Here is a 115,343-nt window from a genome sequence, read left to right as displayed (position 1 = left end):
TTCGGTGTATCAGACCGTGAATTCATTCACGGGGCAACACGAGGGAGACGGCCAGGAAGACTTCCATCAGGAAGATGCCCCACCCCAGCACACTGATGTTGGGAATGATGACGTTGGCGACGAACGCCTTGTGCAGCGGGACCTTTGAGGCAAAGGCCATGAGGCCCGTCCAGTCACAGAGACCGGCGGTGCGCGCTGTCAAACTGGTGGAAACGGCAAAATCGGCCGGACAGCCGAAGGAAGGGGGCAGCTTCCACGACAACTGGGTGAACCACAGATAACCGATGATGACGCGGCTGAGAAAAAGCCCGAGTCCGCCGAGCCGATCCAGGCGTCCGGCTAAGCCAGGGAGAGCGATAGGTTTGAGCATAAGAACCTCCGAAAAGGGCAAAGTGCAAAATGCAAAGCACAAAGCATCATTGGAGCGGGGCGACCTGCCGCAGGCGTCTGTCCCTCATTATTGCACTATGCACTTTGCACTTTGCACTTCCTACAAACTCCAGTAGACGCCGCAGTTGGCGCAGGCTTTGTGCGGGTGCGTGCTGAGCAGGTTGACGCGAAATTGCTGATAGAGGTAATCGTTCCAGAGGTCGGCGAAGGGCCGTTCGAAGAGGTTACCCAAAATCAGGCTTTCATAATCGTGGGTGGCGAAGGGCGAGATGCAGCAGGGCAGGCAGTTGCCGTTGGCGGTGACGTAGGCGGTGGTCCAGGGGCGCAGGCAGGCGCGCCAGGGCGCCTCATCGGCCATGCGTGCGGCATCCAGGCTGTGGCGGGGATCGCGGGCGCCGGAAGCCCGGAACTGCACGCCCAGCGCCGCGCTCAGGGCCTCACATTCAGCGATGATCTGTCCTTGCAGGTCATCGTCATGGCCGAAGATGGCAAGTTCCTGCCGCGCCATACCGTATTGCGTGCCAGGCTCCTGGGCAAAGTAGGTCAGGCGCTGCACATAGACTTCGGGCACGCCCAGTTGCGCGGCCAGGCGCACCAGGTCGGGCAGCTCGATCAGGTTTTCCCGCGTGGCAACGCACCAGATCGAGATCTGCGGCTTATCCGCGCCCAGGCGCCGCTTGGTCGCGGCCAGGCCGCCTAACCCCTCGATGATCTTGTGCAGCAGGTCCGCGCCGCGAATGGCCGCGTAGGTGGCCGCTTCGGCGCCGTCAATCGAACAGCGAAACTGATCGAGGCCGCTGGCTACCAACGCCTCCTGCCAGGCGGGCGTCAGCAGGGTGCCGTTGGAGTTGAAGAGCACTTCCACCTGGCGCGCCTTGAGATAGGCGATCATCTGGGGCAGCTCGCGGTTGAGCAGCGGCTCGCCGATGCCGTGCAGCACAGCCCGTTGCAAGGCCGGGAACTGATCCACGATGGTCACGAACTCGTCGAAGCTGAGCGTCTTCAGCGGCTCACGCGTGAAGTAGGTGCGCGGGCAGGTTTCGCACAGGAGATTGCAGCGATTGGTCACCTCGATGAAGACCACCGCGGGCGACCAGGCCGCGCTGGCGCCGCGCTCGGCGCCAGTCGGCAGGCGGTACGCGTCGGGCAGAAAGGTCTGCTCCGGCAGCACAGGCAGGGGATCTGGGGGTAACTGGGTTGGCGTCAGCGCAATCGGTTGCCGCATGATACTTTCCGGTTGAGTCACCAACTCAAAGACTGTGCGCCGTTCGCCAGCGCTTCGATGGCGGAGGCTGCGCCGACGACCTGGGCGCCGGGGATGAGCTGCTCCGCGGTGATGTTGCGCGGTTTGGCGCAGGCGCCGCACACCCACAGCGTGCCGCCGCCAGCCACGAACTTTTGCACCAGTTCGCCCAGGGGCGCAAAACCGTTGGCCTGCAGGCCGTCACAATAGCCCTGCGTCGCCACCCACACCCCTTCGATCGTGAGCATGGCGGTGACCTCTTGACCGGATGAAAGACCGACATTGGCCACGACAAAGGCCAACGACGCGCGCTCGACATCATCCTTGCCGTGCGTGTTGTGGATTAGAATTTTTGCCATTGGTTGATTCTCCTATCTCGATGGTTGCTCTTGACGCCTGACCAGATGGCGGCTGCCGCGCTGATCGAGCAGCACGTTGCCGGTCATACGACACCAGGCCGCCAGGTCAACGGCGACGCTGGCATCCGTAGCGTGAATTTCCAGGGTTTGGCCCGCGTGCAGGCCAGCCATGATCGCTGCGATGTCGTCCAGAGGGCCATCTGCGCAGCCCTTGCTGCCGGCATTGTAGAAGGCGTCGGCGCCCAGCAGTGAGCCGATCACCACGCCGGGCGCGGGCGCGGAGGCAATGATCGGCGCCGCCGCAGGGATGAACGCTTGGGCTGCGACGGCAGGGGACGGCGCTGGCGCCTGTCCCTGCCCGTACCAGACGACCAGGCAGGTTTCGGTTCGACGAACGCCCACGGCGTTCGCAATGCCGGTCGTCACTCAGTTGCCGAGCGCCTGCAGATCAGGGCTTTCGATCAGGGCGACCAGGTCATAGCGACCGGTCACGCCGTACACGTGCCTGATGATCGAATCGTCCAGTTTGAGGTCTTGCAGTTCCTGCACCAACTCCTGTACACGCGTTGGCTCTGCCTCGATCAGGACAAGGGCTTGAATCATGTGGGTTCTCCGTTCGATGATTTTTGGGAATAAAGGCTGAATTGGTCATGGGGTCGAAGGCTTCACCCGGAAGCCGCTGCCTCACCCTCAGGTGAAGGTCATCAGGCCTGGCTGGCCGGTGCGGGCAATGGCGTCGAGCTGATCCTGGATGCGCGTGACGGACGCGGCCAATGGGAAGAGATGACGGCTGATCAACATGTCCGCGTCGGTAGACAGGGGGTGCCAGAACACGCCATCGAGGCTGACTGTGACTTCGGGGAGGAGGTTGGTCATGCTCAACTCCAGGCCCTCTTTGGAATAGCCGCGCCGCGCCAGGGGGCGCACGAAATGATCGCTGTCCGGGATGCCCAGGCCGCGATGCAGATCACAGATGTCGGCCAAGCGCGGGGAGTTGACCGGGGTCTCCGTGGTGCTGAGGCGCACGCGAAAGCCGCGGCCTTGCAGCAGGCGAATGCCCTCCAGCGTCTTGTCCCAGGAGCCTTTGCCGCGATAGGCGTCATGATCGTCGGCCGTGGCGCCGTCCAGGCTGACCTGCACGCGCAGGTTGTCATGGGCGATGGCGCCCAGGCGCTCCAGCCGCGGGCCGCGCAAGATCATGCCATTGGTCAACACCGTGGTCTTAACCCGGGCCGTGCTGTAGGCCAGCATGTCATAGATGTCATTGAGGATGAAAGGCTCGCCGCCGGTGAAGAAAACCTCGTTGAAGCCCAGGGCCGTCGCTTCGTCAACCAGACGCTGGACATTGGCAAGGCCCAGCGCTCGCCGCGGCGCGTTGGGGCTGGACTTGGCCACGCAGTAGGAGCAGCGCAGATTGCAGTCGTAGTTGGTGTAGATCCACAGCTTCCACTGTATAGCCTGCATGGCCGGCGCCTCACAGGCTGAGGCAGGCATGGGGACGGGCGCAGGCAAATCATGCGTGGGAGCGTGCAGCGTGGGGGCCGTTGCCAGGTCAACGTGCATCATCGGATTTCCTTGATCGAGATACCAGATTAGGCCATCAGGGGCAGGGGTGGGTTAGTGTACGACACCAGGCCCGGCTGCTCTGTAAACTATCTTTCAATGGTCTCGCAGGCTTGCGATTCGTTACAGCCTGATTGCGTAGGAAAAATCACGAGGTGAGTTTGCGCAGATTGGCCAGGCTGGTCAGCAGCTTCTTGATGCCCTTGTTCTTGAACGCCACCGTCACTTCTTCGTCATCGCCGCGCACCTGGCTGCTGATGACGGTGCCTTCGCCGAACAGGCCGTGGCTGACGCGATCACCAATCTTGAATTGGGAACTGCCGCCGGGCCGGACGGCTTGGGTCGGCCGTGTGGATGGCACGGCCGGCGCGGCGCGCGACGGCGACCAGACCGTGCTGCTGGCCGGCCGCGCGCTGTCCTGCGCCGAACGCGCACGATCGCCACGCGCCTCCGTTGTCGCGTGATCTTCGTCCCCGCGGCGGCCCCAGGTGGTGGTGGCGCGGGCGGCGCTGCGCGCGGCGTCGGTGCGGGCGCGCAGGCTGCGGCCCTCCATCAACTTGGCGGGAATGTCCTGCAAGAAGCGGGAAGGGGAGCTGACATCATCGCTGCCCCAACGCGTGCGGCGGAAGGCGTGCGTGAGGTAGAGCCGTTCTTTGGCCCGCGTAATGCCGACGTAGGCCAGACGCCGCTCCTCTTCCATTTCTTCGGGGTCTTCCAGGCTGCGCGCGTGCGGCAGCAAGCCATCTTCCATGCCGACCATGAAGACGATGGGAAACTCCAGGCCCTTGGCCGTGTGCAAGGTCAACAGGGTTGGCGCGTTGCTCTGCTCCGGCAGGTCATCAGCGTCGGCCACCAGCGCCACCTCTTCCAGGAACAGGGTCAGGTTATCGGGTGCGGCGATGTTGGCGTAACGCGCGGCCACGTTGCGCAGTTCGAGGACGTTATTCCAGCGATCGTCCCCTTCGCCGGTGCCATCGCGCATGTATTTTTCCAGGCCCGTGTCCTTGAGAACCGCCTCCAGCAGTTCGGCCACAGTGGCGCTGGCACGCAAGCGCAGCCAGCCGGCGTGTAATTCATAGAAATCGCGCAGCGCGCCGAGCGCCCGGCGATCGAAGGGGTGAGTGGGCGGCGCATCGGGCGCAGGCGTGGCCGTGGCCCCGGCGCCGGTCAGCGCCAGCGCCAGCGCTTCGAACGGGGTCTTGCCCAGTTCACGCGCCCACTGTTCGAGCGTACTCAGCGTCTTGCCGCCAATGCTGCGCGGGGGCACGTTGATGATGCGGCTGAGACTGACCCAGTCGAGCGGGTTGTGGATGGCGCGTAGGAAAGCGAGCGCGTCCTTGACCTCTTTGCGTTCGTAGAAGCGCGTCGCGCCCACCAGTTTGTAGGGCAGGCTGCGGCGAATGAACGCCTCTTCCAGCGCGCGCGACTGCGCATTGGTGCGATACATGACCGCCGCATCGCCCGGCCGCCGGCCCTCCAACACCAGGCTGGCAATCGTATCCACGACGAACGCGGCCTCTTCGTTTTCGTCATAGGCCTCGAAGATTTGCACCTTGGCGCCATAGCCCTGATCGGTGACCATGTCCACCGGCTTGCGATGCGGATTGGAGGCAATGACGGCGTTGGCCGTGTCCAGGATGGTCTGCGTCGAGCGGTAGTTGCGGTTGAGGTTGACCACGGTCGCGTCAGGGTAATCATCACGAAAGCGCAGGAGATTGCGGAAATCGGCGCCCCGAAAACGATAGATGGATTGATCGGGGTCGCCGACGACGAAAATGTTGCGCCGCGGCCCCACCAGGAGGCGTGTCAGCTCATACTGCGCGCCGTTGGTATCCTGGAACTCATCCACCAGGACATACTGATAGCGCGCCTGGTATTTGCGCCGCACCTCGTCGTTGGCGCGCAGCAGAAGCACCGGAACCATCAGCAAATCGTCGAAATCCATCGCGTTCTGCATCAGCAGCAGTTGCTGGTAGCGCGCGTAAATGCGGCTGATCACTTCCTCGCGATAGGTGGCCGGGGTGTAGGCATCAGGGCCGATCAGTTCATTTTTGGCGCGCGAGATCGTGTTGAGAACGCCCCAGGGTGAGTAGAGCTTCTCATCCAGGTTCATCTCCTTGAGCACCTGGCGCACCAGGGCCAACTGATCGGCGCTGTCGTAGATGACAAAATTCGAGGAGTAGGTGAGATGCTCCGCCTCGCGCCGCAGCAAGGATGCGCACAGGGAGTGAAAGGTGCCGATGGGCAGGCCCCGCAGGTCGGCGCCCAGCAGACGCTCGGTGCGCTCGCGCATCTCGCGCGCCGCCTTGTTGGTGAAGGTCACCGCCATGATCTGCCAGGCCGCGGCCAGGCGTTCCTGCACAAGATGCGCAATGCGGTGCGTCAACACCCGCGTCTTGCCCGATCCTGGCCCAGCCAACACCAGCACGGGACCGGCGGTGGCGGTCACGGCCGTGCGTTGCTCAGGGTTCAATCCAGTCAAAATATCCATCGTTTGTCCAAGTCATGAAAGTGGTTGGTGCTCACGGGGCCGCGTTGGTGGATTGACAGCAGACGCCGCGCCAACCCTGACAGGCTGTCGCTGCGGAGCCTGGTACCGCCACGCCCAGCGCGGTTAAAATCTCCACCACATGGCCCAACGGAAAGCCCATCACCCCGCTGTAGCAACCGTCCAGTCGCGCCACCGGGGCAAAGGTGGGGTGCTGAATGGCGTAGGCGCCGGCTTTATCCTGGGGATCACCGCTGGCGATATACACCGCCAGTTCATCATCCGTGTAGTTGCGCATCCACACCGTGCTCATACTGACCAGGGTCAACTCACGGCCCTGCGCCGCGTCCAGCCCGGTCACCGCGGTGATGACCAGGTGATCGGTGTGGCGCAGGCTGCGCAACATGCGGGTGGCGTCCGCGGCATCCAACGGCTTGCCCAGCAGTTCACCGTGGCGCGTCACGACCGTATCAGACGCCAGGATCAGGGCGCCCGGGCGACGGTCGGCCAACGCCCGCGCCTTGGCCTGGCTGAGGCGGCGTGCCAGCGCCTCAGGCTCTTCGCCCGCACAGGCTTCTTCGTTGACATCCGCGGCGAACGCCTCGAAGATCACACCCAGCCGCGCCAGCAGCTCACGGCGGCGCGGTGATGAGGAGGCCAGGACGAGGATTGGATGGGCGGCTTGGCTGGTCATGAGTCGTGATTGTAGCAGGCGCAGCGTCAACCGTCAAACAGGCCGCCAGGTTGCTCAGTGGCTTCTCGCCTGCCAGACTACCCTCGTCGCGGTCAGTTTGCATTGTCAAGGTATCTGTGGTAGAATTTAGCCCGCAAGGATACCACTACATATTGTGGTTGAGTTAAGTAGTCACACTATATGTAGTGTTGATCTGATCAATGGATCAATTCGTTCGTGCCTGCCCCCCGGCCTCGATGGTATACCTCGATTCAGGCGCATGGGTTGTCGGCAACCACTTGTGGCGTCACGGCTGGTGTTGAAACGTAGGTGATTATGTTTTGTCCGCATTGCAAGAGCGCCGATCATCGCGTGGTAGATACGCGGGGCGCCGGTGATGGTATCCGGCGGCGGCGCGAGTGTCATCAGTGCGGGGGGCGTTTCACCACCTATGAGCAGGTGGCAGCCAGTTTGATGGTGGTCAAGAGCGACGGACGGCGCGAGCCGTATGACCGGCAGAAGCTGTTGGGCGGTATTCGCATCGCCTGCGCCAAACGCCCGATTGCCATGGCTGACATGGAGCGTCTGGTTGGGCGGGTGGAGGAGCGGTTGTACAACCTGGGACGCACCGAAGTGGTCAGCAACACCATCGGTGAAGCTGTCCTGCAGGAGTTGAAAGAGCTCGACCTGGTGGCTTACATTCGTTTTGCCACGGTTTACCTGCAGTTTCAGGACCTGTACGCGGTGCGCAACGAGATTGACAAGCTGTTGCCGTCCGGTAGCCTACCACGGTAGGCGCCCAGCGCACAGTAGAGCTATCCAGACGATGAGCGAGATTCGATTTGCGCTGAGCAGCGGCGACCGTTTCAACAGCGTCGCCTTCGACCGCCTGGTCGGCAGCTTGGTGCATCGGGCGCCAGAACCGGAGCACTCGCTGATCATTGACCTGGGCAGCGCCCGTTTTTTCGATCCCTACGGCATGGTCTGCCTGGTCATGCTTGCCCGTTCGTTGCAACGCCACCAACACCAGGTGGCGTTCGTCCTGCCTAATGACAGCGACGCGCTGCAGTTCGGTCATAGCATGGGGTTCTACGATCAGTTGGCATTGTACAGCAGCCTGCGTAATACCGGCCGCACCCGGTCAGCGGCGCCGGTGCGGAGGCACGGATTGGAACTGACCCCCATTTTGGCCGGCACCGATATTTCCACCGTCGTCGGGCATTTTCTGGCGCTGGCGCGGGCCGAGCTGGGCTTTGGTGTGGGTGACCTGGTGGACAGCGCCAAGATGGTGTCTGAGTTGAGCAGCAACGTGCGAGATCACAGCCAGGACCAGGGGCTGGCCGCGGCCCATTTGTACCGGGACCGCCGCGGCAGTCGTTATATCAGCATCGGTGTGGCCGATCTGGGCATCGGCATCCGGCAGAGCCTGAGCCAGAGGCACCCCGAAGCCGGTCAGTGGACGCATGAGCAGGCCGTCGCCCAAGCACTGGCCGGACTCTCCAGCCGATCAGTCGGCGGCGGTCTCGGCCTATCCAGTACACGTGAGTTGGTGCGGCGCTACCAGGGCCACCTTGCCCTGCGTTCGGGTGACGCCAAGCTGCAACTGAGCGCCGACAGACAGCCGCAGGCGCTGCGTGTGGCGTTGTTTGGCGGCACCCAAGTTGGCATTTCGTTCAGCCAGATGGCTGATAAAGGTTGAACATGGCGCTATATGAAAAAGTGATCGTCCTGGACAGCGCAGTCCTTGGGGGACGTGATCGCAGCATGGCCGAGCGCCTTCTGGACGAGATATTCAAACTACCGCGGCGCAGCCTGCTGGTGCTGGAGTGCGCCAAGACCCTGTTCATGGATTTCTCGTGGGCAGATGAAGTGGTGGTCGCGATCGTCGAAGCGGCGCAGGATAGCAACATCACCGAGCGCTTCGTCGTGCTGCGAACGGCATCGCCCTCGGTGGCCGAGAGTGTGGATGTGGCGCTCAATCGCCGAGGGCTGGCCTGCGTCCATGTGACCGGGCGCGGTGATCTGCAGATTTTGGGCGCGCTCAGCCCGGTGCTGCGGGAGACCTTCGTGCAGGCGCTGGCGTTGAAGCAGATCAGCGCGCAAGACCTGCCAGGCGACCTGTCGCCGAGTACGAAGAGTAATCGGCTGCGCGACCTGGAGAGCAAGGGCCTGGTCTACCGGGTGGGTATTGAAAATGTAGACGGCGGTGGCCGCCGCTTCTTGTACGAAGTGGTACGCTAAGGATACGCGGGGCCAGATGAAGGGTCATCTGGCTATTATTTTCTATAGCGAATTTGGCATAGTTCACAAAAAACGAGTACCCCATGTCGAAGGAGAGCAAGCGATGGCGACTCACATGACGAGTCTCACTGAAACCGGTCCGGAACCAGGGATGCAGGCTGTGCCCGCGAGCGAGGCAATCAGCAGCCCGCTCGCGACCCATGGGCATAACGGCAACGGCAACTCGCAGAACCACAACGGTAACCATGCGCACGTGGCGACGGCCGCGGCGCTGATTCGGGCTAACAGCAGCCGCCCCAGCATCGTGATCCCCAACATGATCATCAAGCGCGATGGCCGTGTGGTGATGTTTGACATCGGTCGCATCGAAAGCGCTCTCACGCGCTGCTTTCAGAGCCTGAACCGTTTGCCCAGCGTGCCGGTGGAGGAACTGGCCCAACAGGTCGTCAACATCATTGCCGCGAAGCACCCGGCGCCGACCGTCGAGGTGGTGCAGGACATCGTCGAGACGGTGTTACAGGCCGCGGGTGAGTATGAGGCAGCCAAACACTACATCCTCTACCGCGCCGAACATGCCAAATTGCGCGGCGCGCGCCCATTCCCGAAGACGTGCGCGCGGCGTTCGCGGAGTCCGATCCCTATTTCCCGACCCAGTTGCAAAAGTTCCAGTTCTACGACAAGTATTCCCGGTTCAACTACGATCTGGGCCGGCGTGAAACCTGGATCGAGACGGTGGATCGGGCAGTCGCCTACCTTGTGGAGCTGTCACAGCAGCGCCTGGCGGCCGAGACCTATGAGCGCCTGCGCCGCAGCATGTTGAGCATGAGCACGATGCCTTCCATGCGCCTGCTGGCGATGGCCGGCCCCGCGGCACGGCGCAACAATATCACCATCTACAACTGCTCATATCAGCCGGTAGAGAGCATTGACTCCTTCGTCGAGGCGCTCATCATCTCTATGAGCGGCTGCGGCGTCGGCTATTCAGTCGAGCATCGCTATGTCGAAAACTTCCCGCGCATCCGCAGGCAGACAGGCGCCACCGCCCTGCCCTACGTGGTTGAAGATTCGGCCGAAGGCTGGGCGGATGCGCTGCGCACCGGCCTGGCCACCTGGTTCGAGGGCGGCGATCTCCGCTTCGATCTGTCGCAATTGCGGCCGGCCGGCGCACCGCTGCGCACCAAAGGCGGGCGCGCGTCCGGCCCGGAACCGCTGCGCCGCATGTTGGAGTTTACACGCGGACGCATCCTGTCACGCCAGGGCAACTTTTTGCGGCCGCTCGATGGGCACGACATCATGTGCGCGGTGGGCGGCGCGGCCGTCAGCGGCGGCATGCGGCGCACCGCGATGATCTCGATCTTCGATTTGGATGACGAGGAGATGCGCCAGAGCAAGAACGGCGACTTCGAACGCACCAACAGCCAGCGCTGGAACGCCAACAACTCGGCGGTGTGGCCGGATCGGCAACTGACACAGCTCGAAATCGCACGTTTCATGCTCGATATGATCGAGTCAGGCCGCGGCGAGCCAGGCATCTTCAGCCGCCGCGCGGCCAACACCCTGCGCCCAGAACGACGCGCCGCCAGCGATTTTGGAACCAATCCATGCGTCACCGGGGAGACGTGGGTTGCTGTGGCCGATGGACGTGGTCGAGCTCAAATTCGCGAGCTGGCGGCCGAGGGCAAAGATGTAGACGTTTACACCGTCAAGGATGACAAGCTGGTCATTCGCACCATGCGCAACCCGCGCAAGACGGGAAACCAAACACCGATCTACCGCGTAACCTTTGCCGATGGCAGCTATGTGCGCGTAACGCTCAATCACCGTTTTGTGATGCTGGATGGCTCCGAAAAAACCGCGGCCGAATTGAAGCCAAATGATGCGCTGAAGGCAATGACAGCTTTCTCCTATCAGAAAAAAGGTCTCCCCAAAGTGGTCAAATGCGACTACGATGCGCCAGATAGCTATCGGATGATCCAGTTCGGAACCCATCGCAAGTCAGAGCATCGCCAGATTTATGCGCATCACACCGGCGTGGAATTGAACGGCATCGAGTACCAGCTACATCACCGCGATTTCGACGGACGAAACAATCACATCTCGAACCTGCAATTGATGACGATAGCGGAACATGCGGCCGAGCATCGGGCACGGATGCTAGGTCAGGACAACCCTGCCGTACGCTTGATGAATGATACCTGGCGTAAAAATCTAAGCGATGCCTGCGCCGGCGCGGTCAATGGCAACGCCAAAGAGATTTCCAATGAACAACTGCAAACAGAATTGATCGCTCTCACCCGCAAGGTTGGCCGTGCGCTCTTGCGCAGCGAGTACACCGCTTATGCGCAGGCCAACAACTGGCCGCGTATGTGGCAAGCCTATCGCCGCGATTATTTTGGCGACGACATCCGGCCGACAATGCAACGCCTCGCTCACGAGCTTGGTTTGCCGGTCATGGAAGCATGGGAAGTGGAAGCGCGTCGTTTCACCGATCTGCCGCTCCGCCAGGTCAATGGGCATACAGAAGTGCAGAAGACCTGCGAAATTTGTGGTGCATCCTTTTGGGTGCGTTTCTCGCAACGCGAGCGAGCGGTTTGCAGTCAATCGTGCAGTCAGAAACTGCATTTCCGGCTGCATGGCACTGAAGAACGTCGTATGCAGTTGAAGAATGCCCATGAGCAGCGTAAAGAAGACATACGCCAGCGGCAGGTTAGAGTCTATAACGATCTGATATCCGAGCTCAACCGTCACCCATCGAAAAAGGAATGGCAGACGCGGTGTCGTCAAACGGAAATCTCACCCGAAGTAAGTCGGGAAAGCAGTCCTTTTCGTTCATGGACAGAGCTGGAAATGGCAGCGGGAGCGACCAATCATCGAGTGATGTCGGTGACGCCAGACGACTTCGATGATGTGTACACCGGTACCGTGGACGAAACACACACGTTTTTCAGCATCGGTAGTGAGCGCCTCGATTCGCGGGGGCGAACCGAAATGGCTTATGTGCTATCATGGCAGTGTGGAGAGATTAACTTGCGTCCGTGGGAATTCTGCAATTTGACGGCCGCGGTGGCGAGGGCGGAGGATACGCCGGAGACGCTGCGCAGCAAGGTGGAGATCGCCACCATCATCGGCGCCATCCAGTCCATGGCCACCCACTTCCCCGGCCTGCGCCCCATGTGGCGGCAAAACTGCGAAGAGGAGCGCCTGCTCGGCGTGGACATCACCGGCCAGATGGACTGCCCGGTGGTGCAAGACCCGCGCATCATGGCGCAGCTCAAGCACCATGCTCTGCAGATCAACCGCCAGGTGGCCGAGACACTGGGCATCAACCCGTCCGCTTCGATCACCTGTGTCAAGCCAAGTGGCAACACCAGCCAGTTGGTGGACTGCTCCTCCGGCCTGCACGCCCGCTGGGCGCCCTATTACGTGCGCAACGTGCGCGTCAGCGCCCACTCGCCTGTCTTCAAGGTGCTGCGCGATGCTGGCGTACCCATGGGCCCGGAGAACGGCCAGACTCCACAGGACGCCGACACCTGGGTGATCCACTTCCCGGTCAAATCGCCGGACGGCGCCATCACGCGCAAGAATCGTTCGGCCCTTGCGCAGTGCGCGTACTGGCTGCAAAACAAGGTCTACTACACCGAACACAACCCCAGCGTGACTGTGACCTATCACGATGATGAGGTGCTGGAATTGGTCAAATGGGTGTGGGAACACCAGGATGTCGTCGGCGGCATGGCCTTCCTGCCCTCGTATGACGCTCAGTACGATCAAATGCCCTACGAAGAGATCGACGCGGACGAGTACGAGCGCCTGGCGGCCGTCTTCCCGGAGATTGATTTCTCCAAACTCTACCGTTACGAAGAGGAAGACCTGACCACCGCCGCGCAGGAACTGGCCTGCATGGCCGGCGCGTGCGAGGTGATGCTGTGATTCAGGAGACTGCGCCCGGACTTCCGAAGCCTGCGAGACTGCGGAAGCCTTAGGTTGACATCACGCCCGGACTTCCGAAGTCTGCGAGACTTCGGAAGTCTTTTTGTTGGCACCCCTCAGCGGACGTGCTATAATGTCACGTCACGGAACAAACTGACAAATCTTATGATTATGGCTATAAATCACGCAATATGAAGTGGAATCAGATCGCGCAAGCCAAAGCGCAGCTCGACAAAGAAAGCGGCGCCGTCTTCAAGGACTGGGGCGGACGCTTGCGGGTCGCGCTGGCCTTTCCCAACACCTACTACGTCGGCATGTCCAGCCTGGCGCTGCAAATCATCTACCAAACCTTCAACGCCCTGCCCGATGTCGTTTGTGAACGGGTCTTTTGGGATAAGGACGGACGCCAGGCCGGCCGCTCGCTCATCTCCCTGGAATCGCAGCACGACATAGACGCTTTTGACGTGCTGGCCTTCACCATCTCCTACGAGATGGACTATTTCAACGTGGTGGAGATGCTCCTGCAGGCAGGCATCCCGCCCCTGGCGGCCGAGCGCAGCGCGGACGCCACGCCGGATGGCCCCACCTGGCCCCTCCTCATCGCCGGCGGCCCGGGGGTCACCATGAACCCGGAACCGATGGCGCCCTTCTTCGACGCTATTGTCATCGGTGAAGGCGAAGAAGTCATCCCTCAACTCACGCAAATCTTCCGCGCCCAGATCAACGACAACCGCCTTGACCTGCTGGCAGTCCTGGACCAGATCCCCGGCGTTTACGTCCCGCTGCTGAGAGCGGAGAACAGAGACTGGAGAGCGGAGAGCGGAGACCGGAGAGCGGAGAGCGGAGAGCGTCCTCCACCCACAATCTCCAATCTCCAATCTCTAATCTCCAATCTCCTCCTCCGAAAATCCAACGCCTCTGGGTGCGCGACCTGCAAGCGTATCGGACCGCATCTGCGCTCTACACGCCTGACACCGAATTTGCCAATCTGCATCTGATAGAGATTGCGCGCGGCTGCGGCCGCGGCTGTCGTTTCTGCCTGGCCGGTTATGTCTACCGCCCGGCGCGTGAACAGCCGCTCGCCCGCCTGCTGGACTGGGCCAAACAAGGCTTGCAGCATGGCGACCGCATCGGCCTGGTCAGCGCGGCCGTGTCCGATCACACCGAAATTGATGAAATGGCTGTGGCGTTGCGCCAACTGGGCGCGCGCATCTCCGTCTCTTCGATGCGCACCGACCCGATCAGCGTCCCGCTGGTGCGCGCCCTGGCCGAGAGCGGCACGCAAACGCTGACCATTGCGCCCGAAGCTGGCAGCCAGCGCCTGCGCAACGTCATCAACAAGACGCAGGGCGTGGATGATCTGATGGCCGCAGTAGAACTGGCGGAGGCGCTCAAGTTCCCGCAGCTCAAGCTCTACTTCATGATCGGGCACCCCACCGAGACCGATGAGGACATCGAAGCCCTGGTGCAATTCACGCTCGCCGCGCGCAAGCGCTTCAAGCGCCGCCTGGCGATCAACGCGACACCCTTTGTACCCAAGGCGCACACCCCCTTCCAATGGATGGCGATGGCCGACGAGAGCACCCTCAAGCGGCGCCAGGCCATGATTGACAAACGCCTGCGCCCCCATCAAGTGGCCGTGCGCGCCGAGAGTCCACAGTGGGCGCAGGTGCAGGCAGTCCTGGCCCGCGGGGATCGCCGCCTGGCGCCGGTCCTCCTGGCCCTGGCCGCGCAAGGCGACCTGACCATTCGCAGCTTTCACGCCGCGCTGGCAGACGCCGGGCTGGACGCATCGCAGTTCATCGGCGAGTTTGCGCACGATCGGCCGCTGCCCTGGCGCATCGTCGAAAGCGGGGTCAGCGACAACTTCTTCGATTACGAATGGCGCCTGACCCAAAAGGGCGAGACCGGCAGTCACTGCCCGCCCGATTCGGCCGGCTGTTTGACCTGCCAGGCGTGCGATCCGGCCTGGGCCTTTCGCTTTAGCGACGGCAAGCCGGCGAAGCGGATCGGCACTCACACGTCCGCGGGCGTGCTGAAGACCCCCATTGCGCTGCTGGGTTAGCCGGCAGATGAGCGAGAGAGCGACGACGGTGCCGATCACCAGCCTGCACGACATCCCTGTGTTTCAATTTTCCAGCCTGGCCGGTCACGCGGGCCTGGTGTACGCCATTTCCACGCGCCGCGGCGGCGTCAGCCCCGCGCCCTGGGATTCGCTCAACCTCAGTCACACCCGCGGCGATGACACGGCGCGGGTCAACGAAAATCATCGCCGCTTGTGCGCGGCCTTGAACGTACCGGCCGACGCGCTGACCAACGCCTACCAGGTGCATGGCGCGCAGGTGGGGTTGATTGGGCCGGCGCAGCGCGGCCAGCGCCAGATGGACACCGACGCCCTCATCACCGCCACGCCTGACACACCCCTGCTCCTGCGCTTTGCCGATTGCACGCCCATCCTGCTCTACGACCCGGTGCATCATGCGCTCGGCCTGGCCCATGCCGGCTGGCGCGGCACCGTGGCCGGCATCAGCACGGCGACGGTGCGCGCCATGCAGACCGCGTTCGGCAGCCGTCCCGCCGATCTGCTGGCGGGGATTGGCCCGGCCATCGGCCCGTGCTGTTACGAGGTGGGCGATGAGGTGGTGGAGGCTGTGCAGCAGGCGTTCAGCAACCCCGCCGCGCTCTTGCCGCCTGGCCGGCGCACCCGGCGCCACTTCGATCTGTGGGCGGCCAATACGCAGCAGTTGCGGGAAGCCGGCGTCCGCCAGATCGAAAGCGCCGAGCTGTGTACGGCATGCCACCACGATTGGTTTTTCTCGCACCGCGCCGCGGCCGGCCGTTGCGGCCACTTCGGCGCCATCGCCATGCTGGCGGCCAGATGAGCGGAGCATGATCATCATGAACAGGGAACCATTGGCAGAGAATCTGGCGCGGGTCAGGGCACGCATGGCAGCCGCCGCGCAGCGCGCTGGGCGCGACCCGTCCGCGGTCACGCTGGTGGCCGTGAGCAAGACCCACCCCGTGGAGGCCATTCAAGCGGCCTACAGCCTGGGCGTGCGTGATTTTGGCGAGAACCGGGTGGAAGAAGCGCTGCCGAAGATGGCGGCCGTACAGGCATGGTTGGCGCAGCAGCCCGGCGCGCAGCCGATTACCTGGCATCTGATCGGTCATCTGCAGAGCCGCAAGGTGGCGGCGGCCGTTGGCCCGTTCGACCTGATCCACTCGGTGGATCGAATGAAAATTGCGCGCAAACTGTCACAGCAGAGCCAGGCCCGTGGTCTGGAGCAGGCCATTTTGCTCGAAGTCAATGTGGCCGGGGAGGCCAGCAAGTACGGCTTCCGTATCGAGGAGATTGGCCCGGCGCTGGCAGAAATCGCGGCGCTGCCGCATCTGCACGTCGCCGGCTTGATGACGATGGCGCCGCTGGCCGCAAACCCCGACGAGGTGCGGCCGGTTTTTCAACGCCTGCGCAGCTTACGCACCGCGCTGGCGCAGCGCGCACCGCAGTTCGAGCGCAGTCAGCTCTCGATGGGCATGACCGATGACTTCGAGACCGCCATCGAAGAAGGCGCGACCCTGGTGCGCATTGGCCGCGCGATCTTCGGCGAGCGCGAGTAACGCAATCCGCCGGATTGCCTTCTGGCGAGCGCCAGGCGTCACAACCCCCTGTCACGCAATCCGCCGGATTGCAAACACGAAAGAATGACAAATGCTACACGAAACAACGATTTCCTTCATCGGCTCCGGCGTGATGGCCGAAGCCATGATCAAAGGGGTGCTCGATCAACGCCTGACCAGCAGCGATCGCATCCTGGCGGCCGGCCCGCGCGCCGATCGTGGCTATGCCCTCAGCGAACGCTACGGGATTCACAGCACCACCAGTAACCTGGAAGCCGCCCGCGCCAGCGAGATCGTGGTCTTCAGCGTCAAGCCGCAGGTGCTGCCCAAGGTGCTGCGTGAGTTGAACGGCCACATCGCACCGGAGACTCTCGTCTTGTCCATCGCCGCGGGGACGCGCATCCTCGCCATCAGCCGCGGGTTGGGCGGGCATCAGGCCATCGTGCGCGCGATGCCCAACACCCCGGCCCAACTGGGCAAAGGCATCGCCGTCTGGACCAGCACGCCGCAGGTCAGCGAGGTGCAGCGCCAACAGGCGGATCAGATGCTGGGCGCGCTGGGTGAGGCAATCTGGATGGAGGACGAGGCTTACCTGGACATGGCGACCGCGCTCAGCGGCACCGGGCCGGCCTACGTCTTTCTCTTCATCGAGGCGTTGATTGACGCCGGGGTCCACCTGGGCTTCTCGCGACGGGTCGCGGAGCAGTTGGTGCTGCAGACCATGGAGGGTTCGCTGGCGGTGGCGCGCACCAGCGCCCGCCATCCGGCCACCTTGCGCAACATGGTCACCTCACCCGGCGGCACGACAGCCGAGGCGTTGTATCAGTTGGAGAAGGGCGGCCTGCGCACGATCGTCTCGAAGGCAGTCTATGCCGCCTATCAAAAATCGAAGTTACTCGGGGAGTTGAGTGAGAAATGATTTTCCTGCGTCAGTTCATCGTTCTGCTGTTCGGCGCGTTGCAGTTTGCCATCCTGATCCGGGTTCTGCTGACCTGGTTCCCCAACCTGGATCGGTCGAACCCACTGGTGCAATTGCTCAGTTCGGTCACCGATCCGATCCTGGAACCGGCCCGACGCCTGATTCCCCCCTTCGGCGGCCTCGACATCTCGCCCATCCTGGTCCTGTTTGCCCTGCAATTGCTCGAATCGGTCCTGCTGCGCGTCTTGTCCTGAGCTAAAATTGCCGGTTTTCGATTTGCGATGGCCGATGGCCGGTCTGCACTTTGCACTTTGCACTTTGCACTCTGCACTCTGCACTATTCAGCCTTCCTCCCTCCCTCGTCCACTCTCCGCATGCTGTGCGCAGGGGAGAAGCCGTCGGGGTAGCGGAGGAGGAGTTTGGCGATGTTGGTGGTGGCAACCTCTTCCAGCTCGACGCCAACCTCCTGGGCCAACACCGCCAGGTACCATAGCACGTCGCCCAGTTCCTTCACCAGTGCGGCATGGTCAAGTTCATGCTCATGGTACAAGTGCTTCTTCATGTCTTCGGCGATTTCGCCGGCTTCGCCGATCAGGCCCAAGGCCCAGTTCGCCAGGCGGTCGCGACGGGCGCGCTCCGGGCCGATGTTGGCGGTGCGTAAAGCCGCCCGCTGATAGTCGTTGAAATTCATAAGTCGTTCTCCTCTTAGCCCAGCAGCAGCGCCCAGAGGGCGCCGAGGACCAGGAAGGGGCCATAGGGCAAGGCGCGCCCCGGCTTATAGCGGTGTTGGATGATCTGCCAACCGATGACAACCAGGGCTGCCAGGGCGCCAGCGATCAAGGTGACAAACAGGGCCTGCACGACACCGGGGTAACCCGTGACCAAACCCACCAGCGTCGCCAGCTTGACATCACCCATGCCCAGTCCTGGCCCGGTGCCCGCCTTGAGCAGGGCCGCAAAGAGGGCGCCGGCGATGAAGAACACCGCGAAGGCCGCCAGGGCGACGCCACCTCCCACCAGGGCGTTGGGTAGGCCGCCGACCTGGCCGGTGGCGCCACGCGGGCCGAGACCCAGCGCGCTCGCCGCGGTCGCCACCAGGATCATCGGATAGACGATGGCGTTGGGAATGCGCAGGTGTTCCACATCAATGGCCACGATCAGACTGCCGACCGCCAGGTAAAGGCTGTCCAGGCCGAGGCGCGGCGTCCAGCCTTCGGCCAGCCACAGGAGCGGCAGCCCAATCGCCATGACCAGCTCGACCAGCGGCGGTCGCAGCGCCAGGCGCCCTGCGCACGCGGGACAGCGTCCGCGTTGGCGCAGCCAATGCAGCGCTGCCAACGGAGGGGCGGCCACAGGCTGGGCGCAGTGCGGGCAGGGGCGTGCCTGGTCTGGTCGCAGAAAGCGAGGCCAGCCATCGGCCAGCCCGTTGATGGCAAGTGCCAACAGCAGGCCCATCACAAACAAGAGTATGAGATCGAGCATAGGTATCAACCAATCATTTCTCGCATGATCCAACGCGTCGTTTGACACGGGACGCTGACCACATTAGAATGAAGCACCGAGGGCGGCTGGTCGGCGTGGGCGTGACCGGCGCCAAACTTCAACCATGGACCATTCTTTTGCAAGCACCGGATTATCGTGATCGTATCAGTATTTTTCTCTGGGATCCTGGCCATGCTGGCGACCGGACTCTTTGTGCAACTGCCGGCCCGCACCATGACCTGGATCATTTTTGGCACTCCCCTCAGTATTGATGTCAACACCTCGACCTTGCTGGCCATCCCGCTGCTGGTGCTGGCAGCGAGCGGCGTGCGGGCCGTTGTGCGGGCGCATCCGCGTGCCGCGGCCGGCGAGTTGCCCAACGCCTGGATCATGGCGGCGCTGCCGTGCGCTTTTGTGCTGACGGCCGCGCAGTTCCTCCCCCTGATTCAGGCGCGTGTGACCTGGCTCATCGTGCTGGCCCTGACCGGCTTCCTCCTGGCCGCCATCAGCATCATGATCTACCACACCATTGACGAGAACGATCGTGTCTATCACCTGGCGCGTGTCGCGCTCAATTTCATCACCTACGCCATTGCGCTGCTGCTGTTCCTCATCGTCTATCAATCACGTGCGCGCAGCGTGCTTTCCGGCACCCTGACGACGGTCATCGGCACGCTGCTGACCCTGGAACTGCTGCGCGGCGCCGGCGCAACCATCGCCCAACGCCCGGTATTGACCTACGGTTTGCTCTGCGGCCTGGTGCTGGGCGAAGCGATGTGGGTTCTGAACTATTGGCAATTGCCCGGCCTAACCGGCGGCTTTGTCGTCCTGTTGGTTTTTTACCTGCTGGTGGGACTGGCCCAGCAGGGCGTTGCCGGGACCTGGCGCCGCATGATCGTGTTTGAATTCCTGGCGATCGGCGCGGTCGGTGTGCTGCTGCTCTGGCAGTTCGCCCCGCGCTGATGCGGCCGCGCCGGCCATGTCCAAGTGAAAGTACCACTACCGCCGCGCCTCCTGCACCCGCTGCAGCAGCCGTGCGGGCTGATCGCGCCATTGCTCCCACGGCGTCTGGCCGGCGCTGAGCGCCTGCAGGGTCTCTGTCAGCACCCGGTTGACCGGCGTCCCGATCTCCGCGCTGGCTGCTGCCACCGCTCCGTTCAGATAGGCCACTTCGGTGCGTCCTTTGCCCGCGGCCAGGTCCAGATAGAGCGACGGCGCCTTGCCCCCGCGTGCGCCGCCGACCAGGCGTCCCAGGGCAAGGCGAATCACGGCAGGCGGCAGCGTTCGTATGAGCGGCGCCAGCCACGGAAACGGATAGCCACCCAGGGTGACGGGGCGGATGCGCTGAGTCGCCATGACGGCCAATGTCTCACGCCAGGCCGCAATCTCCAGGTCAGCCAGGCGAGGATCGGCCATGACCTGCGCTGGCAGCCACCCCAGGATCGCGCAGGTGGCATTGGCCAGTTGATTCATCAGCAGCTTGGTCCACTTGAGCGCCCGAAAATCCTCATAGACACGGGTCGGCAGCCCGGCCGCCGCAAACAGCGCGGCCAATGACAGCAGCGGGAACGCGTTGGCCCGCGGGTCAACTGCGGCCAGCGCGATCCGTCCGCGCCGCGTCACCTCGATGACGCCCGGCGCGGTCACCGTGACCGGCGTGGTGATCGCGCCCGCGATCACCCGCCCTGCGCCGAGAATGCCCGCCAGGCGCTCCTCATTGCCAACCCCGTTTTGCAGCGTCAGGAGCGGTGGCAGGTGCGGACGCCAGGGCGCCAGCTCGGCCATCACGGTGGCGGTGTCATAGGCCTTGACCGTCAGAATCGCGAGATCAAAGCTGGCGCCGCCGGCCAGCGCGGCGGCCAGGGAGGGCACGGCCTCCACCGTCACCGCGGTGTGCGTTTGCACGCCACTGCTCAGCGTCAGCCCGTGCGCCTGGATGGCCTCGACCACCGGCGGCCGGCCGATCAACGTCACCTGCTGCCCAGCCAGAGCCAGGCGCCCACCCACCAGGCAGCCAATCGCCCCGGCGCCAATAATCAAGGTCTTCAGTGTCGTCCTCCGTGTTCATCCCCGTTAATCCGTGGTACTGCCATCCTATACTGCAAGTGGGAATAGACCTCACTTTTTCGCCTAAGGAAACAGGCGCAATTCGTGCCCGCTTGCAGTACAACTGGCAAAAACCGGCAAAAGCGGCTATAATGCGGGCCGGTAGGGATATTCAACTCTGAGCATTCAGCTCTGAGCATTCAGCATTCAGAATTATGACAAGACTGATTCTCGGTATCGAAACCTCATGTGATGAGACGGCCGCCGCGGTGGTGGGGGATGGTCAGCACATTCTGTCCAACGTGGTGGCGACACAAATTGATCTGCACCGCCAGTACGGGGGTGTGTTTCCAGAACTGGCGTCAAGACAGCACATCCTGACCATCAAACCGGTCATCGAGCAGGCGCTGACAACCGCCCAGGTCGGCTGGCAAGACATCGCCGCGGTGGCGGTGACCTATGGGCCGGGGCTGGCCGGATCGCTGCTCGTCGGCGTCAACGCGGCCAAAGGCCTGGCTTGGGCGCGTGCCCTGCCGCTGATCGGCGTCAACCACCTCGAAGGCCACATCTATGCCAACTGGCTGCGGGCCGGCGGCAATACCGCGCCCCCGGTCCCTCCTGTGTTGGTGCTGATCGTCAGCGGTGGACACACCGAACTGATCCTGATGCACGAGCACGGTCGTTACACGCGCCTGGGCGCGACGTTGGACGATGCCGCGGGCGAAGTTTTCGACAAAGTGGCACGTCTGCTCGGCTTGGGGTATCCTGGGGGGCCGGCGCTGCAGAGGGCGGCCGAGGGCGGCCGGGCGCAGGCTTTCGATCTGCCGTTGGCGCTGCGCCATGATCCGAAGCACCGCTACAACTTCAGCTTCAGCGGTCTCAAGACGGCCGTGCTGCGTTTGACGCAGGCGCTCAAGGCAGACGGGGCGGCATTACCGGTGGCTGATCTGGCCGCCAGTTTTCAGCGGGCCGTCGCCGAGGCCCTCGTTGCCAGGATTTTGGTCGCCGTTGACGATTTCAAGGTCAATCAGGTCTGCGTTTGCGGCGGCGTTGCCGCCAATGTTGAACTGCGCCGGCAGTTAGCCGCCCGCTTGCCGGCGCCGCACGCGGTCCCGCCCATCTGGTTATGCACCGACAATGCCGCCATGATCGCCAGCGCCGGTTTTTATCGCTACGCTGCCGGTCAGCGCAGTGCTTGGGACCTGGACGTGCTGCCCAATCTCAAGCTCAACTGAGCATGGGCAGTGGACAAAGGGCTATGCGGCGGATGGCGCTGCAGGCTTGGGCCATGCCGCTCTGAGGGCGGCGCGCATGGCCTCTTGTTCGTTCCAGGGGGTCTCGGTGGCGCCAAAACACATCGAGCGCTCGTGGCCCTTGCCACAGGCGATGACCACATCACCGGTGCGCGCCAAACGGCAGGCAAACGCCAGCGCTGCCGCCCGATCATCCACTCGCCAGTACGTTTCACCCTCCTGTCCGCCGGCGTCCTGACAGCCGCATGCAATCTCCGCTGAAATGTCCGCAATCGCTTCCGTGCGCGGGTCCTCCGCGGTGATGACGGTGAGATCGGCCAGGCGCCCGCCAATGTGGCCCATCAGGTAGCGTTTGGCCCGGTCGCGCTGGCCCGCGCTGCCAAAAACGGCAATCAAGCGGCCCTCGGGCGCCACCAGCGGCCGGACGGTCTCCAACGCCCGTTGTAATGACACAGGAGAATGGGCAAAGTCAACGATGGCCAGGAATGGCTGGCCTTCATCGAGGCGTTCCATGCGCCCGACAACGCCGTCGAAGCTGGCAATGGCGACGCGCAGCACGTCCAACGGAACACCCAGGGCGAGGGTGGAGCAGGCTGCGGCCAGGATGTTGTAGATGTTGAAATCCCCGATCAGGCGCGTCGTGATCTGCGTTTGCAGGCCGTCCACGGCCAGGCCCAGGTCGTAAATGCTGTGCCCCAGGTCGAGCGTGAAGGTGGTGCAATCAGGGGCATGGGTGATGTCGGCTGCTTGCACGGCGCCGTTCTGCAAGCCATACGTCAGGCGTCGCAACGATGACCGTCCCTGGCTCAGGATGGCGTCCAGGAGGGGAAAACTGGCATCTTCGGCGTTGAGCACGGCTGTCTTGGTTGTCCCCATTTTTTCAACGGCCGCGCTCAAGTGCTGGAAGAGAATGCCTTTGGCGGCCGCGTAGTTGTCCCAGGTGCCGTGATAGTCGAGGTGCTCGTGGGTGATGTTGGTCACGATGGCCAGATCGAACTCGCAGGCATCCACCCGGCGCTGATGCAGCCCATGTGACGTGCTTTCGAGCACCGCGACCTCACAGCCGGCCTTGACCATCTCGGCCAGGTAGTGTTGGGTGTCCAGTGCATCCGGTGTGGTGACATGCAGGCCGGTATCGAGGGTGTGACCGCCGATGTCGGCTTGCACCGTGGTGACAAGGCCCACCTTGCGGCCGGCGCCGCGCAAGATGTGTGCGATGAGGGTGCCGGTGGTGGTTTTGCCGTCGGTGCCGGTGACGCCAATGACGGTGAGTTTGCGCGCGGGAAAATCATGCCAGGCGGCCGCCAGCCAGGCTAGCGCGCTGCGGCTGTTTGCAACCTGGAGATACGGTATCTCCGCGCCGCTGAGCGCGCCGCTCTCAGTCGGCGGAAGCTCGCCCACGATGGCGGCCGCGCCCTGCGCCGCGGCCTGGCCGATGAACTCATGACCGTCCACACGCAGGCCGAAAATGGCGACAAACAGCGTGCCGGGGCGCACCTGGCGTGAGTCGGCGGTGATGGAGGTGATGTCCGGGTCGCCCAGGCCATACTGGACGCTGTCGGTGAGCAAGAAAGTCAACTGACTGAGTCGCAAGGCAGCCTCGTTAGGTCAAAGTGCAAAGTACAAAGTGCAAAGCGTTTTCTCCGAAAACGCTTTGCACTTTGCACTATTCAGCGCCTACAGTCTCCTCAGCGTCGCTGCTGCGCTTCGAGCGGCGGCGCGCCCGCGTGGCGGTGTAGATGCGCAGGCCAGTCCAACCACAGGTGGGGTTGTTGCACAGATAACGCCGCATGGGCAGGAAGAAGCCGATGAGGCGGTCACCGGGTGCGCGGTGAACGCGATGCAGTTCCTTGCCGCAGCGCGGACAGGCCTTGTCGGACAGGGACGGCGCCTGGATGATGCGTCGCCGCATGCGCCAGCCCAGCACACCCACTGCTCCCAAGATCAGGACCAGGCCGGTGAGGTCAGAGGCTGTGCGGTTGCTCAGGAAGTTGAGTGTGGTTGTGATCATCGCGGTGATGCCACCAACCAGCGCCTTGCCCGCGCCACTCAGCCACAGCCACAGGCTCTGCCGGATGTTGAACCGTTCGACCAGGAGGAAAAAGCCGAGCAGGATCAGCAGGGTCAGGATAATTTCAAAACGATACTCACGCCAGATGCGTCGCATATTCGCCATTTCTTGTTGAAAGTTCAGCTGCTACGTTACAACGATGCCAGCATGGGCAGCACGGCTTCGGTGGCCCAGGTAATAAAAGGGCCGGGGAAGATGCCGATGACCAGCGTCATAATCATGGCGATGGCGACGACCGCCTGCACAGGCCGCGAGATCTTGAACGGGGTTCGCTCGCCCTGCGGCTCGAAGAACATGTAGCGCACGACGCTCAAGTAGTAGAAGGCCGCGATCGCCGCGTTGACCAGCGCCACAGCCGCCAGGGCGAACGCTTGGGTCTGGATGGCGGCGCCGAAGACGAAGAACTTGCCTATGAAGCCACCGGTGGGCGGAATGCCGGCCAGTGAAAGCATGAAGATGAGCATCATGATCGCGAGGAAGGGCTGGCGGGTGATGAGACCCGACCAATCCTTGAGTTCGACGCTGCCGGTGGCATCTTCGACTGCGGTCACGGTGATGAAGGCGCCGATGTTGGTGAAGAGATAGGCGAACAGATAGATCAGCACGCCGTTGATGCCGTTGAAGGCTTTACCCGGCTCGGACGTGGCGGCGACGAGACCGATCAGGATGTAGCCGGCCTGCGCAATGCTGGAGTAGGCCAGCAGGCGCTTGACGTTGGTCTGGCGCAGCGCGGCCAGGTTGCCCAGGGTCATGGTGGCCATGGCGATACCGGCCAGGATGGCGGTCCACTGCGTCTGCACGGCGGGCAGAGCCACCAACAGGACGCGCAGGAGCAGGGCAAAGCCGGTAGCCTTGGAGGCCGTGGAGAGGAAAGCCGTGACCGGCGTTGGCGCACCATCGTAGGTGTCGGGCGCCCACTGATGGAACGGCGCCAGGCTGGCCTTGAAACCAAAGCCGGTGATGACCAGAATGGATGCCGGTAAGCCCAGGGAGGCTGTCAGGCCCTTCGTGTTCTTGAAAGCGGCGGCAATCTCGGTCAGGTAGATGCTGCCGGTGGCGCCATAGAGCAGCGACAGGCCATAGAGCATGACGCCGGAGGCGACGGCGCCGTAGAGGAAGTATTTGATGGCGGCTTCGCTCGAGCGCTTGTCGTCGCGAATGAAACCGGCCAGCACATACGACGTGATGCTGAGGAATTCCATGCCCAGGTAGATCAGCACCAGGTTGTTGGCGCTGACGGCAACGGTCATGGCCAGGGTGGCGGCCAGAAGCATGGTGTAGAACTCGCCCTGATGGCGGCTGCGAGACTGCATGTAATCGCCGGCCGCGGTGACCACCAGGATCATGACGATGATGACGAGCACCTTGAAGAAGACGGCGAAACCGTCCACGGTCATCATGGTCAGCGCAGTGGCGTCTTGTCCGAGCAGGGCCAGGCTGGCAACCAGGGCCAGCACGAGACCGACGAGCGCAATCCCCTGGAAGAGATGGGTGCGCGCGGCGTCGCGATAAACCAGGTCGAGCAGGAAGATGACCAGCCCGGCCAGGAAAATAATCAATTCGGGTGCCAGGAGCAGCAGAGGGTTCACGATCAGCGCTCCTTCCGGCTACATGAGCCGTTGCAAGAGTTCATTGGCGGCCAGATTGAAGAAATTGAGCAGCGGCGTCGGGAAGATGCCGAACAGCACCATGAACGCTACCAGCGGCCACATCGTCACCTTCTCGAAGGTCGCCATGTCGCTTGGCTCGTGTTCGTCCCGGCCGGTGGTCAGGTTGGTCCAGTGATCTATCTTGTGCGGGTCGTAATCGCCCAGGAACATGAACTGGATGATCTTCCAGAGGATGTAGGCGGCGGTGATCACGATGCCGAGGACGCCGACAGCGGCGTAGACCTTGACCAGGTCGAAGGCGCCGCGGAAGACCAGGAATTCGCTCCAGAAACCGGCCAGGCCGGGCAGGCCGAGGGAGGCGAAGGCGGTGACGAGCATGATGCCGTAGTAGTAGGGCAGTTTGGCGCTGAGACCGCCGAACTTCTTCAGTTCGCGGGTGTGCGCGCGCTCGTAGATGATGCCGACCAGGAAGAACAAGCCGCCGGTGATGATGCCGTGGTTGAACATCTGCAAGGCCGCGCCGTTGATGGCCATGGCCTGGCTGTTGATGGTGGCTTGCTCGGTGGCGCCCACGCCGAAGGCGGCGGCGCCGATGCCCAACATGACGTAGCCCATGTGGCTGACAGAGGAGTAGGCGATCAGGCGTTTGAGGTCCCACTGCGCCATGCAGACGAAGGCGCCGTAGATGATGCTGATGACACCCAGGGCGACGACGACCAGTGACCAGGCCTTGAAGGCGTTGGGCAGCGTGGGCAGCACGATGCGCAGGAAGCCGTAAGCGCCGAGCTTCAGCAGGACGCCAGCCAGGATGACCGAGCCGGCCGTGGGCGCGGCCGTGTGGGCGTCAGGCAACCAGGTGTGGAAGGGGAAACTGGGCACTTTGATGGCGAAACCGAGGAAGAAGCCCCAGAAGGCCAGGCTGCCCAGGAACATGTCGTTGGCAAAGGGCTTGGCCTTGGCCGCCTCCACAATGTCGAAGGTGCCGGTGACGAAGTAGACCCCCAGGATGGCCAGCAGCATGGCGACGGAACCGACCAGGGTGAAGATGAAGAACTTGATCGCGGCGTACTGCGGCCGGTCTTTGGCCTGGCCCCAGATGGCGATGAGGAAGTACATCGGCACCAGACCAATTTCCCAGAAGACGTAGAAGAGCACGTAGTCGAGCGAGACGAAGACGCCGAGCATGCCCATTTCCAGCAGCAAGAAGAGCAGGAAGAATTCCTTGGCACGGCGCTTGATCGTGAAGCTGGAATAATACAGCCCCAGGGTGGTCAGCAGCGCGGTCAGGAAGATCAGTGGCACGCTGAGGCCATCTACGCCCATGTGGTAGGTTGCGCCGAGCTGCGGAATCCAGGAGTAGACCTCTTGGAACTGGTAGCCGCCGCTGGTTTTATTGTAAGCAAACCAGAGAAAGATAGAAAGCGCCAGTGGTAAGAGGCTAATCAAGACGGACCAGTTCTTGATTGTGCGTTCGTTCTCCTTGGGCAGGAACAGGATCACCAGCGCGCCCAAGAGCGGCGCAAATGTGATGATGGTCAGAAGTGGAAAAGACATGTCAGCTTCCTCCGATTCAGGGGGGAAAAATTTCAGCACGCTCAGGCGTACAGATAAAAGCCCAGTAACAGCATGATGGTCATCACCGCGAACAACAGGTAGTTTTGGCCTTGTCCGGTCTGCAGCTTACGGGCAAGACCCCCCAGGCCGTCGGTCAAGGCGCCCAGGCCGTTCACGATGCCATCCACAATCGGTTCGTCGAAGAAGGCGCGCAGGCCGTCAGACAGCAGACGCCCCAGGCGACCGATGCCATTGACGATGGGGTCAATGACCCAGCGATTGTCGAAGCGGAAGGCCATCTCCCCCAGCCAGACGGCAAAGGCGACGACGGTTCCCTGGTACAATTCGTCAATGTAATACTTGCGGTTGAGCACGGTCCAGACGGGGCCGCGCAGGCGCTTGACCGGGTCAACCTCACCAGCCTTGAGCGGTCGCAGGCCATACACCAACCAGGCCAGGGTCAGGCCGCCGAGCGCGGCGATGATGGAGACCATGAGCGGGAAGGTGTTGAACTCCGGTATGTGGATGGTGTGCGTCAGCGCCTCTTCCAGGCTGCCGATGACATGCTCGAACGGGTTATTGAGCAGGCCACCCAGCACGGGGAACCCCTCCGGGATGCCCACCCAACCGCCGACAATGGCAAAGACGGCGAGCAGCATCAGCGGCCAGGTCATCAGGTCGTTCATGCGCAGCCCGGTCTTGGCCAACTTGGTGGGCAGGCTGGCGTGCGCAGCCGCTTCACTGCGCGGCTGGCCAAAGAAGGTCAGGCAGATCTGACGGCCGGTGTAGAAGGCGGTGAGCAGAGCCGAAAACGCCAGCGTCCAGAAGACCAGGGAGTTGAGCTCGAAGGCGTTGGCCAGGATTTCGTCCTTGCTCCAGAAGCCAGCGGTGATGAGGGGAAAACCGCTGAGGGCCAGGCCGCCGATGAGGAATGTCCAGCCCACGCGCGGGATGCGTTTCCACAGGCCGCCCATGTTGAGCATGTCCTGCGGGTCGAAGGGCGGGCCGTCGTCGTGCGCGTCGTGACCATGACCGTGGTCATCGTGCGTCGGCGTGTGTCCGCCGTGCCCGCCGTGCGCCTCATGCACATGTTGCTCGCCGTGCTCCACCGCGTGAATGACTGCGCCGGAACCGAGGAACAAGAGCGCCTTGAAAAAGGCGTGGGTCAGCAGGTGGAAGGCGGCGGCCACGTATGCGCCGATGCCCAGGGCGGCAAACATATAGCCGAGCTGGCTGATGGTGGAGTAGGCCAGCACTTTCTTGATGTCGTTCTGGGCCACGGCGATGGTGGCCGCAAAGATGGCTGTGAACGCGCCGATGGCCGCGACGAAACTGAGCACCCAGGGCGCCCCTTCAGCCGCCGCATGGAAGAGGGGGAACATGCGGATGATGAGATAGACGCCGGCGGAGACCATCGTGGCCGCATGGATCAGCGCGCTGACGGGCGTGGGGCCTTCCATGGCATCTGGCAGCCAGACGTGCAGCGGGAACTGCGAACTTTTGCCCATCGCGCCCCAGAAGATGAGGAAGGCGGTCAGCGCGGCCCAGGAGATGCCCAGGCCCGGCACCAGTGTTTCCGTCAGATGCTGCATGACTTCGGGATTGCGGAAAATCCCATCGAAGTTGAGCGTACCAGCATGGACGTAGAGCAGGGCCAGGCCGCTGAACATGATGGTATCACCGATGCGCGTGGTGAGGAAGGCCTTGAGGCCCGCGTCCTTGGGCGTGATCTGGTTGGGGTTCCAATACTTCTTCTCGAACCAGAAGGAGATCAGCAGGTAGGAGCACAACCCCATCAACTCCCAGAAGACGAAGAGCATGAAGAGGTTGTTGGCGATGACGAGGCCCAACATGCCGGCGGCGAAGAGCGAGATATAGGCGAAGAAGCGGCTGTAGCGCGGGTCAAGCTCCCTGGAAGAAGCATCTTGGGTCGTGTAGGCCTGGTTTGGATCGAGATGATGCGGCCAAGTCATGTAGCCACGCGCATAGATGAAGATCATCAGGCAGACGAACGGCACCATGAAGAGCATGGCGGCGGTCAGCGGGTCCACGGCGACGCCGAAGTAGCTAAGGCTGGCCTGACCGGTTGGAATTTCCAGCAACGGAAATTGGCCCGGCGTCTCCGAGAATTCCAGATAGTTGGCCAGCGTGGGAATGACGACGACGATCAGCGCGAAGAGCCAACTGACGGCCATAGCGCCAATGGCGATAGTCGAACTGGCCTTCTTCAGGCCGGCGGTCGCCCGCGTCTCATCCCGGTTGGTGACCAGGACAATGATGGCAAATGCCAGCAGCGGAAAGACGGGAATCAGCCACGAGAGATTGAGCATGAGCAACCTCGATTTTTGTTAGGCGGGGCGGGGGCTGTGATGAATGAGTCCAAACGAATCCATCCGACAATACTTGGCATAAATACACGTCTCGTCATTGATTCTGCCCTGGTCGGGGCGCCAGGAAGCGGGCGTAAATCTGTTGCGCAAGGCCAATGCCGACCACCAGGGCGATGCCGCAGATGACCAGGGTCCAGAAATCGGTCTGCCGCCAGACGATCCACAGGATGATGAACACGATCAGGGTGAAGGAGGCGGCGCTCCACTGCACGAAGGTCTGTGCGCGCTTGCCTTCATCGCAGATGCGGATCAGGGCGGCGGCGTCCATGTAACCGGGCTGCACCGCTTCGATCTGGCGAAACAGCTTGCCAGCGTAGCCATAGCCGCCCTTGTTCAGGTATTCCACCGCGCGCTGATAGACGCGTTCCAGGTCGGCCTCGGTGATGGGTTGGTTCTGACGGTTATCTTGTGTGCGCGCCATGGTGGTTCCCTGCAAGTCCGTAGCGGGCCGGCTGCCCTTTATCCCCTGAGCGTGTCGAGTTCGTCCAGGTTGACGGTTCCCCGGATGCGATAGATCGCAATGATCAGGGCCAGGCCGACGGCGGCTTCGGCCGCGGCCACAGCGATGACAAAAATTGCAAAGAGCTGGCCGGTCAACTCCATCGGATTGCCGAAACGCCAGAAGGCGACCAGGTTGATGTTGACCGCATTGAGGATCAGCTCGACACCCATCAGCACGCCAACGGCGTTACGGCGGGCCAGTGCGCCAAAGAGGCCGATGGCAAACAGTGCGGCCGCCAGAGTGAGATACCAGGAGAGTGGAATCATGAGAATCTCTCGCTTTCTCGCCTATGCCCGTTCGCGGGCGATCATGATCGAGCCGATCAGTGCAATCAGCAGCAGGACAGAGACCACCTCGAAGGGCACCAAGTAGCTGCCGACGAAGTCAATGCCCAGGCGGGCAATGGCATCGGTGGGCACGGCCTGAACAGTGACGGGCCAGGCAACGCCGCGCAGAATGGTGTTCATAAAAACGAAGAGGAAGACGGCGCCGATGGCGACGGCTGCCCCCTGCGCATTGAGGCGCCCGGCCTGGCTGGTGATGCCGCGGCTCAGCATGATAGCGAAGACGATGAGGGTAGCAATGGCGCCGATGTAGACGAGCACCTGTGTCACGGCCAGAAATTCGGCTTCGAGCAGGATGTAGACGCCAGCCACCCCAAAGAAAGCCGCGGTGAGGCACAGCGACGCATGAAACAGGTTGCGCAGCAGCACTGTGAGCAAGGCGGACGCGATGATGAAAGCCGCAATGCCAAGAAATACGGCTTGCTCAACCGTTGGCAACGGAAAGGGGAGAGTGGGCATAGAGACTCCTCCGAACGCAAACTAAAACCGGGACTGGCAACCTTCAGCGGCGCAGTCCCGGTGTGATGTCAAATGCGCACCGGCGGGGGGCCGATTTTCTCCGAAAACACCGGCATGGGGGCGCTACCACCCTGTGCGGCCAAGCGCAGACTGCGTCCAACCACGCCCAGGCCCAAGACCAGGCCGCCGAGTTGCAGGACGAAGAGGGCAACGGTCTGCACAATGGGGCCACCCGGCAACTTGACAGCCAGGGCGACGGTGAAGACAGCGACCAGGCCCAGGGGCACCATCACCTTCCAGGCCAGGTTCATCATCTGGTCAATGCGCAGGCGCGGGAAGGTGGCGCGGACCCACATGTTGAGGTACATCACAAAGATGACCTTGATGCCAAAGTAGAAGATTCCCAGGAGCGGCACCTGCTCGACAAAGGGACCTTGCCAGCCGCCCAGGAAGAGCGTGGTGGCGATGGCGCTCAGGATGAAGGTGTTCAAGAAAAACGCCAGGTAGAACCAGGCGAACTTCATGCCGCTGTACTCAACGTTGTAGCCGGAGACGATTTCCGATTCGGCCTCCAGCAAGTCGAACGGGGTGCGCTCGCCTTCGGCCAGGGCGGAGACAAAGTAGAGCACGAACGACAGCGGCATGATGAAGGCATTCCAGCCGAAGCCGGCCAGCCCGCCCTGCGCCTGGGCGATGCCGTTCATGGACATGGTGCTGGCCACGATGACCACGCTCAGGATGGCGAGGATCATGGGAACTTCGTAGCTCAAGAGCTGCGCCACCACGCGGAACCCGCCGAGCAAGGCATACTTGTTGTTGGAACCCCAGCCGGCCATCAGCACCGACATGATGGCGATGGAGCCGAGAGCCACGATGTAGAGCGCGCCGATGCCCATGTCTGCGCCGACGAAGTGCGGCGCCAGCGGAATGGCGCCGAAGAGCATGAGCACCGCGAAGACGGCCAGGACGGGAGCGGCGTTGAACGTCACCTTGTCGGCCGCAGTCGGCGTGATATCCTCTTTGGTCAGCAGCTTCATGGCGTCGGCCACAGTTTGCAGCAGGCCATAGGGGCCAGCGCGATTAGGGCCGAGGCGGTCCTGGATACGGCCGGCCACCTTGCGCTCCAGCCAGATCAGCCCGAGCACCAGGATCAGGGCGAAGATCAGGATGACGGTGGCTCTGATAGTCAGGTTGATGAAAACCGCCAGCCCTGGCGCCAGCCCCCATCCCACCAGGACTCCTTCCAGCCATGCGCCGATACGAGAGGGATCCAGGATGATGTCCATTATTGCCACTCCAACGCGTTCTTGCGCCAGGCATAAGCCAGCCCGCCAACCAAGATCAGAATGAAGATTGCCGCCTCCATGAGTGCCCACAGATCGAGCCGGCCATAGGCCACCGCCCACGGGAACAGGAAGACGGCTTCGATGTCGAAGATGACGAAGATCAGAGCAAAGAGGTAGTACTGGGCCTTGAATTGCACCCAGGTATCGCCCATCGTCTCGACACCGCACTCATAGGTGGATAGCTTGATTGGGTTGGGTCTCTTGGGGCGTAAGAGCCACGCGACGAGTAAACCAACAATGGGGAAGCCAATACCGACGGCTGAGAGGATTCCGACAAACGCATAGGTTTCTAAATTCATAGGCGTCCTCACCAGTGTAACGGAGTGGGTTGCACAAGCAAGTCACGGCGACCACGTAGTCGCGCAGCAACCTGTAAGCCTTGTGACAATTGTCGCGATTATACCATAGGACAATCTAATTGAAAAGATTTGGAGTTGACCTTGTTCAGGCCAGGCGCGGGCACAGCCAGGCGCCAGAGACGACCCAGCGATTGCTATCGGGCTGATAGCGCAGCTCGAAGGTGTCGCCCAGGGCCGTCTGCACCAGGACACAATGCCAGATGCCATCGTCCGCGCGCTCGACCCAGCGGCGGCCGGTAGCCGTCACCACGTGCATCTCGCCGCGCCAGCTAAACGCGCGTGGATGGACCTGCGCGTCCGGCGAGCGCCAGGCGTCCACGGCGGCCGGTGTCCAGGCGCCGGCCGCGGGGGGGCGCAGGTCGCCGCTGTGTGCAGCCGTCTGACGGGCACTGGCCGCGGCGGCGTCCAGCGGCTCGGTCGGCATCCCAGGGTCCGCGGCTCGTTGCGGCCGCTGCTGTTCCAGGTAGCGCAAAATCATGGCCAGGGCTGCATCAGCCGACAGGCGCTTGTTGCCGACGCGGTCCGCGTGCCAGACATGACGCTCGGCCCATTCCGCGTCGGGCGCGGAGAGATGCAGATGGGCCAGGCCAACCGGCTTATCCGGCGTGCCGCCGCCTGGCCCGGCAATGCCGGTGACCGAGACGGCGATGTCCGCGCCAAAGGCGCGTCGCGCGCCCTGGGCCATCTGGCGCGCCACTTCGGCGCTGACCGCGCCCTTGCTCAGCAGCGTATTGTGCTCAACGCCCAGCACATGCTCTTTGGCCGAGTAGGCATAGGTGACAGCGCTGCCCAGAAAGTAGGCGGAGCTGCCGGGTATGTCGGTCAGGCGGTCGCCGATTTGACCGCCGGTGCATGACTCGGCCAGGGCGACCGTCAACCCCAACGTGGTCAACAAGGCCCCGATCTTCACTTCGATGGTATCTGCGTTCATCATCTCCTCAGTTGCCGGCGGTCAGGGCTTGCGCAGTCACCGAGACCTCGGAAGCCCGTCTGCCAGCGGCAGGCGCAGGGTGAAGGTGCTGCCTTTGCCCAACTCGCTGCGTACTTCGATGTCGCCGCCATGCGCCTGCGCCACCCAGTGAACGATGGAGAGACCCAGGCCGGTGCCCCCCAGGCGGCGGGAACGGGCGCGATCGGCCCGGAAGAAACGCTCGAAGATGTGCGGCAGGTCATTTTCGGCGATGCCGATGCCGGTGTCGGTCACTTCGATGCGCACCTGCGCCGATTCACGGTACAGCGCCAGGGTGATCATGCCGCCCGCAGGCGTGTATTTGATGGCATTGTCAATCAGGTTGAGCAGCAGTTGGCGCAGGCGGTCCACGTCGCCCATGATCTGCGCCTGATCTTCGTGCCCCAGGCGCAGTTCCACCTGACCCTGGGCCATCATCACGCCCTGGCGGAAAACATCCAGGAGCAGGGTGTCGAGTTCGACCGGCGCCCGGTTCAGGACATGGCCGGCGTCGGCTTGGGCCAACAGCAAGAGATCGCCCACCATGCGGGTCATGCGCCTGGCTTCGGTTTCGATTTCGGCCAGGGCCTCCTGGCGCAGCTCTGCGTCCTCGATGGCGCCCCGCTTGAGCAGGTCAAGGTTGCCCTGGATGGTGGTGAGCGGCGTGCGCAGTTCGTGCGACACATCGCCCACCAGGCGCTGCTGTGTCTGAAACAGGTGATCGAGGCGCGTGAGCATTTCATTGAAGGTCTCGGCCAGCCGGCTGACTTCGTCGCCGGAGTCAGGGATGGCGATGCGCTCGGCCAGGTTCTCGGTGCGGCCGATGCGGCGCGCGGTGGCGGTGATGTCGTCAATGGGCCGCAGCGCCGAGCGCGCCAGGAGGGCGCCGCCGAGGGCAGTGCCAATGATGCCGAGCACACTGATCAGGTAGAGCGCGGTGCGCACCCGCCCCAGCATGTTTTGCATGTCAACCAGCGATTGACCGATCTGCAGTACGCCCACGATGTCCCCATTGGTGTGATGGATGGGCATGGAGTAGACATGAATCGGCGTGCCCTGTTGACGCAGCGTATAGTAGCCGCTTTGCCCTTTCAGGTTGCGATCCAACATCTCCTGGCTGATAGGCAGGATTTGATCCATGTTCTTCAGGTTGGGCGAGCGTTGATAGATGACGCCGTCGGGGGTTAGAACCTGGGCATAGACTTGCGTGGCAAAGACGACCCGCGGCAGCAGGGAGGTGTCGTCGCGGCGCACGGCCGCCATCGGGTCGAGCTCCAGCTCGATGACGGCGGCGGCCTGTTCACCCTGGCCTTTCAGGGTGTTACTGACATCGGCCAGGATCGCGTTGGTCAGAAACGAATAAAGCCCGAAGCTGAACAGCAGCAGCATGGCGCCCAGGAGTGCGCTGTACCAGACGGTCAGGCGAAAGCGGATAGACATGATGCCTGCTTCTATTCCTCGCGCAGGACGTAGCCCACCCCGCGCACCGTTTGCAGCAGGCGTGGTTCGCCGTTGGCTTCCAACTTGGTGCGCAGGTAGCGAATGTAGACTTCGATGATATTCGACTCGCCGCCAAAGTCATAGTCCCAGATGCGCTCATAGATGATGTCGCGCGTCAGCACCTGGCGCGGGTGTTGCATGAAAAGCTGCAGCACATCGAACTCTTTGGCGGTCAGCTCCAGGCGACGCGTGCCGCGCAGTACCTCGCGTGGCGTAGTTGAGCACGAGATCGCCGAAGCGAACCTCCTCGCGTGGGACCGTGTTGACGCGCACGCGGCGCAGGAGGGCGCGGATGCGCGCCAGCAGCTCTTCGAAGCTGAACGGCTTGGAAATGTAACCATCGGCGCCGCTGTCCAGGCCGGCCACGCGATCGGGAATGGAATCTTTGGCCGTCAGCATGACGATGGGGACATCACTGGCCGCGCGCAACCGCCGGCACACCTCCAGCCCGTCAATGCCCGGCAGCATGATGTCCAGGATGACGAGGTCGGGCGGGGTGTCACGGGCCATTTGCAGGCCGTTTTCTCCATCCACCGCGACATCTACCGTGTAGCCTTCGTAGAGCAGGCCACGGCGCAGCAGGTTGGCAATCTTCGGTTCATCTTCGACAACAAGGATTCGATCGCTCATGTTGACTCGGTAATTGTGGATTTGCAGAATCAGGCGCCCGCACCCAACACCGGGCACGGAACGTAGCGGGCGAAATAGCCCTCTACCAGGCGGTCGAACAGCACGGGCTGTTCATCCATGGGTAAATGACTGGCACGTGGCACGATGGCCAGGTGTGCGCCAGGGATGCGCCGTGCGGCCAGGCGGGCATCGGCCACAGGCACGGTCAGGTCGTGCGCGCCGGTGATGACCAGGGTGGGCGCCTGAATGCCCGACAGCTCGGCGCTCAGGTCAGAACTGAGAATGGCCCGCAGGCTGCCGGCCACGGCTTCCGGCGCGGCGCGGGCCAGGTCAACGATATTGCGGCGCAAGGCCGCGCCGCGGAAAAAGCGCGCGTCGGCGAAGAAGGTCTGCTGCCCGATGCGCGCCAGCAGGTGCGAACGCTGCGAGAGGTGCAGCACATGCTGGCCCAGGCGGGAACGGAGAAAGGCGCCCAGCCCAGGGCCGACGTTTCCGGTGATGACCGGGTTGGAGAGCACCAGGCCGCTGACCAGGTCGGGGTAGGTCAGCGCCAGTTGCAGGGCGATCAGCCCCCCCATCGAATGGCCCACGATGACGACCGGCGTTTGCGTCATCTGCGCCAGGAACGCGCTGACTACGGCCGCGTAGCTTGGCGCCGTGAAATCGAAGTCAGGGGAGGGCCGGCTGGAATCACCAAAGCCAGGCAAGTCCAGGCTGATGACGTGATAGGCTGGCGCCAGGCGCCGGGCGGTGCGTTGCCACATGCGCAAGGAGCTGGCCCAGCCGTGCAAACAGAGCACCGCGGCCCCGTGGCCGTCGGCTTGATAGTTCAATTGCAGATCGCGAACAAGCATGGTTGGCACAAACGGCATTATAGCACAAGGCAAAACGAAGATAGCAAAAGAAAAGATGAAGAAATGATTAAAAGCGCAAGAATGGTATTCCCCTACTGGCAAAATCCAGGGCAACTGGTATAATGCCACGATTCTTAGGAGCCGTCACGAAACAAGTGTTGTATCTGCGCCCCTTTGGCAAGCGTGAGAGTTGCGATCATTATTTCATGACGGCTCCTTGGCATGGCGCACAAAGACGAAAAGATAGAGGAGAAGTATGAACCCAGTCGAATTCCTGGCCGAGCGCATGGTTGCCAATGTGGAAAAAGTCATCATCGGCAAGCGCGCCGAGGTGAAGAGCACCCTGATTGGCCTGCTGTGTGAAGGGCACCTGCTGATTGAAGATGTGCCGGGCGTCGGCAAGACGATGCTGGCCCGCTCGATTGCGCGTTCCATCGGTTGCAGTTTCAAGCGTATTCAGTTCACTCCAGACATGTTGCCCAGTGACGTGACCGGCGTGTCGGTTTTCAACCAGCGCGATCGTGAGTTCGAATTTCGCCCTGGCCCCATCATGGCGCAGATTGTGCTGGCGGACGAGATCAACCGCGCCACACCCAAGACGCAGGCCGCGCTGTTGGAGGCGATGGAAGAGCGCCAGGTGACGGTAGACGGCATCACGCATCTGTTGCAGCGCCCGTTCCTGGTGCTGGCCACCCAGAACCCCATCGAGTACGAAGGCACGTTTCCGCTGCCCGAAGCTCAGGTTGACCGCTTCATGATGCGCATCAGCCTGGGCTACCCAACCCAGGCCGACGAGATTGCCATCCTGAACTCGCAGCAGACTCATCATCCCATCGAGGACATCGAGCAGGTGATCTCGGCCGAGGATCTCATGGCGGCCCAGCGAGCGGTCAAGGAGGTGTACATGGACGACCTGATCAAGGAGTACATTGTGCTGCTGACCAGCGCGACGCGCAAGCATCCTGATGTTTACCTGGGCGCCAGCCCGCGCGGCAGCCTGGCCCTCTACAAGACGTCTCGTGCCCGCGCCGCGATCGAGAGTCGCAACTACGTGATTCCCGATGACATCAAGGCCCTAGCCGATGCCACCTTGTCCCATCGCCTCATCATCAGCCCGTCGGCGCGTATCAAGAATGTGGATGCGCGCGCGATCGTGAGCGAGGTGCTCGATTCGGTGCCGGTGCCGGGCACGCGTGTCAAGACCCGCTGAGGGTCATCGTCTCGACTTTGGACACTTGATTCATGATGCGTCGTCTCTGGGGAATTCTCATCGGCTGGCTGTTGAGCCTGGCCTTTGCGCTAAACACCGGGCGGGATCTCGCCTGGAATATCTTCTATTTGATCACTGCGACCATCCTGTTGAGCGCGCTGTGGGCCTATACCAACGTCAACTGGGTACGCGTGGGGCGTTTTACGCGTGCCCGCCGCGCCCAGGTGGGTAAACTGGCCGAGGAACAGTTCGAGGTGCGCAATCTGAGCCGGCTGCCTAAGCTATGGCTGGAGGTGCGCGATTTCTCGACCCTTCCCGGCCATCATGCCAGCCATGTGGTCAGTTCCCTGGGCGGACAGCGCCGCCAACGCTGGATGGTGCGCACGGTGTGTCAGCAGCGCGGGCGTTTCATGCTCGGCCCGCTGACCCTGAGCAGCGGCGACCCGCTGGGCCTGTTCCGCTTCAGCCGCACGCTGCCCGCCACTTCGCCCATCGTGGTCTATCCGATCACGGTGGACATTCCGGCCTTCAGCCCGCCCATTGGCATCCTGACCGGCGGCGATGCCATGCGCCGGCGCACGCATTATGTCACCACCAACGTCTCCGGTGTGCGCGACTATGAACCGGGTGACAGCTACAACCGCATCCACTGGCGGTCGGTGGCCCGCACCGGACGCCTGGTGGTCAAGGAGTTCGAGCTGGACCCCACGGCCGATCTGTGGTTGATTGTGGACATGGATCGCAGTGTGCAGGTGGCCGCGCCCTGGCAGCCGGTGGAGCACGACGAAGGCCCGGCCATTTTATGGAAGGACAGCCCGCGTGACATCACCCTGGCGCCGAGCACTGAGGAGTACGCGGTGTCGGTGGCCGCCTCCCTGGCCCGCCATTTCATCATGCGCAATCGCTCCGTGGGACTGGTGGCGCATAGCCGTCATCGTGAGGTGCTGCAGGCCGATCGCGGTGAGCGGCAGTTGACCAAAATTCTGGAGACGCTGGCGGTGATCGAGACGCTGGGCAACATCCCCTTCAGCCAGGTGTTGACCGGCGAAGGCCAATCGTTGTCGCGCCACACCACCTTGATCGTCATCACCGCCTCGCCCGACCCAACCTGGGTGGCCGCGCTGCGTGACCTGCAGCGCCGCGGCGTTTACAGCGTGGCAGTGGTGATTGACGCCGCCAGCTTCGGCCCCAGCCTGCCCAGCAGCACCGTCGTGTCCGAACTCATGGCCAGCGGCATCGTCAGCTACCTGGTCAAACGGGACGACCTCCTCAACGAGGCGCTCACCCTGCCAACCCAGGCGCGTACGTAAATTTTCGGTTTTCGCTCTTCCCTCTACACCCCCACCTCACGCCAGGCGGCCAGCACGAGTGCGGGGGGGACGTGGTCGAAGATCTCCACCTGCCCGATGCGCCGCGGGATGATGAAGCGCAGACGGCCCTCTTTTTTCTTCTTGTCACTGCCCATGGCAACTAACAACTGCTGCGCACTGGCCGTGAATGACGCGGGGATTCGCACCGGCAGGCCCAGTCGTGCCAACAGATGCACGATGCGATCCCGCAGCGCGTCGTCGCACGCGCCCAGCGCCACGCCCAGGTGCGCCGCGGCCGCCAGGCCGATGGCCACTGCATCGCCATGACGGATGCTGAAATCGGACACCAGTTCCAACGCATGCGCAAAGGTGTGACCCAGGTTCAGGTGAGCGCGGACATGCTGCTCGAACGGGTCCGCCTCCACCACGTTGACCTTCACGCGCACCGCCTCGGCGATCAGATGGGGCAGCGAGCGCGGGCCAACCCCTTCCAGGTCAACAAAAAGAGCGGGCGCGGCCAGGATGCCGTGCTTGACCACTTCTGCCAGGCCGGCGCGGAACTCGGCCGGCGGCAGGGTGGCCAGCAGCGCGGTATCCGCCAGGACCAGCAGCGGCTGTTTGAACGCGCCCACCAGGTTCTTGCCCACGCCCGGCAGGTCAACGCCCACCTTGCCGCCGACGCTGGCATCCACCATGGAGAGCAGAGTCGTGGGCATTTGAATGAAAGGCAGGCCGCGCAGGTAGGTCGCCGCGGCAAAACCGGCCGTATCGCCCACCACGCCGCCCCCCAGGGCGATGACCGCGCTCTGGCGCTCCAACTCAGCCTGGGCAAATTGGGCATAGAGATCGCGCACCGTGTCCAGGGTCTTGAACGACTCGCCATCGGGCATGGTGCAGAGCCGCGGGGCCAGGCCGCCCGCCCGCAGAGCCTGCATGACGGCGGCGCTGTGCAGCGGCGCCAGGGTGTCGTTGGTGACAAGCGCCGCGGTGGCGCCGATGGGCAGGTCGGTCAGCAGCGCAGGCAGGCGCGCCAGGACGCCGTCGCCGATGATGATTGTATAGTCAGCGCCGGGCGCATGAACGGGCAGCGCAAAGCACTCGCCCTCAACCAGGCCCAGCGCCAGCGCGATCACCCGCTCACCCACGGCCGCGACCGACAGACCCAGGGTGTCCAGTTGCAGCGGAATGGCGCCATACGCGGGCGCCCGTTGGGTCAGGAGGTGCTCGATGTGCTGACGTGGATTCTCGACGTTGAGCAGGGGCCGCGTGCCGTTGCTGCCCACCCGCCGCAGCACCTCATCTGCGTCGGCCTGCAGGCAGATCACAGCGCCGGTAGCCAGCAGCGCCTCGCGATTGGCCGGATTGACCAGCGCGCCGCCGCCAGTGGCGATGACCAGCCCTGTTTGCGCGGTCAATTCATGCACCATGTCGCTCTCATAGCGGCGGAAGGTGGTCTCCCCTTCGACCGCAAAAATAGCGGCAACGGTTTGGCCCTGGCGTTCTTCGATCAGGGCATCCATGTCCACGAAGGGGCGGCGCAAACGGGCCGCGACATAGCGCCCGACGCTGCTCTTGCCCGTGCCCATGAAGCCGGTGAGGACGATATTGCGGCTGTCCGGGGTCATGGTTGGGTCTCTGCTGCGGCCAGCAGGTAGGCGAACTGCCAGGGCACGTTATCCATGGGCAGATCGGCCAGGCGAGACTGGCGCAGCGCCGCGCCGCGCGGCCGCATCTCGGCCAGGCTGTCACCGCCGAGTTTTTCGAGCAAGGCGTCGGCCAGGACGAAGGCGACCATGGCCTCGCCCACCACGGCCGCGCGCGGCACCGCGCTGAAATCGGAGCGCTCGTAGACGGTGACGGCCTCCGCGCCGCTGGCCAGGTCAACGGACCGCCGCGGGTTGAGGGTGGTGCTGATCGGCTTCATCGCCGCGCGCAGCACGATCGGTTGCCCGGTGGTGATGCCGCCCTCGAAACCACCGGCGCGGTTGCTGCCGCGCGTCAGCGATCCATCTTCGGCCAGGAAGATCTCATCATGCACCTCCGTACCGGGCCGGGCCGCGTGGGCAAAGGCGTCGCCAATCTCCACGCCTTTGATGGCATGGATGCTGGCCAATGCGCCCAGCAGGCGCGCACTCAGGCGGCGGTCCCACTGCACGTGCGACCCCAGGCCTGGCGGCACGTCCAGCGCCACCACCTCGAACAGGCCGCCGGCCGTGTCCCTGGCCTGCATGATCTCCCGGATGCGCCGGTGCATGGCCTCCAGCGCGGTCACGTCAGGACAGCGCACATCGTTCTGCTCCGCCAGCGCAAAGCGTTCGCGGTACGTCAAATGTCCCAGGTCGCCCGCGCTGACGCCGCCGATCATGGTCACGTAACTGCCAATGGTGATGCCGAATTCGGCCAACAGGCATTTGCACAGCGCGCCCACCGCCACGCGCGCGGCCGTCTCGCGCGCGCTGGCCCGTTCCAGCGCCAGGCGCAGGTCGCGATAGCCATATTTGATCGCACCAGTCAGATCGGCGTGACCGGGCCGCGGCACGGTCAGCGGGGGGATGGACTTCGCCTGCCAGGCCTGGTAATCGCGATTGGCGATGGTCAGGGCAATGGGCGCGCCGGTCGTCTGGCCGGCCACCACGCCGGCCGTCAGACTGACGCGGTCCTTTTCGATCTTCATGCGCCCGCCGGCCCCGTAGGCCACCTGGCGCCGGGCCAGATCACGATCAATCGCCTCCCGCGTCAGCGGCAGGCCGGCCGGCATCCCTTCCAGAATCGCGGTCAGGCACGGCCCATGCGATTCGCCCGCGGTCAAAAATCGTAACATCCTGCTTCTCCCTCGCTTGCTTCGGCTAATCGGTGGGGTGACCGCAGGTGGATTCTAGCATTGGAAGGGCGAAATCAGAAATGCTGAACGAGGAATGCTGAACGAGGAACAGAGAACGAAGGCCGGAGACCAGAGGAGAGTGTGATTACTGAACACGATGTACGCTTTGCACTTTGTACTATGCACTTTGCACTTTGACCCTGTCTGGTCTACAATCCGGGCGTCGGAGGTGACATCTTGAACAACTTAGCCTTGATCGAAACGATTCTGCGGGACCGGCAGGCGGTCTTTGCTGAAATCCGGCGCAGCGCCAACCTGCGGGGGTCCATTCGCACGATGCTGCTGTTCAGCGCGGGTTTCCTGGCATTGTACGGCGGGGTGATGGGATCAACCCACAGTGTGCTGCAGGTGCTCGCTTCCGCGCTGAAGCTGCCACTGCTGTTTCTGGTGACCCTGGTGGTCTGCGCCCCGGCCCTTTATTTCTTCAACCTGATCTTCGGCTCCAACCAGAGCCTCAGCCAGAACATTGCCCTGATGCTGACCGCGATCACCGTCACGTCGGTGGTGCTGCTCAGCCTGGCGCCAATCGTGCTCTTTTTCCTGCTTACCAGCAGCAGCTACCAGTTCTTCAAGCTGCTCAACGTCGGCGTCTTCACGGTCGCCGGCTTTGTCGGCGTCAGCTATCTCTCGCAGGGGATGCGCGCCATCTCCGGTGGACGGGCCGACGGCGTTCAGGCGCGTGCCAACCTGGTGCGCCTGTGGATTTTGATCTACGCGTTCGTGGGCAGCCAGGCCGCGTGGACCCTGCGCCCCTTCGTAGGTGCGCCCAGCATGAAATTCGAGTTCCTGCGGCCGCTCGGCGGCAATTTCTACGCCAACATCTTCGTCAGCCTGGGCGAATTGTTCGGTTTCTTCACAGTGAGGTGAGCCATGAGCGCCAATGACCGTGCGCGTGCAGACGACCTGTTCGATCTGCTGGCCGATGAAGTGACGGCGCGCCTGGCTGCACGGGCGACCGCGGCCGCGGCCACAGCCGCGCCGCGTGTGCCGCCGCCGGCTGCGCCACTGACCCCTTTGCCCCCTGCGGGTGAGGCAGAGCCGACGGCCGAGCAAGAAGCGGTTGCGCAGGAGACGTTGGCCGTTGCCATGCCTGTGACTGCCACGGGCGCCAGCCACCTGATTCGGCGCCTGGCGCTTGGGCTGCTGGTCATCATCGTGCTGATCAACCTGCCGCTCAACCGGCATGGCGCCAGCCTGGCGCGCGCCCTGCCGGGCAGCGCCGCGTTAGTCATTCGCGACGGCCTGGTGGTCAAAGAGGCAGACAAGGATACCATCTACGTCTTTCGCGACGAGCAGTTCCACTGGATCAGCAGCCTGGATGCGTTCGAGCACTTCAGCTACCGCTGGCAGCAGGTGCATGTCGTTGAGCCGGGCTTCATGGCCGGCTTCGAGCTGGGCGCGCCGATTCACGTCCTCCTGAAGTGCCAGGAAAGCCCGCACATCTACCGGCTGGAAAACGACCGCAAGCGCTGGATCGTGGACATCGCCAGCTTCGAGGCCGAGGGACACGTCTGGGACGACGTGCGCTTCGTGGCCTGCGACTACCTGCGCAACATCCCCGACGGCGAGACCATTCCACCGGGGCGCGGGCCGGCGCCGCAGCCGTGAGGATGCCACCGCGGTTGAGTGCCCGCCCACAATTCGAGCGCGCGACTTCTGCCCTTCTGCAAATGGCGTGTATAATAATCACAACTCGGACCCCGGCATGAGGGCAGCCAGAGCCTTGCCAGGCGTTCAAAGGAGCCAAAACCATGTACACCCGTTTCGAAATCGTCAATTTCCGGGGGTTCGATCATCTGATGCTCGATCCGCTGGCGCGCGTAAATCTGATTGCCGGCAAGAACAACGTTGGCAAGACCGCGCTATTGGAGGCCCTTTTCCTGCACATCGGCGCGCACAATCCTGAACTGCCGTTGCGCGTCAACGCCATCCGCGGCATCGAACGTTTCCCGCTCCAACCGGATGAGGTGTGGGGTTGGTTTTTCTATGACAAACGCACAGATCGGTCCATCCAGATTTGCAGCCTGGACGATCAAGGATTGAACCGCAGTCTGGCGATGAGACTTGCGCCATCCGAGACCGTGACCCAGGCCGGTAACGGCAACGGCAGCCGCAGCCGGCCGACCGGCTTCATCACCACCGATGTCTCACAAGACCTGGTGCTGGAATATGCGGATTCGCGCGGCCATCAGGCCGAAGCGCGGGTCATGTTCACGGCCGACGGCGAGATCAAGACCCGCCGTAGCGGCAGCGTCTCGGCCGCGCTGGGCATCTATCTCGGCGCGGCGGCGCGCTTCACGGGCGAAGACGCCGAGCGTTTCAGCAATATCGAGCGCATAGGCCGGACCGATGGCCTGGTTTCTGCGTTGCGGCTGCTGGAGCCGCGCCTGACGCGCCTGACGGTTCTGGTCACAGCGGGCGCGCCGATGATTCACGGCGGGATCGGCCTACGAGAGCTGATGCCGCTGCCGGTCATGGGACAAGGCATGGTGCATCTGTGCGCCATCCTGCTCGCCATCGCCAATGCGCCCGGCGGAACCCTCTTGATTGATGAGATCGAGAACGGTTTGCATCACGCGGCGTTGCCGCAAGTATTCCAGGCGATCGGTGAAGCGGCGCGCGCTTACGATGTTCAACTATTCGCCACCACCCACAGCTGGGAAACGATCCGGGCGGCCCACACCGCCTTTTCTGCCGGCCCGATCTATGATTTGCAACTGTGCAGGTTGGAGCGCACCCGCGAGACCATCAAGCCGGCGATCTACGATCAGGAGGCGTTGGAAGCCGCGCTCAAGTATGACCTGGAGGTTCGCTGATGTTGCCACAACCCCTGACAGCGCTCAAGCAACTGCTTGTCGAGGGCGCGGACGCATCGCGTTTCTTCCAGTCGTTCTCCGCGGCGTTGGCTCTGTCCAGCCTGCAAATCCACAACTTCGGCGGCAATAGCGAGTTGCCTGGGTTCCTCAAAGCCCTGGCGCTCATGCCTGGATTCGACGAGATCGCGTCCCTGGCCATTATCCGCGATGCCGAGGTGGATCCCCAGGCCGCCTTCCAGAGCGTCTGCGCAGCTCTGCGAAGGGCTGGCCTGGCTGCGCCAGCCCAGAGCGGCATCTTCTCCAGCGGCCGGCTGCAAGTGGGTGTGTTCATCCTCCCCGATTCATCATCCGCGGGGATGCTGGAATCCATCTGCCTGCGCGCAGTCGCGGCGGACCCGGCCTATGCCTGCATCGAACCGTATTTTGCGTGTTTGGATCGCGCAGGTGTGCCGCGGCCGGCCAACATGGAGAAGGCGCAGCTTCAGGTATTTCTGGCATCCCGTCACAGGCCCGGCCTGCGCATCGGAGAGGCCGCCGCGGCCGGCGTGTGGCCGTGGCAATCCACGGTCTTCGACGCGTTGCGCCGCTTTTTGCAGGAAGCGGGAACACCATGAGCCAGGTTGTCATCGAGAATCCCGCTATCAACTCGCCCTTTGCTGAGCCAACGGCAAACCTATCAACTTGCTACTGAAGAGCGACTATCACATCCTGGCGAGCCTGGTAGCCAGAGAAGAACTGGATGCTGAGATTGGTGAGAAGCTTGATGCAATTGCGGATGTGGCCGCGAGGGCAAAGCCACGAACTGAACGAGAAGCGTAAACCTGGGGAGCAACGACTATGCCGATGGAGAATCCACCGCATCCGGGTGAGATCATTCGCGACCTGTATCTTGAACCGCTCGCGCTGACTGTGACGCAGGCCGCGGCTGGGCTGGGCGTCACGCGCAAAACGTTTTCTCTCCTGCTGAATGGTCATGCCGGCATTTCGCCTGAGATGGCTGTGCGCCTGTCGAAGGCTTTCGGGCGCACGCCGGAAAGCTGGCTGCGACTTCAGATGCAGTACGATTTGGCCCAGGTCAGCCAACGGGTGAACCTTGCGCAGATCAAGTCATTTGTGGTGAGCACAGACGCCGTTGTTGCCGTCGGTGGTTGACGTGAAGATGTGAGTCAGGCAGATAGACTCCCTTAACGCCTGTCTTGTTGCAGGTGTGAGCGGTGAACAATACGGTGCATGTTCTGAATTGCTGCCTGGCGGGACTCCCCTTTGGCGAAAGCGCCGGCGTGTGGTAGACTTGCGGCAGGGTTGCGGGCCGGACGGGGTGTCCGCCGCAATCATGATTCTGACCATCTTTCGTGGCTTTTCATGCACTGGATCAAACTCAAGACGTTCTGGCGACCCTTGCTGGGCCTGGCCGCGGCGGCGCTGCTCAGCACGGGCTGCATTTCTCTCTTTCGTCCCCTGCTCGCTAACGTCAGCGTCGAACCGGCGCTGATCTCCCCCAACGCGGACGGCAGCGACGACGTCACTCGCATCCGCTATACCCTGGGCCGCAATGCGGATCTCTCCATCACCTTCACCGATGCCGCGGGCCAGGCCTTTGCCTTCCGCGCACGGCGCCCGCGCTCACCCGGCGAATACGAGGTGCTGTGGGGCGGCGTGGTCAATCAACTGCGCGTGCTTGATGGCGCGGCCGGCCGCCAGGCGGTTGACAGTTGGGTGCTGCCCGATGGCGCTTACACCTGGGCCATCACCGCGGCGGAGGCCAACGGCAGCAGTCAGCAGATCACCGGCACGATCACCCTGCAGGGCGGCGACACCGAGCTGCCCCTGCTCAACAATTTCATGGTCGTACCGCAGGAGTTTCGCCCCAACCAGGATGGCCTGCGCGATGACTGGGTTTCCATCTCCTACTACCTGACCAAACCAGCCGATGCCGTCAACGTCTACCTGGTGAACCCGGCGCAGCCAGACGTGAAGTATTACCTGCCTGAGAGCGAGCGCGTCATCAAGCCGGGCGAGATGGGGTATCACGAATATCGCTACGAGGGCGGGGTGGACAAGGGCGCGGAACCGCCGCCCGACGGCGCCTACACCATCGTGGGTGAGGCGCGTGACCTGGCCGGCAACCATGTGGTCGTCTCCTCTACCCTCACCATCCAGGAAGGGGGCAAGCCGCGCGCCGACATCCTGCAAGGCGAGATCGAGTGGCAGAACGAGGTCAACCGGGTGGTGGGCGTGCCGCTGGGGTCCACGCTCTGCTTCACGGCCACGGTGGCGAACCAGGGCACGGTGCCCATCCGCACGGCTGGCCCCTGGCCCGGACAGACCTATCGCTTCAGCCAGAACTACAACACCCTCGCGATCGCTAACAACGATAAATCATGGCATCAGCAGGCCGGCGCCTGGCGCTTTGGCGTCAACTTTGACACCACCGGGGTTGATTTCCCCTTCCGTTGGGCCATTGGCCGGCCGCAGGACCTGGAACGCCGCGTGATTGACGGCACGGAGCAGTACTATCTGCTGCCCGGTCAGCGCGGGCAGGTCAGCGGCTGTATCGAGTTCGATGAGGCGCCGCCGTCCGCCACCAATTTCTGGTGGGGCGGGCTGATTCACGAGTTCGTCGCGGTGGCCAACAACTACGTGGACCGCATCAGCGTCGAGGTGGGGCAGCCGTGACGCCAAATTGCACCGGCCGCCTGGCCGCCGCGCCGGGGCTGCGCGGCCATGTCTGATTCACGCCCCGGCCTGCGCCTGGCGATCATCATCGTCAACTGGAATGTGCGCCAGCTGCTGGCCGGCTGCCTGACCGCCATCGCCGCCAGTCAACGGCCGCCGGGGCAGAGCTGGGAGGTGTGGGTGGTGGACAACGCCTCGGCCGATGGCAGCGCGGACATGGTGGCGAGCGAGTTTCCCTGGGTTCGCCTGCTGCGCAGCGCCGAAAACCTCGGTTTTGCACGCGGCAACAACGCGGCCCTGCGCCAGATCGGCTTCGATGCGGCTTTCACCCCGCCTGCGGCCGACGCACTGCCCGATTTCGTGCTCCTGCTCAACCCCGACACGGCCGTCGCGCCGACGGCCGTGTCCGCGATGGTGCAGTTCCTGGCCGACCACCCGAACGCGGGCGGCTGCGGCGCGCAACTGGCCTACGATGATGGTCGTTTTCAACATGGCGCCTTTCGCTTTCCTGACCTCTGGCAGCTCTTCTTCGATTTTTTCCCCCTGCACGGCCGCCTGCTGGCGTCGCGCCTGAACGGCCGCTATCCCCGCGCCTGGTATGCGGCCGGCCAGCCCTTCCCGATTGACGCGGCCCTGGGCGCGGCGCTGATGGTGGCCGGGCAGGCAATCCAGGCCGTGGGGCTGCTGGACGAGCGCTACTTCATGTACTGCGAGGAGATTGACTGGTGCTGGCGTCTGCACGACGCGGGTTGGCCTCTGTGGTGCGTGCCCGCGGCGCGCGTCACCCACTTCGAGGGTCAGAGCACGCGCCAGTTCCGGGGCGAGATGATCGTGGCGCTCTGGCGCAGCCGCTTGCGCCTGTATGCTATCCGCTATAGCCCCCTGCGGCGCCGCGTGGCGCGGGCCATCGTGCGCGTCGGCATGACGCTGGAGAGCCGCCGCGCCCGGCAGCAGTCGGCGCGTGGCACACTGACCGCCGCCGAACTCGCGCTGCGCCTGGACGCCTACGGCCGCGTCGCGGCCCTGGCGCGCAGCTAATCCTGCAATTCGTCATGCGATTTGCGCCCTGGCGCCCTGGCGGCTTGGCGTTAGAAATTCAACGCAAGGGTGCAATGCCGGTTGGCGCCGGGCGCCTGAGCAGTTGCCGTAATTCTTTCACGGAGAACACCGTTACTTATGACACCATCTCTGACCGTGGTCATCCTGACCAAGAATGAGGCCCGCCATATCACCGACTGCATCGCCAGCGCGGCCTGGGCCGACCGCGTGGTGGTTTCAGACTCGTTCAGCGATGATGGCACGCCCGCACTGGCACAGGCCGCGGGCGCGCAGGTCATGCAGCGGCCGTTCGAGGGCTGGGCGCGGCAGCGCAACCATGCCCTGGACGCGGTGGAGGCCGATTGGATTTTCTTCCTGGATGCGGATGAGCGTATCACGCCGGAGCTGGCGACGGAACTGCGCGCGGTGATTCAGCGCAGCGAGGTGGGATGGTGGGCGCCGCGTCACAACTTCATCGTGGGCAAGCGCATGGGCCATGCCGGTTGGTACCCTGATTATCAACTGCGCCTATTGAAGCGCGGGGCCGCACGCTACGACCTGTCAAGGCCGGTGCATGAAGTGGTAGAACTGGACGGCGCCGAAGGACATCTGCGCCATCATCTGCTGCACTACAACTACGATTCATGGGCGCAGTTTCACGCCAAGCAGGCGCGCTACGCCGCGTATGAGGCGGGCATCCTCAAACAACGCGGCCTGCGTCCCCGTTTTCACAACTACATTTTGCAGCCCCTGCGCGAGTTCCGCCGCCGCTACATCACCCTGTCCGGCTGGCGCGACGGCTGGCACGGACTGCGCCTCAGCGCGCTGATGGCGTACTACACCTATGTGACGTATGTGGACCTGGCAAAGCTCTGGCGCACGTCCGCCGCGCAGCAGTAGGGCTGTGCCTGCGGCGCATGGGGGTGCATACTCCACGAGAGCGGCCATGAATAGTGGCCCGGCGTCACCGCCGGGCCACTGGGTTGATCCGATGCTAACTCTTCGCCGCCAGGCCGAGGCGTCGGAGGATTTGCGGCATCCCCTGGTCAATGAGTTGGGTAAGCTCCTGCGCGCACCGTTCATACTCGGGTAACGGCTGCCCATAAGGGTCCTTGACATCATGGTGTTGCCCGCTCATTTCGGTGAGCAGGTAGACCTTTCCCAGGTGCTGGGGTGTCGTGTAGAAGATCGAGCGCCGGTGCGCCTCCTCCATCACCAGCACGATGTCCGCGGTCTTGACGTCGGCGATTTCCAGGGAATGCGCCACATGATCGCTGATGTCAATCCCGCGCTGGGCCAACGTCGTTACCGCGTTGGCGCTGGCCGGCTGGCCCACCAACGCGTAGACGCCCGCAGACGCCACGCTGACCTGGTCGGCCAGCCCAAGTTCTTGCAAACGGTGACGCAGCAGGCCGGTCGCCATCGGTGAGCGGCAGACATTGCCGGTGCATACAAAAAGGACTCGCTTCACAGTTCAGGCCATCTCCGGCTGCAAGAGACCAAAGTCGCCATCCGCGCGGCGGTAGATGACGTTGACGCGGTTGTCATCCACATTGAAGAAGACAAAGAAATCGTGCCCCAGCAGTTCCATCTGCTCGGCGGCCTCTTCGGGGCCCATCGGGCTGATCGGGAAACGCTTGGTGCGCACGATCCTGCCGGACGTGACGCCCTCTTCGGCCGCCATGGACTCCATCTCCTCGGCCGCGCTCTGCATCTGCTCGGCGCGCTCCAATTCACGCCCGCGCCCGCGCTGGCGCTTGTCCTTGTAGCGCTTGACCTGGCGGTTGATCTTGTCCACCACGGCGTCAATGGACGCGAACATATCGTCGCTTTTCTCTTCCGCGCGCAGGATGGAGCCATTGCTGCGCAACGTGACCTGGGCCACCTGACGATCCCCGGCCCGTCTCGAATTCTGCGTGGTCAACTCCACGCGGGCTTCCTGGATGTCGGGCAGGTAGCGATCCAGGCGGCCCACCTTCTTCTCAACGTACTGCTGCAGCCAGTCGGTTATTTCAACATTCTTGCCAGTGATGTGCAGTTCCATTTCTGCCTCTCTTTCGTATGACACCCTGTCAGGGTGTGAAATTGGCCCTGAGACTGTTTCTCAAGGCGAGGGTTGATCGTCCAGCAAGGCATGGGCCGGTGTGCGCGACGACCAACGTGCGCGCGCCAGGGTGAAGGCCCACACCTGTTGGGCGCCGGCTGCGACCAGGGCCGCGGCGCACGCGCCCAGGGTCGAACCGGTGGTACAAACATCGTCAATGAGCACGAAGCGGCGGCCAGGCGCCAGGTTGGCCTGTTCCGGGCGGATGCCAAAGGCGTCGGCGACATTTTCCCGGCGTGCCTGGGCCTGCAAGGTGACCTGCGGCGTGGTTTGGCGTGTGCGCACCAGCAGGCTGCCGTCTACCGGCACCCCCACGGCCGGCCCAATGACCGCGGCCAGCAGTTGCGATTGGTTGTAGCCGCGCTCGCGTTCACGCGCGGGGTGCAGAGGCACCGGCACGATGGCGTCTGGCGGCTGTGGCAAATGGCGCCAACTGGGCAGCATCAGTTCGGCCAGGGGCCGCGCCAGGTCGCGCGCCTGTTTGTACTTCAGCGCGTGGATGGCAGGGCGGACCGGGCCTTCGAACAAGAGCGCGGCGCGGATGCCGCTCAACGCTGGGGTTTGCTGCGCACACGACGCGCACGACCGCCCGTTGATTCCAGGCTGGCCGCAGCGCTCGCACCAGGGCGGGGCCAGGCGCGTCACCGCCCTGCGGCACGCCAAACAGAGGCGACCGCCGGGCTGCCCGCGCTGCTCGCAACTGACACAGCGCGGCGGAAAGAGCATGTCCAGCAAAGTTTGCGACAGCGACGCCCAGGAAAACCCGCGCGGCGACGCGCCGTCGTTGGTCGTCGGCTGGGGGAGGATCATGCCAGGGATTTGGTGTTGACGGTTCGACATAAGCCGGGCCACTCGTCATCGCATCGGATAAGATATGGCGCTTGGGGTTCGCAAAAGCATCAACTGTCACCTCGCAGCCGCGAAAACGCTGCGAGACACGAGAGTCAGTGTCATGCGAACCCTGATTACTGCGTTGGAAAAAGGCTCTGCCAGGCCGTGATGATCCAGACTCGCAGGTCATCACCCATGATCAGCAGAATAGCCAGGACGACGACCGCGATGAGAATCAGAATCAGCGCGAATTCGGCGAAGCTTTGCCCTTCATCATGCCCTTCATCATGGCGCCGTTGATCGCGCGGCCCGCGGGCGAGCCTGTGCTCGTGCATTTACTTACTCCGGCGTCGCCCGAGGCAACGCACAATGTGTCTGCTGCGCGGGAGTTCAGGCATCGGCTGTTGTATCTTGCAGGCGTACCCACCCGCGTCGCAGAGCCAACACCGCAGCCTGCGTGCGGTCATTAACCGCCAGCTTGCGCAGGATCGAGCTCATATGATTCTTCACCGTCTGGCGGCTGATGCCCAGCTCGCGCGCAATTTCCTTGTTGCTGGCGCCGCGCGTGATGTATTGCAGGATTTCCATCTCCCGCGGTGAAAGGGGCACGAACATCTCATCGGCCGATTCGCCAAACACGGCCAACTCCTCGAAGTGCTTGCGGATCCATTGCGCCACCTGCGGGCGTCCCATGATGATATCTTCGATGACGAAGTTGCCGGCCGCTGCCGCCCGAACGGCGGTCACAAGCTCGGAGGGCATGACATCTTTGGGGAAATAGGCGGCCGCGCCGGCGCGCAGCGCATGGAACAACTGCTCATCATCGTGATAGGCAGTCAGGACAATCACGGCAATGGTTTCGTTGTTTGTCTTGATCAGGCGTGTGGCCTGCAAGCCATTGAGGGACGGCAGGTTGATGTCCATCAAGATCACATCCGGCTTCAACTGCGGTGCTTTGTCCACCGCCACCTGCCCGTCGGCGATCTCGCCCACCACCGTGAAGTCAGGTTCCAGCTCCAGTACGCGCCGCAACCCCTGTCCAAAGAGTGGATGATCCTCGACAATCAAGATCCGAATCGTTCTTTTCTCAGCCATTGGCATTTCTCCTTGATCTGTTGGCCGCGGTGCGCTGCGTGCAACCAACGGCGCGACTGGTAGGGGCAGTCGCTCTGAACATTCGCAGACATGCAATCATGACACATCGGTGGGGACGCGCAGGGTCAACGTGGTGCCCTGGCCGGGCGCGCTGGTGATCTGCAGACGCGCCTGCAGGAGTTCGGCCCATTCCTGCATATCTATCAAACCGCTGGCATCCACCAAGTCTTCCGGTGCGAAACCGCGCCCGTGGTCGCTGATCTGAATGATCCAGTAGCGATCCAGACTGCTCAACGCCAGCAGGGCATGGCCGGTGCGCGCGTGGCGTGCCACATTGCGCAGCCCTTCCTGGATGATGCGAAAAATCGCTAACTCGACGGTGACCGGCAAGCGCGGTAGGCTGACGGCGCTGTTGATGGACACACGGATGCCATAGTGATCAGAAAAGCGCTGGGCATAGCGCGTCAGGGTCGCAGCCAGCCCCAGTTCCTGCAGCAGCGGCGGCGTCTGCAAATCACTCAGCAGCCAGCGCAGCTCTTCCAGGCTGGCGCGCAGCTCATTTTCCAGGCTGATCAGCCCTTTTTCAACGGTGAGCGGCTCGTTGCGCAGTAGCAGCCGGCATGCAGCCAACTCAACGGCTGCATTGGCCAGGAGTTGACCGGTTGACTTGAGTGAGGCCGCAATGCGTTCCTGGATCTGCTCCTGACGGCGCACCAGGCGAAGATGATCCTGTGCCTTGTCGCGGTCATGGCCGTCACCACACCAAGCGCTGCGCGCGGCGCGCAGCAACTTGAGCGACGGCAATATGGATGGCAACCGGCTGTGCTCAGCCTGATCATCGGGCTGCGTGAACAAGGCCAGGAGTCGAGCCTCGGCTTCGGCGAGGATCTGCTCTCCCTGCTTGATCAGGTCCGGCGCCTCTGTGGGCGCCGCAGACACGGCAGCCAGATCGTTCATGATGGTTTTGTGGTCTTTCTACAACGGTCAACCAGTCGCTTCGTACGGAGGTGGGCTGTGGTCGTAGGTTAAGTTCGCGTCAAGCCTCTCATGAGTATTGTACCATCAGTTGCGTGGAGATGCAACCAAATGGCAGCGGCCGCCTGAAACTGATGAAGAACAGGATCACGTGCGCAAATTGTAACATACCTCTGTGAGGACGCCAAACCGCCCCGCCCGGCGACTGCAAGTCGCTGCAACGGCTGCGAAGCCCACCTGCGTGGGCTGTGTGCATCCAGGACGGAAATGCACCCGGCGTGCTATGATTTGTTGACAAAGCTGCGCCAACTGCGTATAATCTGGCATGGGCACGTGATCGGGCGAAAAGCACGCTGCCAAGACTTCCCAATTTTTAGGTTCCCCAATCATGTTTTGCGTGTTCCCAGCGACGTACGCGCACCTGTATTTGCGTGCGCGGCTGACATCAACCGGACGCAACAGCCGCCAGTCGAAGGAGGTGATGACGCTTCAGTAATTCTCGCTGCCTGTTCCTGGACACAACCCATCGCGGGTCATGATCCATTGTTCGCGTTCCCAAAGAACCAATCTCCAAAGAAGGAACTCAGATGACTAAGAATCAGCATCGAACAACATGGTTCACGTGGTTTCTAATCGTAGCCATGTTCGTCGTCACACTGGCGCCCATGTCGGCCCTGGCCACAGCGCCCGCAGAAAAGGACGGCGCTGCCGCGGCAGCACCTTCCATCCCCTGGCAGAAATACATCCGTTCGCAACCCAACCCCATGCCACCGGCCGATGACTTCGTCATCGAGCAAATGCTGCGCGCCGACGGCAAGCTGACGTTGAATTCAACGGCGGCTGAGGCCAAAGCCGCGGTGGAAGCCATCAAGGCAAACCTCAATCGCCAGAAGGGCCTGAGCGGTCCCAACCCGATCGCCTATGCCAAGCGCCTGGCAGCCTGGAACCAGGCCGAGAAGCTGGGCAAAAGCCCGATGGCCGCCGGCCTGGGCGAAATTGGCGAAGCCAAGCTCCTGATGGCGATCGTCGAATTCGCCGGGTCCCAGACCTTCGATAACTACCAGACAGTTGACGGCGAGTGCGTGCTGGACGGTACGACGACCACAATCGCCGGCCCGCTGCACAATCAGATCCCTGACCCGGCTCCCACCGGCGACAATAACACCCTCTGGGTGCCAGATTTCACCACCAGCTACTACCAGAACCTGTTCTTCGGCGAAGGGCCGACGGCCGGTGTGGGTGTGGTGCGTCCTGACCTGAACGGCGGCGCGGGTGTAGATCTGACCGGGCATACGGCCACCAACTGGTACCTCAAGCAGTCTGAGGGCCTCTATCATCTGACCGGTGATTTCTATGGTTGGGTGCAGCTCCCGGTCTCTGAAGGCGAATACGGTGCAGACGAGCCTTGCACCAGCGGCTCCAACATGAACCGCAACGGTCCTGTCTTCCGCGTGGCGGCTGACACGGCCGATGCCATCAACGCGGCGTACCCCGGTTTCGACTGGAGCGAGTGGGACACCGATGATGACGGCATCGTGGATCATTACATGATCGCCCATGCCGGCGTTGGCAACGAAGCCGGCGGCGGCGCCGAGGGTGAGTTCTCGATCTGGGCACATAGCTGGGATGTCTACGAGGATACTTACGGCGATGGCTCGACCTTCGGCCATCTCGTTGCAGGCATGGACACCCCTGATGATCGTTCCGACGACATCCGCGTCTTCAACTACACCATCGTGCCCGAAGATGCCGACATTGGCGTCATCGTACACGAATACGGCCATGACATCGGCCTGCCTGACTACTACGACACCTCCGGCGCGGCCGAAAATTCAACGGCGTTCTGGGATGTCATGTCAGCCGGTTCCTGGACGGGTGAACTGGGCGGCGCTGACCCGGTCAGCTTCAACCCCTGGGCGCGCACGTTCTTTGGCTGGACCAACCCACTGGTTGTTGACTATGATCTGGCGCAGCCCATGGATGTGATGTTGGGCCAGGCGGCGGGCACGCCCGCCGGCGCCGAAGACACGGTGCGTGTCAACCTGCCCCCCACGGTCGTCAACGTCCCCAACAAGGCCGGCGATGGTAAGGGCTGGCACAACGAGCTGGGCGACAACCGTGATCAGACGGCTACGCGCAGTTGGGATCTGAGCGGAGTCACCGGCAGCCTCGTCTTCTCCTTCGACACCTACCTCGATCTGGAAGCTGACTACGACTACGGCTACTTCCAGGTCTCCACCGACAACGGCAGCACCTGGGCCTCGTTGCAGGACATGGACGGCGTCGCGGTGACCGATCCGCCCGGCGGCCTCAATGACCACTACGAAGGCGCCCTGCGTTTCGATATATCGGCCTATGCCGGCTTGAGCAACGTCATCACGCGCTTCCGCCAGATGTCGGATGGCGGCGTGCAGTGGGAAGGCTGGTGGATTGACAATCTGAGCGTGACCAACGACGCGACCGTCATCTACAGTAACGATCTGGAAGACTCCAGCGATTGGACGCTGTCTGGCTTCGAGATTGTGCCGATTGATGTCAACATCGAGCACTACTACATGCTCGAATGGCGCAACCTGGGCGGCTTCGGCGCAGACTCCGGCCTGGCCTACGGCTATCAAACGCTGACTCACCCTGGCGGCGGCTGGATCGTGGATCGCGTCACTGCCAACGTGCCCGGCATGGTGGTTTGGTATCGCGACGACACCTACACGAACAACAACGTGCTGGCTGGCGGCCGCGCAGCGAACTCGCCGGCCTATGGCCCCAAGGGCAGCACCCTGGTGGTGGACGCGAACGCCGATCCGCTGCTGTGGAGCGGCGGCTTCTGGAACCCGGCGACCAATGCTCGCCAGCCGCAGATGAACGGCCGTCGCCAATCCATGGATGCGGCCTTCGGTCTGGCGCCGACCAATACCTGGAACATCCACGACTACGCGAACATCGCCAATGCGGTGATTGCACTGGGCAATCGCCCGGCCAAGCCCGCGTTCCATGACAGCATGAGCTACGTGCCTGGCTTCGCCTGGCCCGGTAACGGCTTCGTCTATACGATCGCCAATGCTTCCAGCGTGGTCATCCCGGCCAGCGGCAACTACACCACCCGCATCCGCGGCCTGGCCGCGGACGGCGTCAACCTGAACGGCGACTTCACCGATCTGTGGGGCGCGACCGTTTCGGGTAATGAGCTTGGCTCCGGCAATCCGGGTGACAGCCATACCCAGTATGGTCTGCACTTCGAGGTGATGGACCAGGCGGCCGATGGCTCCTACGGCCAGGTCAAGATCTGGAACGCGGCGACCGAAGTGGAAGCCATGATCACGGTCACTCCTGACACCTTCGCCGTGGGTCAAACCGCTACCGTGGCCGTGAGCAACGTGAACAACGGCGGCGCGGAAACTGGCCTGCTGCATGTGGTGGGCATTGATCGCAGCCTGGTCTCCTACGTGGACGGCAGCGTCTACGGCGGCGCCTTCCCCATCAGCGTACCGGATGGCGTGGCGGCTCAGATGTTCAAGACCGGCGGCGCCGCGGCGCTGAAGAACGCCTACAGTCCGGACAGCGGCGTGGTCGCCATTGCCTATGTCGGTGACATGGCAGCCGGGCAGGAAGTCAACTTCGGCTTCGATGTGATGGCCGAACTTGGCGCGGCCGGCGGCAACTGGTCGTTCGTGGACAACGTGTACAAGATGGGTGAGCTGATCGCCAGCGCCTCGGCCAGCTTCAGCGTGCCTGCGTTGAATTCCTACGAATTCACGCTGCAGGACGGCCTGAACGGTTACAGCGGCACCAGCGACACCTTCCTCAATGCCTGGATGCCGACGATGGCGTACGGCGGCGATGCGGACTTCTACGTCCGTCAGCCCGGCGTCAAGACCGCGTTGGTCAAGTTCGATCTGTCGGCTATGCCCGGCAGCGCACAGATGACGCAGGCGCAGATCGGCCTCTACGTGACCTACGGCAGCGGCAACCCCGTGACGCTGGAAGCCTATCAGGTCTACAAGGCGTGGTCAGAGATGGCCGCGACCTGGAATGATGCCGATGCCGGCATGCCGTGGGAGATGCCCGGCGCGATGGGGCCGAGCGATCGTGCGGCGAGCTTCGCTGATCGTGTCAGCTTCGGCGGCTCCGGCCGCTGGGTCTGGTTCGACGTGACCGATCTGGCGCAGATGTGGGTGATGAACGCGGACAGCAACCAGGGTATCGCCCTGGCTGGCACCGGCAACACCAACTCTGAGCTGGAGTTCACCTCGTCCGACTACATCGTCACCTTCGTGCGCCCGCAGATGAAGATCGTCTTCCAGGCGCCGTAACGTAATGCGCCGGCGGCTCGAACCGCTGCGTAACTGACCAGGCGGCGCGCCGCCGCCAGCGAGCGATTGAAATCGCACCTGGCAGGCGCGCCGCCCTTTCGCCCCGAATCCATTCGGCGGCAAAGCCGGGTTTGTTGTCATCAGCCTCGAGGGCTGGTTGGCAGCAATCCCGGCTTTTTCTTTGGATTGACAAATCATCGGCAGTGCATATAATCGTTATCGTCCCGATGGTTCTCCACACATGTCGTTCATTTTCCAATTGCTAGAGGAGGTTCTTGCACATGCAACGCACCCAGTGGTCTCGTGTCTTCAACCCAATGCTGATCGTCCTGCTCCTGGTCACGACGTTCCTGGTCGCGCCGGCGACCGGAGGCGCCAGCAGCCAGATCAGCGGTCAGCCAACGTTACGCGCCGCCGACAACAACGGCGACGACGGCCCACCAGCCCCCATCAACCGGCGCAAGGGCTACCGCCAGCCGACGCAAGATGACCCCTACGCCCGCGATGATTGGTTCTACTCGCGGCGCACGGCCGGCGATCCGAACTTCAGCGTGGCGCAGGCCGCTGAGAAGCGCGCCGAAGCTGCCCAGCAGTTCAGCGTGATGCAGAGGACGATCGGCCCCGCCGCGCCCAGCGCCTTCGACGGCGCCTGGACCAACGTCGGCCCTGACCCCATCGTACAGGTGGGCCGCAGCGGTCCCGGCTACTTCCTCGGTATGTCCGGGCGCATCGGCGCCCTTGCCATCCGTTCCAGCGAACCGTACACGATCTACCTGGGCGCGGCCCAGGGCGGCGTCTGGATTTCTTCTACCCTGACCACGGCCTGGACACCCAAGACCGATGATCTGCCTTCGCTGGCGATTGGCGCGCTTGCGCTGGCTCCATCCAATGAAGACATCGTCTACGTCGGCACCGGTGAAGGTGCGCTCTCTGGCGATAGCTACTACGGCAACGGTCTGCTCAAGTCTACCGACGCCGGCAACTCGTTCTTCCAGGTGAGCGGCGCCGCCTTCAACCAGGTTTCGATCTCCAACGTCGCCGTGGATCCCACCAACGCTGACCATCTCTTCGTGTCCACCCTGCGCGGCCGCGGCGGCAACCGTCGCGTCAGCCCGCCCAACCCGACGCCCTTTGGCATCTGGGAATCGAGCGACGGCGGCATCACCTGGACCGACCGTTATACCACCACCGTGGCCAGCCGCGGCGCCACCGCCCTGGTGATGGACCCACAGAACGCGGCCGTACTCTATGCCACGTACTGGAACCAGGGCATCATGAAGTCCACTGATGGCGGCATGAGTTGGTTCGAGGCGATGAACGGCTTGCCCAGCAACGCCAACTACCCGGCTGCGGCCACACGCTTCGCCCTGGCCATTTCGCACCCGGCCGGTCAGGCCTCCGCCACGCTCTACACCGGCTTCGAATGGGTGGATACCGATGGCAACAGCCACCCCTCCACGGTCTGGAAATCCACGGATGATGCCAACACGTGGAGCGAAACCAGCACCGCTGTGGTTGCCGGCTACTGCGGATCGCAGTGTTTCTATGACAACGTGCTGGCCGCAGATCCGACCAATGCCGACATCGTCTATGCCGGCGGCATGTTCGACTATGGCAGCGGCACCGGCGGCATCTACCGTTCGATGGACGGCGGCGCCACCTGGCTCGACATGGGCTGGAATCAGCACCCGGACTTTCACGCCATCGCGATCCGCAACGACGCGCCCAACAACGTGGTGATCGGCAACGACGGCGGCGTCTGGTCGTCGGCCAACTATGGCGGACGCACCAACCCTGGCGACCCCATTGATGCGGCCGACTGGGCCAATCTCAATGGCACTGTGGACCCGAACACGGCCGGCGTGACTGCACGCACCGGCCTGGCGATCGGGCAGTTCACCAGTGTTGCGCAGCATCCGACCAATGTCAACCGTTTCTACGGTGGTACGCAAGACAACGGCACGATGCGCAAGTCGGGCGTCAGCAATAGCTGGTTCGACTATGCCGGCGGCGACGGCGGCCAGGTGATTGTAGACCCCAACAATCCGAACTATGTCTACGGCACCTACTACGGCGTTTCTCCCTATCGCTTCAGCGACGGTATGTTAGGCTCGTTCTTCAGCAACATGAGCATCGCCAATGGCATCAACACGAACGATCGCTCTGAGTTCTATGTCCCCATGGCCATGGATCCGCAATTCACAGAGCGGCTCTACCTCGGCACCTATCGCCTGTATCGCACCGACAACCGTGGCGACCTGTGGACGACCGCCAGCGGTGATCTGACCTCAGGTTGCAGCGGCGCGGCTCCCAACGGCGCGCGCGGCTGCGTCATCAGCGCCATTGGCCCCACGGCCGGTTCACCCGCCGTGTACGTCGGCGCGTTGGACGGCTACATCAACCTGTCAACCGACGCCACGGCCGCCGCGCCTGTATGGGAGCGCGTGGACAAGGCGCCGCTGCCGGCCCGCCCGGTGACCTCCTTCGCCGTGGACAACTCGAACTATCGCGTGGCCTATGCCGCCTTCGCCGGCTTCAGCGCAGCCACCCCGGCTACCCCAGGCCACGTCTTCAAGACCACCGATGCCGGCGCCACCTGGACCGACATCAGCAGCAACCTGCCTGACATCCCGGTCAACTCGATCATCCAGGATGCCGGTCACGCGGGCACCCTCTATGTCGGCACCGACATTGGGCCGCTGATGACCGCCGATGATGGCGCTTCCTGGCTGCCGATGGGCGCGGGCTTCCCGGTGGTTGCCATCTGGCAACTGAACCTGAACACCGCCACGCGTCAGATCGTGGCCGGCACCCACGGCCGCGGTGTGTGGAAACTGGCTGATGCCGATCCGCGCCCGGCCTTGCAGGTGCGCGCCTTCACGTCCGACCAGCCGGTTGGCCCTGGCAGCCTGTTGACCTTCAATCTGAAGATCAAGAACGGCGGCAATGCGGCGGCAACCGGTGTGCAGGTCAGCAACCCGGTGCCGGCCAACACGACCTTCGTGGGCGCGGACAATGGCGGCGCCCTGGCTGGCGATATGGTTGTCTGGAGCGGCCTGGCGGTGGACGCCGGGACCACGCTGGAACTCAGTTTCACCGTGCAAATTGCCGGCGGTCTGACCACCGGCGACGTCATCACCAATGACGGCACGGTCGTCACCTCGGCTGAAGGCGCCGGCGCTACCGGCAGCCCCAGCACCGTTGTGATGTCGCCCGCCTATGATGTGTCCGCGGTGGCTGACCACACCCTCGATGGCGGCGGTCCGTCCGCGGTGGTGCGCTACATGATCACCGTGCGCAACACGGGTTACAGCGAAGACACCTACTACCTGAAGGCGGCCAAGGAGTACTGGCCGACCACCGTCTGGAACGGTGACTTCAGCAGCCAGATCGCCTATCTCGGCCCGTTGGCGCCCGGCGCCAGCGCCCAGGTTGGCGTGCAGGTGCGCGTGCCGGCCACCGCCACCAACGGTCTGGAGGACATCACCTACTTCAAGGCGATCTCCCTGGCCGAACACAATGTGCAGGCTCGCCTGGAACTGCGCACCATCGCGGTCACTTCCGATATCCTGGTCGTGGATGGCGACACCGGCGCGATTGACGTGGAGTCCTTCTACACCGACGCGCTGACCGCCGCCGGCTACAGTTTCAACTACTGGGACCTGGCCGCTAACCCCAACATCCCGTCAGGGTACCTCAACGCCCATCGCGCGGTCGTCTGGTTCACCGGCGTGGCCTACCCAGGCCCGTTGGTGTCCTATGAGTCGCAATTGGCTAGCTTCCTGGATAACGGCGGCAACCTGTTCCTCTCCGGCATGGACATCCTGGATCAGGCGGCCGGCACCACTGACTTTGTGCATGATTACCTGCACATTGCCTGGGACGGCAGCGAGATTCAGAACGACGTTCCGATGACGGTCGCTTCGGCTGTGGCCGGCAATCCGGTCACCGGCGGTATGGGCGATGTGCCGGTCAACAACGCGGCTGTGGGCTATTCCGAGTACAACGACCAGGTGACGCCCGTCGAACCGGCGATGGCGGCCTTCCTGGATGACACCGGCGAGCCGACCGCGCTCACCGTGGGCGACAACGGCTATCGGGTGGTCTTCCTGGGCTTCCCGTTCGAGGCCTTTGGCGATGCCGCCCAACGCGCCGACCTGATGGGCCGCGCGATGAACTACTTCCTGCCGCCGCCCATGAACTACCAGCTGACACTGCAGAACGGCCTGGATGGCTACGCAGGCGCCAGCGACACCTTCATCAACGCCTGGATGCCGACAACCAACTATGGCAACGGCGCCAACCTCTACGTGCGCCAGCCAAACACCAAGAGCATCCTAATCCGTTTCGACCTGGCGGGCATCAGCCGCCGGGCCACGGTCACCAGTGCGCGCATCGGCATCTGGGTCACTTATGTCAGTGACTCAGTTCACGACTACTCGCCGGTGATGCTCAACGTGTATGAGATGTATCGCCCGTGGACTGAAGCCGGCGCCACCTGGAACGAGGCGGATGCCGGCATGGGCTGGGAAGCGCCAGGCGCGCGTGGCCGCTCCGACCGTGCGCACCTGCCCGCGGTGCAGCAGACCGGTTACCGCCGCACCGGCCAGTGGATGTGGTTCGACATCGCGCCGCTGGTGCAGCAGTGGATCACCGACCCAGGCGGCAACAACGGCCTCATCATCACCGCCAACGGCGACGTCAACGCCGAGATCGAGTACATCGCCTCGGACTTCGCGGACACCACGGTGCGGCCGCAAATGCGGATGACTTACACCGCGCCTTGATCTTCGTCACAGGCCAACAGAGCAGACCCCGCGCCTGCTCTGTCGGCGCTTCCGCCCGACAGAGGTAAAAAACAGGTCTGGTCACGCGTGACCAGACCTGTTTTCTTTTGCCTGAAAAGCACCCCACACCGTAGGTCACGCCTCCGACGTGACAACACCCTCTACAGCAGATCAGTTTTCTTTGGATTTCTTTCGTAACTGCTCAGGCATCCGGCGCCAACGACGCCTTCCGCCGCCTGCGCCTGTCGAAGGCAGCGATACCGCTGTTGTCAGATCAGAAATTCAACACAGGGATGCAGAGACGCAGGAGCGCCCAGCAGTTCCAAATGTGGCCAGGTTTTTGACTACAGAGAACACAGACGTATCCGCGCTCGCGAACCGCCCCAGCGCCGGGTCGTAGTATCTCGCGTTGTAGAAATACAACCCGCCCGCCACCTCGTCCAGCACCTGCCCGGTGAAGCGGCGCTGCGTCGGCGTCGCGCCGAAGGTGTAGCGGCTCTCGCCCCACGGCTTGTAGCGAATCTCCGACATCCGGCCGCCGGTCTCACTGACTGTCAGCGCCGTGCTGCCCAGGTGATCGGTCGCCAGCCAGCGCACCACCCCGTTGACCCGCAGCGCAATGCGCTGACCGCCGGCCTGGTAATACTTCGTGATCGTCGTGCTGCTGCCGGATGTCGTCTTCTCGTAGTAGGCGCCGACATAGACCGTCACGCTGCCGCCGAAGTCGGCCTTCACCCGGTTGCCGTCGGCGTCATGGGTGTAGCCGGCCAGCACCGTGCTTCCCTGCTTCACTTGCTGCACGCGGTTCTCCGCATCGTAGACCAGCGTGTAGGTCACCCCGCCCACCGTGCGCCCGGTCATGTTGCCGTTGCAGTCGTAGCTGTAGACGTTGCTGCTGCCCGCCTGCTGCACCGCATGTGGCTTCGTCGCCGGCGTCCCCGCCCGACAATTCCCCGGCGATGGCGCACCGTACACAGTGCTTCCCACACTGGACTTACTCGCCGTGACGTCTTTATTGCCTGGATTATGAACGAGAATTCACTCCTGAAGAGTATTTTTGGGTTTCACTAGGTAATGCGAGATCCCGCTTCCAGGCATATGTGTCGCGGTGGATCAACAGCAGGCCACCGCGACAGCAAAGCAATAGTCGGATGTGAGCACAATCTGTTCCAGTTAGGTTCAACATTTAACTCATGCGCAAGAATCTGCAACGCTACCTGGGTCAGGAAGTAGTTCCTGAGCCCTAAAGCCACAGGCGTCGCTTTGGCCGATAATGAATCAACATGGATCACTGCTAATTCATTCTCTTCGGTCAGGAACGCTACCGTATCGTAGCGATGAAAACAGTCCACAGGCCAAAGCACCGGTATCGGAGAAGGGAGACTGTTTTCACGTTCTGCTGCCCAATTCTCAGGCCGTTGTCGTTCCACCCAAACTCTCATGAATCGCTCGATTCGCTCTGCCCATAATGATACTCCATTCTTCACTCTATCGAAGGGATAGGCGCACATATAGTAGATCTGCAGGTCTGTTGGGACTTCTTGGCCGATCCACTGTATCAGTTGCTTCACCTCCTGCGTTTCCACATCTGATGGGTACCAATCTGCAAAGGAGGTTGACAGAGAGTCCTCGGTGATTCGTAGCCACTCTAGGAAGCCAATATTGAATCCTTGGGGGGCTTGATCGATCAAATACCACATCGGCTATTTCCTCCACAGTAGGCTCTTAAGAGCGTTCTTGAACTGGTTCCATGTCTATCCTGGCCCTTGCACAATTTCGTAGTGGTATGGAACTAATTCTGGGATCGTTCCATCTGTTTTTGCGACTGCCATCCCCAGGTCCATGGCGTCGCTGTGCGCTACTGTCAAAATGTCACCCCGTAGGTGTGCTGAAATTTGATCATCGGTTGCCCCAATGTGAACCGACAATCCTGTTTCGTTCTTTCTCAAGAATCGATCCTGTTCATTCCGGAAGGCACGCTTCAATATCGTGATATTTCCGAGTGCTCCGCCAGCCGCCAGAAGCCCAATCCCGTGCGCTACATTCCCCCCATAACCGGACATCGCCTCGAAGATCACGCCATTGGTGGTCGCCGCGCCCAGTGCTAACCCGCCAAGATTTGCTGCGCCCAACTCCGCTTGAGCTTGCGCATATCCGGTCGAGATGATGCCGTTGAATTCTTCAGTTGGGTTGAGTGGCTGATAGGCGCCTGCGTCCTCGCCAGGGTGCGCCAGGTAATACTGATAATACGCTTGCTTGGCGCCGATTGGATCCAGTCTTCCTCGCCGCAGTTGCAATTCAATGCTGTGGAGCGCATCTATGCCGCCACAACCATCATCTGCACTTGTTCCACATATGGCTGCGTGTCCGCTTGGATCGATGAACCCGAGTGGAGTTACATCAACATACTACCCCCGAAGCGGTTACAGATCTGCGGCATGTGCGGATCGTGCAGCCACATCACCCCTTGCGCGGACAGATCGTCAAGGTGCTGCGAAACGGTCGGCGTCCGCATGCGGATGAACCATGCTGGCTCATCGAGACGGACGCAGGCGCCCGGCAGCTTGTGCCACAAGCCTGGTGTCGTGCGGTTGAGGACAGCGTGAATTTCTCGCCGATAATCTCGGCCGACCTCCCCCCTGTACACGTGACAATCTTGCGCCAACTGGCTATCATGGTGTGCGAACTCTCTCGTAAGGAGGAAACGCACCATGTCCCAGTCACACTCACTAGCCCCGCAGTCCACCTCACCCCAACAACCTCCTCCCTCTATCAGGAGTCAGGATGTCTGGCTGAGTCTGCCTCATTGCCGGCAGAAGCAGGCTGTGCTGATTCTGGCACAAATCCTTGTCAAGGTCAAGCAGATGGAGGCCAGCCATGACCAGCCCGACTAAGATTCAACCCGGCCATCTGGCTCGTCAAGCCGTGGTCTACATTCGCCAGTCCACTCCCGGTCAGGTCAAAGAGCACCTGGAGAGTCAGGACCTGCAATACCAGCTCGCCCAACGCGCCGTCAGCCTCGGTTGGCCCGCAGAGCAGGTGCAGATCATTGACGATGACCTGGGCAAATCCGGCATCTCCAGCGCCGAGCGCACCGGCTTTCAGACGTTGGTTAGCGCCGTTGGTCTCGCCCAGGTTGGCATCATTTTGGTCACCGATGTCTCGCGCCTGGCCCGCAACTGCGCTGACTGGTATCGGCTTCTCGATCTGGCCTCTCTCTGCGCCACCCTGATCTCCGATTCCGCCGGAATCTACGACCCGCGCCTGTTCGATGACCGTCTGCTGCTCGGCCTCAAGGGCACCTTTGCCGAAGCCCAGTGGTACAACATGCGCACCCACCTGACTGCCGCCCTCTTCAACAAAGCCAGACGCGGCGAACTTGCCTTACGTCTGCCGGTGGGGTATGATCGGCTTGCAGATGGCCGAGTCGTGCTGACCGCCGACCGCCAGGTGCAGGACGCCATCCGCCTGGTCTTTGCGCTCTTTCGCCAATTGGGCAGTGCGCACCGCATCCTGCACTACTGCCACGACCACCAACTGACCCTGCCGTACCTGACATCTGATGGGTTAGGGGGGCGCCTGGTGGCGTGGCGGCCCGCCGATTTCACCACCATCTACCAGATCTTGAAACGCCCCATCTATGCTGGCGCCTATGCCTATGGCCGTACGCAGGGTCAACACCTGCCGGGCAGTCAGGGCAAAGTGCGCCGGCAGCGCTTGCCGCAGGAAAAATGGATTGTGCTCAAACCCGACGCCCACGAGGGCTACATCACCTGGGCTGAGTACCAGGAGAATCAAAAACAACTGGCCGAAAATCGTCAGTTGGCGCCCATGGCTGCCGCCGGACCGGCGCGGGAAGGGTTGGCCTTGCTGCAAGGCATCGTCTTGTGCGCTCGCTGTGGCCGCCCGCTGCGCCCGCGTTACCGCAACAAGCCGATCTACGTCTGCGAGGCGCTCAGCCAAGCCCTGGCCCAGCCTCGCTGCCAACGTTTCGGCGTGACGCACGTGGATGCCGCCGTCACCGAGCTTCTGTTAGCCGCCGTGCAACCGGCTCAACTCGAATTGGCATTGGTCGCCAGCCAACAGGCCGAGGCTGAACGTCAGCAGTTACAGCGCCATTGGCTGGAGCGCCTGGAACACGCCCGCTACGAGGCCACCCTCGCCCGTCGGCGCTACGAACAGGTGGACCCAGACAACCGCCTGGTCGCCGCCGAGTTGGAACGACGTTGGGAAGAACAACTCGTCGCGGTTCAGACAGTCGAGCGGGCCTGGACCGAACTGCAAGCCGCAGCGCCTCTGCCACTCAGCAGCGCTGAACAGGCACAAATCCGCCGTCTGGCCGCAGATCTGCCTGCCCTCTGGCATGCCCCGACCACAACGAACGCCGACCGCAAACGCCTGCTGCGCTGCTTGATCAAAACCGTGACCCTCGACAGCTTCAGTCAGGTTGGCTTTACCCGCATCCAGGTGCTGTGGCAGACCGGCGCCGCCACCGAGGTGACAGTCCCACGCCCGCGTCCCGGCTGTCGCACGCCCCAACCGGTGCTGGCTCGGCTACGGGAGCTTGCCGCGACGGAGCCGGACTATCGGATCGCCGAAATCCTGAACGCCGAAGGGCGGCAGACGGCGACGCATCACGCCTGGACGAAGGAAAACGTGCGTCAGACACGCATCAAGTATCGCATCCCCACCGCGTGCGGCCCCTACGCCAGGCAACCCGGCCCGCGCGGAGATGGGTTGCTCTCGGCAGCCGAGGCGGCGCAACAACTCAACGTCTCGCCGGGCATGATCTGCGACTGGTATCGCCGCGGCCGACTGGTGGGTGAACAGCGTCAACCCCATGCCCCGCTCTGGGTGCGCCTGACAGAGGCGGATCACCACCGCTACAGCGGCGCCGCACCCCTGACCCCGGATTTGATCCTCGAGGCCGACGCACCGTCCGCCCTGGGCCTCAGTCCTGAGCAGATTCGCCAGCAGGTGCAGGCGGGTACCCTGCTCACCTATCGCATCTGGCACAATCACGTCTGGCGCTGGTACGTCCAGCGGCCACCCCAACCCATCCCCAATCCCACACTCACTTGAGGTGCATTATGCTGACGTCAGTGGCACCCGCTCACCGTTGAAATAGTAGTATTTCGTGTGTGTCGTTGTGCTGCCGACCACCTTCTTCTCGTACAGATTGCCGATGGCAGGTTCTTGGGATTGGGCGAATTCACCATTGGGTACACTCAAATACACCTCTTGACCCTGTGAAATAACCCACCTGATGGGAGGGGCTCGGTCGAAGGTGCTGGGAAACCAGCAACCTGCAACTACAACTCGGCTTCCCGGTCAGCCATACGGCGTTTTTCGTAGAGCGAATTCAACCATTTATCAGCCTGCCGCTGTCTGTACTCTAACAATCCTGCCCGTTGCTCCTCGAATACTTCAGGTTCAAATAGATGAAGTACCTCACCAATGTAAGGCTGCAATTCACCTGCAATGCTCTCTATTTGATTCGCGATAAGAGCAGCGCCACGTAGATCACTATCGGGGAAAGGATACTCCCATGTGGTCTTCCCGTCAGTCAAGAACAAGATAACGTCACCTATATCGAACCATAAGTGAGAAGCGTGGATCGCCCAATCTAGTGGCGCTTGCAGCGAACCGACTTCAACAAAGACGCGTTCTCGTTCCACTATGATTCGTAGACGACACACACGGGATTGGAGTACCACGATGGCATTACCATAATCCTTCGGATAGTCCTCTGCATGCACTACTGAGAAACCAAAGCTCTCCGCTAAACAGTGAAAAGGCTCGTGTATTAACTCGGTGAGCCTGAGTTGCGTCATATCTATCTCCTACTTGACTTTTACCAACATGTCGCCCACTACGTCATACCCAAGTGAGATCAGATATTCCAGCTCCTTTCTGAAATAGGTCCCCGCTTTCGCTTCGCTTACCAAACTTGCCAACCTAAAAGTGTCGCTACGGGCAATAGCATCATCCAAGAACTGCTTGTTCACAGCCCACCTCTGCGCATCGGTTAGCCTATCCCAACTATCATCGACGAAGTTGAGGAAGTTCGCACCGAGTCTGTTTGCCGTATTGACATATGCCGGAAAACGCCCCAAGACAGTCACACCGTTTGTTACGCCCGCATTTGCTGGTCCCTGGACAGAGGCTTTGGCAATCGCCTTGATAGGATCAGCTTCTCCAGTTTGCTGGATCAGTTTGCGGAAAAGAGGATCGTTCGGGTCCAGCCCACCCGGCCCCGCCGTATTGCCACCCTGACCGGCATTCTGCGCCGCCTGCGCTAGCTGATCACCGGCGGCGATGGTTTGGTTTCCATACAACCACGTGGTCTGGGCTGCTACCGGGCCATACTGATAAATCGCCCCTTGCGCCTGGGTCATGGTCTGTTGGGCGCCTTGCATGAGGGCCACAATCAACCCGACACCTGCGCCGCCACCACCGCCGCCCCCGAAATCTACTCCAGCATGGCCGCTGGGGTCAACAAAACGTAGTGGATTACTGCTGCAATAACTGTAACGATTCAGACTTTGCGGATTTCCCGGCTGTGGGACGATCGTATCGGCCTGAATGAACCGGCCGATGCCGCTGTCGTACCAACGCGCGCCGTAGAAGTATAGCCCACTCGCCGGCTCACGCCATTGTCCCGTGAAGCGCCGGTCGGTCACCTGGTTGTTAGCGTTGTGGCGCACCGCGCCATACGGGTAGTAGAGCAACTCGGTTGCGCGCTCACCGTTTTCGGCCAACGTCACGTTCGTGCTGCCGAGGTGATCGGTCAACAGCCAGTAAACCACACTCGGCGCGGACGCCGCACCTATCCGCTGGCGCAACGCGATCCGCCGACCGCCGGCCTCGTAATAGGTCCGTACCGTGCGCTCCCACGGATTCCCATGCACCCGCGGATCGTAGATCTCCTCGTAACTGCCGCCCACATGAAACTCATTCACCGTGACATAGCCGGTTGGGTAGTAGGTGTTGATCTTCATGTGCGGCGTCCCTGGATAGTAGCGATAGTCGGTCCGATAGACCATCTGGTTTGCCGCATCGGTCGCCACAACCTGGACCAGTCGGTTTGCGGCATCATACGTCAGTGCCAGGGTGTGTGTACCTTTGATCACGATGGCGTTGCCGTTCGCATCGTATTGGTATCGTTCATCCTGTGGGGTCGTCCCGCTCACGTGCGTGACGGCGTGTGCATGGGCGCTATCCTGATAGTACAATGGTGTACCCGCAAACCGGGTCATATTTCCAACCTCGTCGTATTCATACCCCTGGGCAGGATACGTGCCGGCCGTCCCACCGCTTGCCTGCGCCGAAACCAGCCGGTCGAGAAGGTCATAGGCGAAGTCCTGTGTCTGCGTACCACCAGGCGTGGCGCCGTCGGTGATGCGCTGCACATTGCCGGCATCGTCATACGTGTATGCCAGTGCTTGTTGTTCGTTGTAGGCCGGGCTGAGCTTGCCGCTCGTGGCCGCCGTCAGACGAAAGTTCTCGCGCGCCGCATAGGTGTAACCCTGACGCACCAGGTTGGCGCCCAACCAGCGCACCTCCAATAATCCCAAGGCATTGTAGCTGGTGTCTGCCACGTAGGTGAAGGCGCCGCTGCTTGCGGCTTGGTGCAAGGCGTCCGGCAACCCCTGGGCGTTGTACTGATACTCGACGGTTTCCCCCGTCGGGTAAGTCAGCCGACGCACCCGGTCGGCATTGTCGTAAGTCCAACTCGTATGCACCCAGTCCTCGTCCGGGTTGCGCAAGACACGCTCCTCGGTCACACGTCCGCGTGGATCGTAAAACCACACCGTCACTTCGGCCGAACTCTGCGCACGGACGCGCCGCCCTATGGCATTCGGGAACAAGTAGCTTGGACCATCATAGGCGTACCAGGCTGGCTCCTGACTACCACAGGCTCCCGGCCCGCTGTAGGTCATCTCTGTTACCCGGTTGAGAGCATCGTAACTTGAATTGCTCTGGCATCCCCGCGCATCGGTCTGCTGCGTCAGGTTGCCCGCAGGGTCATAGGCATACGTCCACGTGCCCATGTCTGGGTCCCCCATCACCAGCTTGCGGCCCGCCAGGTCGTATTCCATCTGGGTATGGTTGTTCGCATGATCCCACACATCCATCAACTGGTCGCGGACGTTGTAGCCATAATTCGTGGTGGCGTATGGTGTGGCATACCAATCGGGGTCGCCTGTATATGCCCCGCTATCGAACTCCTTGACCTGGACCAGTCGCCCGAAGGCATCACTGACGCGAATCGTTTGATGGTCGCGTGCATCCACCACGGCCGTCATGCGTTGCACGCCGTCGTGCCGGTAGTAGGTTCGCGTATCACTGCCGTCTGGGTTGACTACCTGGCGGAGGCGCCCCAGGGCATCGTAGCTCATTTGCTTGCCGGGGGAAAAGATCGGCGCTGTATAGCTGCCATTCGTCGTACTAAAACTGGGCAACGTACTCTCTTTCACCAATAAACCCAGGCCGTTGTAGGCATAATCAGTCACGGCATTCTGTAAATTATCGGCCTCCAACCGTTTCTGACGCATTTGCCCCAGGCCATCATAGAAGGTCCACGACCAGAAATACGTTGCAGCAGCGCTGCCGTCGTCATCGCTGGCGCACTTGCACGTCGAACGGGGCATTGACGTGCGTAGTTGACATAGTCTATAATCTGGGTTGCGCTATCGGTCGGCTTCACCTGCCCGGGACGCCAGACTTTCACCAGACGCCCCCACGTATCGTAGGCATAACTGGTCAGCGCGTCATTCGGGTCGCGCGTATCCTCCACCTCTCCAAAGAACCATCCTTGCTCTGGCTGATTCGGGTCGGGATCGCTCCCGTTGCCGGTTGACACCCCGGCTCTATGGATCCTGGTACACCAAAGTAGCGTGTTATTGTGGTGTGCCCTGGCGCGTTTTGCCACACACAGGAAAGGCTCGAAATGCACTATCGTAGAACGCCGCATGGCTGTCCCATTCGGGTCGGTCACGACATTGACATTGGCCGTCCCCGGCCAGTAGGAAATGTCGGTGTTTAGCCAGCCGAGAGATGTTCCACTGTTCACAGCTTGCCGGGTCAACAGTCCCTGCGTGGGTGGCGTTGTGTTGACACTGTTCCCATCGTAGTAGAACAGTGTCTGACCGGCTATCGTACCACAACCTTCCTGGCACCAGATGCCGTCGAATAAGTCACGCCGCGCCAATTTTCCCACCACGTAAGCGCCAGCCTCATTCCGTGGGTAATAGAGATTGTAGGTTGTCCGTGTCGGTGCTCCAGCCCAGCCTGTAGAATCACCGCTGATCTCCTGGAATTCGGTGACATTGCCGTATTGCCTCCCGCCTTGGCGGAATAGTTGGTAAAAATACTGCTGTTGCCTGTGCGGCCGGTTATCCAGGTACTCTTCCATGTCTTCCATTTGAGGAAAATTGCCGGCGCCCGTCCAGGTATAGACCGTACGCTGCAATTCGGTGTTGGTGTCGCTTGCTACGGTGCGTTGCCAGTCAATTTTGCCTTTGATCTGAACATCCGTCGGCGCAGCATACTGATTGACGAAATGCGTCTCGGTGCGCCGGGGCGCCGTGTCCGCACCTGTCATGTTCTCAGTGGTCTGGGCAAATCCCCAGAACTCCCATCTTCCATTGGGAGGATCCGGTTGCGCATATCGCCCGCCCGTGTAGGCGTAACTCTGCACGGATGCTGTCTCAGTGGGCCAGGGTTTCACGTCTCGTTGCTGCACTACGATACGCCCATTTTGTGGCGCGCTGCCACTACAAGTCAGGTAAGCGCTGCCGCAGCTCAGGCGACTATAGGTCAGATTGACCTGGCCACCGTACGTGTTGGTCACAGTATGGATGGCCTCGCCATTGGCTGCGTTGCCAATATTCGTCGTATGGGCAAAGCCCACCGCTTGCAGTTGAGCGCCCGCCCTGTCTTGTTCTTGAATAGTGGTCAGCGCCAAGTGATTGTGGTAGGTGTGTTCCAAATTGTAACGCCGGATCACATGGCTGGAGTCATTCCAGGACTGATTCGTATCCGCGCGGGCCTTCACGACAATAGCGTCGGCAATCTTGTCGGACACGACCCACTGATTCTCGCAGGTGTATCCGTTCTCGTGATTCGGGTCAGCATAATCCCAGTGAAACCCACCGTTGGGGCCATTTGGATAGTCAGATCGGTGGCCGGACGGCGTGTCGTAGTTGATTTTCACCTGGTAATGGTCGTTATCGTACCCGATCGCCTCCAACCATGTGTCACGAATGTGCCCCTTCTCACTCACAACAGATGCATCGTCATGAATGAACTCGCACAACTCATTGTCCGTGGGTGTGCTGTTGCGCAAGAAGAGCTGCTCATGACCGTAATCGTATGTCCAAGCCGGGCCGGCCGTGGGTTGGACAACGGACAGGTTCCAACGGTACGGACGCAGATTGACATGGCCACATTTTTCCGTACGCCCTGCCAGCCCGCACGCGCAGGGGCCTGTCTGTTGAAACATCCAGTTATAGGCCGTCTTGCCGGCGTCTTGCGGAATCTGATTGGCATCCAACACGGTATCGCCCAAAGTGTACGCAGTGCCGTCCGGCGTGCGCACGACCCAGGGCCTGGGTAAATTGTGCTTGGATGTAGACATACCCCTTATCCGTCCCACTCGCACAGAAACCGCTCACCCGCTCCTGGCGTATGAGATGTGTATTTTCCTGGTGAGTTATCTGCAGAAAGCTCTCCGGCGCCGTCTTCCATTCGTTGGTGCCAGAAATCCTCTCCAGCTTGAAACCACCACCAGCAAATTCGAGGAAGTGATTCCCGTCGCTATCCCGTGTGATCGCACCGGCGCCGCTCAACTCCCATCCCAGGCCAAAGTCGCTGGCCTGGCTCCAACGCTCATTCTTGTGCATCTCCAACATACTATTGGCGGCGCCGCTGCTGTAAGTCAGCCCCAGGGCTGGCGTGGCCTGTGCTGGGCCAGGTGGAAGTAGTAGGGGATAACTAAATGTGCTATCCCCGGTCCACAGGCTCGTTTGTAAGCCGGTCACTGACGGGGTCATCAGTCCCTTGAGGTAGTTGAAATCCTCGTCATACGGAGCCAGGGCAAGGCGTTCACTCTGCTCAATCGTCGTGCTCAATGTCCCCATTGGGGCATCCACCACCGTGGGCAGGATTTCCCAGGTTTCGCTCTCGAGTTTCTGGTGATAGAACGTGATCTCCTGAATGGGCCAGTCAGGGTCGGCATAGCGTACGCGCACCGTCACTGGTTTGTATAACGGTCCTGTGGTTAGAATCTGTAGATCGAAGGCGGTCACCTGATTGCTATCAGGAATTTGCCAGGTGTGCTCCAGGGTGATGGGATGGGGGCTGGCGCCTGCCGGTACGATCACACTGGCCCATCCCTGGTCAATATCAAACTCTCCGCCTTCCGCGCCCGCAATCTGCATGCGGCGCGTCAGCGCAGGTTGTAGACTCACGACAACAGCAGCGGTCGCTGAGCCAGTCTGAGCATTACCGCCTGCGGTCATCGTCAAGGCAAGCGTCTGCCCCCAATCGCTGGTAACCACTTGAGCCTGGAAACTGGCGCTGGCTTCCTCCTCGGGCGGCACCTGCGCCTGTTCCCACGTGACCACTCCCAGGCGACTATCGTGAGTCACTCCCGTATCGCCACTAATAAACCGCAGCCCTGGCGGCAACAGACCCGTGGCATGGATGTCAGCCGCCATGAAGGACTTGTGCCATGCGGTGTACGCAAACGTCACCACGGCGCCAGGGGGTGCTTGAGTCGGGGTTGCGTTGATCACAAACGATAAGTTTGGCTGAGATAACGGAGCGGTTTGGCTATTCGCCATGGCAAAGGTGGTTGTAGCTGCAGGCAGTGGCCTGGCCACATCTGACATTGTTGTATTATTTAATGGGGGGGGGGGCGACATAAGCAACCGATGGGAACAGCAAACCGAGAACAACCAAGAAGTGTAGAAGGGACGAAGAAGACAAGCGTGGCATAGAAGCATCCTCCATTTCTCTCCGAAACGCTGGAACGAAACCTGGATTGCCACAGAAGATTGTCGGGCGTACAGAAGATGGAAACTGTGCGTGGGACAAACTTGTATTGACTTCAATATACCTCAATTCTCTATAGCTGTCAAGGCGCGCGGCGACAGAAATTTTACGAAGACGCCATGGATTACTCCTTTCTGTCTTGGCGTCCCTGTGTGAGCAAGAAAGAGACCTCACACCAGGACACAAAGAACACAAAGGGGTTAGAGAATACTTCTTTGTGTCTCGGCGTCTTTGTGTGAGCCGAGAAAGAAATCTCACACCAAGACACAAAGAATACATTTAGTAGCGGTGCTTATTTGCGGGGGGGTAACGACCGCGGCGACCGGCGACCACAGCAGACTGCCGATGACCAGCAGATGCAGCGCGACCAGCGGCCGCGGCCAGCGAGTGGAACGACGCGACGATGAGAGGAACGAGACAGCAGTACACGATGGCATGACAAAATCTCCTTTCACGCAGAACCGAAACGAGGCGGAGGCGGGGTCAGGGACATTTTCCTGACTGCTGTAAGGAGGTCGCGGGCGGGAGAAAGAACTCTCGCCAGGGACTTCCGGCGGCGAGAGACGACTCGGAAGGCGGGGGGCAGACTTGTGACTGGTGACAGCATACCACGCGCGCGCGCTCTGTCAAGAGGCAAAATTTGGGCGCAGCAATTCCGAATTGGGCAGACGTTCGACCACAAGGAACGCATAGAACACAAAGCAACGGCAGAAGATTCGCAGATTGGCGGCGTCTTTGCGCTCTTTGTGTTCTATGTGGCAAGGAGCCGCCCAGCTTTCTCTGCCACGAATCTCACTAATTTGCACGAATCGAGCTTCTGCCTTCGTGGCAATTCGTGCAATTCGTGGCAAGAATCCGCCCAGCCTTCTCTGCCCGGAAATTTCTATATTCGTTGACAAACCCCGCTGAATGTGCTACAAATGTTACGGGATGCCATCAACACGCCCACCTGGCTGACCTGCCTGGCGGGACCCTGTGCCACTGACTCCCGCGCGTTAGTCAACTCGATCCAGGTCGTACGATCAACAATCCCACACGGCTGCGACCCCAGCCATTTGTTGTTTGTCATCGCAAGGAGGCGCCTCGAGTCACGAGTGTGTGTCTGTCTCTACTCAAGACAATCCAGTTATCAGTTGCGAAAGGTACACGAATGATGAAGAAGCATACATATCGAGCTTTCACTTTCTCCCTGATCTTGACCCTGTTGCTTGTGGCGTTGGCGCCTGTCGCCGGCGCCAGCGCTCCCGCCACACAACCGGTGATCAAACCATCGGTGTGGGGTCACTACCTGGGCGGCGCCGCGGCCCCGCTGCATCCGACCTCTTTCCAGGTGGTTGCCGAGGGCCTGAACAACCCGCGCGGCATGACCTTTGGCCCGGACGGCGGTCTCTATATTGCCGAGGCAGGCGTTGGTGGATCCACGTGCTTCACCTTCCCGGACGGCTCACAGGTCTGTTGGGGCTACACCAGCCAGGTCACGCGCGTGCTCAACGGCCAGCAGACTGTTCTTGGCCCCGCGCTGATCTCATTGTCCACGCCGGACGGCGAAGCAGTAGGCGTGCAGGATGTGGCCTTCGATCCAGGCGGCCATCTCTTCGGTGTCGTAGGCTTGGGCGCTGACCCTGCCCTGCGCGACCCGCTCGGTTTCCTGGGCGCCGATGGCATGAACTTCGGCCAATTGGTGGCGTTCCATGAGGATGGCGGCTGGCAGAATTTCATTGATATTGCCGGCTATGAGGGCGTGGCCAATCCCGACGGCGGCGTGCTCGACAGCAACCCCTACGCGTTGTTCGCGTACGGCGACGGTTTCGTGGTGGCGGATGCCGGCGGCAACGACCTGCTGCACGCCTGGATGACCGGCACGATCTCGACGATGGCCGTTTTCCCGGATGTCATGGTGGAGTTCCCGCCCGGTTCCGGCAGCATGATCCCCATGCAGGCCGTGCCCACTTCGGTATCGCAGGGGCCTGACGGCGCTTACTATGTGGGTGAACTGACCGGCTTCCCCTTCCCGGTTGGCGGCGCTAATGTCTATCGCGTGACAGACAGCGGCTTCGACACCTACGCCAGCGGCTTCACCAATATCCTGGACACGGCCTTCGATCCCGAAGGCAATCTGTACGTGGTCGAAATGGCGCATGAGGGTCTGCTGTCGGGCAGCCCGTTTGGCGCCCTCTACCGCGTGGCGCCGGACGGCAGCAAGACCATGATCACCGGCGACCTTTTCCTGCCCACCGGCCTGGCCTATGGCCCGGACGGCGCGCTCTACGTGGCGGAATACGGTGTGGTGCCGGGCATGGGCCGCGTCGTGCGCATCGGCATCACCGACTCGGTGACGGTCGAGCCAGACACGGCCATCGTAGGCGAAACCGTGACCGTCCACGCACACGCAATGAACGACGGTGGTGCTGCGATGGGCGTCATGCACATTGTGCCGATTGACCACAACCTGGTTTCCTATGTGGATGGCAGCGCGTTTGGCGGCGCTTTCCCCATCTCCATCCCGCTGGGCGAGGCGCTGCGCCTGTTCCAGGCGGGCGGTGAGAAAGCCCTACGCGCGGCCAGCGCCACCAGCACGGTGGTAGCCGTGGCCTGGATTGGCGATCAGGCGGCCGGCGAAGAGGTGCATTTTGGCTTCCAGGCGAAGGTGGAACTGGGCGCAGCCGGCGCCGGTGTAACCTTCATGCTCCATTCCTATCAGATGAACACCGAAATCGCTTCGGCCTCCAGCGTCCTCAGCGTCCCGGCGTTGCATGACTACCAGGAAGTGCTGCAGGATGGCGTCAACGGCTACAGCGGTACCAGCGATACCTTCCTCGACGCCTGGATGCCGATGATGCCGTACGGCGCTGATGCCAACTTCTATGTGCGCCAACCCGGCGTCAAGAGCGCGCTGGTACAGTTCGATCTAGCGGGCATCAGCAGCGTGGCGTATGTGTCACAGGCGCAGATCGGCGTGTGGGTTACCTACAGCAGTGGCAATCCGGTGGACATGTCTGCCTACGGCGTGCTCAAGCCCTGGTCAGAGGCCGGCGCCACCTGGATGGAAGCGGACGCCGGAATGGCCTGGGAAACGCCCGGCGCCATGGGGCCAAGCGACCGCAGCAGCACGGCGGCCGACCGGACCTCCGTCGGCGGTTCTGGCCGCTGGGTCTGGTTCGACGTGACGGACCTGGCGCAGATGTGGGTCATGGATCCGACATCGAACCACGGCATCGTCGTCATGGGTGACGGCAGCACCAATGCCGAGCTTGAATTCACCTCGTCCGACTACATCGTGACTTTCGTGCGCCCGCAGATGAAGGTAATCTACCAGGCGCCGTAACGCAACGCTGAATGCAGAGGGCAGAGGACAAGACTTCGATCTCTTTCGATTTCTGTTCTCTGTTCTCTGTTCTCTGTTCTCTGTTCTCTGTTCCTCTGCTCTCGCTTTCTCTGTCCTTTCAGCTTTGCATGCACTTTGACCTATGCTGCCGGCGCCCTTACCATCGCCTGCCCAAAATCGCGCACGGCCGCCACCGGGTTGGGGCCGGCCGCAAGGGTGACGATGGCGGTGCCGACGATGACGCCATCGGCGATCTGGGCCACGGCGTGCGCTTGTGCGGGCGTCGAAATGCCGAAGCCAACGGCCAGCGGTACGGTCGTTGCCGCGCGGACCCGCGCCACAAAGGCCGCCAGATCAACCGGCAGGGCCTCGCGGGCGCCGGTGACGCCGGTCAGGCTGACCAAATACAGAAATCCTTCGGCCTGCTGCGTAACCGCCTGCACGCGGGCCGCAGTGCTGGTCGGCGCCAAAAAGCGGATCAGGGCCAGGCCATGACGGCTGCATGCGGCCGCCAACTCACCGTTCTCTTCTGGCGGCAGGTCAGGCACGATCACGCCATCCACCCCGGCGGCGGTCGCATCGGCGCAAAAACGCTCCAGGCCATAGGCCAACAGCGGGTTGACATAGCCCATCAGATTGAAGCCGGCGCTGATCCCCCGGCGCCGTAGTTCACGCACCGCGGCCAGGCATCCGGCCAGCGTCACACCTTGCTCCAACGCGTGCTGCGTGGCCCGTTGGATCACCGGCCCATCGGCCAGCGGGTCCGAAAAGGGCACGCCCAGCTCGAACATCTCCGTACCCACCGCAACCAGGGCCTCCACCAACGCCAGCGAAGTCTCCGCATCAGGATGACCGATCACCAGGTACGGCATGAACACCGCGCGCCCCTCACGCCGCGCCGCGGCAAAAATCGCCTCCACATGCCCCAACCCCGTCTGCAATTCCCGATCCCCATTCTCCATGATCCGAACTCCACTCCACTCTCCGCTCTCCGATCTCCGCTCTCCACTCTCCGATCTCCGCTCTCCAATCTCCGATCTCCGCTCTCCAATCTCCGATCTCTAACCTCCCCCCTCCCGCAGCACCGTATCCAAATCCTTGTCTCCCCGCCCGCTGACGTTGACCAGGATGATCTGATCCTTGCGCATGGTGGGCGCCAGGTCGAGGACGTGGGCGATGGCGTGTGCGCTCTCCAGCGCGGGGATGATGCCCTCCAGCCGGCAGAGCGTGTGGAAGCCTGCCAGGGCCTGCTCATCGGTGACGAAGGTGTAACCCGCTCGCTCCTGATCGCGCAGCCAGGCATGTTCAGGCCCCACGGCCGCGTAGTCCAGCCCGGCGGAGACCGAATGGGTCAGCGCAATCTGCCCGTCCGCGTCCTGCAAGACGTAGGTACGCGTGCCGTGCAAGACACCCAGGCGGCCTTTGTTGGGGTCACCGAAACGGGCGGCATGTTCGCCGCCGGCCATGCCGCGCCCGCCGGCCTCCACGCCGATCAGCATGACCTCCTCATCGGCCAGGAAGGGATGGAAGATGCCGATCGCGTTGGAGCCGCCACCCACACAGGCGACAATGGCATCGGGCAGGCGTCCGCTCTGCGCCAGCATCTGCTGCCGCGCCTCCACGCCGATGATGCGCTGAAAATCGCGCACCATGCGCGGGTAGGGATGCGGCCCCAGCGCGGAGCCAAGCAGGTAGTGCGTTGACTGCACATTCGTCACCCAATCACGGATCGCCTCGGTGATGGCATCCTTGAGCGTCTTGCTGCCGCTCTCCACAGCCCGCACCTCCGCGCCCAACAGCCCCATGCGAAAAACATTAGGCTGCTGGCGCGCCATGTCCACCGTGCCCATGTAGACCACGCACTCCAGGCCCAGCAGCGCGCAGGCCGTGGCCGTGGCTACCCCATGCTGACCCGCGCCGGTCTCGGCCACCACACGGCGCTTGCCCATGCGCTTGACCAGCAGCGCCTGGCCGAGCGCGTTGTTGATCTTGTGCGCGCCCGAATGAGCCAGGTCTTCGCGCTTGAGGTAGATCTGCGCGCCGCCCAGATGCTCGCTCAGGCGGCGGGCGTAGGTCAGCGGCGTGGGGCGACCGACGTAGGTGGTGAGCAGCCTGTCCAACTCCGCGCGAAAGGCCGCATCGCCCATCGCATCCAGATAGGCCGCTTCCAATTCGTCCAACGCGGGCATCAGTGTCTCCGGCACGAACTTGCCGCCGTAGGGGCCGAAATGACCCGCGGCGTCTGGTACGTCAAGAAACTGGTTTGTCGGAGGGTCCGGGTTATTCACCGGCTCGCTTCCCTGGTTCATGGTCATCATCCTTTCCCGTTGAGCGCCTCCCGCAGCAGTGGCTCGCACAGCAGCAGGGCCAGGGCGCTCTGCCCGTCCTGCATGACACCGGAGCGGGCCATCTGCAGGGCCTCGGTGATCGGCACACGGCGCACCTGGATGATCTCGGTGCTCTCCAGATGCTGTGCACCGCTCAACTGCACGCCGGTCGCCAGGAAGACATTGGCGCGCACATTGCTCGACCCAACACCCGCGTAGTAGCTGCCGACCGACCGCCATTCTGTCGCCACGCCGCCCACCTCCTCGGCCAGCTCCTCCCGCGCCACCGCCAGCGGCGTCAACCCAGGCTTGTTACCCAGACCGCCGGCCGGGATTTCCCACATCCAGTCATCCACCGTGTAGCGATAGGAGTAGATCAGGATGATCTGTCCATCCGGCGTCACCGGCACCACGGAGACAAAGCCCGGATGCTCGATCTGGGTAAAGGTGATCTCCTGACCATCAGGCAGGCGAATCTCATCCTGGCGCACACTGTACCAGTGGCTTTCATAAAGATGCCGGCTGGCACGAATCTGCCAGCCCTGGCGGGAAGCGTTTGGCTTGGAAACGGCTTGTGTCATTGGGCGCCTCTGTCAAATGCTTGTTTCGCCTCGGCCACGAAGCGCCTGACCTTCTCCGGGTCTTTGCGGCCTGGCGCGGCCTCCACCCCGCTGCTGACATCTACGCCCCAGGGTCGCACCTGGCGCACAGCCTGCCGCACGTTGTCCGGGGTCAGACCGCCGGCCAACAGAATCCGGTAGCGGGGCGCCAGGCCGGCGGCAAGCGCCCAATCGCCCAGTCGCCCGCTGCCGCCGTAAAGCTGCGGATGAAAGGCATCGAGCAGCAGTTGCGGCCCGGCCGGTGGTCCCAGATCAGCGTACCATTCGGCCTCGGCTGCGGCTTCATCCACGGACGTGGGACGCAGCGCCTTGTAGGCGCGGGGCGCCAGTTGTTCCAGCCGATGCGGCGGCTCCCCGCCATGCAACTGCACCAGGTCGAGCTGGCAGGCGAGGATCGTCTCCTGCATCTCGTGCAACGGCGCATCCACGAACAGGCCCACGATCTGCACGGCGCCCTGCCCGTATGGCCTGCGCCTGATTTCCTGGATGATCGGGGCCGCCTGCGCCGCGGTGACGCCGCGCGGCGATTTGGCATAGAAAACAAAACCGAGCAGGTCCGCGCCCGCCGCGATGGCGACCAGCGCGTCTTCCAGGTTCGTCAGGCCACATATTTTGACTCTTGTCATCGCCACCGCCGTTAATAGTTGATGTGCAGCGCCTGCAAGGCAACCACGATCAGCGGCGCCAGCAGGACAGCCGGCATCAGATTGCCCACCCGCACGCGGCGCAGATCGAGCAGGAGCAGGCTGATGCCCAGGACAAGTACGCCGCCCGTGGCGGTCATCTCGATCACCCATGGCGTCTGGCGGGTCACTTCGCCGAGCGTGCTGCCGAGCGCGACGGTGAGGCCGGTGATGCTGCCCTGCACGACCAGAATCGTCAACGCAGACAGGATCACGCCTGGCCCCAGGGTGGCGGCAAAGGCCAGCGAGGCAAAGCCATCGAGCAACGACTTGACCGCCAACAGTTGAAAATCGCCGGTCAGACCATCCTGGATCGAGCCGAGAATGGTCATCGGGCCGATGCAGAAGACCAGGCTGGCGGTGACAAAGGCGCGGGTCACGCTGCGCTGCCCGCTCGCCATGCGTTGGCCGACCCGCCGCTCCAGCCAACGACCGACCGCCTCCAGGTGATCTTCCAGCCGCGCCCATTCACCGAGCACCCCGCCCAGGAGTACGCTGAACATGGGAATCAGGACATTCTTGGTTTGCAGCGCCATGCTCATGCCAACCGCACTGGTCATCAGGCCCAGACCGGCCAGCACCGTCTCGCGCGTCTTATCGGGCAGGCGGTCGCCCAGCAGGCTGCCCAGGCTGCCCCCGATGATGACGGTGACGATGTTGAGAATGGTGCCGATCATGCTTGCGCCTCCTGCATCTCTGCCAGGCCGGCCTGCGCCAGTTCGCGCACACGGGCGGGGCGCGCGGCCGCCGCGGCCTTGACAAAGGCCTCACCCACCAGCATGGCATCCACCCCCAGCGCCGCCAGTTGATGTACATCGGCCGCCGTTTGGATACCGCTCTCGGCCACGAAGATGATCTCCGGCGGCACCAGGGGCCGCAGGCGCGCCGTGGTCGCCAGATCAACCGCAAAGGTGCGCAAGTCCCGGTTGTTGACGCCGATGATGCGCGCGCCGGCGGCCAGGGCGCGGCGCACATCGCCTTCATCATGAACCTCGATCAGCGCTTCCATCTGCAGGCGACGGGTCTCGGCCAGCAGATCGCGCAGCTCGCGGTCGCCGAGGACCGCCGCGATCAGCAGCAGGGCGTCGGCGCCGGCCGCGCGTGCGGCCCACAACTGGTACGGGTCGAAGATAAAGTCCTTGCGCAGCAGGGGCAAGGGGCGCACGGTCGCCGGCATCCCAGAGGCCCGGTCCCGTGACGAAAGCGGGTGTCTGGGCTGCGCGCTGGCCTGGGTCATGAAATGCTGGCGCACCTGGCTGATATGCACCAGGTCGCCCTGAAAAAAGCGCGCATCGGTCAGGATCGAAATCGCGGCCGCGCCGTTGGCGCTGTAAACGTCGGCCAGGCGCACAGGGTCAAAATCGTGGCACAGCAGCCCCTTGGAGGGCGAGGCGCGCTTGATTTCAGCAATCAGGCGCACGCCAACCGGGCCAGCGGCCGGGCGCAGCGCCGCGGCAAAATCACGCGGCGGCTCCGTCACCGCCGCGGCTGCGCGCAGATCGGCCAGCGGCACCTCCCGCTTCTCCTTCGCCAATTCCTCACGCTTATGCGCCATGATCTGATCCAGGAACGTGCCCTGCTGCATCAATCGCTGCTGCTGCCCCAGCGCCGCCCGCTGCTTTTTTTCCTCACCCTTGCTCGCCATATGAACATCTCCTAGGGTCGCCTGACATCTCATCAACCTTATCCACGCCCGCTGTGACCACCCAGCCTGTCCCTATCTGAGACAGGATTGGTAACTGCTGGGTCTGCCTGGAATTCAGACAGGATTCACAGGATTGACAGGATATTCGAACTCTCGTGCCGATAGTTTTGCACACCACAGAGCAAGAATCCTGTACATCCTGTTCATCCTGTCCAAATCGGCCTGCAGGGTGAGCAGTTACCAGGATTGACAGGATGTTTCGAACCTCTGCACCGATCGTCTTGCCCAGCGCAGGGCAATTATCCTGTTCATCCTGTCCAAGTTTGCACTTCAGCCCGCCGCCTGGCTGGTCGCAATCAGCTTTTCCAGGCAGGCCAGGGCCGCGCCGCTGTCCAGGCTGGCGCGGGCGCGGGTCAGGCCAGAGGCCCAATCGCCGCTGAGGGTGGCCAGCATGGCGGCCGCATTGAGCAAGACCACATCGCGCGGCGCGCCTCGCTGTGAGCCATCCAAAATCCCGCGGGTGATCATGGCATTGGCCGCCGCGTCCCCGCCGCGCAGATCGTCCAACGTGGCCGGCGCCAGGCCCAACTCCCGCGTATCCAGGTCGAACGTGCTGACATGGCCGTCAGGGTGCAGTTGGCTGACCCGGTTGACGCCGGTCGTGCTCAGCTCATCCAGGCCGGGCCTGCCGTCCGGCGTCAGGGCATGGACGACAAAGGCGGCGCGGCTGCCCAGGCGTCCCAACACCCCGGCCATGTCCGCGGTCAGAGCAGGATCGTAGACGCCGATGACCTGGCGTTTGGCGCCGGCCGGATTGGTCAGCGGGCCGAGCAGGTTGAACACCGTACGCGCGGCCAGCTCACGCCGCGGACCGATGGCAAAGCGCATGGCCGGGTGATGTTTGACCGCAAAGAGAAAGGCGATGTTGGCTTCATCCAGGCAAACCGCCACCTGCTCTGGCGTCAGATCGAGGTTGACGCCGAGCGCGTTCAGCACATCGGCGCTGCCCGAGCGGCTGGTGATCGAACGGTTGCCATGCTTGGCGACCGGCACCCCCGCGCCGGCCACCACAAAGGCGGCCGTGGTGGAGATGTTGAAGGTGCCGGCATGATCGCCGCCCGTGCCGCAGGTGTCCACCAACTCATCGGGGCCAAAGCGCCGGGAGTAGACAGGGATGGCGCTGGCGCGCATCGCGCGTGCGCAGCCGGCAATCTCCGCCACCGTCTCGCCCTTCATGCGCAGCGCGACCAGAAAGCCGCCAATCTGCGCCGGCGTCGCCTCCCCGCGCATGATCTCGCCCAGGGCCGCGAACGCCTCGTCCTCGCTGAGATCCTGTCGTTCCAAAAGCCTGGCAATCGCCTGTTGAATCATCCCCCCGCTCCTCACCCCCCGCCTTTCGCTCCCCACGCCCCAATTTTTCGACTTCGCTCAGGACAGGTCTCCAATCTCTGATCTCGGTTCTCGGTTCTCTATCCCCTCAGCGCGAGGAAATTCCGCAGCAAATCCTTGCCGCACTCCGTCAGGATGGACTCCGGGTGAAACTGCACGCCGACGATATGCGGAAACTGGCGGTGGCGCAGCCCCATCACTTCACCTTCAGCGGTGAAAGCCGTGACTTCGAGGACGGGCGGCAGCGGTTCCAGCACGATCAACGAATGATAGCGGGTGGCGGTGAAGGGGCTGGGCAGGCCATTGAAGATGCCGCGGCCGGTATGATAGACTGGCGAGGTCTTGCCATGCATCAGGCGCGGCGCGCGCGCCACCTGGCCGCCAAAGACATGCCCCAGGCACTGATGCCCCAGGCAGACTCCCAGGATCGGGGTGGTGGTATGAAAGCGTGCGATGACCGCGTTGGAAATGCCGGAATCGTGTTCGGGTGTGCCAGGGCCGGGGGAGATGATGATGTGGCTGGGCGCCAGGGCCGCCAGTTCATCCACCGTCACCTGGTCATTGCGCCAGACGCGCAGCATCTCCTGCGGGTCGCCCAGCTTCTCCTGCAGGATGATCTCGCCCACATACTGCACCAGGTTATAGGTAAAGCTGTCGTAGTTATCAATAAAGGCAATCACGATCCCCTCCCCGCTTTTCAGGCCGGTAGAACAAAGCCCATGGCCGATTTGACCCTGTTCATGGTTGCGGCTGCGCGCGGGGCCACGCTGTCCGCGCCGTGCTTGAGGACACGGTTCAGCTCGGCCGGGTCGTCCGCGTACATCCGATAGCGCGCCTGAATCGGCTCCAGGGTCGCGATGACGGTTTCGGCAACCTCCTTCTTGAGGAAACCATAGCCCTTCCCCTCGAAGTGCGCCTCGATGGCCGGCCGCTCCCAACCGGCCAGGATCTCGAAGACGGTCAGCAGATTCAGCACCCCCGCGCCGGCTTGCTCGAAGCGCGTCTCGCTGCCAGAGTCGGTCACCGCGCGCATGATCGTCTTGCGCACCAGCTTGGGGTCATCCAGCAGGTTGACGGCATGAAACTGGCCCTTCTCGCTCTTGCTCATCTTCTGTTCGGGATTGTCGAAACCCATGATGCGGGCGCCGCTCTGGCGAATCACCACCTCGGGCACCACGAAGATGTCACCGAACATAAAATTGACGCGCTGCGCGAGGTCGCGCGTCAGTTCCACGTGCTGCTTCTGATCTTCGCCCACCGGCACCAGGTCCGTATCGTAGAGCAGAATGTCCGCGGCCATCAACACAGGGTAATCGAGCAGGCCGGTGCCCACGCTCTCCTGCTTCTGCGCCTTCGATTTGTACTGGGTCATGCGCTCCAGCCAGCCCAGGGGGGTCAGGCAGTTGAGCAGCCAGGTCAGCTCAGTGTGCTCACGCACGTGCGATTGCACAAAGATCGCGCTCTTCTGGGGATCGAGTCCGCAGGCCAGGTAGAGCGCGGCCAGCTCCCGTGTCTTGGCCAGCAGCGTTTGCGGGTCATAGGGCACCGTAATCGCGTGCAAGTCCACGATACAGAAGACGTTGTCGTAGGCATCCTGCGATGCCACCCACTGCGTGATTGCGCCCAGGTAATTGCCGAGATGGATGTTCCCGGAGGGCTGGATGCCGGAGAAGACGCGTTTGTTGTTGGTCATAGATCATTCCTTGAGATCGGAGATCGGAGATCGGAGATCAGAGACCGTGCTCTGCCTGTTCGACGGCCACGGCCAACGCTTTGGCCTTGTTCATGCTCTCATGCCACTCGGCCGTGGGATCGCTGTCGGCCACGATGCCGGCGCCGGCCTGGAGGAAGCAGGTTTTGCCCCGCATGACGATCGTGCGGATGGTGATGCAGGTGTCCATGGTGCCATCGTAATCAATGTAGCCCACACAGCCGCCGTAGACGCCGCGGCGGGTGCCTTCCAGTTCCTCGATGATCTGCATGGCGCGCACCTTGGGCGCACCGCTGAGCGTGCCGGCCGGGAAGGTGGCGCGCAGCAGGCTGAAGGCGTCATGCTCAGCGGCCAGGGTGCCTTGCACGTCGCTGGTGATGTGCATCACGTGGCTATAGCGTTCCACATTCATCATCAGCGGCACCTTGACGGTGCCAACCTCGCACACGCGCCCCAGGTCGTTGCGGCCCAAGTCCACCAGCATCACATGCTCGGCGCGCTCCTTGGGGTCGGCCAACAGATCCGCAGCCAGGCGGGCATCTTCGGCCGGCGAAGCGCCACGCCAGCGCGTGCCCGCAATGGGGTGCAATTGCGCGGTCCGTCCCTCCAGGCGCACATGCATCTCCGGCGAAGAGCCAACGATGTGCAGGTCATCGGTCAATTGCAGGAAGAACATGTAGGGCGAGGGGTTGAGCATGCGCAACGCCCGGTAGATGGTAAACGGATCGGCGTCGGTGTCACGCTGCAGGCGCTGACTGAGCACCACCTGGAAGATGTCGCCGGCCGCGATGTACGACTTGGCCTGCCTGACCGCGGTCTCGAATTCGGTCTGGCTGAAATTGCTGCGCCAGGGCGCACCGCTGACTGTTTCTGGGATGGCGGGCGCCATTGATGGCTGGCGCAGCCGCGCCACGATGCCATCAATGCGCGCCACGGCGTCCGCGTAACTGGCGAGCGGGTCGTCATCCAGCCGCGCATTGGCGAGCACGAGCAGGCGATGGCGCACATGGTCGAAGATGACCAGGTTGTCGGCCAGCAGAAAGATGAAGTCTGGCAGGTTCAGGTCATCTGGCGCCGTCTGCGGCAGCCGTTCGTGGAAACGCACCCAGTCGTAACTGAGAAAGCCCACTGCGCCGCCCGTGAAGCGGGGCAGACCGGGCAGCTCGATCGGATGGCGCTGGTGCAGCAGGTCGGCCACCGCGGCCAGGGGGTCATCGGGGAGGGTGCGCGTTTCCAACAGCGCGCCGGCCGCGCTCTTGATAGTCACCGTCGGGCCGCGGGCGGTCAGCACGAGAGGTGGATGCACGCCGATGAACGAATAGCGGCCCAACTGTTCCCCGCGCTCCACCGACTCCAGCAGGAAGGAGGGGCCGCCGCTGCGCAGTTTGAGGTAGACCGACACAGGGGTTTCCAGGTCGGCCGGTAGCTCCTGAACGATGGGCGCCAGGTTACCCTGGCCGGCAAGAGCCTTGAATTCGTCGAGAGTTGGCTTGACCATGCGGTTCTCCTTCACCTACTGATGTCAATTGGTTCGCTTAGCGCCGTGCAGCCAGAAAATTCCCCAAAAGAAACTCCCGTCCCACGGCAGTGCGTTGACTGCCCAGGGACGGGAGTTGAAGTCTCCCGCGGTGCCACCCCGCTTAGGCGTCCAACCGCAGGCCTGGGTGGTTGCGCCAGGGCCGGTTGGTCAGCCTCACTCGCCAGATACAGAACCCTCATCGTCCATGACGAGGTTCGATATCGCGCGCCCTGGTAACGGTGGCGTCTCCGGCGTAGCCTACAGGCCTGAAGCCTTCAGTACGCAGCTCCCCGGTCCATTCCCTGCCTGCGCCGTTATCCCCGTTCCACCCGGTGGAGACTCTCTGGAACTCGCTTTGGCAGCTACTCTTCCGGTTCATCGCTGATCGTTGTATCGGATGTCAGGGCGAATTTACCACACGCCTTGCGCTTTGTCAAGTGGTCACGTATGGCGCCATTGATTTGGGCTTTTCCTCCCAGGCTCTACCTGACTTCACAGGCGCGGCGCCAATTTGCCATGTCCTATGGCACCTGTGGTACAATAGTTGCCGTAGTAGCCCAGTTCAGATTCACACAAGATCGAGGTTGGCATGGCCCGAAGCCCTACCGGGGGCGGTCAGTTCAGATTACCAGAGTCCCTCATGGCGCGTGTACGCGACAGCCGGGTGTCCCTGGAAGATGTCCTGCGCTCGTTTCCCAACGCCAATAAAGACCCAGAAAGCTGGGAAGATGTCTTGGCCGCGCTCAAGGCTGCCGGTATCCAACTGGCCGAACAGGCCGAGGCCGACGCCGGGGTGGAGGTCGAGGTTGACATCGAGGGCGAAGAAGAGTACCAGACGGCCTCACTGGGCAGCGCCGGTGCGGATCCGTTGGCTCTCTATCTGCGCGAGATGGGCCTTACCCCCCTGCTGACTGCCGAGCAAGAAATGAAGCTGGCGCGTGACGTGACGCGCGGTGAGGCGCTCAAGGCCGAGTTGGACAACGGCAACCTGACCCTGGAGCGCAAGCGTCAGCTTCGGGCAGATCTTCTGGTCTCCGACATGGCTCGCGAGACCCTGATCAAGGCCAACCAGCGCCTGGTCATCAGTGTCGCCAAGCGTTATCGTGGCCTGGGCGTGCCCTTCCTCGACCTGATTCAAGAAGGCAACCTGGGCCTGATGCGCTCGATCGAGCGTTTCGATCCGGCCAAAGGCAATCGCCTGTCCACCTATGCCATGTGGTGGATTCGCCAATCCATCATCCGTGCCGTGGCCAACCTGAGCCGCACCATCCGCGTGCCCATCCACGCGGGCGAGCGCGAGCGCAAACTGCGCAAGGTGGCCCAGGAATTGCAGCAAACCCTGGGGCGCACCCCCAACGCGCACGAGCTGGCGGCCGAACTGGGATTGACCCCGCGCCAGGTGCAGCGGCTGCAGAACATGGGCCAGCAGGCGGTTTCACTCGACCAGCCCATTCGCGAGGGGGAGTCGGATGGCAGCAGCCTGGCCGATCTGATCGAAGACGAGAACAGCCTGGCCCCGTCCGAACTAGCCGCGCAGCGCCTACTGCGCGATGATGTGGCAGCCGTCCTGGCCGACCTCAAACCACGCGAGGCCGAAGTCCTGCGCCTGCGTTATGGCCTGGACGGCGAGCGTGTGCATACGTTGAAAGAAGTGGGTGTGTTGATGGGCGTGACGCGGGAGCGGGTGCGTCAACTTGAAATGCGCGCCCTGCGCAAACTGCGCCACCCCCGCATCGGCCGCCGCTTGAAAGGCTATCAGCGCCGCCGCTGATGCACTCTCAGCCTGTTTTCGACACCCCAATGGGTAGTAGGTCGTCAGGCACTTGCCACAAGAAGCTGTTGTATGGAAACATCTGTTCTATGTCGAAAACAGGCTCAGCGCCAGATGCCGGGCACCGCCAGCCCGCACTGCGGACAACAACCGTCGGCCCCGATACGTTGCTCCAGAATCTGAAAACCTCGGCGCGTCACCAGGCGGGCCTGACACTGCGGACAAACGGTATGTTCCCAATCACCCAGACGCCCCGGCAGATTCCCGGCGTAGACATAGCGTAACCCGGCCTTGCGCCCAATCTCGGCCGCACGGACCAAGTCCTGCGCAACCGTGTGGGCCGGATCACGCATGCGATAGTCCTGGTGAAACGCGGTGACATGCCAGGGAATGTCAGGCGACAGGCCGACGATGAACTCCGCGGCCGCGGCCAGCTCACCGGGATCATCATTGAAACCGGGCACCACCAACGTGACGATTTCGAGCCAGAACCCCAGTTCGAACACCAGGCGAATCCCGTCCAGGACATCAGCAAGCACGGCCCCAAGCTGACGGTAGCGGCGGTCATGCATGGTCTTCAGGTCAATCTTGTACGCGTCAACCCAGGGCCGCAAAAAAGTGAGAACGGCACGCGTGGCGTTGCCGTTGGAAACAAAGGCCGTGTGCAGGCCACGCTGGCGGGCCGCTTTGAACACGGCTACGGCCCATTCGCTGGTGATGAGCGGTTCGTTGTAGGAACTGACCACCAGCGCGGCGCCCAGGCGTTGACCAGCGGCCGCAATCTCTGCAGCCGTGATGGTCTGCGGGGAGGCGCCAGCCAGGTCATCACGCAGCGCCTGCGAGGTCAGCCAGTTCTGGCAATAGTCACAGTGCAGATCGCAGCCGAGCATGCCGAAGGTCAGCGCCTGGCTGCCGGGCAAAACATGATTGAACGGCTTCTTCTCCACCGGATCACACTGCAAACCGGCTACGTAGCCAAACGGCACACGCAAGACGCCGTCGGCGTTGAAGCGCACCTGGCAGATGCCACGTCGGCCAGGGCCAATCTTACACTGATGGGCGCACGCCAGGCAACGTACCCAGCCTGGTTTGGCGGTCAACGGTTCCACCAGCAAACCCGGCTCGGTCAGGCGGTCGAGGCGCAGCGCGAGGCTCTCCTGTTTCATGTCTACTTCCTTTCGTCACGACAGCCGGTGCCCTGTGCGGCTTCAGCCTTCAGCCAGTGTAGGCCACGGCCGCATAACCAACCACCGTGCTGCGGTCGCCGGCTGTATCGCCGGAGTTGCGATAGTCGAGCAGATGCGGTTGCCAGGCACATTGGCGTGCAATCTCCATCAAGGTCAGGATAGGCAACATGCCGCAGGCCTGCTTGCGTCGCACGCCCGCGTCATCCCCAGCCAACAGGGCAGTCAGCAGGGCGCGGTCAAGCACTGTGGCCTGCGCGTAGGGGTGATAGTGACTGAGATCGGAGCTGACGATCAAGATGGCGTCGCCGGTCGTGCGCAGTGCGTTGACCAGGGCCGGCGCCGCGTCGCGCGGTTCCACATCGCCGCACAGTAGGGGCACGATGCGCGCCGCGGGCAGCACCACCTGCAGGAAGGGCAGTTCCACTTCCAGGCAGTGCTCAGGCTCATGCGGCCGTTCAAAGGTGACAAAGGGCGGCCCATAGTCCAGGAGCTGTGCCCGAACTTCCAGGTCCACGGGCACGGGGCCGAGCGGAGTGGCAAAGGCCGCAAACGCGCTGAGCGCCACGCCATCGAAGGGTACACGGTGCGCGGGGCCGAATAGAACAACGGCGCCGATCTGGCCGGCCAGGGCGGCCAACGGCTTGAAAGCAGAGGCCGCAATGACGCCAGAATAACGGAACCCGGCATGAGGCACGATCAACGCCCGGATGCCGGTCAGCGCAGGGGCCTCGGCCTGCGCCAACAACTGCTGCACCTGGCGACGCAGCTCGTCAGCCGCGGCCGGGTAGAACAGCCCGGCCACCGCGGGCGGCCTGATCCCATTCATGTTGCACCTCGTTTCCCAGGCAACCAATGCGTTTTCGGAGAAAACGCAGAGGGCACTGACCGTAGCTTACACGTGTCCCCGCCGGTTGTCAAGCGCGAATAGGGGGCCGACGACTGAAACCTTTGCGCAAGCCGTGCGTATCAGAACTGTGGATGATACACGGCGAGAGGTCTTTGGGACTTCCCATCTGGGGCAAGCGCGGCTCCGATGGAAGACCCCAACACCCTGTGGATTGGGCGGTCGCGCACCACTACGGGTAGGAACTCGTCACGGGAAGTCCCAAAGACCCTTGATGCCCGGTAGAGTCATTCTTTCTCAGGACGGAAACGTGAGCAATCCAGAACAAGAACAAGCCTGGCTAAACCAGGCGCTGGCAGGGAATCAACAGGCTTTTGGCCGACTGGTGGAGGTGTACCAGGCGCCGGTGTTCAACCTGGCCTACCGCATGTTGGGCAATCCAGGCGAAGCCGAAGAAGCCGCGCAGGACGCGTTTCTGAAAGCCTTGACGCGCTTGCAGACCTATGATCGCAGCCACAAGTTTTCAACCTGGCTGCTTTCGATCACATCGCACCAGTGCATTGACCGGCTGCGCCGGCGCCGCTTCACGTGGCTATCCATCGAGGACAACCCCGCCCTGGAATGGTTAGCCAGCAGCAGCGGCCGGCCGGATGAATCGGCCCTGCGCCGTGAGGCTGGCGACGAGGTGCGCGCCCAACTCGATCGGCTGGAGCCAACCTATCGCCTGCCGTTGATCTTGCGCTATTGGCATGACCTGTCATACGCGGAGATTGCCGGCGTCATGGGCATCACCGAAGCCGCGGTCAAGTCCAGGCTGCATCGAGCACGCCTGCAGATGGCCGAACACCTGACGAAGCGGCCAGCGTCCGCCGTCACCACTGCCCCCCGCCAGTCTGGCGTGGTGCAAGTTCTGTAAAGGGTCTTTGGGACTTCCCGTGGAAGACCCCAACACCCTATGGATTGGACGGTCGCGCACCAGTATGGGTACATCACGGGAAGTCCCAAAGACCTATCACAGAGGGGTATTTCTGATGCACACGCACATCTCAACAGAACAGATCTCACTAGCCCTGGACAGGCGCCTCTCGCCCCAGGAACAAGCAGACGCGCGGGAGCACCTGACCGGCTGCCCAACGTGCAGGCAAGAATGGGACGCCTGGCACGTCCTGGGCAATCGCTTCGCGCAGGCGCCGCTCATTGGGCCTGCGCCCGGTTTTGTGCAGCGGTTCGAAAAGCGCCTGCAGCAGCGCCGGGCCGCCCGCCGCGGTCTGCTGGGCGGCGTCGTCCTGCTGACCGGCTCGGTCTCGCTGTGGAGCCTCATTGCCCTGGTTGGGCTGATCTTCGGCGTCTCCTGGGTCAGTGCGCATCCGGCTTGGGCCGGCTCGGTGGTGCAATTTGCCGTGCGCCTGGCGCACACCCTGCAACCACTGACCGTCACGCTGCGCCTTTTCATCAATGGGCTGCTGCAGATTCCGACGCCCGTGCTGTCTATCACCCTGGGCAGCGGCCTGCTCATCATGGCGGTGATCTGGGCGCAGTTGGTCAACTGGCAGCGCGGTCGCTTGTCCGCCCTGCCCGGCTAAGAGTTGACCTGAAAATAGCCTTGTGACGCAATCCGTCGGATTGCTTGCCAAACTTGAAGCTCCCGCAGATCAAGAGGAGGTACTTTCTATGTTTTCGAAACGAATACTCGCTGTCCTCAGCGTGTTGGCCGCGCTGCTCTTCGTCAGTGTGGCGCCGGCCCTGGCCCAGGACGGCGGCGGCGGCAAGGTCATCGTCGGCCAGAGCTACGTGCTGGCTGCCGGAGAGCAGCTGCAGGGCGACCTGGCTGTGCTCGGCGGCAGTGCGCTCATCGCAGAGGGCGCGGCGGTCAACGGCAACGTCGCGGTTGCCGGCGGCTCGCTGACGGTTGGCGGCAGCATCAACGGCGACGTGGCCGTGTTTGGCGGCAGTGTCACCTTGCAGGAGACGGCCGTGGTGGAAGGAGACGTAGCCACCTTTGGCGGCGCCTTGACGCAGGCCGAGGGCGCGGTCATCACCGGCCAGTTGGTCGAAGGTTTTGGCAATCAGGATACTTTCCAACCGCCTACCATGACCGTACCGCAGGCGCCGCAGCCGCCATCGGTCTTGCGCGCCATCCTGAACTACTTCTGGCAAGTGATGGGCGCCATCGGCTTGGCCCTGGCCCTGGCCGCGCTCGGTCTGCTGGCCATGGTCATGTTCCCGCAGCCGACGGAACGCGTGGCGAATGCGGCCGTGGCCGCGCCAGGGGTCACCTTTGGCGTCGGTGTACTGACCTTGCTGATCGTGCTTGGCCTGGCGGCCATCCTGACCGTCACCATCTGTCTGGCGCCGATCGCGCTCCTGCTGATGCTGGTGGCGGCGGTGGCCTGGGTCTTCTCCTGGGTGGCGCTAGGGTGGCTGGTGGGTCAACGCATCCTGGAAGCGTTCAAGCTGCGCAATCCCAGCCCGCTGCTGGAGGCCATCCTGGGCATCATCCTGATTACGCTGCTCTGGCGCGCGGTGCCATGCCTGGGCTGGCTCTTCTGGTTCATCATCACAGCGCTCGGCCTGGGCGCCATCGTGCTGACGCGCTTCGGCACGCAAACCTATCGCAGCACGACAGCCACACCGCCAGGTTCACAACCGCCGGTCGCGCAGTTGCCCCTGGCGCCCGCGCAGCCATCGGTCGCCGCGGGTGAGCAAGCGCTTATGTCAACGACGGACGATGCGCTCTGCGTTTTCGGAGAAAACGCAGAGCCGTCCGCTTTTCTAAGCGACCTGGAAGACGACCTGCGGGCCGCCGCCGAAAACGAGCCGCCGCCGGCGTAGAATCAAAGGAACCCGGTTTCTGTGAGAAACCGTAACTGCTCACCCTGCGTTGATTTGACAGGATGAACAGGCGTTCTCCTGTGGTGTGCAAAACTACCGCCACGAGAGTTCGAATATCCTGTCAATCCTGTGAATCCTGTCTGAATTCCAGGCAGGCCCATCAGTTACGAGAAACCGGGTTTCTGGTATTCAGAAGATCTTCGTCAGTTCATCGGCGCCGAACTCGCGCAGCGGCACCCAGCCGCGCTGCGGGTGCCATTCCTGCACCCCCTGGGCTGCGGGCACCACCTGGCCGATGCGGGCGAACGGAATGGCGGCCGCGTGACAGGCGACCGCCAGCGCGGCCACATCGGCAGGCGCCACCGTCGCCAGCAAGCCACCGCTGGCGATCATGCCCAGCGGGTCGAGACCGTAGATCTGGCCCAGCGTCACCGCTTCGGGCAGCAGCGGGACCAGGGCCAGATCAACCTGCAGACCGACGCTGGCCGCGGCCGCAACCTCCCACAGGCCGGTAGCCACACCGCCTTCGGTCGGATCGTGCAGCGAGTGAACCGGCGCCTGGCTGCACACGAGCTGTGCGGCGCGCACCACGCTGATGCCGGGGTCGTGCAGAAAGCCCTGCACGCGACCGATGAAAGCCTCGTCCACGCCGCGGCGGCGCAGATCAGCGGCTTTTTCACGGGCAATCAGCGCAGCGCCTTCAATGGGCGCCTGGCGGATGAAAAGCACCGCATCGCCAACCTGCGCGCCGGCCGTCATCACCAGGTCGTTGGGCGCCACCTCGCCCAGGAGCGTGCCGCAGACGAGGGGGCGGTCGAGGCCGTGGGTGATCTCAGTGTGGCCCCCGGCCAGCGCGATGCCCAGGTCGGCGCAAGCCGCATGGATCTGCGCGAAGATGGATTCCACCAACGCCACGCTGGTCTGCCCGGCCGGCAACAGCACCGTGGCCAGAAACCAGCGCGGCCGTGCGCCCATCGTCGCCACATCGTTGGCATTGACATGAACCGCATACCAGCCGATCTCATCGGTGGCGAAGGTGATGGGATCGGTCTTGGCAATCAGCAGGGAGCCGGCCGGCGGCAGGGCTGTTGTCCGGAAGTCAATGACGGCCGCATCCTCACCGCTGCGCGGGCCAACCAGCAAACGCTCATCGGGCAGGCTGAAGCGGTGCAGCAGGCGATCGAGCAGCGCGGGCGGCAGCTTGCCCGTTGAAAGCATGGTCATGATGGCCTACTGGCACCCCCACTGGCCCCACGCGCCGGCCGCGGCAGCCACATCGGCCACGTCAATCACGCCATCGGGCGCCAGGTCGTACAAACGGTTCCAGGCCGGATCGCTGCTGACCAGGCCAAAGTGCGCGGCCACGGCCAACAGGTCATTGACGCCCACCTGGCAACTGCAATCAATGTCGGCCGCCAGGCACGCCGCATAGGTCACGCTCAGCTTGGCCGCGAACACCGGATTGCCCTCGTACGCCAGGGCATCGAAGTAGCCGGCATTGGCGGGGTCGCTCGTCAACAGCAGCGCCAGCGCGTTGCCGCTCTGCCAGGCCGGCCGGTTGACCACTTCCTGCACCACGCGGCTGAGGTCAGGCGAGGAGGCCCAATCGAGCGGCTCGGTGCTTGTCACCGTCCAGGGGACATTGGCCGCGGTGCGCGGCATTTGCAGCGGCGGCATGGTGGCAAAGTTGGCCGGGTTATCGAGCGCGGCGCCTTCGATCTTCAGCGTCACGGATGGAAAAGCCGCGGGGTGGTAGCTACGATAGAGCAAGACGGCCGCCTGCGTAATGCGCACATGGAAAGGAATGTCCACCTGGGCAAAGCGCGCGCCGCTCACCAGGTGATTGCCGGCCGAATTGCCCAGGCGCAAGACAATGCTGGCAAGATCAACCAGGCCGCTGCCGAGACGCTGCGTGGCGTCATCGTTGCCGGCTATCACCTGCCCCCACAGCACCGTCGTGTTGGGCGTGGGCGTCGCGGTAGGCGTCGGCGTGGGCGTTTGCGTGGCGGTTGGGGTGGGCACATCCGTGGGGGGAATCCGGGTATCCGGGAAATCGAAAAGGCGGGTAGCGCCGGCCAGCAGTTCAAAATCCACCAGGTTAGATGACGGCGGTGAAGTGTAGCCGGGCGGATCGGTCTCCTGCAAACGATAGGCGCCGGCCGTCACATCGCGAAAGATGAACGCGCCGTCAGCGCCCGTGGTGAAGCGGCTGACCAGCCCGCCCCCAGGCAACAACAGATCTACCAGGGCCGCGGCCAGCCCCGGCTCGCCAACATCCCGCATGCCGTTGCCGTCCAGGTCGTCAAAGACAACGCCGCCTACGTGTCCGCTGTTGGGCAGGGGCGTTGGTGTTCCGGTGGGCGTGGCCGTCGGCGTCGGCAAAATAGTGGGGGTGCGCGTGGGCGTCGGTGTCGGCGACATAGTAGAGGTGGGAGAGGTGGGAGTGACGGTGGGGGTGGCGGCGGGGCCGGCGCTGTAGGCCAGGATCTTGCCGTCGTGCGTCACGGCCCAGCCGTGGCTGGCGTCCACAAAGTCGGCTTCCCAAATCAGCGCCGTGGCGGGAATGTCGGTGATGCGCGTCCAGGCGCCCCCACCGTTCATGGTGTGATACATGCGGCCGTCGTAATTCTCACCGCCCACGCGATAGCCGCCCACGGCCCACCCTTCCTGCGTGTTGACCATCTCGATGTCGAACAGATCAACGCTATTGATAGACATCTGGGTAGTGAAGCTGAGGCCGGCATTGGTGGTGTAGTAGATCAGGCCGCCCTGGCCGGCGAAGTAGCCGGTGCTGGCGCTGAAAAAGTGCAGGCCGAGCAGGTCGCCCTGCGGCGCAAAGCGTCGCGTCCAGGAGGCGCCGCTGTCGGTTGAAATGGCCATGGTGGCGCCATTACCGGCGCCATAGCAGGTGCTGCCAAAACAGGCGAACTCCCAAATCACCACACTGCCGCCGGGAAAGAACTCATGCCAACTGGCGCCGCCGTTGGTGGAACGGAACGAATGGCCATTGGTGCCGCCAGCGAGCACCAGGCTGCTGTTAGCCAGGTAAGCGGTGTAGAGATAGCCGCCGTAGTTGGGCATGGCAGAGAGCGCCCAAGTGACGCCGCCGTCGCTGGTGCGAATGGCCTGGCCGGTGATGCCCACGCTCAGGCAGGTCACGGTGGAAAGGCAATCAATGCCGCCTTGCCAGCCCGAAATCTGCGCAGGCAGGTTGATGCGCGCCCAGGACGCGCCGCCGTTGGTTGTCTTGAGGACGTAAGGATCGCCCTGGAATCCCCAGTCGGGGCCGCCCACGGCATAGCCCAGGTCAGTCGTCAACATGCGAATGCCGCGCAGGGTGATGCCCGCCGGGGCCTGGTATTGCACGGCCCAGAAAGCAAGCGGCGCGGCCGCGGCTGAACGTGAGCCAGACAGAGTAAAAGCGCCGACGGCCGCTTGCAGACCGAAAAGGCAGGCGCCAATGAGCAAAAGGTGTAAGCGTATAGCCATGATCTAACCTCCAAAAAGTAGTGGCACCGGCGTCATTCCCGCTAAGGTCTATTTTGCCATTCGCCTGCACCCGGAACAAATCAGGAATTCCAAATGGTCCCGGAATCGAGGCTTCAGCCGGTCTGCCACAGGGTTCTCAAGTGCCCAATAACCGGCTAAAGCCTTCATTCCATGCGCCACACAATGGCGCAGATGCGCCACACAATGGCGCAGAGATGTCTTCAGCGACCACATTTGGAATTCCTGCGCTTGCAGCATATCAGGCGCTGGCGTGCTGCCGGCGCCGGTCACCAACGCGCAAGACAAACTTGCTGGCCTCAGCCACCAGGGCCGGAATGAGAGCCAGCGGGATCACGAGTTCCCACTGCGCCAGGGTCAGGGGCACGGTGTTGAACGGCCCGTTGAGGAACGGCACAAAGATCACCGCCACGGTCAGCAACGCGGAGACCGCAACGGCCGCCTGCATCCATTTGTTCGTGAACAGGCCCAGGCGCGCGAGCGGGTAACGTTCGGAGCGCGTCGTATAGGCGATGGGCAGTTCGGCCAGGGCCAGAGTCGCAAAGGCCATGGTCTCGGCCAGGTCTTTGCCATGTTCCTGCAGGCCAATCCAAAAAGCCGTCAACACAACCGTGGTCAGCGCGACGGTCATAATGGCAATGCGCACGAGCATGACGCGGTTAACGATGGGTTCACGCGCAGGGCGCGGGGGCTGTTGCATGACATCGGGATCGCCCTTCTCCATGCCCAGGGCCAGCGCGGGCGCGCCATCGGTCAACAAGTTGAGCCACAGCAGTTGAATGGCCGTCAACGGCGGCGGCCAGCCGGCCAGCGCCGCGATGAAGATAATGGCCACCTCGGCCACATTGCAGCTCAGCAGGTAGAAGACAAACTTACGGATGTTGCCATAGATAATGCGGCCCTGCTCCACAGCGCCCACGATCGAAACGTAGTTGTCGTCGGTCAGCACCATGTCGGCCGTCTCTTTGCTCACATCGGTGCCGGTGATGCCCATCGCCACGCCGATGTTGGCGCGCTTGAGCGCCGGCGCATCATTGACGCCATCGCCGGTCATAGCCACCACATGGTCACACGCCTTGAACGCCTCAACAATGCGCACCTTATGCTGGGGGCTGACGCGGGCGAACACGTCGGTGTGTTCGATCACGCGCTGGAGCTGTTCATCCGTCATCGCATCGAGTTCGGCGCCGGTGTGAATCTGCCCATCACTCCGCAGCAGGCCGATCGTTTGGGCAATGGCCTGCGCGGTCAACGAATAGTCACCCGTAATCATCACCGTGCGGATGCCGGCCGCGCGCGCCTTGACCACAGCCGGGGCCACTTCCGGTCGCGGCGGGTCAATCATACCCACCAGGCCAATGAAAACCAGGTCATGCTCCAGGGCATCAGCCGTTATGGCGTCTGGTAGTTCAGGCAGGTAGCGGTAGGCCACGCCCAGCACGCGCAACGCCTGCGCAGCCAGGCGCGAGTTACCGGCCTCAATCTCGTGATAGTCATGCTCTTCCAGGCGCAGGGGGCCTTTGCGGTGCAGAAGGTGCGTGGATTGTTGCAGCAGCAGGTCAGGCGCACCCTTGACACAGACCACATAGCCGGTTGCCCCCGGCTGGAATGGGCTGCCGTCATCTTCGGTCACCACCTGCAGCCTGTGTACCGTACTCATGCGCTTGCGATCGGCGTCGAATGGCACCTCGGCCACGCGAGGGTAGCTCTGCTCCAGTTGGTGGCGCCACAGATCGGCCTTGGCCGCGGCCACAAGGAGCGCGCCTTCGGTGGGGTCTCCGACCATGCGGTAGGTGACCTTGTCATCGCTGCGGCCGGACTCCTCCAACTCGGCATCGTTGACCAACGCGCCGGCCCACAGGAGGCCGGCCACTTCCACATCATCGCGCACCTCAACCTGGCGATTGTCATAGTCCGGGCGGCGGAAGATGCCCTCCGGCTGATAGCCCTGACCCTCCACCGTCACCTCAGCATGGTGTACCCACAGACGCACGACCGTCATCTCGTTTTGGGTCAGAGTGCCCGTCTTATCGGAACAGATCACCGTGGCCGAACCGAGGGTTTCCACTGCGGACAGTTTGCGAATCAAGGCATGGCGGCGGATCATCTCGCGCATGCCCAGCGCCAGGCTGATGGTGACAATGGCCGGTAAGCCTTCGGGCACGGCGGCAATGGCCAGGCTGACCGCAATCAGGAAGACCTCGACCAGCTTGGACTGGAAGGTGCGCAGATAGACCATGATGCCGCCGTCGGCCGCCAGCAGGAGACCCAGGTCGGTGTCGCGAATCACGGAGACCAGGAAAACACCGAGACAGATGACCAGCGCGGCAGTGCTCAGCGTCTTGGCCAGTTCTTCCAGCTTACGCTGCAGCGGAGTCTGTTCTTGTTCGAACGACTGGATCATGTCGGCGATGAGGCCGATTTGGGTCTGCATGCCGGTGCTGACCACCACGCCCTTGCCGCGACCATAGGTGACGAGGGAGCTCATGTAGGCGCTGTTGCGGCGATCGCCGAGTGGAATATCGCCGACCAGGGTCATGCTGGCGTGCTTATCTACGGCAACCGATTCCCCGGTGAGGGAGGCCTCGTCAATTTTGAGATTGACCGTCTCAGCCAGGCGTAAATCGGCCGGCACATAGTTGCCTGCTTCAAGCAGGACGACATCGCCCTTCACCAACTCGCGCGCGGGTGTTTTGAGACGATGCCCGTCGCGCAGCACGTCGGCTTCGGGCGCGGCCATCTTCTTCAGCGCGGCCAGGGCCTGTTCCGCCCGGCTCTCCTGCACCACGCCCAGGATCGAGTTGAGCACCACGATGGTCATGATCAGCCCGGCCTCCACCCAGTCACCGAGCAGCGCCGAGATGACGCTGGCGGCAATCAGAAGGAGCACCACGAAACTGTTCAGTTGTTCCAGGACGAGTTTCCAAAATGGGGGTCGCGGGTGCTCACGCAGATCGTTCGGGCCGTCGCGCAGCAGGCGAGCGCCGGCTTCTGATGCCGTCAGGCCGCTGTCCAAACGCGTTTCCAAATGGGAGACGACAGATTCGACGGGCTGGCTGTGCCATGAAATGGCCTTGTTATCTGGCTCCATCCAACGTTTCCTTTTTCAACGTTCCCTTTTTGCCTTGAGAGAGTTTGCCTTGAGAGAGCTTGCCTTGTGCAAGCTCGACTGTGTTCTGACCAGAGTTCAGCGCAGTATACCACAAGATCAACGGCCCTCAAATCACGCAGCCCGGTCTGTTGGCATCTTTGACAAGGCACACGGACAGGGTTACAATGCGGCCCCGAATGAATTCGGGGCGAAGGGGCGTTCCGCCAGCCGCCGAAGGGGCGTTCCGCCGCCAGGTCGGCCTGCGCCGACCGGCATCGCGTCCACGAAGGTGGACGCCCGGCCGCTACGCCCTTGAGGCGCGATTTCAATCGCTCTGCTGAGCAGTTACATGAATGGAGGACAGGCGTGGATCCCGTTGCAATTCGAATCGGTTCGGTAGCCCTGGTGCGTTGGTATGGCCTGCTGATTGTGGTCGGTGCCGTGGCCGCGGCCTACATTGACAGCCGCGAGGCGAAACGGCGGGGGCAGGACCCCGATCATATTTGGTCGGTCTTCATGTGGTGCCTTATCGGCGGCATTATCGGCGCCCGGCTACAATTTGTGATCACCGCATCCCTGGAAAACCCGGCTTACCTGCAAGGGTATCTCGCCAATCCCTTGAGCATCATCAATACCCGCGAAGGTGGTGTGGGCATCTTCGGTGCGTTGGGTGGCGGGCTGCTGGCGTTCTACCTGTACACGCGGCGCCAACGCCTCCCCTTCTGGTCATGGACCGACATCGCCATCGTGGGCCTCCCGTTTGCCCAGGCCGTGGGCCGTTGGGGCAATTTTTTCAATCAAGAACTGTACGGCGGGCCTACCAATCTGCCCTGGGGTATTGCCATTGACTGTGCGCATCGCATCTCTCCGTATCTGTGCCCACCCCTGGGCGAGTTTACCGAAGCCGCGCGCTTTCATCCTACCTTTTTGTACGAATCGCTCTGGAATCTGGGCGTTGGCTTGGTTCTGCTGTGGCTGGCACGGCGCTTCTCCAGGCAATGGCCGCCCGGCTCCATTTTCAACCTCTACGTCGTGGCCTATCCGCTCGGACGGTTTCTGGTCGAGTTTATCCGCCTGGGCACGCCGCTGGCCCTGGGTTTGACGTTGGGACAGTTTTTTTCGCTGGCCGCGGGTCTGGCCGGCTTGGCGGTGTTCACCTATCGCCTGCGCCGGGCCGCATCTCCGCCTCCCACGGGTGAACCGGTAGCCTGACTGACAGGGGCCATTGGCTTGACAAGGGCGGTTTGTGGGTTTGACATGAGGCACGAACGTCTGTATAATGGCCCACGTTAATTGCTAGAATAGTATAATTGTTCGCACGCCCCTATGCCCACCATATCCGTTGATCATGCAGTGCTCTTCCTTGCGTGGACAAGAGTCAACTCAAGCACTCGCTTCGGCATGGCCAGCGCGCATGAATGGCGCGAGGAACGAGAATTGAATAAGTGTCAGAACACTGCCACCCCGTGGGCCGTTGAACCAGACAGTCAAAAATTCTTGATCCTGGTACCCATGGGTGTGAGAAATGAGTCAGGCGCCGTCTTTCACAGCGGCGCCTGGGTATGAAGTGAGGAAGCACAGTGCAGGAAAATCTTCAGGAACCAAACGACATGACCGCCTCCAGTGACACGATGAGCGTAGTCGTGACACCAGCCGCAGAAGAAACCATTGCGGCCGCAGTGACAGAGACTCCCGATGAGACCAGGAAACCCAACGCCCAGGAGGGTTCTGCTGACACGATGAGCGCAGTCGTGGCAGCAGCCGCAGAAGAAGCCACGGCGGTCACAGTGACAGAGACTCCGGATGAGACCAGGAAACCCAACGCCCAGGAGGGTTCCGCTGACACGATGAGCGCAGTCGTGGCGCCAGCCGCAGAAGAAGACACGGCGGTCACAGTGACAGAGACTCCGGATGAGACCGAAAGACCCGAAGCCCAGGAGGGTTCCGCTGAGCGCAGCGGGCGCCGACGCCGCAATCGCGGTAATGGCCCTGGCAACCTCCCCATTCGCGTGATCCCACCTAAAAAAGTTGTCAAAGTTCTCAGTGTGGGCATGGAGATTGACGGTGTGGTACGCCGCGTCGCCGAGTTTGGCGCGTTCATTGACATCGGCGTGGGCACCGATGGCTTAGTTCACATCTCTGAACTCTCCACCGGCCGCGTGGGCAAGGTCAGTGACCGCCTCAAAGAGGGCGACCCGGTCAAGGCGTGGATCAAAGAACTGGACCGCGATCGTAATCGTATCAGTCTGACCCTGATCGAGCCGGGCACCAAGACCATCCGCGACCTGCAAGAGGGCGATCTCGTCACTGGCACCGTGACTCGAGTCGTGCCCTACGCCGCCTTCCTGGATATCGGCATCGGCCGTGACGCCATGCTGCACATCCGCGAGATGTCAGACGGCTTCGTGCGCCGCGTCGAAGATGTGGCGAATGTGGGCGATGAGGTCGAGGTTAGAATTGTCAGCCTGGATCGCCGCCGCCAGCGCATTGACCTCAGCCTGAAGGGGCTGCGACCAGAAGAAACCGCACTGGTAGCGCCACCGGAGCCGACGCTCGAGGAGATGAGTGACCGTGCGCGCATGAGCGAGGCTGCCAGCCGCGGACGCGGACGGTCCGACGAAGAAATGCCCGACATGGGCGGCGCTCGACGCGAGCGTGAGCCACGCAGCGGCGGTAACCGTGCTGAGCGCGGCGGCGGTGGTGGCGGCGGCAGCAACAGCAGCGGTAGCAACGGCGCTGATCGCGGCGATCGTCGTCCCCGACGTGACCGCGGCGGTAACCAACGCGAGCGCGGGAAAGAGGAGTGGTTGGACTATCTGAAGGACGGCGAAGAAGCCGGCCCCACTGCGATGGCCCTGGCCCTGCAGGCCGCCATGGACCAGGATGTGGAGCAGGACACCCGCCGTCAGAAACGCACGGAAAAGGATCGCGAGCACCGGCGGACAGACGACTTCCGCAATGAGCAGGAAGACATCGTTGTGCGTACGTTGCGCTTGCGCCAGACCGCGTAATTCCAAGAACTGAACGTTGTTTCTTGACAAGCCCTTGATCCGGTTTGCAGCCAGGTAGATTCTACCAGCGGCCTGCAAACCGGTTCTTTTTGTCCGTTGCGCACAGCAACGAAAAGGAGATTCGAATGCCATTTGCCATCATCGTTCATGGCGGCGCCGGCAACATTCGCGAGGCCCAGCGTGCCCCCCATGCGACCGGAATTCGACAAGCGGTGACGGCAGGCTATGCGTTGCTGGCGCGCGGCGAGTCGGCCCTGGATGCGGCGCAAGCGGCCGTCATGATCCTGGAAGATTTGCCCGCCTTCAATGCCGGCCGCGGCTCCTGCCTGACCAGCGCCGGCACGATCGAGATGGACGCCGGCCTGATGGATGGCCGCGATCTGCGCGTGGGCGCCGTGGCAAGCATCACCCATGTGGCCAACCCCATTGCCGTCGCCCGCCTGGTCATGGAGAGGAGCGAGCACATCCTGTTCGCAGCCGAGGGCGCACAGGCCTTTGCGCAGGCGCAGGGCGTCGCCGCCGTGTCAACCGAGGCGCTGCTGACGCCTGCACGCACACAGGAGTTTGCGCATGTGCAGCAGGCCAACTTTGCTGCCACCCTTGCGGCCGAGCAGCGTGGCGCGGTGGCCGACACAGTGGGCGCGGTGGCCCTCGATATCCACGGCAACCTGGCCGCGGCCTGCTCCACCGGTGGCATGTCGTGGAAAAAACCAGGGCGCGTGGGCGATTCACCCCTGCCGGGCTGTGGTTATTATGCTGACAGTCAGGCCGGCGGCTGCGTCACCACTGGCTGGGGTGAGACGATTGCACGGGTGGTGTTGGCGCGCCGCGCCGTGGAAGCGTTGGAGCGGGGTCTTGATCCGCAGGCCGCCGCGCAGGCGGCCCTGGCCTTTCTGGCCGCACGAACGGGCGGCTGGGCCGGGCTGATCGTCCTCGATCGCCACGGCCGGGTGGGCGCGGCGTTCAACTCGGTGCGCATGACGCATGCCTGGTGGGATAGCGACATGGCCGAACCGACCGTCGTCGCGTAATTACCAGACACGACAGAGCAGCCCTTTGAGATACTCCCCTTCCGGAAAGCTCAGGAGCACGGGATGGTCGGCGCTGTGCGTGAAGCGCCCGATGATCTGCGCCTCGCGGCCGGCATCGAGCGCAGCGCCGAAGATCACTTTTTGGAACAGATCGGCGCTGACCAGGCCGGAGCAGGAGAAGGTCGCCAGTAAACCGCCGGGACGCAGCAGGTGCAGCGCCAGCAGGTTGATGTCCTTGTAACCACGCGTAGCCGCGGACACCTGCGCCTGGGCATGGGCAAATTTGGGCGGATCGAGGATAACGGCATCGAAACTGGCCCGCTGGCCGCGCAGGTCACGCAGCACCTGGAAGACATCACCCGCCAAACCGTCCGCCTGCGTATCGGGGTCGAAGCGGTTGCGGCGCAGATTCTCCTCGGCCAACAGGAGCGCGGCGTACGAACTATCCAGGTTGGTGACATGAGCAGCGCCCGCGGTCAACGCGTAAACGGCAAAGGCGCCGCTGTAGGAAAAGCAGTTCAACACCCGCGCACCCGGCATCGTTGCCAACGTGACGGCGAAGTGCGCACGGTTCTCGCGCTGATCCAGGTAGAAGCCAGTTTTTTGACCCTCGGCCAGGCTGACCCCAAACTGGAGTCCATTCTCGGACACCCACAACGGCGCCGGCGGCGCCGCGCCTGACAGCAGCCCGCTGACGGGCGGTAAACCCTCATGGCTGCGCACATCCACATCGGAGCGTTCGTAGATGCCCATCGGGGCCAGCAGTTCGTTCAGCAGGCGCACAAGCAGGGCCTGGCGCTGCGCCACACCAACCGTCAGCAATTGCACCACCAGCCAGTCGCCATAGCGGTCAACGATCAGGCCAGGCAAGCCGTCGCTTTCGGCGTTGACCAGGCGATAGGCGTCGGTGGTCTGACTGGCGGCCAGGGCCTGACGCGCACGGATGGCCTGCTGCAGGCGACGGCGCCAAAATTCGTCGTCCACGGCCTCGTCCTGCTGCCAGGTCAGCAGGCGCAGCGTGATCTGCGAACGGCGGTTGAGGTAGCCGCGGGCCAGCCATTGCCCGTTCGCATCGAGTACCGGCACCACGTCCCCATCGGCCGGCTCCCCCACGATGTGCGCCAGCGCGCCGGAAAACACCCAGGGATGACGCTGGCGCAGCGGCTTGTCCTTGCCCGGCTTCAGCACCACGTGCGGCTCTTTCATGTTCATCTCCTCGTCATCCTCGTCCTATTCCCCGTGCTCAAACAAGGTCTCCGCAGGCAGGTAGCGCCAGGTCAGGCACAGCACCCGCTGCGTGCCCGGCTGCACCCGTGCGCGCTCGTCTGGGCGCAGGCCGCAAAGCCAGGCGATGCCCTGTGCGCCGACCAACAACGGCCAGCGGGAGCGCAGCGCGGCCGGCAGCTTGTGATTGATCATGAAGGCATTGAGGGAGGTGCGGTGACCGCCCAGGCCGAGCGGGTACAACCAATCGCCCGGCTGGCGTGCGCGCAGAAACGGCGCCGGGCCAACCACATCGGCGTCGAGAAAGGCGCGCCAGGGCTGCGGCTCTGTTCGCCAGGCGAGCGGCAACTCAGTCGGCCGCCGCATCTCGGCCTCAAGCCGCCAACCGCTTGCCGGCAGGCAGGTCACGCCCGGCACAGCGACCGGCAGTGCGGGTACAAGCAACTGTGGCCCGGCGTGATCATCCGGCCGGGCCTGGCCATCCGCCAGCGTGAACGAGGCATAGCCGACCGTCAGTACCAGCCCGCGCGGCAGGGTTACACGATGACCGGTGGCGCAGGCGGGGCTGATGAGCAGGCGGCGCGCCCGCTCCACATGCTCGAAGCCGACATCGCGCAGGCCGGGCCGCAGACGGTGGATGGCCTCGCGCAGCAGGCTGCGCTGCCAGGCCACCTGCAACTGGCGCCAGGGCGCCAACGCGAACGTGACCGCGCCGGCGTCGCTGTGCGTAACCACCTGCGGCCAGAGGGTCGCCAGCAGCTCGCGCAGCACCTGCTGTTCATCGCTGACCACCTGCGCCGATCGCCGCAGGGCCGCGCGCACGCCGGGGTTATAGGTTTCCAGCAAAGGCAGCAGTTCATGGCGCAGGCGATTGCGGAAGAGGGTGACATCGAGATTGGTGCGATCGACGCGCGGCGTCAAACCGTGTTCGCGGCAGTACGCTTCGATGTCCGGCCGGGGAACGTCAAGCAAGGGGCGCGCCAGGCGCAAGTCCACAGCAGCCGGCGCGCCGGCCCGTGTCTCCAGTGGGCGATCTACCACCGCGCGCCCCCAGGGCGGCCGGGGCAGCGGGCTGAGCGGCAACATGCCGCGCAGGCCGGACAAACCGCTGCCGCGCAAGAAGTGCATGAGGATGGTTTCTACCTGGTCATCGGCGTTGTGCGCCACGGCCACGGTGCGGGCGCCAACAGACTGCGCAACCGTGCCCAGAAAGGTGTAGCGGGCGCGGCGGCCGGCTTCTTCCAGCGAAAGACCGGCGCCGCGCGCCTGCGCACCGACATCGGCCTGACCGACGCTGCAGGGCAGGCGCCAGGCCGCGGCCAGGCCGGCGACAAAGGCCGCGTCGGCATCGGCCTCCGCGCCCCGCAGGCCATGGTGCAGGTGAGCGACATGAACGCGCGGCGCAAACGCAGGCGGCAGAGCGCAAAGGACGTGCAGCAGGCACAGCGAATCAGCGCCGCCTGAGACGCCCACCACCAGCAACTCGTCCGGGTCGAACAGCGCTGAGGCGCTGATCGCTGCGGCCACGGCCGCCTGCACATCCATCATAGCAGCTATTGTAACACCGCGCAGCGGGCGGCGGCAAGTCAGCGCGGCGCCAGCCACGCACGGTTTGCAGCCAGCCTGCAGGCAGAGTACAATCCGGGCATGGAAAATACCCACACTGCGGATCATGTGATTCTCTCAGCGGCGCCTGCTTCGGAGGCAGCCGCTGTCGCGGAGGTGCGCCGCGCCGCCGCGGGCGCCGAGGTGGTGCGCCGGCTGGAACCTGGCACGCTGCTGGTCGCGGTGACCGATCCGATGCAGACCCTGCTGCCGGCCTGGCAACACGCGCCGCCCATCTGGGTACGGCACGTACACCCTGTGCATGCGGTGGCGCCGCTCCTGGGCGGTGAGCCGGGCCTCAGCCGTCTGGAAGATGTCGCCAGGCCGCTGGCGGCGCGGCTGGACGCTGACCTCCCCTTTTCGGTGCAGAGCCGCCTGGTAGGCGCTGGCCCCTGGCCCCTGGCGCGTTTTGATATCAACCAGCGCCTGGCTGCCCTCCTGCAAACGCTGACCGGCGCGCCGCTCGATGTGCGGGCGCCGGCCCAGGTGCTCTCGCTGACGGCCACCGCGGAGCGAGCCTACCTGGGGATCTCGCCGGTCGGCCTGAATTTGAGCACCTGGTCGGGCGGCCAGATGCGCTTTGCCCGTGAGGAGGGCGAACAGATCAGCCGCAGCGAGTTCAAGCTGCTGGAGGCGCTGGACGTCTTCAAACTGGAACTGCCCACGCGCGGCGCCGCACTCGACCTGGGAGCGGCGCCCGGCGGCTGGACACGCATCCTGCGCCTGCACGGTCTCGATGTCGTCGCTCTTGACCCGGCAGACCTGGACGGCCGCCTGCTGAACATGCCCGGCGTGCGCCATGTGCGCGGCCTGGTGCAAAATTTTGATCCGGGCACGCAGCGCTTCGTGGTCATCACCAATGACCTGCGCATGGACGCCCTGGCCTCGGTGCAAGTGATGACGCGTGCGGCCGCCTGGCTGCAAGGCGGGGGCCTGGGCTTCATCACCCTCAAACTGCCGGAACAACACGCGGAAATCCTGGTGGCGCGGGCACTGAAGGGCCTCGAAGCCGCGTACCGCGTGCTCGGTGCGCGCCAGCTTTTCCACAACCGCCAGGAAGTCACCGTCGCCCTGACCGGCAAGCGCTAAGGCTTGTCAAGGCACATCTTTCTGTTCTTGCGGGTAACTGCTCAGGCGGCACTCTTGCGGTCGTCCACGCATAGCGGTTGACCGCGTCCGCTACTTTACGCTTTTTGCATATCGTAGTAAAATGGTAACATGATTCGTGTCTTACACTTCGCCGATCTGCACCTGGGTGTTGAGAACTATGGCCGCCTCGATCCTGAGACCGGCCTTTCGACGCGCGCGCTCGATTTCCTGCGCGTGTTCGATGAACTGATCGCCTACGCCGTGCAGGAAGAGGGACCCGGCCCGGTTGACCTGGTTCTCTTCGCCGGCGACGCGTTCAAGACACGCGATCCCAGCCCAACCTACCAGCGTGAATTTGCCCGGCGTATTCATCACCTGGCGGTCACCCATCAAATCCCGGTCTTTCTCCTGGTGGGCAACCATGACGTGCCCAATGCCAGCAGTCAGGCGCACAGCCTGGAAATTTTCAATACCCTCGAAGTTCCCGGCGTGATCGTGGCCCGCAAACCGGATCTGTTCACCATCACGACGCGGCACGGCGCTCTGCAACTGGTGGCGTTGCCCTGGGTGACGCGCAGCGCCCTGCTCACCCGCGACCAGTACACCGGCCTGAGCCTGGAAGAAATCAACCAGACCCTGCTGGGCAAATTGGATACAGTGCTCAGCACCCTCTTCGCCAAACTGCGCCCCGATCTGCCCGCGATCATGACGGCCCACGGCACCGTGCAGGGTGCGGTCTTTGGCTCTGAGCGCAGCGTGATGCTGGGCTATGACCTGACGTTGCCGCGCAGCCTGGTCGCCCATCCGTTACTCAGCTACGTGGCTATGGGGCACATTCATAAGCACCAAAGCCTGGACGCGGATCCGCCCATCGTCTACCCCGGCAGCCTGGAACGGATTGATTTCGGCGAGGCGGGCGAGGACAAGGGTTTTGTCATGGTCGAACTCAGTGAGCCAGGGCAGAGGGCAAACTGGCGCTTTCACAAGGTCAACGCCCGGCCGTTTGTCAGCATCAATGTGGAAGCGCCCGCGGACGAGCCGACCGCCGCGATCATCGCCGCCATCGAGCGCCAACCGATCACGGACGCGGTGGTCAAGTTGATCATCCACACCACGCCGGAGATCGAGAAGTTCATTGACGATCAACAGATCAGCAAGGCGCTGGCGCCGGCCTTTCATGTCGCAACCTTGACGCACGATGTCCGGCGCAGTGTACGCCTGCGTCTGTCTGGCGACACCGGAAGTATCGAAGAGCTAACGCCGCAAGCCGCGCTACAGCGTTACTTCACTTATCGCCAAGTGGCGCCGGAACGCATCGAACGCCTGCTGCACGCGGCGGCGCCCATCATCCAAGCCGAAGCATAAGCCCAAGGCTGCCCGCCGGGCAGTCAGCACAGACAGAATGAACACGCAGACCGCCCGTACAGGGGAGGTAAACCATGAGCACCGTTTTGCAGACAACCATCGGTCAGTTAGAAGTCGCCCGCGGTCAGCGCCGCGACCACGCCCCCAACGTGCGCGCTGTGGAGCCAGGCGAAGCCAAAGGCAACCTGTACCTCCTCTTAGAGTTAACCGGCCCGCAGGATGGACGCAGCCGGCTCTACCGTCAGGTCCTCAGCGAGGTGCAGTCCACCTATTACAACACATCGGGCAACGTGGACGACATCCTGCACACGGCCGTGTCACAGGGGCACCGCCTGCTGAGCGAGGCTAACGCCGGCCGCAGCGGAGATCAGCGCTGGCGTGGCGGCATGAGCTGCGTGGCGCTGTGGCAGGATCACGTCTATCTGGCACAGGCTGGCCCGGCCACGGTCATGGTCACGCACCCGGCCACCGTTGAGATGTTCCCGGTCTACGCCGAACCGCCGCAGGACGCGCTGGGCGACGACAATGCGCCGATGATTGACCTCTACCACACGCGCATCGAGCCAGGCAACGTCATTCTGCTGCTGGAGAGCGACTGGGCCACGCAGGCCGGCCTGGAAGCGCTGGCCAGCGCGGCCACAGCCCCCAGGCTCACCACCATCACCGATTACCTGGTGCAACTAGCCGAAGATGCGCACCTGACGGCCCTGATCGTCATGGTCAAAGAGAGCGCCAGTACAGCAGCCCCGTCGCCGGGACGCACCCAGCCGACTACAGCAGCGCCAGCAACCAGCAGCAAGGCAGCAGCGACGACAGAACGCCCTCTTGTCATCCCCCTGGTGACAGACGATGAGGAAAGCAGCAACGCCGATTGGGCCGATGAAGATGCCTGGTGGGAGGATGCCGAGTTGGCTGCGCCCACCGTGACCGCGCCGCCGACCGCCGCGCCGCGCCAACCGAGCCGCACCGACGCGCGTCAGCCGGGTGGCAGCAACCTCATAGAAGCCGGGCGCACGCTCATCAAACGCGTCCTGCCGGATACCCCCGGCAAGAGCGGCGCCACGCGGCCCCCCACCGGCGCTATGGCGCCCGCTCCCAAGACCAGTGCAGCACCGGCGGCCGCGGCGCGTCCACCACGCCCGCGTCCGCCCGCCCAACCCGCCTCGCGTTCGCGGCTGCCGTTGATCCTGGCGATTGCTATTCCGATCATCATCCTGACGATCGTCGCGGTGATGTATGTGCTGCGCGCGCGTGATCGCGAACAGCGCTTCCAATCGCTGCTGGACGAAGCGCAGACAACCATCGCGGCCGTGGCGTCGCTGGATGAAACGCAGGCGCGTGCCCAGCTCACCACCGCCCAGACGAAGATCACCGATGCACTGGCCCTCAAGCCGGGCAACTTAGAGGCGCAAGATGTGCAGGGGCGTGTCCGGGCCGAACTGGATCGCGTCAATCGGGTCGTGCCGCTCTACCTGGTGGCGCCGCTGAAGGAATTCGAGGGCACCGGGCGCGAGTTGGCACGCGTGCTGGTGGATGGAGCCGATATTTTCATCCTCGACCGCGGGCGCGACACCGTGGAGCGTTATCGGCTCAACCAACAGGGCGACGGTCTGCAGCCCAATGACGGCGGCCCGCTCGTGACGCGAGGACAGTCGGTTGGCTCACTCGTCGTCGGTGAATTGATTGACATGGTGTGGGCGCCGCCGGTTGGCCCGCGCACCGATTCAACCCTACTCGTGCTGGATGCCACCGGTATGCTGTATGAATTCCGTGCGCCGTGGGAACTGAAGGCGCGACCGGTGGCCATGCGCGATATGTGGAAAGGCCCGCGCCTGACTGCCAGCTACGCGGGCAATTTCTATGTGCTCGATAGCACCCTCCAGCAGGTTCTCAAGTATCGCCCAGGCGCTGACCTGGCCTACGATTCGGCGCCAGAGCAATACTTCCCGCCGACAACACCGATTGACCTGACCGGCGCCGTAGACATGGGTATTGATGGCAACGTCTGGATTTTGCTCGCCAATGGCAGCGTGCAAAAATTCCGCAGCGGTCAGGCCGAACCATTCTCGCTGCAGGGTCTCCCCGACCCGCTGCAAGAGCCGGTTGGGCTATTCGTTGGCATTGACGGCGGCGTGGAGGTGAGCAACCTCTACGTGGGCGCAGCCGGCAACGGCGGCATCTTCCAGTTCGACAAGAACGGCGTCTACACGCGCCAATTCCGCGAGGCGGACGGACAAAAACTGCGCGGCTTACGCAGCCTGTTCGTGGATGAGCCAGGCGCGCGTTTCTTCCTGCTGACCAGCACCGCGCTCTATCGGGCGGACATTCCGCGCTAGGCGCATTCCCGTGACTGTACCCGGAATCGAGGCTTCAGCCGGTCTGCCACAGGGTTCTCAAGTGCCCAATAACCGGCTAAAACCTTCATTCCAGATGTCTCCAGATGTCTTCAGCAACCACATTTGGAATTCCTGACGGCCATTTGGGTACCTTGTGCGTGTGTGCTATAATCGCCGCCATGAGTTCGACATCGAAAACGATCAATAGCCTGAGTACGATGCGTCCGCGGCCTGTGGCTGCCCCACGTAGTTCACGGTGGGCCAGCTTGGTGCTGACTGTGCTCCTGGCCGCTTTCCTGTTCACGTTTGTTTACGCTGGCTTCCTACTCTTCCACTGGGCACGCGAGGTGATTGCCCAAACCTCCCAGCTGCCGGCCATCACCTTCAGCAATCTGCCGCTACCGGGACAAAATGGCGCATCCAGCGCGTCGGATCCGGTGCAGACACCCAGCCCCGACGAACCGGCGTCTGTCGTGCAGCCGGCGCCAACCTGGGATGTCTCGCGACTTGAACGCGTCAACATCCTGATCCTGGGCGTGGATCAACGCCCTTCCCAGACCATTCCCGGCCTGACCGATAGCATGATGCTGATCACCATTGACCCTGCGCACGGTCAGGTTGGCATGCTCTCGATTCCCCGCGACACCTGGGTCAAGATTCCCGGCTACGAGATCTACAACAAGATCAATACCGCGCACCGCATCGGTGATCTCAAGGACTATCCCGGCGGCGGGCCGGCGCTGGCCAAGCAAACGGTCAGCGAACTGATCGGTTACCCGGTTCATTACTATGTGCGCCTCAACTTCGAAGGCTTCCGCGAGATCATTGATTACGTCGGTGGCCTTGACATTGATGTACCGCGTGATCTGAACGATCCAACCTATCCCAGTGACGACTACGGGTTCGATCCGCTGTTCATCCCCAAGGGGTTGCAGCACATGGATGGCACCCTGGCCCTGAAATACGCGCGCACGCGCCACGTTGATAACGACTTTGGCCGCGCCCGGCGCCAGCAGCAGGTGATCCTGGCCCTCAAGAACAAGATTCTCAGCCAGGGCATGCTGCCCACCCTTATCCGCAATCTGCCCGGCCTGGTGCGCTCCCTGGCCCAATCGGTGCAGACCGACCTTCCGCTCGATCGTCTGCTGGCCCTGGCCGAGTTGGGGCGCCAGGTGGACTTCGATCAGATCGAGCAGGCTGTCATTGATTGCTCCCTGGGCGAATGCACCTATTCGGAAGCTGGTGCGTGGATTCTCATCCCCGATCGCGACAAGATTCGCGCGGTGGTGGATCGCCTGTTCGCCACGCCAATCGTGATGCCGGAAGGGACGCCGCCCCCGCTCGCCGGCGGTCAACCCATCACCGGCACGACGGCGCCCACCACAACCGTCACCCTCGATCGTCAACGCCTGACGACCGAAAATGCCAGGATCATCCTCCTGAACGGCACCGAAACGCCCGGCCTGGCGCGCCGCACAGCCACCTGGCTGCAATCGCTCGGCTTCGTGGTTGAGCAACTGGGCGACGCCGATGTTTCGACCTACGCACGCGCCACCCTGATGACCTACACCGATAAGCGTTACACCCTGGGGCAACTGGCAACCATCTTCAACGTCACCGCCTCCGAAGTGCGCAATCCACCGCCTGACCAGGCCAACCTGGACATTCGGCTCGTACTCGGTGCAGAAACCCTGGAAATTCTAGCCAAAGCTGGCGTCAAGTAAGGATACTGAGTGGAGACCGGAGATTAGAGATCGGAGATCAGGTGCGTGAAAGACGAATGATGTGCGGGCCAGAGTCTGCGGCTCACACTTTCGCTCACCGATTTCAGCCACCGATTGAAATCGGCGGCTGAAATAGCGAAAACCTGCTGAAGCAGGTTCGAAATGCCGTCCACAACCCGCTTCAGCGGGTTTCCAGGGGTATCAGGCGTCGAATTCATCCGATGCCGGGGACAGGCTGAGTAGTGACGCGTTTTCGCAGAAAATCGCCAGCATTCCCGGCGTTTTCACAAAAGATCGTCCTCGTTCAGCATTCCTCTCTGAGTTCTCTGATCTCTGCCCTCTGATCTCTCAGCAGTTCCAAATGTAGCACACATTCAACCACAAAGCACAGAGAACACAAAGAAACGGCAGATCAGACGCAAATCGGCAACCTCTCTGCGTTCTTTGTGATCTCTGTGGTTAAAAACCAGGCTACATTTGGAACTGCTGCTGATCTCTGCCCTCTGCTCTCTGCTCTCTGCTCTCTGCTCTCTGCTCTCTGATCTCTGCTCTCTGATCTCTGATCTCTGCTCTCTCTGCCCTATGACCCCAATCATAGCATCGCCGTCTCCGTGTCGCTATAATCGGTGACGAGGGAGGGG

At 62.8% G+C, this 115,343-nt stretch carries 95 protein-coding genes and 2 pseudogenes; 38 read left to right on the top strand and 59 right to left on the bottom strand.

The features are described from left to right. Positions 1-22 precede the first annotated feature (22 nt). From IPF85_RS05250 to IPF85_RS05215, 8 genes are all read right to left on the bottom strand, one after another. On the bottom strand, positions 23-370 hold the full coding sequence (locus tag IPF85_RS05250; RefSeq protein ID WP_343407014.1) for a hypothetical protein: 348 nt from the start codon (positions 368-370) through the stop codon (positions 23-25). Positions 371-490: 120 nt separating this feature from the next. After that, complete coding sequence (locus IPF85_RS05245; RefSeq protein WP_343407013.1) at positions 491-1,615, bottom strand: radical SAM protein; 1,125 nt, start codon at positions 1,613-1,615, stop codon at positions 491-493. 17 nt (positions 1,616-1,632) lie between these two features. Then, positions 1,633-1,992, bottom strand: a complete 360-nt coding sequence (locus IPF85_RS05240) for a DsrE family protein (protein ID WP_343407012.1) — start codon at positions 1,990-1,992, stop codon at positions 1,633-1,635. 12 nt (positions 1,993-2,004) lie between these two features. Then, entirely contained in the window at positions 2,005-2,418 is a 414-nt protein-coding gene (locus IPF85_RS05235; RefSeq protein WP_343407011.1) for a hypothetical protein, read from the bottom strand. Beyond that, positions 2,419-2,595 carry a hypothetical protein gene (locus IPF85_RS05230; RefSeq protein ID WP_343407010.1) on the bottom strand — a complete coding sequence of 59 codons (177 nt, stop codon included), beginning with the start codon at positions 2,593-2,595 and terminating at the stop codon, positions 2,419-2,421. 87 nt (positions 2,596-2,682) lie between these two features. Next, positions 2,683-3,558, bottom strand: a complete 876-nt coding sequence (locus IPF85_RS05225) for a radical SAM protein (RefSeq protein ID WP_343407009.1) — start codon at positions 3,556-3,558, stop codon at positions 2,683-2,685. 145 nt (positions 3,559-3,703) lie between these two features. Further along, the gene (locus tag IPF85_RS05220; protein ID WP_343407008.1) at positions 3,704-6,046 is read right to left on the bottom strand and encodes a UvrD-helicase domain-containing protein; all 2,343 of its coding nucleotides are present in this window, start codon (positions 6,044-6,046) and stop codon (positions 3,704-3,706) included. Between the two features lie 31 nt (positions 6,047-6,077). Continuing rightward, on the bottom strand, positions 6,078-6,737 hold the full coding sequence (locus IPF85_RS05215) for a Maf family protein (protein ID WP_343407007.1): 660 nt from the start codon (positions 6,735-6,737) through the stop codon (positions 6,078-6,080). 315 nt (positions 6,738-7,052) lie between these two features. On the opposite strand from IPF85_RS05215, the gene nrdR reads away from it, so the two are divergent. The 11 genes and pseudogenes from nrdR to IPF85_RS05160 all read left to right on the top strand — a co-directional run bounded on the left by nrdR (position 7,053) and on the right by IPF85_RS05160 (position 17,678). After that, complete coding sequence (gene nrdR / locus IPF85_RS05210; RefSeq protein ID WP_343407006.1) at positions 7,053-7,511, top strand: transcriptional regulator NrdR; 459 nt, start codon at positions 7,053-7,055, stop codon at positions 7,509-7,511. A gap of 31 nt (positions 7,512-7,542) precedes the next feature. Beyond that, complete coding sequence (locus IPF85_RS05205) at positions 7,543-8,415, top strand: ATP-binding protein (RefSeq protein ID WP_343407005.1); 873 nt, start codon at positions 7,543-7,545, stop codon at positions 8,413-8,415. Positions 8,416-8,417: 2 nt separating this feature from the next. After that, a complete protein-coding gene (locus tag IPF85_RS05200; RefSeq protein ID WP_343407004.1) occupies positions 8,418-8,957 on the top strand; it encodes a hypothetical protein in 540 nt (179 codons plus the stop codon). A gap of 16 nt (positions 8,958-8,973) precedes the next feature. Beyond that, positions 8,974-9,474, top strand: a pseudogene (locus IPF85_RS05195) (ATP cone domain-containing protein); the annotation flags it as partial. 92 nt (positions 9,475-9,566) lie between these two features. After that, entirely contained in the window at positions 9,567-12,887 is a 3,321-nt protein-coding gene (locus IPF85_RS05190; RefSeq protein WP_343407003.1) for an HNH endonuclease, read from the top strand. A 191-nt stretch (positions 12,888-13,078) separates the two neighbouring features. Next, entirely contained in the window at positions 13,079-13,885 is an 807-nt protein-coding gene (locus tag IPF85_RS05185) for a hypothetical protein (protein ID WP_343407002.1), read from the top strand. Next, positions 13,810-14,952 carry a radical SAM protein gene (locus tag IPF85_RS05180; protein WP_343407001.1) on the top strand — a complete coding sequence of 381 codons (1,143 nt, stop codon included), beginning with the start codon at positions 13,810-13,812 and terminating at the stop codon, positions 14,950-14,952. The genes IPF85_RS05185 and IPF85_RS05180 overlap by 76 nt, the downstream gene beginning before the upstream one ends. A 7-nt stretch (positions 14,953-14,959) precedes the next feature. Next, on the top strand, positions 14,960-15,769 hold the full coding sequence (gene pgeF, locus IPF85_RS05175) for a peptidoglycan editing factor PgeF (protein WP_343407000.1): 810 nt from the start codon (positions 14,960-14,962) through the stop codon (positions 15,767-15,769). Between the two features lie 16 nt (positions 15,770-15,785). Then, positions 15,786-16,505, top strand: coding sequence for a YggS family pyridoxal phosphate-dependent enzyme (locus tag IPF85_RS05170; protein ID WP_343406999.1), 720 nt, complete (start codon positions 15,786-15,788; stop codon positions 16,503-16,505). A 91-nt stretch (positions 16,506-16,596) separates the two neighbouring features. Next, positions 16,597-17,424, top strand: a complete 828-nt coding sequence (gene proC, locus IPF85_RS05165; RefSeq protein WP_343406998.1) for a pyrroline-5-carboxylate reductase — start codon at positions 16,597-16,599, stop codon at positions 17,422-17,424. Further along, complete coding sequence (locus IPF85_RS05160; RefSeq protein ID WP_343406997.1) at positions 17,421-17,678, top strand: YggT family protein; 258 nt, start codon at positions 17,421-17,423, stop codon at positions 17,676-17,678. Before proC ends, IPF85_RS05160 begins: the two co-directional genes overlap by 4 nt. An 83-nt stretch (positions 17,679-17,761) precedes the next feature. Here the strand turns inward: IPF85_RS05160 and IPF85_RS05155 are convergent, their stop codons facing one another. Beyond that, entirely contained in the window at positions 17,762-18,115 is a 354-nt protein-coding gene (locus IPF85_RS05155) for a nucleoside triphosphate pyrophosphohydrolase family protein (RefSeq protein WP_343406996.1), read from the bottom strand. 14 nt (positions 18,116-18,129) lie between these two features. Then, on the bottom strand, positions 18,130-18,906 hold the full coding sequence (locus IPF85_RS05150; RefSeq protein WP_343406995.1) for an A24 family peptidase: 777 nt from the start codon (positions 18,904-18,906) through the stop codon (positions 18,130-18,132). Between the two features lie 192 nt (positions 18,907-19,098). Between IPF85_RS05150 and IPF85_RS05145 the strand changes: the two genes are divergently transcribed. Continuing rightward, positions 19,099-19,869 (top strand): hypothetical protein, encoded by a 771-nt coding sequence (locus tag IPF85_RS05145; RefSeq protein WP_343406994.1) that lies wholly within the window; start codon positions 19,099-19,101, stop codon positions 19,867-19,869. A 36-nt stretch (positions 19,870-19,905) separates the two neighbouring features. Here IPF85_RS05145 and IPF85_RS05140 read toward each other — a convergent pair whose 3' ends face one another. After that, a complete protein-coding gene (locus tag IPF85_RS05140; protein ID WP_343406993.1) occupies positions 19,906-20,946 on the bottom strand; it encodes a 2-dehydropantoate 2-reductase in 1,041 nt (346 codons plus the stop codon). 221 nt (positions 20,947-21,167) lie between these two features. On the opposite strand from IPF85_RS05140, the gene tsaD reads away from it, so the two are divergent. After that, positions 21,168-22,187 (top strand): tRNA (adenosine(37)-N6)-threonylcarbamoyltransferase complex transferase subunit TsaD, encoded by a 1,020-nt coding sequence (gene tsaD / locus IPF85_RS05135; protein WP_343406992.1) that lies wholly within the window; start codon positions 21,168-21,170, stop codon positions 22,185-22,187. Between the two features lie 21 nt (positions 22,188-22,208). Here tsaD and IPF85_RS05130 read toward each other — a convergent pair whose 3' ends face one another. The 14 genes and pseudogenes from IPF85_RS05130 to IPF85_RS05065 form a co-directional block, all read right to left on the bottom strand. Then, positions 22,209-23,798, bottom strand: a complete 1,590-nt coding sequence (locus IPF85_RS05130; protein ID WP_343406991.1) for a UDP-N-acetylmuramoyl-L-alanyl-D-glutamate--2,6-diaminopimelate ligase — start codon at positions 23,796-23,798, stop codon at positions 22,209-22,211. A 73-nt stretch (positions 23,799-23,871) separates the two neighbouring features. After that, the gene (locus IPF85_RS05125; RefSeq protein ID WP_343406990.1) at positions 23,872-24,372 is read right to left on the bottom strand and encodes a hypothetical protein; all 501 of its coding nucleotides are present in this window, start codon (positions 24,370-24,372) and stop codon (positions 23,872-23,874) included. A gap of 35 nt (positions 24,373-24,407) precedes the next feature. Beyond that, the gene (locus IPF85_RS05120; protein ID WP_343406989.1) at positions 24,408-25,865 is read right to left on the bottom strand and encodes an NADH-quinone oxidoreductase subunit N; all 1,458 of its coding nucleotides are present in this window, start codon (positions 25,863-25,865) and stop codon (positions 24,408-24,410) included. Between the two features lie 18 nt (positions 25,866-25,883). Then, positions 25,884-27,440 carry an NADH-quinone oxidoreductase subunit M gene (locus IPF85_RS05115; protein WP_343406988.1) on the bottom strand — a complete coding sequence of 519 codons (1,557 nt, stop codon included), beginning with the start codon at positions 27,438-27,440 and terminating at the stop codon, positions 25,884-25,886. Between the two features lie 41 nt (positions 27,441-27,481). Beyond that, positions 27,482-29,770 carry a proton-conducting transporter membrane subunit gene (locus IPF85_RS05110; RefSeq protein WP_343406987.1) on the bottom strand — a complete coding sequence of 763 codons (2,289 nt, stop codon included), beginning with the start codon at positions 29,768-29,770 and terminating at the stop codon, positions 27,482-27,484. Between the two features lie 94 nt (positions 29,771-29,864). Further along, on the bottom strand, positions 29,865-30,251 hold the full coding sequence (locus IPF85_RS05105) for a hypothetical protein (RefSeq protein WP_343406986.1): 387 nt from the start codon (positions 30,249-30,251) through the stop codon (positions 29,865-29,867). A gap of 38 nt (positions 30,252-30,289) precedes the next feature. Further along, complete coding sequence (gene nuoK, locus IPF85_RS05100; protein WP_343406985.1) at positions 30,290-30,598, bottom strand: NADH-quinone oxidoreductase subunit NuoK; 309 nt, start codon at positions 30,596-30,598, stop codon at positions 30,290-30,292. 21 nt (positions 30,599-30,619) lie between these two features. Beyond that, positions 30,620-31,135, bottom strand: coding sequence for an NADH-quinone oxidoreductase subunit J (locus IPF85_RS05095; protein ID WP_343406984.1), 516 nt, complete (start codon positions 31,133-31,135; stop codon positions 30,620-30,622). A gap of 68 nt (positions 31,136-31,203) precedes the next feature. Beyond that, entirely contained in the window at positions 31,204-32,421 is a 1,218-nt protein-coding gene (gene nuoH / locus IPF85_RS05090) for an NADH-quinone oxidoreductase subunit NuoH (protein WP_343406983.1), read from the bottom strand. After that, complete coding sequence (locus IPF85_RS05085; protein WP_343406982.1) at positions 32,421-32,780, bottom strand: NADH-quinone oxidoreductase subunit A; 360 nt, start codon at positions 32,778-32,780, stop codon at positions 32,421-32,423. The genes nuoH and IPF85_RS05085 overlap by 1 nt, the downstream gene beginning before the upstream one ends. A gap of 145 nt (positions 32,781-32,925) precedes the next feature. Further along, positions 32,926-33,774 carry a nicotinamide-nucleotide amidohydrolase family protein gene (locus IPF85_RS05080; RefSeq protein ID WP_343406981.1) on the bottom strand — a complete coding sequence of 283 codons (849 nt, stop codon included), beginning with the start codon at positions 33,772-33,774 and terminating at the stop codon, positions 32,926-32,928. A gap of 33 nt (positions 33,775-33,807) precedes the next feature. Beyond that, positions 33,808-35,229, bottom strand: a complete 1,422-nt coding sequence (locus IPF85_RS05075; protein WP_343406980.1) for an ATP-binding protein — start codon at positions 35,227-35,229, stop codon at positions 33,808-33,810. 11 nt (positions 35,230-35,240) lie between these two features. Next, a pseudogene (locus IPF85_RS05070) lies at positions 35,241-35,919 on the bottom strand (response regulator transcription factor). A 29-nt stretch (positions 35,920-35,948) separates the two neighbouring features. After that, positions 35,949-36,773, bottom strand: coding sequence for an alpha/beta hydrolase (locus IPF85_RS05065; RefSeq protein ID WP_343406979.1), 825 nt, complete (start codon positions 36,771-36,773; stop codon positions 35,949-35,951). A 256-nt stretch (positions 36,774-37,029) separates the two neighbouring features. Here IPF85_RS05065 and IPF85_RS05060 point away from each other — a divergent pair, with 256 nt between their 5' ends. Together IPF85_RS05060 and IPF85_RS05055 are read left to right on the top strand one after the other, a co-directional pair. Next, a complete protein-coding gene (locus tag IPF85_RS05060; RefSeq protein ID WP_343406978.1) occupies positions 37,030-37,983 on the top strand; it encodes a MoxR family ATPase in 954 nt (317 codons plus the stop codon). A 32-nt stretch (positions 37,984-38,015) separates the two neighbouring features. Beyond that, positions 38,016-39,293, top strand: a complete 1,278-nt coding sequence (locus IPF85_RS05055; RefSeq protein ID WP_343406977.1) for a DUF58 domain-containing protein — start codon at positions 38,016-38,018, stop codon at positions 39,291-39,293. Between the two features lie 23 nt (positions 39,294-39,316). Here IPF85_RS05055 and aroB read toward each other — a convergent pair whose 3' ends face one another. Further along, complete coding sequence (gene aroB / locus IPF85_RS05050) at positions 39,317-40,918, bottom strand: 3-dehydroquinate synthase (protein WP_343406976.1); 1,602 nt, start codon at positions 40,916-40,918, stop codon at positions 39,317-39,319. After that, positions 40,915-42,114, bottom strand: a complete 1,200-nt coding sequence (gene aroC / locus IPF85_RS05045; RefSeq protein WP_343406975.1) for a chorismate synthase — start codon at positions 42,112-42,114, stop codon at positions 40,915-40,917. Before aroC ends, aroB begins: the two co-directional genes overlap by 4 nt. A 237-nt stretch (positions 42,115-42,351) precedes the next feature. Here aroC and IPF85_RS05040 point away from each other — a divergent pair, with 237 nt between their 5' ends. The 8 genes from IPF85_RS05040 (at position 42,352) to IPF85_RS05005 (ending at position 49,604) form a co-directional block, all read left to right on the top strand. Further along, complete coding sequence (locus tag IPF85_RS05040; RefSeq protein WP_343406974.1) at positions 42,352-43,041, top strand: actin-binding WH2 domain-containing protein; 690 nt, start codon at positions 42,352-42,354, stop codon at positions 43,039-43,041. Between the two features lie 3 nt (positions 43,042-43,044). Continuing rightward, on the top strand, positions 43,045-43,782 hold the full coding sequence (locus IPF85_RS05035; RefSeq protein WP_343406973.1) for a hypothetical protein: 738 nt from the start codon (positions 43,045-43,047) through the stop codon (positions 43,780-43,782). A gap of 143 nt (positions 43,783-43,925) precedes the next feature. Next, complete coding sequence (locus tag IPF85_RS05030; protein WP_343406972.1) at positions 43,926-44,990, top strand: AAA family ATPase; 1,065 nt, start codon at positions 43,926-43,928, stop codon at positions 44,988-44,990. Further along, positions 44,990-45,604, top strand: a complete 615-nt coding sequence (locus IPF85_RS05025; protein ID WP_343406971.1) for a DUF3226 domain-containing protein — start codon at positions 44,990-44,992, stop codon at positions 45,602-45,604. The genes IPF85_RS05030 and IPF85_RS05025 overlap by 1 nt, the downstream gene beginning before the upstream one ends. Before the next feature lie 223 nt (positions 45,605-45,827). Further along, the gene (locus IPF85_RS05020; protein WP_343406970.1) at positions 45,828-46,142 is read left to right on the top strand and encodes a HigA family addiction module antitoxin; all 315 of its coding nucleotides are present in this window, start codon (positions 45,828-45,830) and stop codon (positions 46,140-46,142) included. Positions 46,143-46,352: 210 nt separating this feature from the next. Further along, the gene (locus IPF85_RS05015; RefSeq protein ID WP_343406969.1) at positions 46,353-47,666 is read left to right on the top strand and encodes a hypothetical protein; all 1,314 of its coding nucleotides are present in this window, start codon (positions 46,353-46,355) and stop codon (positions 47,664-47,666) included. A gap of 48 nt (positions 47,667-47,714) precedes the next feature. Beyond that, positions 47,715-48,704: a glycosyltransferase family 2 protein gene (locus tag IPF85_RS05010; RefSeq protein ID WP_343406968.1), complete on the top strand. Its 990-nt coding sequence runs from the start codon at positions 47,715-47,717 to the stop codon at positions 48,702-48,704. Between the two features lie 138 nt (positions 48,705-48,842). After that, positions 48,843-49,604, top strand: coding sequence for a glycosyltransferase family 2 protein (locus IPF85_RS05005; protein WP_343406967.1), 762 nt, complete (start codon positions 48,843-48,845; stop codon positions 49,602-49,604). Between the two features lie 94 nt (positions 49,605-49,698). On the opposite strand, the gene IPF85_RS05000 is transcribed toward IPF85_RS05005, so the two are convergent. From IPF85_RS05000 to IPF85_RS04975, 6 genes are all read right to left on the bottom strand, one after another. Beyond that, positions 49,699-50,175, bottom strand: coding sequence for a low molecular weight protein arginine phosphatase (locus IPF85_RS05000; protein ID WP_343406966.1), 477 nt, complete (start codon positions 50,173-50,175; stop codon positions 49,699-49,701). 3 nt (positions 50,176-50,178) lie between these two features. Further along, positions 50,179-50,748 carry a ribosome-associated translation inhibitor RaiA gene (raiA, locus tag IPF85_RS04995; RefSeq protein ID WP_343406965.1) on the bottom strand — a complete coding sequence of 190 codons (570 nt, stop codon included), beginning with the start codon at positions 50,746-50,748 and terminating at the stop codon, positions 50,179-50,181. A 60-nt stretch (positions 50,749-50,808) separates the two neighbouring features. Then, positions 50,809-51,648: a ComF family protein gene (locus IPF85_RS04990; protein WP_343406964.1), complete on the bottom strand. Its 840-nt coding sequence runs from the start codon at positions 51,646-51,648 to the stop codon at positions 50,809-50,811. Between the two features lie 125 nt (positions 51,649-51,773). Next, positions 51,774-51,974, bottom strand: coding sequence for a hypothetical protein (locus tag IPF85_RS04985; protein WP_343406963.1), 201 nt, complete (start codon positions 51,972-51,974; stop codon positions 51,774-51,776). 55 nt (positions 51,975-52,029) lie between these two features. Beyond that, positions 52,030-52,734, bottom strand: coding sequence for a response regulator transcription factor (locus IPF85_RS04980; protein WP_343406962.1), 705 nt, complete (start codon positions 52,732-52,734; stop codon positions 52,030-52,032). Positions 52,735-52,830: 96 nt separating this feature from the next. Further along, on the bottom strand, positions 52,831-53,691 hold the full coding sequence (locus IPF85_RS04975; RefSeq protein WP_343406961.1) for an ATP-binding protein: 861 nt from the start codon (positions 53,689-53,691) through the stop codon (positions 52,831-52,833). A gap of 605 nt (positions 53,692-54,296) precedes the next feature. Between IPF85_RS04975 and IPF85_RS04970 the strand changes: the two genes are divergently transcribed. Then, entirely contained in the window at positions 54,297-58,019 is a 3,723-nt protein-coding gene (locus IPF85_RS04970) for a M6 family metalloprotease domain-containing protein (RefSeq protein WP_343406960.1), read from the top strand. Between the two features lie 281 nt (positions 58,020-58,300). Continuing rightward, positions 58,301-62,806 carry a DNRLRE domain-containing protein gene (locus tag IPF85_RS04965; RefSeq protein WP_343406959.1) on the top strand — a complete coding sequence of 1,502 codons (4,506 nt, stop codon included), beginning with the start codon at positions 58,301-58,303 and terminating at the stop codon, positions 62,804-62,806. Positions 62,807-63,088: 282 nt separating this feature from the next. On the opposite strand, the gene IPF85_RS04960 is transcribed toward IPF85_RS04965, so the two are convergent. The 4 genes from IPF85_RS04960 to IPF85_RS04945 all read right to left on the bottom strand — a co-directional run bounded on the left by IPF85_RS04960 (position 63,089) and on the right by IPF85_RS04945 (position 65,381). Continuing rightward, entirely contained in the window at positions 63,089-63,793 is a 705-nt protein-coding gene (locus IPF85_RS04960) for an RHS repeat-associated core domain-containing protein (RefSeq protein ID WP_343406958.1), read from the bottom strand. Positions 63,794-63,873: 80 nt separating this feature from the next. Further along, the gene (locus IPF85_RS04955) at positions 63,874-64,506 is read right to left on the bottom strand and encodes a hypothetical protein (protein WP_343406957.1); all 633 of its coding nucleotides are present in this window, start codon (positions 64,504-64,506) and stop codon (positions 63,874-63,876) included. 54 nt (positions 64,507-64,560) lie between these two features. After that, on the bottom strand, positions 64,561-65,103 hold the full coding sequence (locus IPF85_RS04950; protein WP_343406956.1) for a hypothetical protein: 543 nt from the start codon (positions 65,101-65,103) through the stop codon (positions 64,561-64,563). Between the two features lie 98 nt (positions 65,104-65,201). Next, a complete protein-coding gene (locus IPF85_RS04945) occupies positions 65,202-65,381 on the bottom strand; it encodes a hypothetical protein (protein WP_343406955.1) in 180 nt (59 codons plus the stop codon). A 302-nt stretch (positions 65,382-65,683) separates the two neighbouring features. Between IPF85_RS04945 and IPF85_RS04940 the strand changes: the two genes are divergently transcribed. Continuing rightward, entirely contained in the window at positions 65,684-67,888 is a 2,205-nt protein-coding gene (locus IPF85_RS04940; RefSeq protein ID WP_343406954.1) for a recombinase family protein, read from the top strand. A 6-nt stretch (positions 67,889-67,894) separates the two neighbouring features. On the opposite strand, the gene IPF85_RS04935 is transcribed toward IPF85_RS04940, so the two are convergent. The 5 genes from IPF85_RS04935 to IPF85_RS04915 form a co-directional block, all read right to left on the bottom strand. Next, on the bottom strand, positions 67,895-68,038 hold the full coding sequence (locus IPF85_RS04935; protein ID WP_343406953.1) for a hypothetical protein: 144 nt from the start codon (positions 68,036-68,038) through the stop codon (positions 67,895-67,897). A gap of 80 nt (positions 68,039-68,118) precedes the next feature. Continuing rightward, positions 68,119-68,640: a hypothetical protein gene (locus tag IPF85_RS04930; protein ID WP_343406952.1), complete on the bottom strand. Its 522-nt coding sequence runs from the start codon at positions 68,638-68,640 to the stop codon at positions 68,119-68,121. Positions 68,641-68,649: 9 nt separating this feature from the next. Further along, positions 68,650-71,364 carry an RHS repeat-associated core domain-containing protein gene (locus tag IPF85_RS04925; RefSeq protein ID WP_343406951.1) on the bottom strand — a complete coding sequence of 905 codons (2,715 nt, stop codon included), beginning with the start codon at positions 71,362-71,364 and terminating at the stop codon, positions 68,650-68,652. Continuing rightward, on the bottom strand, positions 71,319-73,409 hold the full coding sequence (locus IPF85_RS04920) for a hypothetical protein (protein WP_343406950.1): 2,091 nt from the start codon (positions 73,407-73,409) through the stop codon (positions 71,319-71,321). Before IPF85_RS04920 ends, IPF85_RS04925 begins: the two co-directional genes overlap by 46 nt. Next, positions 73,318-74,460 (bottom strand): hypothetical protein, encoded by a 1,143-nt coding sequence (locus IPF85_RS04915; protein ID WP_343406949.1) that lies wholly within the window; start codon positions 74,458-74,460, stop codon positions 73,318-73,320. Before IPF85_RS04915 ends, IPF85_RS04920 begins: the two co-directional genes overlap by 92 nt. Positions 74,461-76,019: 1,559 nt before the next feature. Here IPF85_RS04915 and IPF85_RS04910 point away from each other — a divergent pair. Then, the gene (locus IPF85_RS04910; protein ID WP_343406948.1) at positions 76,020-78,191 is read left to right on the top strand and encodes a ScyD/ScyE family protein; all 2,172 of its coding nucleotides are present in this window, start codon (positions 76,020-76,022) and stop codon (positions 78,189-78,191) included. A gap of 140 nt (positions 78,192-78,331) precedes the next feature. Here IPF85_RS04910 and trpA read toward each other — a convergent pair whose 3' ends face one another. From trpA to trpE, 10 genes are all read right to left on the bottom strand, one after another. Then, positions 78,332-79,153, bottom strand: a complete 822-nt coding sequence (trpA, locus tag IPF85_RS04905) for a tryptophan synthase subunit alpha (RefSeq protein ID WP_343406947.1) — start codon at positions 79,151-79,153, stop codon at positions 78,332-78,334. Between the two features lie 99 nt (positions 79,154-79,252). Continuing rightward, the gene (gene trpB / locus IPF85_RS04900) at positions 79,253-80,500 is read right to left on the bottom strand and encodes a tryptophan synthase subunit beta (protein WP_343406946.1); all 1,248 of its coding nucleotides are present in this window, start codon (positions 80,498-80,500) and stop codon (positions 79,253-79,255) included. Positions 80,501-80,505: 5 nt separating this feature from the next. Next, positions 80,506-81,099, bottom strand: coding sequence for an NUDIX hydrolase (locus IPF85_RS04895; protein WP_343406945.1), 594 nt, complete (start codon positions 81,097-81,099; stop codon positions 80,506-80,508). Next, the gene (locus tag IPF85_RS04890) at positions 81,096-81,764 is read right to left on the bottom strand and encodes a phosphoribosylanthranilate isomerase (RefSeq protein WP_343406944.1); all 669 of its coding nucleotides are present in this window, start codon (positions 81,762-81,764) and stop codon (positions 81,096-81,098) included. The genes IPF85_RS04895 and IPF85_RS04890 overlap by 4 nt, the downstream gene beginning before the upstream one ends. 11 nt (positions 81,765-81,775) lie before the next feature. After that, positions 81,776-82,498 (bottom strand): DUF554 domain-containing protein, encoded by a 723-nt coding sequence (locus IPF85_RS04885; protein ID WP_343406943.1) that lies wholly within the window; start codon positions 82,496-82,498, stop codon positions 81,776-81,778. Continuing rightward, a complete protein-coding gene (gene trpC, locus IPF85_RS04880; RefSeq protein WP_343406942.1) occupies positions 82,495-83,466 on the bottom strand; it encodes an indole-3-glycerol phosphate synthase TrpC in 972 nt (323 codons plus the stop codon). The genes IPF85_RS04885 and trpC overlap by 4 nt, the downstream gene beginning before the upstream one ends. 330 nt (positions 83,467-83,796) lie before the next feature. Continuing rightward, positions 83,797-84,837: an anthranilate phosphoribosyltransferase gene (gene trpD / locus IPF85_RS04875; RefSeq protein WP_343406941.1), complete on the bottom strand. Its 1,041-nt coding sequence runs from the start codon at positions 84,835-84,837 to the stop codon at positions 83,797-83,799. A gap of 98 nt (positions 84,838-84,935) precedes the next feature. Next, positions 84,936-85,535: an aminodeoxychorismate/anthranilate synthase component II gene (locus IPF85_RS04870; RefSeq protein ID WP_343406940.1), complete on the bottom strand. Its 600-nt coding sequence runs from the start codon at positions 85,533-85,535 to the stop codon at positions 84,936-84,938. A 17-nt stretch (positions 85,536-85,552) separates the two neighbouring features. Next, positions 85,553-86,548, bottom strand: coding sequence for a tryptophan--tRNA ligase (gene trpS / locus IPF85_RS04865; protein WP_343406939.1), 996 nt, complete (start codon positions 86,546-86,548; stop codon positions 85,553-85,555). A 37-nt stretch (positions 86,549-86,585) separates the two neighbouring features. Then, the gene (gene trpE / locus IPF85_RS04860; protein ID WP_343406938.1) at positions 86,586-88,064 is read right to left on the bottom strand and encodes an anthranilate synthase component I; all 1,479 of its coding nucleotides are present in this window, start codon (positions 88,062-88,064) and stop codon (positions 86,586-86,588) included. A gap of 661 nt (positions 88,065-88,725) precedes the next feature. Here trpE and IPF85_RS04855 point away from each other — a divergent pair. Beyond that, positions 88,726-89,856: a sigma-70 family RNA polymerase sigma factor gene (locus IPF85_RS04855; RefSeq protein ID WP_343406937.1), complete on the top strand. Its 1,131-nt coding sequence runs from the start codon at positions 88,726-88,728 to the stop codon at positions 89,854-89,856. Positions 89,857-89,960: 104 nt separating this feature from the next. On the opposite strand, the gene amrS is transcribed toward IPF85_RS04855, so the two are convergent. Beyond that, entirely contained in the window at positions 89,961-91,022 is a 1,062-nt protein-coding gene (gene amrS / locus IPF85_RS04850) for an AmmeMemoRadiSam system radical SAM enzyme (RefSeq protein WP_343406936.1), read from the bottom strand. A 49-nt stretch (positions 91,023-91,071) separates the two neighbouring features. Next, on the bottom strand, positions 91,072-91,869 hold the full coding sequence (gene amrB, locus IPF85_RS04845) for an AmmeMemoRadiSam system protein B (protein ID WP_343406935.1): 798 nt from the start codon (positions 91,867-91,869) through the stop codon (positions 91,072-91,074). 328 nt (positions 91,870-92,197) lie between these two features. Here amrB and IPF85_RS04840 point away from each other — a divergent pair, with 328 nt between their 5' ends. From IPF85_RS04840 to IPF85_RS04830, 3 genes are all read left to right on the top strand, one after another. Further along, on the top strand, positions 92,198-92,803 hold the full coding sequence (locus IPF85_RS04840) for a sigma-70 family RNA polymerase sigma factor (RefSeq protein WP_343406934.1): 606 nt from the start codon (positions 92,198-92,200) through the stop codon (positions 92,801-92,803). 115 nt (positions 92,804-92,918) lie between these two features. After that, positions 92,919-93,470, top strand: coding sequence for a zf-HC2 domain-containing protein (locus IPF85_RS04835; RefSeq protein WP_343406933.1), 552 nt, complete (start codon positions 92,919-92,921; stop codon positions 93,468-93,470). 88 nt (positions 93,471-93,558) lie between these two features. Then, positions 93,559-94,719 (top strand): polymer-forming cytoskeletal protein, encoded by a 1,161-nt coding sequence (locus IPF85_RS04830; RefSeq protein WP_343406932.1) that lies wholly within the window; start codon positions 93,559-93,561, stop codon positions 94,717-94,719. A 189-nt stretch (positions 94,720-94,908) separates the two neighbouring features. On the opposite strand, the gene IPF85_RS04825 is transcribed toward IPF85_RS04830, so the two are convergent. From IPF85_RS04825 to IPF85_RS04815, 3 genes are all read right to left on the bottom strand, one after another. Continuing rightward, positions 94,909-95,943: an AIR synthase related protein gene (locus IPF85_RS04825; protein ID WP_343406931.1), complete on the bottom strand. Its 1,035-nt coding sequence runs from the start codon at positions 95,941-95,943 to the stop codon at positions 94,909-94,911. A 6-nt stretch (positions 95,944-95,949) separates the two neighbouring features. Next, the gene (locus IPF85_RS04820; protein WP_343406930.1) at positions 95,950-98,208 is read right to left on the bottom strand and encodes an SdrD B-like domain-containing protein; all 2,259 of its coding nucleotides are present in this window, start codon (positions 98,206-98,208) and stop codon (positions 95,950-95,952) included. Between the two features lie 259 nt (positions 98,209-98,467). Then, positions 98,468-101,317, bottom strand: coding sequence for a cation-translocating P-type ATPase (locus IPF85_RS04815; protein ID WP_343406929.1), 2,850 nt, complete (start codon positions 101,315-101,317; stop codon positions 98,468-98,470). 366 nt (positions 101,318-101,683) lie between these two features. Here IPF85_RS04815 and lgt point away from each other — a divergent pair, with 366 nt between their 5' ends. From lgt to IPF85_RS04800, 3 genes are all read left to right on the top strand, one after another. After that, the gene (lgt, locus tag IPF85_RS04810) at positions 101,684-102,529 is read left to right on the top strand and encodes a prolipoprotein diacylglyceryl transferase (protein ID WP_343406928.1); all 846 of its coding nucleotides are present in this window, start codon (positions 101,684-101,686) and stop codon (positions 102,527-102,529) included. A 398-nt stretch (positions 102,530-102,927) separates the two neighbouring features. Then, positions 102,928-104,328: a S1 RNA-binding domain-containing protein gene (locus IPF85_RS04805; protein WP_343406927.1), complete on the top strand. Its 1,401-nt coding sequence runs from the start codon at positions 102,928-102,930 to the stop codon at positions 104,326-104,328. Between the two features lie 125 nt (positions 104,329-104,453). Continuing rightward, on the top strand, positions 104,454-105,359 hold the full coding sequence (locus tag IPF85_RS04800; RefSeq protein ID WP_343406926.1) for an isoaspartyl peptidase/L-asparaginase: 906 nt from the start codon (positions 104,454-104,456) through the stop codon (positions 105,357-105,359). Here the strand turns inward: IPF85_RS04800 and IPF85_RS04795 are convergent, their stop codons facing one another. Beyond that, a complete protein-coding gene (locus IPF85_RS04795) occupies positions 105,360-106,565 on the bottom strand; it encodes a class I SAM-dependent methyltransferase (protein WP_343406925.1) in 1,206 nt (401 codons plus the stop codon). It lies immediately after the preceding gene. A 24-nt stretch (positions 106,566-106,589) separates the two neighbouring features. Next, positions 106,590-108,257: a tRNA lysidine(34) synthetase TilS gene (tilS, locus tag IPF85_RS04790; protein WP_343406924.1), complete on the bottom strand. Its 1,668-nt coding sequence runs from the start codon at positions 108,255-108,257 to the stop codon at positions 106,590-106,592. Here tilS and IPF85_RS04785 point away from each other — a divergent pair. From IPF85_RS04785 to IPF85_RS04770, 4 genes are all read left to right on the top strand, one after another. After that, positions 108,231-109,277 carry an SAM-dependent methyltransferase gene (locus IPF85_RS04785; RefSeq protein WP_343406923.1) on the top strand — a complete coding sequence of 349 codons (1,047 nt, stop codon included), beginning with the start codon at positions 108,231-108,233 and terminating at the stop codon, positions 109,275-109,277. The genes tilS and IPF85_RS04785 overlap by 27 nt on opposite strands. 129 nt (positions 109,278-109,406) lie before the next feature. Continuing rightward, a complete protein-coding gene (locus tag IPF85_RS04780; RefSeq protein ID WP_343406922.1) occupies positions 109,407-110,642 on the top strand; it encodes an exonuclease SbcCD subunit D in 1,236 nt (411 codons plus the stop codon). Positions 110,643-110,716: 74 nt separating this feature from the next. Beyond that, positions 110,717-112,978 carry a hypothetical protein gene (locus tag IPF85_RS04775; RefSeq protein ID WP_343406921.1) on the top strand — a complete coding sequence of 754 codons (2,262 nt, stop codon included), beginning with the start codon at positions 110,717-110,719 and terminating at the stop codon, positions 112,976-112,978. A 269-nt stretch (positions 112,979-113,247) separates the two neighbouring features. Next, entirely contained in the window at positions 113,248-114,702 is a 1,455-nt protein-coding gene (locus IPF85_RS04770) for an LCP family protein (protein ID WP_343407032.1), read from the top strand. Positions 114,703-115,343 lie beyond the last annotated feature (641 nt).

It is taken from the genome of Candidatus Amarolinea dominans (assembly GCF_016704685.1).
Taxonomy (GTDB): domain Bacteria; phylum Chloroflexota; class Anaerolineae; order SSC4; family Amarolineaceae; genus Amarolinea; species Amarolinea dominans.
This window is presented reverse-complemented; position numbering and strand designations above follow the sequence as displayed.

Bases quoted from the DNA above. Each gene is read 5' to 3' on its own strand.
- IPF85_RS05055 (WP_343406977.1), top strand. From the start codon at position 38,016: ATGATGCGTCGTCTCTGGGGAATTCTCATCGGCTGGCTGTTGAGCCTG.
- IPF85_RS04965 (WP_343406959.1), top strand. From the start codon at position 58,301: ATGCAACGCACCCAGTGGTCTCGTGTCTTCAACCCAATGCTGATCGTC.
- IPF85_RS05250 (WP_343407014.1), bottom strand. From the start codon at position 370: ATGCTCAAACCTATCGCTCTCCCTGGCTTAGCCGGACGCCTGGATCGG.
- IPF85_RS05110 (WP_343406987.1), bottom strand. From the start codon at position 29,770: ATGCTCAATCTCTCGTGGCTGATTCCCGTCTTTCCGCTGCTGGCATTT.
- IPF85_RS05030 (WP_343406972.1), top strand. From the start codon at position 43,926: ATGTACACCCGTTTCGAAATCGTCAATTTCCGGGGGTTCGATCATCTG.
- aroC (WP_343406975.1), bottom strand. From the start codon at position 42,114: ATGTTACGATTTTTGACCGCGGGCGAATCGCATGGGCCGTGCCTGACC.
- IPF85_RS05170 (WP_343406999.1), top strand. From the start codon at position 15,786: ATGAACAGGGAACCATTGGCAGAGAATCTGGCGCGGGTCAGGGCACGC.
- amrS (WP_343406936.1), bottom strand. From the start codon at position 91,022: ATGAAACAGGAGAGCCTCGCGCTGCGCCTCGACCGCCTGACCGAGCCG.
- IPF85_RS05125 (WP_343406990.1), bottom strand. From the start codon at position 24,372: ATGCGACGCATCTGGCGTGAGTATCGTTTTGAAATTATCCTGACCCTG.
- IPF85_RS05010 (WP_343406968.1), top strand. From the start codon at position 47,715: ATGTCTGATTCACGCCCCGGCCTGCGCCTGGCGATCATCATCGTCAAC.
- trpC (WP_343406942.1), bottom strand. From the start codon at position 83,466: ATGGCGAGCAAGGGTGAGGAAAAAAAGCAGCGGGCGGCGCTGGGGCAG.
- IPF85_RS05200 (WP_343407004.1), top strand. From the start codon at position 8,418: ATGGCGCTATATGAAAAAGTGATCGTCCTGGACAGCGCAGTCCTTGGG.
- IPF85_RS05220 (WP_343407008.1), bottom strand. From the start codon at position 6,046: ATGGATATTTTGACTGGATTGAACCCTGAGCAACGCACGGCCGTGACC.
- IPF85_RS04835 (WP_343406933.1), top strand. From the start codon at position 92,919: ATGCACACGCACATCTCAACAGAACAGATCTCACTAGCCCTGGACAGG.
- IPF85_RS04775 (WP_343406921.1), top strand. From the start codon at position 110,717: ATGAGCACCGTTTTGCAGACAACCATCGGTCAGTTAGAAGTCGCCCGC.
- IPF85_RS05160 (WP_343406997.1), top strand. From the start codon at position 17,421: ATGATTTTCCTGCGTCAGTTCATCGTTCTGCTGTTCGGCGCGTTGCAG.
- IPF85_RS04885 (WP_343406943.1), bottom strand. From the start codon at position 82,498: ATGATCGGCACCATTCTCAACATCGTCACCGTCATCATCGGGGGCAGC.
- IPF85_RS04820 (WP_343406930.1), bottom strand. From the start codon at position 98,208: ATGGCTATACGCTTACACCTTTTGCTCATTGGCGCCTGCCTTTTCGGT.
- IPF85_RS05005 (WP_343406967.1), top strand. From the start codon at position 48,843: ATGACACCATCTCTGACCGTGGTCATCCTGACCAAGAATGAGGCCCGC.
- IPF85_RS04970 (WP_343406960.1), top strand. From the start codon at position 54,297: ATGACTAAGAATCAGCATCGAACAACATGGTTCACGTGGTTTCTAATC.
- pgeF (WP_343407000.1), top strand. From the start codon at position 14,960: ATGAGCGAGAGAGCGACGACGGTGCCGATCACCAGCCTGCACGACATC.
- IPF85_RS05105 (WP_343406986.1), bottom strand. From the start codon at position 30,251: ATGGCGCGCACACAAGATAACCGTCAGAACCAACCCATCACCGAGGCC.
- IPF85_RS04830 (WP_343406932.1), top strand. From the start codon at position 93,559: ATGTTTTCGAAACGAATACTCGCTGTCCTCAGCGTGTTGGCCGCGCTG.
- IPF85_RS05035 (WP_343406973.1), top strand. From the start codon at position 43,045: ATGAGCGCCAATGACCGTGCGCGTGCAGACGACCTGTTCGATCTGCTG.
- IPF85_RS04925 (WP_343406951.1), bottom strand. From the start codon at position 71,364: ATGCGTCAGAAACGGTTGGAGGCCGATAATTTACAGAATGCCGTGACT.
- IPF85_RS05185 (WP_343407002.1), top strand. From the start codon at position 13,079: ATGAAGTGGAATCAGATCGCGCAAGCCAAAGCGCAGCTCGACAAAGAA.
- IPF85_RS04975 (WP_343406961.1), bottom strand. From the start codon at position 53,691: ATGAACGATCTGGCTGCCGTGTCTGCGGCGCCCACAGAGGCGCCGGAC.
- IPF85_RS04785 (WP_343406923.1), top strand. From the start codon at position 108,231: ATGGAAAATACCCACACTGCGGATCATGTGATTCTCTCAGCGGCGCCT.
- IPF85_RS04895 (WP_343406945.1), bottom strand. From the start codon at position 81,099: ATGACACAAGCCGTTTCCAAGCCAAACGCTTCCCGCCAGGGCTGGCAG.
- trpA (WP_343406947.1), bottom strand. From the start codon at position 79,153: ATGGAGAATGGGGATCGGGAATTGCAGACGGGGTTGGGGCATGTGGAG.
- IPF85_RS04780 (WP_343406922.1), top strand. From the start codon at position 109,407: ATGATTCGTGTCTTACACTTCGCCGATCTGCACCTGGGTGTTGAGAAC.
- IPF85_RS04795 (WP_343406925.1), bottom strand. From the start codon at position 106,565: ATGAAAGAGCCGCACGTGGTGCTGAAGCCGGGCAAGGACAAGCCGCTG.
- IPF85_RS04990 (WP_343406964.1), bottom strand. From the start codon at position 51,648: ATGTCGAACCGTCAACACCAAATCCCTGGCATGATCCTCCCCCAGCCG.
- IPF85_RS05025 (WP_343406971.1), top strand. From the start codon at position 44,990: ATGTTGCCACAACCCCTGACAGCGCTCAAGCAACTGCTTGTCGAGGGC.
- IPF85_RS05075 (WP_343406980.1), bottom strand. From the start codon at position 35,229: ATGTCTATCCGCTTTCGCCTGACCGTCTGGTACAGCGCACTCCTGGGC.
- IPF85_RS05065 (WP_343406979.1), bottom strand. From the start codon at position 36,773: ATGCTTGTTCGCGATCTGCAATTGAACTATCAAGCCGACGGCCACGGG.
- IPF85_RS04855 (WP_343406937.1), top strand. From the start codon at position 88,726: ATGGCGCGTGTACGCGACAGCCGGGTGTCCCTGGAAGATGTCCTGCGC.
- IPF85_RS04980 (WP_343406962.1), bottom strand. From the start codon at position 52,734: ATGGCTGAGAAAAGAACGATTCGGATCTTGATTGTCGAGGATCATCCA.
- IPF85_RS04800 (WP_343406926.1), top strand. From the start codon at position 104,454: ATGCCATTTGCCATCATCGTTCATGGCGGCGCCGGCAACATTCGCGAG.
- IPF85_RS05245 (WP_343407013.1), bottom strand. From the start codon at position 1,615: ATGCGGCAACCGATTGCGCTGACGCCAACCCAGTTACCCCCAGATCCC.
- proC (WP_343406998.1), top strand. From the start codon at position 16,597: ATGCTACACGAAACAACGATTTCCTTCATCGGCTCCGGCGTGATGGCC.
- trpD (WP_343406941.1), bottom strand. From the start codon at position 84,837: ATGATTCAACAGGCGATTGCCAGGCTTTTGGAACGACAGGATCTCAGC.
- IPF85_RS05145 (WP_343406994.1), top strand. From the start codon at position 19,099: ATGCTGGCGACCGGACTCTTTGTGCAACTGCCGGCCCGCACCATGACC.
- IPF85_RS05020 (WP_343406970.1), top strand. From the start codon at position 45,828: ATGCCGATGGAGAATCCACCGCATCCGGGTGAGATCATTCGCGACCTG.
- nuoH (WP_343406983.1), bottom strand. From the start codon at position 32,421: ATGGACATCATCCTGGATCCCTCTCGTATCGGCGCATGGCTGGAAGGA.
- IPF85_RS05150 (WP_343406995.1), bottom strand. From the start codon at position 18,906: ATGCTCGATCTCATACTCTTGTTTGTGATGGGCCTGCTGTTGGCACTT.
- IPF85_RS05240 (WP_343407012.1), bottom strand. From the start codon at position 1,992: ATGGCAAAAATTCTAATCCACAACACGCACGGCAAGGATGATGTCGAG.
- IPF85_RS04815 (WP_343406929.1), bottom strand. From the start codon at position 101,317: ATGGAGCCAGATAACAAGGCCATTTCATGGCACAGCCAGCCCGTCGAA.
- IPF85_RS05215 (WP_343407007.1), bottom strand. From the start codon at position 6,737: ATGACCAGCCAAGCCGCCCATCCAATCCTCGTCCTGGCCTCCTCATCA.
- IPF85_RS05080 (WP_343406981.1), bottom strand. From the start codon at position 33,774: ATGATGAACGCAGATACCATCGAAGTGAAGATCGGGGCCTTGTTGACC.
- IPF85_RS04805 (WP_343406927.1), top strand. From the start codon at position 102,928: ATGACCGCCTCCAGTGACACGATGAGCGTAGTCGTGACACCAGCCGCA.
- raiA (WP_343406965.1), bottom strand. From the start codon at position 50,748: ATGGAACTGCACATCACTGGCAAGAATGTTGAAATAACCGACTGGCTG.
- IPF85_RS04910 (WP_343406948.1), top strand. From the start codon at position 76,020: ATGAAGAAGCATACATATCGAGCTTTCACTTTCTCCCTGATCTTGACC.
- IPF85_RS05205 (WP_343407005.1), top strand. From the start codon at position 7,543: ATGAGCGAGATTCGATTTGCGCTGAGCAGCGGCGACCGTTTCAACAGC.
- tsaD (WP_343406992.1), top strand. From the start codon at position 21,168: ATGACAAGACTGATTCTCGGTATCGAAACCTCATGTGATGAGACGGCC.
- trpS (WP_343406939.1), bottom strand. From the start codon at position 86,548: ATGACCAACAACAAACGCGTCTTCTCCGGCATCCAGCCCTCCGGGAAC.
- tilS (WP_343406924.1), bottom strand. From the start codon at position 108,257: ATGATCCGCAGTGTGGGTATTTTCCATGCCCGGATTGTACTCTGCCTG.
- IPF85_RS04825 (WP_343406931.1), bottom strand. From the start codon at position 95,943: ATGACCATGCTTTCAACGGGCAAGCTGCCGCCCGCGCTGCTCGATCGC.
- IPF85_RS05060 (WP_343406978.1), top strand. From the start codon at position 37,030: ATGAACCCAGTCGAATTCCTGGCCGAGCGCATGGTTGCCAATGTGGAA.
- IPF85_RS04985 (WP_343406963.1), bottom strand. From the start codon at position 51,974: ATGCACGAGCACAGGCTCGCCCGCGGGCCGCGCGATCAACGGCGCCAT.
- aroB (WP_343406976.1), bottom strand. From the start codon at position 40,918: ATGACCCCGGACAGCCGCAATATCGTCCTCACCGGCTTCATGGGCACG.
- IPF85_RS05225 (WP_343407009.1), bottom strand. From the start codon at position 3,558: ATGATGCACGTTGACCTGGCAACGGCCCCCACGCTGCACGCTCCCACG.
- IPF85_RS04940 (WP_343406954.1), top strand. From the start codon at position 65,684: ATGACCAGCCCGACTAAGATTCAACCCGGCCATCTGGCTCGTCAAGCC.
- IPF85_RS05015 (WP_343406969.1), top strand. From the start codon at position 46,353: ATGCACTGGATCAAACTCAAGACGTTCTGGCGACCCTTGCTGGGCCTG.
- IPF85_RS05115 (WP_343406988.1), bottom strand. From the start codon at position 27,440: ATGTCTTTTCCACTTCTGACCATCATCACATTTGCGCCGCTCTTGGGC.
- IPF85_RS04930 (WP_343406952.1), bottom strand. From the start codon at position 68,640: ATGACGCAACTCAGGCTCACCGAGTTAATACACGAGCCTTTTCACTGT.
- nrdR (WP_343407006.1), top strand. From the start codon at position 7,053: ATGTTTTGTCCGCATTGCAAGAGCGCCGATCATCGCGTGGTAGATACG.
- IPF85_RS05230 (WP_343407010.1), bottom strand. From the start codon at position 2,595: ATGATTCAAGCCCTTGTCCTGATCGAGGCAGAGCCAACGCGTGTACAG.
- IPF85_RS05085 (WP_343406982.1), bottom strand. From the start codon at position 32,780: ATGAATTTAGAAACCTATGCGTTTGTCGGAATCCTCTCAGCCGTCGGT.
- IPF85_RS04955 (WP_343406957.1), bottom strand. From the start codon at position 64,506: ATGTGGTATTTGATCGATCAAGCCCCCCAAGGATTCAATATTGGCTTC.
- amrB (WP_343406935.1), bottom strand. From the start codon at position 91,869: ATGAATGGGATCAGGCCGCCCGCGGTGGCCGGGCTGTTCTACCCGGCC.
- trpE (WP_343406938.1), bottom strand. From the start codon at position 88,064: ATGGTCAAGCCAACTCTCGACGAATTCAAGGCTCTTGCCGGCCAGGGT.
- IPF85_RS05095 (WP_343406984.1), bottom strand. From the start codon at position 31,135: ATGCCCACTCTCCCCTTTCCGTTGCCAACGGTTGAGCAAGCCGTATTT.
- nuoK (WP_343406985.1), bottom strand. From the start codon at position 30,598: ATGATTCCACTCTCCTGGTATCTCACTCTGGCGGCCGCACTGTTTGCC.
- IPF85_RS05155 (WP_343406996.1), bottom strand. From the start codon at position 18,115: ATGAATTTCAACGACTATCAGCGGGCGGCTTTACGCACCGCCAACATC.
- trpB (WP_343406946.1), bottom strand. From the start codon at position 80,500: ATGAACCAGGGAAGCGAGCCGGTGAATAACCCGGACCCTCCGACAAAC.
- IPF85_RS04890 (WP_343406944.1), bottom strand. From the start codon at position 81,764: ATGACAAGAGTCAAAATATGTGGCCTGACGAACCTGGAAGACGCGCTG.